At 43.9% G+C, this 115,343-nt stretch carries 115 protein-coding genes (1 of these 115 running past the window's edge); 58 read left to right on the top strand and 57 right to left on the bottom strand.

Annotated elements, in window-relative coordinates:
- The 5 genes from DFP80_RS14115 to cdd form a co-directional block, all read left to right on the top strand.
- Positions 1-710, top strand: the 3' portion of a protein-coding gene (locus DFP80_RS14115) for a BMP family lipoprotein (protein ID WP_113917455.1). It extends 283 nt beyond the left edge of the window; the window shows 710 of its 993 coding nt (coding positions 284-993); its start codon lies off the left edge, out of view; its stop codon occupies positions 708-710.
- A 91-nt stretch (positions 711-801) separates the two neighbouring features.
- The gene (locus tag DFP80_RS14110) at positions 802-2,373 is read left to right on the top strand and encodes an ABC transporter ATP-binding protein (protein ID WP_113917454.1); all 1,572 of its coding nucleotides are present in this window, start codon (positions 802-804) and stop codon (positions 2,371-2,373) included.
- Positions 2,370-3,467, top strand: a complete 1,098-nt coding sequence (locus DFP80_RS14105) for an ABC transporter permease (protein ID WP_113917453.1) — start codon at positions 2,370-2,372, stop codon at positions 3,465-3,467. The genes DFP80_RS14110 and DFP80_RS14105 overlap by 4 nt, the downstream gene beginning before the upstream one ends.
- Positions 3,468-3,476: 9 nt before the next feature.
- Positions 3,477-4,445 (top strand): ABC transporter permease, encoded by a 969-nt coding sequence (locus DFP80_RS14100; RefSeq protein ID WP_113917452.1) that lies wholly within the window; start codon positions 3,477-3,479, stop codon positions 4,443-4,445.
- Position 4,446: 1 nt separating this feature from the next.
- The gene (gene cdd, locus DFP80_RS14095; protein WP_113917451.1) at positions 4,447-4,866 is read left to right on the top strand and encodes a cytidine deaminase; all 420 of its coding nucleotides are present in this window, start codon (positions 4,447-4,449) and stop codon (positions 4,864-4,866) included.
- A gap of 75 nt (positions 4,867-4,941) precedes the next feature.
- Here the strand turns inward: cdd and DFP80_RS14090 are convergent, their stop codons facing one another.
- Entirely contained in the window at positions 4,942-6,021 is a 1,080-nt protein-coding gene (locus tag DFP80_RS14090; protein WP_113917450.1) for an AbrB family transcriptional regulator, read from the bottom strand.
- A gap of 293 nt (positions 6,022-6,314) precedes the next feature.
- Here DFP80_RS14090 and DFP80_RS14085 point away from each other — a divergent pair, with 293 nt between their 5' ends.
- Complete coding sequence (locus DFP80_RS14085; RefSeq protein ID WP_113917449.1) at positions 6,315-6,698, top strand: septal ring lytic transglycosylase RlpA family protein; 384 nt, start codon at positions 6,315-6,317, stop codon at positions 6,696-6,698.
- On the opposite strand, the gene DFP80_RS14080 is transcribed toward DFP80_RS14085, so the two are convergent.
- Positions 6,699-9,116: a bifunctional acetate--CoA ligase family protein/GNAT family N-acetyltransferase gene (locus tag DFP80_RS14080; RefSeq protein WP_113917448.1), complete on the bottom strand. Its 2,418-nt coding sequence runs from the start codon at positions 9,114-9,116 to the stop codon at positions 6,699-6,701.
- 188 nt (positions 9,117-9,304) lie between these two features.
- Between DFP80_RS14080 and DFP80_RS14075 the strand changes: the two genes are divergently transcribed.
- Positions 9,305-10,228, top strand: coding sequence for a histone deacetylase family protein (locus DFP80_RS14075; RefSeq protein WP_113917447.1), 924 nt, complete (start codon positions 9,305-9,307; stop codon positions 10,226-10,228).
- Between the two features lie 42 nt (positions 10,229-10,270).
- Here the strand turns inward: DFP80_RS14075 and hxpB are convergent, their stop codons facing one another.
- From hxpB to cysP, 6 genes are all read right to left on the bottom strand, one after another.
- Positions 10,271-10,933, bottom strand: a complete 663-nt coding sequence (gene hxpB / locus DFP80_RS14070) for a hexitol phosphatase HxpB (RefSeq protein ID WP_113917446.1) — start codon at positions 10,931-10,933, stop codon at positions 10,271-10,273.
- 46 nt (positions 10,934-10,979) lie between these two features.
- Positions 10,980-12,041 carry a GlxA family transcriptional regulator gene (locus tag DFP80_RS14065; protein ID WP_113917445.1) on the bottom strand — a complete coding sequence of 354 codons (1,062 nt, stop codon included), beginning with the start codon at positions 12,039-12,041 and terminating at the stop codon, positions 10,980-10,982.
- A gap of 180 nt (positions 12,042-12,221) precedes the next feature.
- Positions 12,222-13,343, bottom strand: coding sequence for a sulfate/molybdate ABC transporter ATP-binding protein (locus DFP80_RS14060; RefSeq protein WP_113917444.1), 1,122 nt, complete (start codon positions 13,341-13,343; stop codon positions 12,222-12,224).
- The gene (cysW, locus tag DFP80_RS14055) at positions 13,340-14,221 is read right to left on the bottom strand and encodes a sulfate ABC transporter permease subunit CysW (RefSeq protein ID WP_113917443.1); all 882 of its coding nucleotides are present in this window, start codon (positions 14,219-14,221) and stop codon (positions 13,340-13,342) included. Before cysW ends, DFP80_RS14060 begins: the two co-directional genes overlap by 4 nt.
- Before the next feature lie 9 nt (positions 14,222-14,230).
- Positions 14,231-15,091 (bottom strand): sulfate/thiosulfate ABC transporter permease CysT, encoded by an 861-nt coding sequence (cysT, locus tag DFP80_RS14050; protein ID WP_113917442.1) that lies wholly within the window; start codon positions 15,089-15,091, stop codon positions 14,231-14,233.
- A gap of 113 nt (positions 15,092-15,204) precedes the next feature.
- Complete coding sequence (gene cysP / locus DFP80_RS14045) at positions 15,205-16,218, bottom strand: thiosulfate ABC transporter substrate-binding protein CysP (RefSeq protein ID WP_113917441.1); 1,014 nt, start codon at positions 16,216-16,218, stop codon at positions 15,205-15,207.
- 438 nt (positions 16,219-16,656) lie between these two features.
- Between cysP and DFP80_RS14040 the strand changes: the two genes are divergently transcribed.
- Both DFP80_RS14040 and feoB read left to right on the top strand, forming a co-directional pair.
- Positions 16,657-16,905, top strand: coding sequence for a FeoA family protein (locus DFP80_RS14040; protein ID WP_113917440.1), 249 nt, complete (start codon positions 16,657-16,659; stop codon positions 16,903-16,905).
- Entirely contained in the window at positions 16,902-18,947 is a 2,046-nt protein-coding gene (feoB, locus tag DFP80_RS14035; protein ID WP_113917439.1) for a ferrous iron transport protein B, read from the top strand. Before DFP80_RS14040 ends, feoB begins: the two co-directional genes overlap by 4 nt.
- A 19-nt stretch (positions 18,948-18,966) precedes the next feature.
- Here feoB and DFP80_RS14030 read toward each other — a convergent pair whose 3' ends face one another.
- The 4 genes from DFP80_RS14030 to DFP80_RS14015 form a co-directional block, all read right to left on the bottom strand.
- Positions 18,967-19,278 (bottom strand): cupin domain-containing protein, encoded by a 312-nt coding sequence (locus DFP80_RS14030; protein ID WP_113917438.1) that lies wholly within the window; start codon positions 19,276-19,278, stop codon positions 18,967-18,969.
- A gap of 141 nt (positions 19,279-19,419) precedes the next feature.
- Positions 19,420-19,704 carry a NadS family protein gene (gene nadS, locus DFP80_RS14025; RefSeq protein WP_113917437.1) on the bottom strand — a complete coding sequence of 95 codons (285 nt, stop codon included), beginning with the start codon at positions 19,702-19,704 and terminating at the stop codon, positions 19,420-19,422.
- Complete coding sequence (locus DFP80_RS14020; RefSeq protein WP_113917436.1) at positions 19,701-20,345, bottom strand: hypothetical protein; 645 nt, start codon at positions 20,343-20,345, stop codon at positions 19,701-19,703. The genes nadS and DFP80_RS14020 overlap by 4 nt, the downstream gene beginning before the upstream one ends.
- A 38-nt stretch (positions 20,346-20,383) precedes the next feature.
- Entirely contained in the window at positions 20,384-20,659 is a 276-nt protein-coding gene (locus DFP80_RS14015; protein ID WP_113917435.1) for a helix-turn-helix domain-containing protein, read from the bottom strand.
- Between the two features lie 136 nt (positions 20,660-20,795).
- On the opposite strand from DFP80_RS14015, the gene DFP80_RS14010 reads away from it, so the two are divergent.
- From DFP80_RS14010 to DFP80_RS13980, 7 genes are all read left to right on the top strand, one after another.
- Entirely contained in the window at positions 20,796-21,026 is a 231-nt protein-coding gene (locus tag DFP80_RS14010) for a Trp family transcriptional regulator (protein WP_113917434.1), read from the top strand.
- Positions 21,023-22,432 (top strand): anthranilate synthase component I family protein, encoded by a 1,410-nt coding sequence (locus DFP80_RS14005; protein WP_113917433.1) that lies wholly within the window; start codon positions 21,023-21,025, stop codon positions 22,430-22,432. The genes DFP80_RS14010 and DFP80_RS14005 overlap by 4 nt, the downstream gene beginning before the upstream one ends.
- Positions 22,433-22,443: 11 nt before the next feature.
- Positions 22,444-23,106: an anthranilate synthase component II gene (locus DFP80_RS14000; RefSeq protein ID WP_113917432.1), complete on the top strand. Its 663-nt coding sequence runs from the start codon at positions 22,444-22,446 to the stop codon at positions 23,104-23,106.
- A 146-nt stretch (positions 23,107-23,252) separates the two neighbouring features.
- Complete coding sequence (gene dhiT, locus DFP80_RS13995; protein ID WP_113917431.1) at positions 23,253-23,522, top strand: type II toxin-antitoxin system toxin DhiT; 270 nt, start codon at positions 23,253-23,255, stop codon at positions 23,520-23,522.
- Positions 23,516-24,049, top strand: a complete 534-nt coding sequence (gene dhiA, locus DFP80_RS13990; protein ID WP_113917430.1) for a type II toxin-antitoxin system antitoxin DhiA — start codon at positions 23,516-23,518, stop codon at positions 24,047-24,049. Before dhiT ends, dhiA begins: the two co-directional genes overlap by 7 nt.
- 137 nt (positions 24,050-24,186) lie before the next feature.
- Positions 24,187-24,543: a type II toxin-antitoxin system RelE/ParE family toxin gene (locus DFP80_RS13985; protein WP_113917429.1), complete on the top strand. Its 357-nt coding sequence runs from the start codon at positions 24,187-24,189 to the stop codon at positions 24,541-24,543.
- The gene (locus DFP80_RS13980) at positions 24,543-24,845 is read left to right on the top strand and encodes a helix-turn-helix domain-containing protein (RefSeq protein ID WP_113917428.1); all 303 of its coding nucleotides are present in this window, start codon (positions 24,543-24,545) and stop codon (positions 24,843-24,845) included. The genes DFP80_RS13985 and DFP80_RS13980 overlap by 1 nt, the downstream gene beginning before the upstream one ends.
- 40 nt (positions 24,846-24,885) lie before the next feature.
- Here the strand turns inward: DFP80_RS13980 and DFP80_RS13975 are convergent, their stop codons facing one another.
- From DFP80_RS13975 to DFP80_RS13965, 3 genes are all read right to left on the bottom strand, one after another.
- Positions 24,886-25,725 carry a DUF2971 domain-containing protein gene (locus DFP80_RS13975; protein WP_113917427.1) on the bottom strand — a complete coding sequence of 280 codons (840 nt, stop codon included), beginning with the start codon at positions 25,723-25,725 and terminating at the stop codon, positions 24,886-24,888.
- Between the two features lie 202 nt (positions 25,726-25,927).
- Positions 25,928-26,113 (bottom strand): hypothetical protein, encoded by a 186-nt coding sequence (locus tag DFP80_RS13970; protein ID WP_113917426.1) that lies wholly within the window; start codon positions 26,111-26,113, stop codon positions 25,928-25,930.
- A 3-nt stretch (positions 26,114-26,116) separates the two neighbouring features.
- Entirely contained in the window at positions 26,117-26,857 is a 741-nt protein-coding gene (locus DFP80_RS13965; RefSeq protein WP_241560276.1) for an ElyC/SanA/YdcF family protein, read from the bottom strand.
- Between the two features lie 155 nt (positions 26,858-27,012).
- Between DFP80_RS13965 and DFP80_RS13960 the strand changes: the two genes are divergently transcribed.
- The 9 genes from DFP80_RS13960 to DFP80_RS13920 all read left to right on the top strand — a co-directional run bounded on the left by DFP80_RS13960 (position 27,013) and on the right by DFP80_RS13920 (position 35,039).
- Complete coding sequence (locus tag DFP80_RS13960; RefSeq protein WP_113917425.1) at positions 27,013-27,477, top strand: GNAT family N-acetyltransferase; 465 nt, start codon at positions 27,013-27,015, stop codon at positions 27,475-27,477.
- Between the two features lie 58 nt (positions 27,478-27,535).
- Positions 27,536-28,165 (top strand): LysE family translocator, encoded by a 630-nt coding sequence (locus DFP80_RS13955; RefSeq protein ID WP_113917424.1) that lies wholly within the window; start codon positions 27,536-27,538, stop codon positions 28,163-28,165.
- A 17-nt stretch (positions 28,166-28,182) separates the two neighbouring features.
- On the top strand, positions 28,183-28,848 hold the full coding sequence (locus tag DFP80_RS13950; protein ID WP_113917423.1) for a platelet-activating factor acetylhydrolase IB subunit: 666 nt from the start codon (positions 28,183-28,185) through the stop codon (positions 28,846-28,848).
- 165 nt (positions 28,849-29,013) lie between these two features.
- A complete protein-coding gene (locus DFP80_RS13945; protein WP_113917422.1) occupies positions 29,014-30,099 on the top strand; it encodes a TRAP transporter substrate-binding protein in 1,086 nt (361 codons plus the stop codon).
- 56 nt (positions 30,100-30,155) lie between these two features.
- Entirely contained in the window at positions 30,156-30,695 is a 540-nt protein-coding gene (locus tag DFP80_RS13940) for a TRAP transporter small permease subunit (protein ID WP_113917421.1), read from the top strand.
- Positions 30,696-30,728: 33 nt separating this feature from the next.
- A complete protein-coding gene (locus DFP80_RS13935; RefSeq protein WP_113917420.1) occupies positions 30,729-32,018 on the top strand; it encodes a TRAP transporter large permease in 1,290 nt (429 codons plus the stop codon).
- A 126-nt stretch (positions 32,019-32,144) separates the two neighbouring features.
- Positions 32,145-33,500 carry a cache domain-containing protein gene (locus tag DFP80_RS13930; protein ID WP_113917419.1) on the top strand — a complete coding sequence of 452 codons (1,356 nt, stop codon included), beginning with the start codon at positions 32,145-32,147 and terminating at the stop codon, positions 33,498-33,500.
- A gap of 23 nt (positions 33,501-33,523) precedes the next feature.
- Positions 33,524-34,156: a response regulator transcription factor gene (locus DFP80_RS13925; protein WP_113917418.1), complete on the top strand. Its 633-nt coding sequence runs from the start codon at positions 33,524-33,526 to the stop codon at positions 34,154-34,156.
- A gap of 49 nt (positions 34,157-34,205) precedes the next feature.
- Entirely contained in the window at positions 34,206-35,039 is an 834-nt protein-coding gene (locus tag DFP80_RS13920) for an AraC family transcriptional regulator (RefSeq protein WP_113917417.1), read from the top strand.
- Positions 35,040-35,081: 42 nt separating this feature from the next.
- On the opposite strand, the gene DFP80_RS13915 is transcribed toward DFP80_RS13920, so the two are convergent.
- Positions 35,082-35,672: a LysE family translocator gene (locus DFP80_RS13915; protein ID WP_113917416.1), complete on the bottom strand. Its 591-nt coding sequence runs from the start codon at positions 35,670-35,672 to the stop codon at positions 35,082-35,084.
- Positions 35,673-35,836: 164 nt separating this feature from the next.
- Here DFP80_RS13915 and DFP80_RS13910 point away from each other — a divergent pair, with 164 nt between their 5' ends.
- Entirely contained in the window at positions 35,837-36,133 is a 297-nt protein-coding gene (locus DFP80_RS13910; protein WP_113917415.1) for a Dabb family protein, read from the top strand.
- 89 nt (positions 36,134-36,222) lie between these two features.
- Here DFP80_RS13910 and DFP80_RS13905 read toward each other — a convergent pair whose 3' ends face one another.
- The gene (locus DFP80_RS13905; RefSeq protein ID WP_241560275.1) at positions 36,223-36,924 is read right to left on the bottom strand and encodes a type 1 glutamine amidotransferase domain-containing protein; all 702 of its coding nucleotides are present in this window, start codon (positions 36,922-36,924) and stop codon (positions 36,223-36,225) included.
- A gap of 158 nt (positions 36,925-37,082) precedes the next feature.
- Between DFP80_RS13905 and DFP80_RS13900 the strand changes: the two genes are divergently transcribed.
- From DFP80_RS13900 to DFP80_RS13890, 3 genes are all read left to right on the top strand, one after another.
- The gene (locus tag DFP80_RS13900; protein WP_113917414.1) at positions 37,083-37,976 is read left to right on the top strand and encodes a LysR family transcriptional regulator; all 894 of its coding nucleotides are present in this window, start codon (positions 37,083-37,085) and stop codon (positions 37,974-37,976) included.
- An 85-nt stretch (positions 37,977-38,061) separates the two neighbouring features.
- Complete coding sequence (locus DFP80_RS13895) at positions 38,062-38,424, top strand: hypothetical protein (protein ID WP_113917413.1); 363 nt, start codon at positions 38,062-38,064, stop codon at positions 38,422-38,424.
- 29 nt (positions 38,425-38,453) lie between these two features.
- Positions 38,454-39,032, top strand: a complete 579-nt coding sequence (locus DFP80_RS13890) for a cysteine hydrolase family protein (RefSeq protein WP_113917412.1) — start codon at positions 38,454-38,456, stop codon at positions 39,030-39,032.
- A 7-nt stretch (positions 39,033-39,039) separates the two neighbouring features.
- Here DFP80_RS13890 and fecE read toward each other — a convergent pair whose 3' ends face one another.
- From fecE to DFP80_RS13845, 9 genes are all read right to left on the bottom strand, one after another.
- Complete coding sequence (fecE, locus tag DFP80_RS13885) at positions 39,040-39,807, bottom strand: Fe(3+) dicitrate ABC transporter ATP-binding protein FecE (RefSeq protein ID WP_113917411.1); 768 nt, start codon at positions 39,805-39,807, stop codon at positions 39,040-39,042.
- Positions 39,808-39,810: 3 nt separating this feature from the next.
- The gene (gene fecD, locus DFP80_RS13880) at positions 39,811-40,767 is read right to left on the bottom strand and encodes a Fe(3+) dicitrate ABC transporter permease subunit FecD (protein ID WP_113917410.1); all 957 of its coding nucleotides are present in this window, start codon (positions 40,765-40,767) and stop codon (positions 39,811-39,813) included.
- Positions 40,767-41,768, bottom strand: coding sequence for an iron chelate uptake ABC transporter family permease subunit (locus DFP80_RS13875; RefSeq protein ID WP_113917409.1), 1,002 nt, complete (start codon positions 41,766-41,768; stop codon positions 40,767-40,769). The genes fecD and DFP80_RS13875 overlap by 1 nt, the downstream gene beginning before the upstream one ends.
- Entirely contained in the window at positions 41,765-42,685 is a 921-nt protein-coding gene (locus DFP80_RS13870; protein WP_113917408.1) for a Fe(3+) dicitrate ABC transporter substrate-binding protein, read from the bottom strand. The genes DFP80_RS13875 and DFP80_RS13870 overlap by 4 nt, the downstream gene beginning before the upstream one ends.
- A 119-nt stretch (positions 42,686-42,804) precedes the next feature.
- Entirely contained in the window at positions 42,805-43,800 is a 996-nt protein-coding gene (gntR, locus tag DFP80_RS13865; RefSeq protein ID WP_206610602.1) for a gluconate operon transcriptional repressor GntR, read from the bottom strand.
- Positions 43,801-43,976: 176 nt separating this feature from the next.
- A complete protein-coding gene (locus DFP80_RS13860) occupies positions 43,977-44,468 on the bottom strand; it encodes a gluconokinase (RefSeq protein WP_113917406.1) in 492 nt (163 codons plus the stop codon).
- Between the two features lie 86 nt (positions 44,469-44,554).
- Entirely contained in the window at positions 44,555-45,871 is a 1,317-nt protein-coding gene (locus tag DFP80_RS13855) for a TRAP transporter large permease (protein ID WP_113917405.1), read from the bottom strand.
- Positions 45,864-46,421 (bottom strand): TRAP transporter small permease subunit, encoded by a 558-nt coding sequence (locus tag DFP80_RS13850; RefSeq protein ID WP_113917404.1) that lies wholly within the window; start codon positions 46,419-46,421, stop codon positions 45,864-45,866. Before DFP80_RS13850 ends, DFP80_RS13855 begins: the two co-directional genes overlap by 8 nt.
- 137 nt (positions 46,422-46,558) lie before the next feature.
- Positions 46,559-47,575 (bottom strand): TRAP transporter substrate-binding protein, encoded by a 1,017-nt coding sequence (locus tag DFP80_RS13845; RefSeq protein ID WP_113917403.1) that lies wholly within the window; start codon positions 47,573-47,575, stop codon positions 46,559-46,561.
- 368 nt (positions 47,576-47,943) lie between these two features.
- Here DFP80_RS13845 and DFP80_RS13840 point away from each other — a divergent pair, with 368 nt between their 5' ends.
- The gene (locus DFP80_RS13840; protein WP_113917402.1) at positions 47,944-49,821 is read left to right on the top strand and encodes a DUF294 nucleotidyltransferase-like domain-containing protein; all 1,878 of its coding nucleotides are present in this window, start codon (positions 47,944-47,946) and stop codon (positions 49,819-49,821) included.
- Positions 49,822-50,484, top strand: coding sequence for a 3'-5' exonuclease (locus DFP80_RS13835; RefSeq protein WP_113917401.1), 663 nt, complete (start codon positions 49,822-49,824; stop codon positions 50,482-50,484).
- A 20-nt stretch (positions 50,485-50,504) separates the two neighbouring features.
- Here the strand turns inward: DFP80_RS13835 and DFP80_RS13830 are convergent, their stop codons facing one another.
- From DFP80_RS13830 to DFP80_RS13815, 4 genes are all read right to left on the bottom strand, one after another.
- Complete coding sequence (locus tag DFP80_RS13830; RefSeq protein WP_113917400.1) at positions 50,505-51,308, bottom strand: UDP-2,3-diacylglucosamine diphosphatase; 804 nt, start codon at positions 51,306-51,308, stop codon at positions 50,505-50,507.
- A gap of 78 nt (positions 51,309-51,386) precedes the next feature.
- Positions 51,387-53,159: a GGDEF domain-containing protein gene (locus tag DFP80_RS13825; protein ID WP_113917399.1), complete on the bottom strand. Its 1,773-nt coding sequence runs from the start codon at positions 53,157-53,159 to the stop codon at positions 51,387-51,389.
- 323 nt (positions 53,160-53,482) lie between these two features.
- Entirely contained in the window at positions 53,483-53,668 is a 186-nt protein-coding gene (locus DFP80_RS13820) for a hypothetical protein (protein ID WP_113917398.1), read from the bottom strand.
- 150 nt (positions 53,669-53,818) lie between these two features.
- The gene (locus DFP80_RS13815) at positions 53,819-54,709 is read right to left on the bottom strand and encodes a helix-turn-helix domain-containing protein (protein ID WP_113917397.1); all 891 of its coding nucleotides are present in this window, start codon (positions 54,707-54,709) and stop codon (positions 53,819-53,821) included.
- A 326-nt stretch (positions 54,710-55,035) separates the two neighbouring features.
- Here DFP80_RS13815 and pobA point away from each other — a divergent pair, with 326 nt between their 5' ends.
- On the top strand, positions 55,036-56,238 hold the full coding sequence (gene pobA, locus DFP80_RS13810) for a 4-hydroxybenzoate 3-monooxygenase (protein ID WP_113917396.1): 1,203 nt from the start codon (positions 55,036-55,038) through the stop codon (positions 56,236-56,238).
- Positions 56,239-56,332: 94 nt separating this feature from the next.
- Here pobA and DFP80_RS13805 read toward each other — a convergent pair whose 3' ends face one another.
- Positions 56,333-56,665, bottom strand: a complete 333-nt coding sequence (locus DFP80_RS13805; RefSeq protein ID WP_113917395.1) for a PBPRA1643 family SWIM/SEC-C metal-binding motif protein — start codon at positions 56,663-56,665, stop codon at positions 56,333-56,335.
- A 176-nt stretch (positions 56,666-56,841) separates the two neighbouring features.
- Positions 56,842-57,738 carry a LysR family transcriptional regulator gene (locus tag DFP80_RS13800; protein WP_113917394.1) on the bottom strand — a complete coding sequence of 299 codons (897 nt, stop codon included), beginning with the start codon at positions 57,736-57,738 and terminating at the stop codon, positions 56,842-56,844.
- 101 nt (positions 57,739-57,839) lie between these two features.
- Here DFP80_RS13800 and mdlC point away from each other — a divergent pair, with 101 nt between their 5' ends.
- The 7 genes from mdlC to DFP80_RS13765 all read left to right on the top strand — a co-directional run bounded on the left by mdlC (position 57,840) and on the right by DFP80_RS13765 (position 66,213).
- Positions 57,840-59,426 (top strand): benzoylformate decarboxylase, encoded by a 1,587-nt coding sequence (mdlC, locus tag DFP80_RS13795; RefSeq protein WP_113917393.1) that lies wholly within the window; start codon positions 57,840-57,842, stop codon positions 59,424-59,426.
- 54 nt (positions 59,427-59,480) lie between these two features.
- Positions 59,481-60,932, top strand: coding sequence for an aldehyde dehydrogenase (locus tag DFP80_RS13790; RefSeq protein WP_113917392.1), 1,452 nt, complete (start codon positions 59,481-59,483; stop codon positions 60,930-60,932).
- Positions 60,933-60,986: 54 nt separating this feature from the next.
- Entirely contained in the window at positions 60,987-61,952 is a 966-nt protein-coding gene (locus DFP80_RS13785) for a ketopantoate reductase family protein (protein ID WP_113917391.1), read from the top strand.
- Positions 61,953-62,029: 77 nt separating this feature from the next.
- Positions 62,030-63,049 carry a TRAP transporter substrate-binding protein gene (locus DFP80_RS13780; protein WP_113917390.1) on the top strand — a complete coding sequence of 340 codons (1,020 nt, stop codon included), beginning with the start codon at positions 62,030-62,032 and terminating at the stop codon, positions 63,047-63,049.
- 292 nt (positions 63,050-63,341) lie between these two features.
- Positions 63,342-64,373, top strand: a complete 1,032-nt coding sequence (locus DFP80_RS13775; RefSeq protein ID WP_113917389.1) for a TRAP transporter substrate-binding protein — start codon at positions 63,342-63,344, stop codon at positions 64,371-64,373.
- A 47-nt stretch (positions 64,374-64,420) separates the two neighbouring features.
- Complete coding sequence (locus DFP80_RS13770) at positions 64,421-64,930, top strand: TRAP transporter small permease (RefSeq protein WP_113917388.1); 510 nt, start codon at positions 64,421-64,423, stop codon at positions 64,928-64,930.
- On the top strand, positions 64,927-66,213 hold the full coding sequence (locus DFP80_RS13765; protein ID WP_113917387.1) for a TRAP transporter large permease: 1,287 nt from the start codon (positions 64,927-64,929) through the stop codon (positions 66,211-66,213). Before DFP80_RS13770 ends, DFP80_RS13765 begins: the two co-directional genes overlap by 4 nt.
- 83 nt (positions 66,214-66,296) lie before the next feature.
- On the opposite strand, the gene DFP80_RS13760 is transcribed toward DFP80_RS13765, so the two are convergent.
- From DFP80_RS13760 to DFP80_RS13725, 8 genes are all read right to left on the bottom strand, one after another.
- The gene (locus DFP80_RS13760; RefSeq protein WP_113917386.1) at positions 66,297-67,325 is read right to left on the bottom strand and encodes an LPP20 family lipoprotein; all 1,029 of its coding nucleotides are present in this window, start codon (positions 67,323-67,325) and stop codon (positions 66,297-66,299) included.
- A gap of 2 nt (positions 67,326-67,327) precedes the next feature.
- Positions 67,328-67,954, bottom strand: a complete 627-nt coding sequence (locus tag DFP80_RS13755) for a penicillin-binding protein activator LpoB (protein WP_241560274.1) — start codon at positions 67,952-67,954, stop codon at positions 67,328-67,330.
- A 54-nt stretch (positions 67,955-68,008) separates the two neighbouring features.
- Positions 68,009-69,676 carry a COG3014 family protein gene (locus DFP80_RS13750; RefSeq protein WP_113917385.1) on the bottom strand — a complete coding sequence of 556 codons (1,668 nt, stop codon included), beginning with the start codon at positions 69,674-69,676 and terminating at the stop codon, positions 68,009-68,011.
- 242 nt (positions 69,677-69,918) lie between these two features.
- The gene (gene secB / locus DFP80_RS13745) at positions 69,919-70,398 is read right to left on the bottom strand and encodes a protein-export chaperone SecB (RefSeq protein WP_113917384.1); all 480 of its coding nucleotides are present in this window, start codon (positions 70,396-70,398) and stop codon (positions 69,919-69,921) included.
- A gap of 80 nt (positions 70,399-70,478) precedes the next feature.
- On the bottom strand, positions 70,479-70,733 hold the full coding sequence (gene grxC, locus DFP80_RS13740; RefSeq protein WP_113917383.1) for a glutaredoxin 3: 255 nt from the start codon (positions 70,731-70,733) through the stop codon (positions 70,479-70,481).
- Positions 70,734-70,743: 10 nt separating this feature from the next.
- A complete protein-coding gene (locus tag DFP80_RS13735) occupies positions 70,744-71,163 on the bottom strand; it encodes a rhodanese-like domain-containing protein (protein WP_309472359.1) in 420 nt (139 codons plus the stop codon).
- Between the two features lie 214 nt (positions 71,164-71,377).
- The gene (locus tag DFP80_RS13730; RefSeq protein ID WP_113917382.1) at positions 71,378-72,181 is read right to left on the bottom strand and encodes a DUF1338 domain-containing protein; all 804 of its coding nucleotides are present in this window, start codon (positions 72,179-72,181) and stop codon (positions 71,378-71,380) included.
- Between the two features lie 124 nt (positions 72,182-72,305).
- The gene (locus DFP80_RS13725; protein ID WP_113917381.1) at positions 72,306-73,175 is read right to left on the bottom strand and encodes a LysR family transcriptional regulator; all 870 of its coding nucleotides are present in this window, start codon (positions 73,173-73,175) and stop codon (positions 72,306-72,308) included.
- 195 nt (positions 73,176-73,370) lie between these two features.
- On the opposite strand from DFP80_RS13725, the gene amaB reads away from it, so the two are divergent.
- The 12 genes from amaB to DFP80_RS13665 all read left to right on the top strand — a co-directional run bounded on the left by amaB (position 73,371) and on the right by DFP80_RS13665 (position 88,364).
- Positions 73,371-74,915: an L-piperidine-6-carboxylate dehydrogenase gene (amaB, locus tag DFP80_RS13720; protein WP_113917380.1), complete on the top strand. Its 1,545-nt coding sequence runs from the start codon at positions 73,371-73,373 to the stop codon at positions 74,913-74,915.
- A 118-nt stretch (positions 74,916-75,033) separates the two neighbouring features.
- Entirely contained in the window at positions 75,034-76,305 is a 1,272-nt protein-coding gene (locus DFP80_RS13715) for an NAD(P)/FAD-dependent oxidoreductase (RefSeq protein ID WP_113917379.1), read from the top strand.
- 331 nt (positions 76,306-76,636) lie between these two features.
- Positions 76,637-77,551, top strand: coding sequence for a LysR substrate-binding domain-containing protein (locus DFP80_RS13710; protein WP_113917378.1), 915 nt, complete (start codon positions 76,637-76,639; stop codon positions 77,549-77,551).
- 155 nt (positions 77,552-77,706) lie between these two features.
- On the top strand, positions 77,707-79,236 hold the full coding sequence (gene gpmI / locus DFP80_RS13705; RefSeq protein WP_113917377.1) for a 2,3-bisphosphoglycerate-independent phosphoglycerate mutase: 1,530 nt from the start codon (positions 77,707-77,709) through the stop codon (positions 79,234-79,236).
- Between the two features lie 7 nt (positions 79,237-79,243).
- Complete coding sequence (locus tag DFP80_RS13700) at positions 79,244-80,383, top strand: murein hydrolase activator EnvC family protein (RefSeq protein WP_113917376.1); 1,140 nt, start codon at positions 79,244-79,246, stop codon at positions 80,381-80,383.
- Positions 80,384-80,438: 55 nt separating this feature from the next.
- Positions 80,439-81,725 carry a S41 family peptidase gene (locus DFP80_RS13695; RefSeq protein WP_113917375.1) on the top strand — a complete coding sequence of 429 codons (1,287 nt, stop codon included), beginning with the start codon at positions 80,439-80,441 and terminating at the stop codon, positions 81,723-81,725.
- A 78-nt stretch (positions 81,726-81,803) separates the two neighbouring features.
- Positions 81,804-82,892 carry a divergent polysaccharide deacetylase family protein gene (locus DFP80_RS20905; RefSeq protein WP_241560273.1) on the top strand — a complete coding sequence of 363 codons (1,089 nt, stop codon included), beginning with the start codon at positions 81,804-81,806 and terminating at the stop codon, positions 82,890-82,892.
- 474 nt (positions 82,893-83,366) lie between these two features.
- Positions 83,367-84,479: a branched-chain amino acid ABC transporter substrate-binding protein gene (locus DFP80_RS13685; protein ID WP_113917374.1), complete on the top strand. Its 1,113-nt coding sequence runs from the start codon at positions 83,367-83,369 to the stop codon at positions 84,477-84,479.
- Between the two features lie 110 nt (positions 84,480-84,589).
- Complete coding sequence (locus DFP80_RS13680) at positions 84,590-85,501, top strand: ABC transporter permease subunit (RefSeq protein ID WP_113917373.1); 912 nt, start codon at positions 84,590-84,592, stop codon at positions 85,499-85,501.
- Positions 85,502-86,776, top strand: coding sequence for a high-affinity branched-chain amino acid ABC transporter permease LivM (gene livM / locus DFP80_RS13675; protein ID WP_113917372.1), 1,275 nt, complete (start codon positions 85,502-85,504; stop codon positions 86,774-86,776).
- Complete coding sequence (locus DFP80_RS13670; protein ID WP_113917371.1) at positions 86,773-87,654, top strand: ABC transporter ATP-binding protein; 882 nt, start codon at positions 86,773-86,775, stop codon at positions 87,652-87,654. Before livM ends, DFP80_RS13670 begins: the two co-directional genes overlap by 4 nt.
- Complete coding sequence (locus DFP80_RS13665) at positions 87,651-88,364, top strand: ABC transporter ATP-binding protein (protein WP_113917370.1); 714 nt, start codon at positions 87,651-87,653, stop codon at positions 88,362-88,364. Before DFP80_RS13670 ends, DFP80_RS13665 begins: the two co-directional genes overlap by 4 nt.
- Before the next feature lie 155 nt (positions 88,365-88,519).
- Here DFP80_RS13665 and tsaC read toward each other — a convergent pair whose 3' ends face one another.
- The 5 genes from tsaC to glnA all read right to left on the bottom strand — a co-directional run bounded on the left by tsaC (position 88,520) and on the right by glnA (position 94,000).
- Positions 88,520-89,077, bottom strand: coding sequence for an L-threonylcarbamoyladenylate synthase type 1 TsaC (tsaC, locus tag DFP80_RS13660; RefSeq protein WP_113917369.1), 558 nt, complete (start codon positions 89,075-89,077; stop codon positions 88,520-88,522).
- A gap of 171 nt (positions 89,078-89,248) precedes the next feature.
- Complete coding sequence (locus tag DFP80_RS13655; protein ID WP_113917368.1) at positions 89,249-89,626, bottom strand: DUF3461 family protein; 378 nt, start codon at positions 89,624-89,626, stop codon at positions 89,249-89,251.
- A 168-nt stretch (positions 89,627-89,794) separates the two neighbouring features.
- Positions 89,795-91,228 (bottom strand): nitrogen regulation protein NR(I), encoded by a 1,434-nt coding sequence (gene ntrC, locus DFP80_RS13650; protein WP_113917367.1) that lies wholly within the window; start codon positions 91,226-91,228, stop codon positions 89,795-89,797.
- Positions 91,225-92,310, bottom strand: coding sequence for a nitrogen regulation protein NR(II) (gene glnL, locus DFP80_RS13645; protein WP_113917544.1), 1,086 nt, complete (start codon positions 92,308-92,310; stop codon positions 91,225-91,227). The genes ntrC and glnL overlap by 4 nt, the downstream gene beginning before the upstream one ends.
- 283 nt (positions 92,311-92,593) lie before the next feature.
- Positions 92,594-94,000 carry a glutamate--ammonia ligase gene (gene glnA, locus DFP80_RS13640; protein ID WP_113917366.1) on the bottom strand — a complete coding sequence of 469 codons (1,407 nt, stop codon included), beginning with the start codon at positions 93,998-94,000 and terminating at the stop codon, positions 92,594-92,596.
- A gap of 354 nt (positions 94,001-94,354) precedes the next feature.
- On the opposite strand from glnA, the gene thiI reads away from it, so the two are divergent.
- The 3 genes from thiI (at position 94,355) to dtd (ending at position 98,456) form a co-directional block, all read left to right on the top strand.
- A complete protein-coding gene (gene thiI / locus DFP80_RS13635; protein ID WP_113917365.1) occupies positions 94,355-95,806 on the top strand; it encodes a tRNA uracil 4-sulfurtransferase ThiI in 1,452 nt (483 codons plus the stop codon).
- 248 nt (positions 95,807-96,054) lie between these two features.
- Entirely contained in the window at positions 96,055-97,875 is a 1,821-nt protein-coding gene (typA, locus tag DFP80_RS13630) for a translational GTPase TypA (RefSeq protein ID WP_113917364.1), read from the top strand.
- Between the two features lie 146 nt (positions 97,876-98,021).
- Positions 98,022-98,456 carry a D-aminoacyl-tRNA deacylase gene (gene dtd, locus DFP80_RS13625; protein ID WP_113917363.1) on the top strand — a complete coding sequence of 145 codons (435 nt, stop codon included), beginning with the start codon at positions 98,022-98,024 and terminating at the stop codon, positions 98,454-98,456.
- A gap of 108 nt (positions 98,457-98,564) precedes the next feature.
- On the opposite strand, the gene tatC is transcribed toward dtd, so the two are convergent.
- The 8 genes from tatC to DFP80_RS13585 form a co-directional block, all read right to left on the bottom strand.
- Entirely contained in the window at positions 98,565-99,338 is a 774-nt protein-coding gene (gene tatC / locus DFP80_RS13620; RefSeq protein WP_113917362.1) for a twin-arginine translocase subunit TatC, read from the bottom strand.
- A 36-nt stretch (positions 99,339-99,374) separates the two neighbouring features.
- Complete coding sequence (gene tatB, locus DFP80_RS20900; RefSeq protein ID WP_241560272.1) at positions 99,375-99,875, bottom strand: Sec-independent protein translocase protein TatB; 501 nt, start codon at positions 99,873-99,875, stop codon at positions 99,375-99,377.
- A gap of 3 nt (positions 99,876-99,878) precedes the next feature.
- On the bottom strand, positions 99,879-100,097 hold the full coding sequence (gene tatA / locus DFP80_RS13610; protein WP_113917361.1) for a Sec-independent protein translocase subunit TatA: 219 nt from the start codon (positions 100,095-100,097) through the stop codon (positions 99,879-99,881).
- A gap of 16 nt (positions 100,098-100,113) precedes the next feature.
- Positions 100,114-100,446 carry a phosphoribosyl-ATP diphosphatase gene (locus tag DFP80_RS13605; RefSeq protein WP_113917360.1) on the bottom strand — a complete coding sequence of 111 codons (333 nt, stop codon included), beginning with the start codon at positions 100,444-100,446 and terminating at the stop codon, positions 100,114-100,116.
- A gap of 16 nt (positions 100,447-100,462) precedes the next feature.
- A complete protein-coding gene (gene ubiB, locus DFP80_RS13600; RefSeq protein WP_113917359.1) occupies positions 100,463-102,106 on the bottom strand; it encodes a ubiquinone biosynthesis regulatory protein kinase UbiB in 1,644 nt (547 codons plus the stop codon).
- A 2-nt stretch (positions 102,107-102,108) separates the two neighbouring features.
- Entirely contained in the window at positions 102,109-102,864 is a 756-nt protein-coding gene (ubiE, locus tag DFP80_RS13595) for a bifunctional demethylmenaquinone methyltransferase/2-methoxy-6-polyprenyl-1,4-benzoquinol methylase UbiE (RefSeq protein WP_113917358.1), read from the bottom strand.
- A 167-nt stretch (positions 102,865-103,031) separates the two neighbouring features.
- Positions 103,032-104,558, bottom strand: a complete 1,527-nt coding sequence (locus tag DFP80_RS13590) for a GGDEF domain-containing protein (protein ID WP_113917357.1) — start codon at positions 104,556-104,558, stop codon at positions 103,032-103,034.
- Between the two features lie 15 nt (positions 104,559-104,573).
- The gene (locus tag DFP80_RS13585; protein ID WP_113917356.1) at positions 104,574-105,194 is read right to left on the bottom strand and encodes a thiol:disulfide interchange protein DsbA/DsbL; all 621 of its coding nucleotides are present in this window, start codon (positions 105,192-105,194) and stop codon (positions 104,574-104,576) included.
- A gap of 326 nt (positions 105,195-105,520) precedes the next feature.
- Here DFP80_RS13585 and yihA point away from each other — a divergent pair, with 326 nt between their 5' ends.
- Positions 105,521-106,165: a ribosome biogenesis GTP-binding protein YihA/YsxC gene (yihA, locus tag DFP80_RS13580; protein ID WP_113917355.1), complete on the top strand. Its 645-nt coding sequence runs from the start codon at positions 105,521-105,523 to the stop codon at positions 106,163-106,165.
- Between the two features lie 112 nt (positions 106,166-106,277).
- Here the strand turns inward: yihA and gshA are convergent, their stop codons facing one another.
- The 4 genes from gshA to hisB all read right to left on the bottom strand — a co-directional run bounded on the left by gshA (position 106,278) and on the right by hisB (position 110,209).
- Entirely contained in the window at positions 106,278-107,870 is a 1,593-nt protein-coding gene (gene gshA / locus DFP80_RS13575) for a glutamate--cysteine ligase (RefSeq protein ID WP_113917354.1), read from the bottom strand.
- A gap of 209 nt (positions 107,871-108,079) precedes the next feature.
- Entirely contained in the window at positions 108,080-108,853 is a 774-nt protein-coding gene (gene hisF, locus DFP80_RS13570; protein ID WP_113917353.1) for an imidazole glycerol phosphate synthase subunit HisF, read from the bottom strand.
- Positions 108,854-108,910: 57 nt separating this feature from the next.
- On the bottom strand, positions 108,911-109,573 hold the full coding sequence (gene hisH / locus DFP80_RS13565) for an imidazole glycerol phosphate synthase subunit HisH (protein WP_113917352.1): 663 nt from the start codon (positions 109,571-109,573) through the stop codon (positions 108,911-108,913).
- Positions 109,574-109,615: 42 nt separating this feature from the next.
- Positions 109,616-110,209 carry an imidazoleglycerol-phosphate dehydratase HisB gene (hisB, locus tag DFP80_RS13560; RefSeq protein ID WP_113917351.1) on the bottom strand — a complete coding sequence of 198 codons (594 nt, stop codon included), beginning with the start codon at positions 110,207-110,209 and terminating at the stop codon, positions 109,616-109,618.
- Between the two features lie 392 nt (positions 110,210-110,601).
- On the opposite strand from hisB, the gene DFP80_RS13555 reads away from it, so the two are divergent.
- Genes DFP80_RS13555 through chrA form a run of 3 tightly spaced genes read left to right on the top strand, consistent with a single transcriptional unit; the run spans position 110,602 to position 115,191 of the window.
- The gene (locus tag DFP80_RS13555) at positions 110,602-112,860 is read left to right on the top strand and encodes an AsmA family protein (protein ID WP_113917350.1); all 2,259 of its coding nucleotides are present in this window, start codon (positions 110,602-110,604) and stop codon (positions 112,858-112,860) included.
- Positions 112,861-112,912: 52 nt separating this feature from the next.
- Entirely contained in the window at positions 112,913-113,962 is a 1,050-nt protein-coding gene (gene mutY / locus DFP80_RS13550; RefSeq protein WP_113917349.1) for an A/G-specific adenine glycosylase, read from the top strand.
- 17 nt (positions 113,963-113,979) lie between these two features.
- Positions 113,980-115,191 carry a chromate efflux transporter gene (chrA, locus tag DFP80_RS13545; protein ID WP_113917348.1) on the top strand — a complete coding sequence of 404 codons (1,212 nt, stop codon included), beginning with the start codon at positions 113,980-113,982 and terminating at the stop codon, positions 115,189-115,191.
- The last annotated feature ends 152 nt before the right edge of the window (positions 115,192-115,343 follow it).

Raw genomic sequence — 115,343 nt, 5'->3', positions numbered from 1 at the left:
TTGAGAAAGTGGCTAAAGACTTCCCAGAAGTCAACTTCACTATTATTGATGGTGTTATCGATCTTCCAAACGTTCAATCTGTTGTTTTTAAAGAGCAGGAAGGTTCTTTCTTAGTTGGTGCTTTGGCGGCTATGGCCTCTAAAACCGATACGGTAAGCTTTGTTGGTGGTATGGATATTCCTCTGATTCGCAAGTTTGCTTGTGGTTATGAGCAGGGTGTTAAATACCAGTCCTCTAGCGCAACAATTTTACAGAATATGACGGGTTCCACAGGCGCGGCTTTTAACGACCCAACTAAAGGATCCGAATTGGCAAAAAGCCAGTTCTCTAAAGGTTCAGATGTCGTCTTCGCGGCGGCAGGTGGCACAGGTATCGGTGTGTATCAGGCCGCAAAAGATGATGGTAAATTGGCGATTGGTGTAGATTCAAACCAAAACCATATCCAACCAGGTACGATGCTGACCTCTATGGTTAAACGAGTAGATCAAGCGGCTTACAAAACGTATAAAGATGCCGCTGCAGGAACTTGGAAGCCAGGAATGGTTGTTCTAGGTTTGGCTGAAGGTGGTGTTGATTGGGCGCTAGATGACAACAATGCGAGCTTAATTACAGCTGACATGAAAACGAAAATTAAAGCCATTCGTACGAAAATCGTAAGTGGTGAAATTAAGGTTCATGACTATATGTCAGATAATACCTGTAACTACTAAGTTACAGCATAAAACAGTTGCCTGCGTTGAGTAGGTAGCTGTTTTTTTTATTCTAGTGTGTTCCATTTAAGCAGATGAATTACTTTTAGATATGACGAATAAAACAATGCCATACGCAATTGAATTGCGAGACATCAGTAAACGTTTTGGTGCGGTTCAGGCCAATAAAGACATTTGCTTACAAGTTCCAGCGGGCACGATTCACGGAATTATCGGTGAAAACGGCGCGGGAAAATCCACTTTGATGAGTATCATCTATGGTTTTTATGAAGCCGATACAGGTCATATTGAAGTCGATGGTAAGCGCGTTGATATTCGTAGCTCTCAGGATGCCATCAATGCTGGCATAGGCATGGTGCATCAGCATTTCATGTTAGTGGAAAATTTTAGTGTTCTTGAAAACGTTATTCTAGGTGCAGAAGGTGGTGCGGTACTAAAGAATGGTATCGGTGCTGCACGCGTAGAATTACAACGCTTGGCTCAAGAATACAGTTTAGATATTGATGTAGATGCAATCGTAGAAGAACTTCCGGTTGGTTTACAGCAACGAGTTGAGATATTAAAAGCCCTGTATCGCGGCGCGCGTATTCTTATTTTAGATGAACCAACAGGCGTACTGACTCCGCAAGAGGCCGATCATTTATTTCGTATTCTTAAGGCCTTAAAAGATCAGGGTGTTACGGTATTATTAATCACTCATAAACTGCGTGAAATCATGGCTTCCACCGATAATGTATCGGTGATGCGCCAAGGTGAAATGGTTGCCCATCGAGAAACTACTCATACTAGTAAGGAAGATCTTGCTGAATTGATGGTGGGGAAAAAGGTTCGCTTAACAGTCGATAAAGATGATGCTCAGCCAAGCGAAGTGCTGTTATCAGCACGGGACTTGTCGCAGTTTGACAGCCAAGGTGTGAAACGTCTTAAGGATGTGAGCTTAGAGTTAAGGGCTGGTGAAATTCTGGGGATTGCGGGCGTGTCTGGTAATGGGCAGAGTGAGTTGTTGAACGTTTTATCTGGTATTGCACCGATGAGCGAAGGCGAGGTTCATTTTGCAGGACAAGTTATCACTGCGAAAGCGCCAAAAGATGCGGCGCAAATGCGTGATTTGAAGATGGCCCACGTACCTGAAGATCGCCATAAAATGGGGCTGGTGACGGGCTTTGAAGCTTATGAAGCGGCTGTGCTTGGCTACCATAATTCCCCAGACTATAACGGCAAAGTCCTAATGAATCGCAAGGCCATGCTTGATGAATGCAATGAGCGTATGGCGGCTTGGGATGTGCGTCCACCGAACCCTCATTTGAAAACGGCAAACTTTTCTGGCGGTAATCAGCAGAAAATTGTGATTGCCCGTGAAGTTGAGCAAAACCCTGAAGTGTTGCTGATTGGTCAGCCAACTCGTGGCGTTGACATAGGCGCAATTGAAAATATTCACGAACAAATTGTTAAACTAAGAGACTCAGGTAAAGCCATTTTACTTGTGTCCGTTGAATTGGATGAAATTATGGCACTGAGTGATCGCATCATTGTGATGTTTGATGGTGCGGTTGTCGGTGAGCTTGATGCAAAAGATGCCGATGAACGAACCCTTGGCCTGATGATGGCTAATGCCCATCAAAAAGAACAGGAAGACGAAGAGCAAGAAGGGGAATCCGCATGAGTCAGGCGAAAGTTCCTACTTGGGTAAATATTGCTCTTATCCCTGCGCTAAATATTATGTTGGCCTTTTTAGTGTCGGGATTGGTGATTCTTGCTATTGGCGAGAACCCAATTGAAGCAGCCGGTTATCTTATATACGGTGCTTTTGGTTACGATGAGGGTATTGGTTACACGCTGTATTATGCCACTAACCTTATTTTTACCGGGTTAGCTGTGTCTGTTGCTTTTAAAGGTGGTTTATTCAATATCGGTGGTGAAGGGCAAGCTTATATTGGTGGTTTAGGTGTCGGCTTGGTCTGCCTGTCACTGGATCATAGCATGCCGTTTTATGTGATCGCGCCTTTGGCGATTGTTGGTGCAGCTATTTTTGGTGCAGCATGGGCATACATTCCAGCTTACTTACAAGCTCGTCGTGGTAGTCACATCGTTATCACGACCATCATGTTTAACTTTATTGCCTCTTCTTTGATGGTTTACCTGATCGTAAATTGGTTAAAAGAAGATGGTCGTATGGCACCAAATAGCCGAACGTTTGAAGAAAATGCTTGGTTGCCTTACTTACATGAACTGCTTTCTCCTTTGGGTATTGATATTGGTGATTCCCCACTAAACCTTACTTTTATTTGGGCTTTGTTGTGTTGTGTGTTTGTTTGGGGGTTAATTTGGCACACGCGCTGGGGTTATCAGCTGCGTACGCTAGGAACTAACCCTACGGCGGCGCGTTATGCCGGTATTGATACCGCGAAAGTGACTATTTGGGCGATGTTGATCTCTGGTGGATTAGCTGGTTTTGTTGGCCTTAACGAAATAATGGGTGTGAACCATAACTTATTGCTTAATTTTACTGCGGGTTATGGCTTTGCTGGTATTGCGGTGGCCTTGATGGGGCGTAATCATCCAATAGGTATTATTTTGGCCGCTATCCTATTTGGTGCCTTGTACCAAGGTGGTGCTGAGTTAGCATTTGAAATTCCAACCATTACGCCTGAAATTGTCATTGCTATTCAAGGTTTGGTAATTCTATTCTCTGGTGCGCTTGAGCATATGTTCAAAGATCGTATCGAAGGCTTTTTTATTCGCAGAGCGGTCGCGTAGGGGAACACTATGTTTGAAACATTGATACTCATGTTAGACGCGACGATGCGCGTATCTACTCCACTTATTTTTGCTGCGCTAGCGGGTTTATATTCTGAGCGTGCGGGCATTGTTGATATTGGTCTAGAAGGTAAAATTTTAGGGAGCGCCTTTGCAGCGGCAGCGGCAGCGTCTGTGTTCGGATCGGCTTGGGTCGGTTTGTGCTTTGGTATATTAGCTTCTGTTGGTCTAGCGATGATTCACGGTTTTGCCTGTATTACTCACCGAGGCGATCATATCGTTTCTGGTGTAGCGATTAATACTATTGTGGCGGGTTTGACGGTTACCTTATCCATGTATTGGTTTGGTATGGGTGGACAAACGCCAGCACTCGTCGGCGATGCGCGCTTCTTAGACATTACTTTCCCATTTGCCGATGCAATGGAGAGTGTGCCCGTGATTGGCGCAATATATTCGAACTTGCTGAGTGGTCACAATATCTTGGTTTACTTGGCCTTCGCTATGGTACCTGTGACCTATTGGGTGATTTATAAAACGCGCTTTGGCTTGCGTCTTCGTGCGGTGGGTGAGAATCCTCATGCAGTAGATACTGCAGGTATTTCTGTCTCTTTAATTCGTTATCGCGCCTTGATTATTTGTGGCATTTTATGCGGCCTTGCTGGCGCGTATTTGTCTACTGCCCACAACGCTGGCTTCTTGAAGGATATGAGTGCGGGTAAAGGTTACATGGCATTGGCGGCGCTTATTTTTGGTAAGTGGCGTCCCGTTCCTGTATTGCTGGCTTGTTTGCTGTTTGGTTTCTTAGATGCGGTCGCAGTTCGTATGCAGGGCGTTGTGATTCCAGGTATTGGCGAAGTGCCAGTACAGGCAATCGAAGTATTGCCTTACGTATTAACGGTATTGTTATTAGCAGGCTTCATTGGCAAAGCGATTGGGCCAAAAGCGATTGGTCGCCCATACGTAAAAGAGCGAGCTTAGTATGTCTAACATAGAGCAAAGCACTGAGCTTTTTGAACTTGCTCAAAGCGCGATGAATAAAGCTTATGTGCCTTATTCTCGCTTTCATGTGGGAGCCGCGATTTTAACGGCCAATGGTAAGCTTTATTCTGGTTGCAATGTGGAAAATGCCGCATTTCCAGAAGGAACCTGTGCCGAAGCGGGTGCTATAGCTTCTATGGTATTGGGCGGTGACACACTAATTAAAGACATCTATGTAATAGGTAAAGGTGAGGAGTTGGTAACGCCTTGTGGTGGATGTCGTCAAAAGATTCGTGAGTTTTCTTCTGCAGATACCATGATTCATATTTGTGGCGAAGACGGGGTGAGAAAATCTCTGACTATGAATGAGCTATTGCCGTTCTCATTTGGTCCAGAAAACCTTGATCTGCAAGCTGGCTGACATTAGAGTTTTGTTTTTAAAAACCACCTTCGGGTGGTTTTTTCGTTTAAATAAGCTTTTCACTCATGTAATTCTTCAAGTGGTCTTATTCGTTGAAAGCCAGCGAGCAAGCACTGGTCCAGCAATCAGTACCAGCAGAAATCTCGCTACCTGCATGGCCATTACAAAAGACACATCGGCGCTAGTCGATGCCGCAATGATAGCAACTGAGTCTGCACCACCGGGGCTAGTGGCGAGAAAAGCCGTTAGAGGATCGATATCAGCAAAGTAGATCAAAAGCATGGCCAAACAAGCATTGATCGCAATTAGCGCTAGAATCGCAGCGAGTACATGAGGAAATACATGCCAAGCGTGCTGCAATACTTGCCGCGTGAAGCGAAAGCCAATTCCCCAACCTAACATTGCAAAGCTAATTGCCAAGCACCAATGGGGGAGAACAATTGCTAAAACACCGGAGAACTTGATCACCAAGCCTACGGCAAGAGAAAGTAGTAAGGGCCCGCTTGGTAGACGAAGTTTTGCACCAACAACACTTACTACCAAGATAACGGTGAACGTAATAGCAAAACCAGACCATGACGAGACACCCAGCCAATCAATCGGTTCCGCAGCAACACCATCGACGTGAAATACCGCCGCAACAACGGTTGCTGCGATAGCGCAACAAGCTACACGCAAATATTGCATAAAAGCGACCAGTCGCATGTCTGCTCCATAAAATTCGGACATAATCGTCATTGCAGATGCTGCGCCAGGTGAGGAGCCCCAGATAGCAGTGGTGCCGGGCAATAATCCGCTACGAGTGAGTAACCAGCCCAAAAAGCTAGACGCGATAATCGTCGAGACGGTACCGATTAAAAATAATGGCCATTCCATAGAGATTTTCGCAAAGGCCGTTAGTGGCAGACTGTTCGCTATCATCATGCCCAAAATGCCTTGAGCCAATAAAAACATCGGTTTGGGCAATGTCATTCCAGCCCCGCAGGTGGCTAAAATAATCGCTGTAATCATAGGCCCAAGCAGAAGCGCCGCAGGTAAATTTGCGTATTCAAAACACACCACCAAAACAAAAGACACGGCTAATAAAACAGTTAATCGCCACGATCTTGGCCAATGAGCAGGTTTTTTATAAAGTACTAAAAAGCGTGAAGTCATGTATATCTGTCGAAAAAATCAGAGGGTTTAATGGCGTGAAGCATACCCTAAATGAGCTGGCATTATTGGCATCTCTGGTGATGTTAACCATACCTGCAACTTATGTTGGTGTATTGCCATGTTGGGAATTACTGTGAGCATTAAGGCAAAGAATAGGAAGATACGCCAAAAACCTGACAAGACGCTGACTAATGTTTCGTTAGGCTGAGTTTGCTAGGTTGACGTATCTGTTACTATGAGACTAAGAGCGCAGCCGCTGAAAATCAAAGTGACTTAAAGGAAAAGCAAACACCATGCGAAAAATTAGTATCTTATGTTGGGTAATCTTATCTCTTGTTTTAACCGCATGTGCCAGCGGCCCAATCAGTCGCTCCGATGCAGTGGGATTCGAAGAAAGCGGCGAAGCCAGTTATTACGCTATGAAGTATCAAGGACGTAAAACCGCCAGCGGAGAATTATTTAATCAAAAAGCCATGACGGCGGCTCATAAGCGATTGCCTTTTAGCTCTAAAGTAAAGGTCACCAACGTCGACAATGGCAAAAGTGTTGTAGTGCGAGTTAATGACCGCGGGCCCTTTGTTCGTGGTCGCATTATTGACCTTAGTAAGTCGGCTTTTCAGCGCATCGGTAATACTCGCTCAGGTGTTATAGAAGTTGAAATTGAGGTCTTGAACTAGTTAGGAAGCACCTCGACACTTTTCAAGCAAGCTGGGCGTTAGTTTAATGCTGGCGATCACTTGACCAAAATCCTCAGGGTCGCGTTGAATAGTAAAGCCTAAATGTCGGCAGAACTCTATCATGCGCTTGTTTTCGGCCAAAACGATGCCCTTCATTACTCTAATTCCCTTGTCTGCGGCGACTTGCATCAGTTGCCGCATTAGATAGGACGCTAAGCCTAACCCTTGGAATTCATCCCCTAATACTACGGCAAATTCACAGCTTTGATCGTCGAAATTATCTATGTATCGTGCGGTGCCGATCAATAAATCTTGGTCATCCCGCTGAATCACCGCGAGCAGGGCCATTTCTCGGTCGTAGTCGATGTGGGACATGCTGGCGAGCATGCGCGGTGTCAGTTCTTCGATATTGGAGATAAAGCGAAAGTAGCGAGTCTCATGAGACATGCTTCGAACAAAATCGGCTAAAATGCCTGAATCTCTCGGTAAAACAGGTCTAACGGTGGCGATTTCCCTATTTTTTAATGCTCGCTCCGATACCCATTGTCTTGGGTATGGGTGAATGGCGAGATGTTCATAACGACGCCAATTTTTGCACAGACGAAGGTTAGCTGTGACGTCAGCGTACACACTGCCACTATCATGAAGTCTCACATCGGCCATTTCTAAGCTTTCAATTTCAGGTAATTCACACACCATCGAAGATAAGTTGCGCAGCAAGCTTTCTAGCTCAAATGACTCTTCACCGGGAAAGGCGCGTTGAATTAAATCTTTCGCCAAGATGGTATTGAGAGGTGGTAAGGCCACGGCTTCAGCTTGATTATGTTGCTGAGCACCTTCCAGCGACAAGCCAATAGCTGGGCCAAATACTTTATCCTGAAATACTCGAAGATGGATTGGTGCAGGCAATTGATTTGAAGCCTGACGACGAGTAATTAAGCGAATATGAAACAGCTCAAAAATATCTCGTAATGAATCCGTATGAGGCGTTTTTTCAACCTGTTCGAGCTCTTGTTTACGTTCTTTTTTAAAAAGGCGATTCAGCGTTTTGGTTGCTTCTGAAACATCAATTTTAAAACGAAAAGCATGACTGTCAGGCGATTGCTTGGCGAGTAATTGATTGCGTTGGAATTGCACCAAAAACTGAAAGCCCTCAATAGCTGTTTCTGGGGTACGGAAGGTTGGAATGCCAGCTTCATTAATACGCGTACGCATGTTGGTCATATTGCCGCCACCAAGCAAACATACCATAACGAGCTTTTTCTGTGTTCGATGCAACTGGATAATGAGATCATAAAGGGAGTCTATGTCGATGAGCGCGGTTGGGCTTAGTGTCAGTAATACCGCACCACAATCTTCACTGTGCAAGGCATCCGCAGCAAGATCAATAAAGAGATCTGTCGCGCAACTTGCCCAAACCGTTGTCACCGGGCCAATGCCACCACGACCCGCCATGGTGGATTCCAATCTACTGTGTAACTCGCCTTCAGGCGTGAGCAAATCAATACCAAGTTCCATCGCGCGTTGTGCTGCGAGTTCGCCCGGTCCAGCACCGTTCCCTATGATTAACAATGAGCCATCTTTGACCCGACGGGCGTTGGTCATTACCGAGGCTGCTGCGATTAAATCATTCAAGCGTCGACCACGTACCGCACCGGTTCGGCTGAGTGCGGCGTCGAGTACTCGTTCATCGGCACCGACAGAATGTTCGGTGACAACGGCCACAGGTTTGCTTCGCCCTGTAGCACGCAAGCTACTGAGGAAACGTGTCGGGCGACCAATTTTTTGCAAATACATTAAAATAGCCTGACTGTCGAAGTCATTAGATAAATAATCTAAGACTTGCGATGGCATCACATCCACAGGTGATCCCATAGAAACCACTTGGGAAAACCCTATGCCTTGCCATGTTGCCCAATCCACAAGCGCACTGGCGACCGTGCCAGATTGCGACATTAATGCTAAGCGTCCCGGTAACGGCTGGGTTAAGCCAAGCCAAGCAAACACGCCTTGTTTCGGGCGACAAATCCCAAAACTATTTGGGCCAAGCAAACGTACATGGTGTTTGCGCAGCGCGTTAATCAGAGATTCTTGACTATCGCCTGTCCAAGAGAGCATTAATAATGAGCCAATACCCGCTGCGCTACAGTCAGCAATAATGTCTTCCATCGATTGAGTGTTGTGAGTGCCGACCAATACCGCTATGTCTGGGCTAGTGGTTAATTCTACTAAGCTCGCTACCAATGGAAAGAGAAACGCTTTAGCTGGCTGGACACCTTTTAAATACACAGGGCAAGATTTTTGAGCAGAAGTTAACGAGCTTAATAATGCCAACATAAGCGGGTCGTGGGGATCGTCGCCAGTGAGTACCACCATAGATTTTGGGGCGAGTAGAGATTGTAATGCGTGTTGGCTCACTTAGTTTTCTCCAAAATTTAATTTTGAGGCAGTAGCAACGTCTTGGGACTGTATCATAGTCTTGTTAATACGAATTGTAGACCATGGTAGGGTAGACTGTCCTTTCCGTGTATGGCTTGATATCAAACAGTGAAACGTCAGAATAGACAAAAATAAAAATCGTTAAAAATAAAAATACTGGAATAAAGATGACAACGGCTTATATCACACATACTTATTGCGACAAGCATGATATGGGAGAAGATCATCCAGAGTCTCCATTGCGCCTTGGCGCGATTCAAAATCGTTTGATTATGGGACAGTTGATGGATTACCTACGTCGAATGGAATCTGATCCTGCAACGCGAGAGCAATTGCTTCTGGCTCATGATGAAGCCTATGTGGATTCTATTTTTGCGCGAGCGCCAGAAGAAGATCATGTTGAACTGGAGCCAGAAACCTTGATGATGCCGCATACGCTAGATGCAGCCTTGTATGCGGCAGGTTCGGTGAATAAAGCGGTAGACTTAGTCATGACAGGTGAAATGGACAATGCGTTTTGCGCGATTCGTCCACCGGGCCATCATGCGGAATACGACAAAGCCATGGGCTTTTGTTTGTTCAATAATATTGCTGTTGGAACACGTTATGCCATTGAGCAATATGCTTTAGAACGTGTGGCCATTGTGGATTTTGATGTTCACCACGGTAATGGTACAGAAGACATTTTCAAAGCTGATCCGAAAGTGCTTTATGCTTCCAGCTACCAACATCCGTTTTATCCCTACAGCGATCCAGGTGCTTCTCACGATAATATTTTACACATGCCTCTTGAAGCTGGTTCTGGTAGCGAAGCCTTTCAAACCATCATTACTGAGCAGCTTCTGCCAGCGCTGGACGCATTCAAGCCTCAGCTGATTATGATTTCAGCAGGCTTTGATGCCCACAAAGAAGACCCAATGGGACAACTAAGATTAAGCGAATCTGACTTTACTTGGATTACGGATCTTTTGATGGATGTTGCTGATCGTCACTGTGGTGGAAAAGTAGTATCGGTATTAGAGGGCGGTTATAACGTAGATGCGCTAGGTCGTGCTGCGTTTTGTCATATCAAAAGCTTAATGAAGCTGTGACGCTAGATTTCTAACTTAAATTTTTAGTGTCACTCTTTAATTTTATGATTGAGTCAAAAGCGCGTTGCCAATTTGGTGACTGAATTCAGATAAACTCTTGAGTTTGTGTGATGCTAGATCAAATTTTTTATGATCAAATTCGTTTGCATGTGGTACGGCAATTGCCTTAATTCCAGCCGCTAATGCGGCTTTTATCCCACCAAAAGAATCTTCAAAGGCAATACAGTGATGTGCCTCAGTATTAAGCTTTTTTAGTGTCAATGTATAAACATCAGGAGCAGGTTTGCCTTGGCTTACTTCATCCGCAGAACTGGTCGCCATAAAATAGTCTGCAATATCAAGGCGTTGTAACACACTAGGAATAATGTCTTTTGGCGAGTTAGTAGCAAGGCCAATTTTTACTTTAGCTTGTTGTAGTGAGTCGAGTAAATTACGAACACCATGCATGGCTTGTCCTTGAGTTTCAATCAGAAGTTTGACTCGCTCAACGACACGATTTTCGATTTCCTCAAGAGAAGCGTCTTGCCAAGGCTGCTTTGCATACCAAAATTCTGTGACTTCTCTTGTGGTCATTGCCGCAGTTAGTGCCGCTAACTCGGTCGTCACTTCAACGCCTACCGATGAAAACACATCGTATTCTGCTTGTTTCCAGAATGGTTCTGAATCAATCAGTAATCCATCCATGTCAAAAATGACTGCTTGCATGATAGTCTTCCGTTTTGGTGGTGTTATTAGAGAATTGAATATGCCCTTAAGTACTCTGAAAGGTGTGTCTAGTGTCTATTGGCGGCTGTCCAAAGAATCGGTGATAAGTGCGGCTAAAATGAGCTGAACTGATAAAACCACAAGCCACAGAGACTTCAAAAATACTGAGATTGGATTGTTGGATAAGCTGACGTGCACGCGTTAAACGGTATTCCAGATAATATCGAGCAGGTGTGACGCCGACGTTAATTTTAAACAACCTTTCTATTTGTCGACGAGAGATACCAACCAGTTCAGATAGTTCATTAATGTTTAATGGGTCTTCAATATTATTTTCCATTAATAGAATGGCTTCTTTGATGCAATCGGGGGTATGAGCTTCGGATCGTAAAAAGCGGTTAACCGATTGTTTGTTCGTATTGCTTGTCCGGTCAGATCCAATAACCTCAGCTACAGCTTGTGAATAGTCCGTACCATAAGAGCTTTGTATAAAGTGAAGCATCATGTCTAAGGCTGTGTTTGGACCACAACAAGTGAATACCCCACCGTTTTCAGTAAAAGAAGAGGTAGACAAATTTAATGTTGGGAAACGCTCTTTCATAATCGCTTTATTGTCTTGATGGATAGAGATGCTATCGCCTATTTTTATTTTACTGTCGGCAATATGAAAGCTGCCATTCCATAATCCCATAATAGTGGTATTTGATTGTGTGGCTTTCGCTATTGCTTTGTTAAGAAATGGCTCTGGTTTTAGTGGGCTACGAAAACCGCCACATATAATAAGGATCGAGTCTTTACCCATTTCTATGTCTTCAATGTTGCCATCTGTTGTCAATTCGATAGAAATATCAGATAGCGCTTTTCTGTCCTTCAAGCCGTAGGTTTTGCATTCATAAATTGGATGGTCATGCACTAAATTAAGAGTAATTAACGTATCTAAAGCAATAGAGAAAGATGACATCGAGAAATGATCAAGTAACACGAAGCAGGCTTTTTTTGTGGGTGTAGAGGTATTTTTAGTCAGTGTCGGGTTAGAGAAAGCAAGGTTTGAACGTTTCAAATGACTTTGAAATAAAGATGTATTTAGCTTTTTACTGACTTCCAACATTATTTGCCCTTTATTATTTTCGTAAACACAATATCTGATTTTTAACGCAAAATAAATGCTGTGTTTTTTGCAGTATAGCCTTTGTAATTAGGCTATAGATAATAAGCGAGGCAGATTATTTATATTTTGGGGTGGGAGAAAAAAGCGACACAATATATGCCGCTCTTTTACTTGTTTAAATTATGCTTTCTCAGTCGTTTTGGCTTTCTCTGTTTCCCAATTCAGCAGTACAGGTTGTTGCGCATCATGAGCAAAGAAATAACCAGCTTTGGGTGTGACGTATAAGGTTTGGCCTTTTTCGAAGCAGTTTTTGTCGAACGCTTTGTGAGGCAGGTCGATTTCCCATACGTCGTTGCTTTGCCAATCAATCGGAGTGAGCTCTAGACGCACTTCAGCGCCAATTGGGTTGATAGCAATCACGCGCAGCGGCAAGTTGGCTTGCGCCGTTGGTTCTTTTGATACAAAGAACTCATGAGAGCGAATATATAACTGGCCGTCTTTTTGTTCTGCGCCATTTGGTAAGACAATACTAGCTTGTTGATTATGCCATTTGTTGTTTTCGACTTTGCCTTCGAAGACATTGGCGTTACCAAGGAAGTCGAACACGAATCGGCTGTTGGGCGAGGCGTAAAGCGCACCAGGTTGATCTATTTGTTCAATGTGTCCATTGCTCATGACGACAACGCGGTCCGATAGCTCTAAGGCTTCTTCTTGGTCGTGAGTTACAAATACGCTGGTAAAGCCTAGTTCATCGTGTAATCCGCGTAACCAGCGACGTAGTTCTTTACGCACCTTGGCATCCAAGGCGCCAAAGGGTTCGTCTAGTAGTAAAACTTCCGGTTGTGTTGCCAAGGCTCGCGCCAAGGCGATACGTTGTTTCTGACCACCTGAAAGCTGTGACGGAAATCGACTGGCAAGATGTTCAAGCTGCACCATTTCCAATAAATGCATCACGCGGTTTTTAATTTCAGTCGGGCTTGGGCGCTCTTTGCGAGGCAAGACGGCTAATCCAAATGCTACGTTATCCGCCACTGTCATATGGCGGAACAAGGCGTAGTTTTGGAATACAAATCCTACTCGACGATCACGGACATGTAAGTTGGTTACGTCTCTGTCACCAAACTGAATGTGGCCAGTATCTGCGCCTTCTAATCCAGCAATAATACGTAATAAAGTGGTTTTTCCTGAACCAGATGGTCCAAGTAAGCCAATCATTTCGCCTTCGTTGATGTCTAATGACAAAGGTGACAAGGCTTGAAAATGCCCAAAGTGTTTGGAAATGTTTTCAATCAAAATACTCATTGAGTCACCTGTCTTTCTTTTTCAGCTTCAATTTTTAAACTACGTTCCTGACGCCATTCGATAAAGGCTTTCAACAACAAAGTAAGTAGGGCAATCATCGCTAATAGCGAGGCGCTGGCAAACGCGGCAGCGGCTTGGTAATCCTCATACTGGGCTTGTACTAATAATGGCAAGGTGTTGGTTTCGCCACGGATATTACCGGATACCACAGATACCGCGCCGAATTCCCCAACCGCGCGCGCGTTGGTCAGAATAACGCCATAAATCAGTGCCCATTTGATATTTGGTAACGTTACACGGCGGAATAATTGCCAGCCAGAAGCACCTAGAATCACAGCAGCTTCTTCGTCTTCTCGACCTTGTTGTTGCATTAATGGAATCAATTCACGGGCCACAAACGGACAAGTCACAAACACAGTGACCATGACAATGCCCGGCCAAGCGAACATCAATTGGATGTCTTGATCATAAAGCCAAGAGCCAATCCAGCCGTTATTGCCGTACAACAACAAGTACAATAAGCCAGCAACCACAGGGGAAACCGCGAAAGGAATGTCCATCAAGGTCATTAAGATTTTTCGACCGGGGAATTCAAAGCGCGTAACTGCCCAGGCTAACATTACGCCGAATACCAAGTTGATTGGCACGGTTAACGCGGCAACCACGAGAGTCAGGCCAATGGCGTGCAAGGTATCGGCTTCAATCAAACTGTTGAAATAGTGCGCTGCGCCTTCTACAAATGCCTGCTGGAAGATGGCGATGAGCGGCACTACCAACAAAATCGTGGTCAAAAACAGTGTGAGACCAATGAGTAGCCATTTTATCAATGGGCTGTCGCCGACCCTAAGTTGGCTCGATGAGTGTTTAGATGATGACATATAAGCTTCCTAACTGCGTCCGTGAAGACGACGTAAATAACGCGCCTGCCATATGTTAATGGCGAACAAGAGGACCAGCGACGCCATTAGCACAACCGAGGCAATGGCGCTGGCGGCTGGAAAATCGAACTCTTGTAAGCTAACGAAGATCATCAAAGACGTAATCTCGCTGACATAAGGCATGTTACCGGCGATAAAAATGACCGCGCCAAATTCGCCTAAGCTACGAGTGAAAGACAAGGCAATGCCTGTCATCAAAGCTGGCCATAAGGCGGGGAAAATAACCCGACGAAATACAGACCAATCGGACGCACCCAGTGTCATTCCTGCTTCTTCCTCTTCGGGCGATAGTTCTTCCAATACTGGTTGAACGGTTCGAACCACGAAGGGAATACTGGTAAACGCCATAGCAAGCACAATACCCCAAGGCGTGTAAGCGACTTTTAGCCCTAAGCTTTCAAGGATTTCACCGTACCAACCATTTTGAGCGTACAAGGTTGCTAAGGTAATGCCCGCCACAGCGGTGGGTAAGGCAAAGGGTAAATCCACTAAGGCATCTAGAATACGGCGCCCAGGAAATTCATAACGCACTAACACCCAAGCAAGCAATAGACCAAAAAAGCCATTAAAGACGGAAGCGATTAAAGCCGCCCACAGGGTTACCTTGTAACTGGCCACCACGCGTTCGTCGCTGATGACTTGCCAATATCTGTCCCAGCCCATGTCGACGGATTGCATAACCAGTCCACTCATTGGGAGTAATAGAATCAAGCTGATAAAGAGTAGGGAGGTTCCCAAGCTTAAACTGAGACCAGGTAAGACTCGCTTATGTCTAGGTCTGGTTTCGGCCGCGCTTAAATGTGTTGCCATGTATTTACCCATTATGGTCTTAACAAGAATATTTCGGTAAAGACGCTATTTGTTATAAAGACAGAAAAGCCGGACACGCAAGCGTATCCGGCTAGTGACTCTCTATTCTGATATTAGCGACGCTGAAGTTGGTCTAGTTTACCACCATTGGTGAATAATTCTTTAGTCGCTTGTGGCCAGCCGCCAGCAATATTTTCGACGGTTAATAAGTTCACTTCAGGGAACTTGTCGGCAAATTCTTTTTTCACTACATCGTTGTGTATGCGGTAGTTAAAGCCAGCCAACAAACGCTGAGATTCTTCACTGTATAAATAGCTTAGGTACTCGTGAGAGACTTCTTCTGTGCCGTTTTTCTTTGCATTCTTAGCAACAACCGCGACTGGGAATTCCGCCAAGATAGACGTCTTTGGTACAACCACTTCGTATTTGTCTGCGCCGTATTGGTTACGGATATTGTTTACTTCAGATTCGAAGGTAATCAATACATCACCAATGCCACGCTCAACGAAAGTCGTTGTCGCGCCGCGACCGCCGGTATCAAACACAGACACGTTTTTCAGGAAAGCACCTAGAAAATCGTCGACCTTGGTTTCGTTGTCTTTACCAAAGGTATTTTGTGCGTAACCGTAAGCGGCTAGAAAAGTATAACGTCCATTGCCTGATGTTTTAGGATTTGGGAATACCAATGCCACATCCTTGCCTGCTAGATCGCCCCAGCTTTTTACGTTTTTTGGGTTGCCCTTGCGAACTAGGAAGGCAATCGTTGAGTAATAAGGTGAGCTGGCATTTGGAAATTCGTTTTTCCAATCTGCAGGGATCATTTTGCCTTTGTCGTGCAGCACTTGAACGTCGGTGACTTGGTTAAAAGTAACCACATCAGCTGACAAACCGTTCATGATGGCGTTGGCTTGTTTTGACGAGCCTGCGTGAGATTGTTTGATTTCGATGGTTTTGCCTGTTTTTTCTAACCAATGTTTTTCAAATGTAGGGTTGTAAGTGGCAAACAGCTCACGAGCGATATCGTAAGACGTGTTAAGAATCGTTTGATCCGCAGCCGACGCTTGAACGGCTCCGCTCAATAATAATGTACCAATAATAGATTTTAAAAAGCGTGGCTTAGATTTCATAATACCCTCATCTGGGAAGCTTAATATTTCATTGAGAGAAAGGTTACTTAAAAGATTTAGTTATTACAATGTCTACAAATAAACTTTTTTGGAATATCTATAAAGCGTTTTTTTTAATAGATATGTTTCCATAGTTTCATTAAAAACGCTGAGGTGTTTCTTGTCCTGCTAGACTTCTTGTTTGTTGCCCATCAATAAAAGCACTTAACAGTGTGTTGAGTTATCTAGCTGATCAATAAAGCAAAGGCAGCAATATTGGCTCAGCTGACGGGGCTAATTTTCCTGTTGAGCACTTTGCATGGCGACTAGTCTGTTAAAGGTGGGTTGGCAAATCATCATTAAGTTAGGTCGCGAATATTTTTTTCACATTTTTTTTTCCTCTCCACGTTCACTATTGACGAATTGAGAATCGTTATTACGTTTATTTCTGGAGATGTCATGGTTTTATCAGAATTGCCAAAAGGAGTGACCGCAAATATTCATAGTGTCATTCACCCTCATCGGGACAAGCAGATTCAGCTTCTAGCGCTAGGGTTTGATCCGGGAGAAAGCGTACAACTAATGATGAAAGCGCCGTTTGGCAATCCTCTTCAGGTGAAAGTGGGGGCGACGCTTATTGCGATTCATACAGACGATGCGCAATACATTCAGCTTTGCGAAGGTGCTTGCGAGGACTATGACGAATGAATCATCACATCACCTTAGTCGGCAATCCAAATACAGGCAAAACCACACTGTTTAATAAGCTCGCGGGCACTCGCCAAAAAGTAGGAAATTGGGCGGGTGTAACGGTCGATTGTAAAACGGGCTTTTTTTCCGTTAACGAACAGCGTGTTGATATGACGGATCTGCCAGGCATCTATAGCTTTGCGACCGAATCAGGAGGCATTGATGAAGCGGTTGCACGACGCTTTCTTGGTCAGGGCGAGTTCGATGTCATTATCAATGTAGTCGATGCAACAAACCTAAAACGTAATTTAAAGCTCACAAAAGAGCTGATTACATTAGGGCGTCCCATGATTGTCGTGATGACTATGACGGACCTTGCGAGAAAAATGCGCATAATGCCTGATTTGGACGCGTTAGCAGCAAACATGGGCATCGCTACCATCGATGGTTACGACTTGTCAGTCGCGGAACTACAAAATCAGGTCTTGGCCTTAGTCGAAATGGGCAAAGACAATTTTGTTGTGGCGGAGCCAAAATCAATTAAACAATGGTTATCTGGCGTTATGTTGCAGCAAGCTCGTGCGCAAAACTCCACAGAGTTAATTGATCGAGTGGTATTGCACCCGCTGCTAGGTATTCCAATTTTCTTACTGTCGATGTACGCCATGTTTGCTTTGGCCATAGGGTTAGGCACCTTATTTATTGACCCAATTGATTCATTAACAGCGTATTGGTTTGTGGCTTTTCCCAGTCATTGGATGCAACTACTGGGCGTTCCTCATTGGATCATTGTAGTACTCGCTGATGGTTTAGGTGGCGGAGCTGAACTGGTTGCGACCTTCGTTCCGGTGATCGCTTGTTTGTACTTATGTTTAAGCTTCTTAGAAGACAGCGGGTACATGGCGAGAGCGGCATTTATTATTGATCGAGTCATGTTGTCGATTGGCTTGCCAGGCCAGGCGTTTATTCCCTTGCTATTGGGCTTTGGCTGTAATGTAACCTCGATCATGTCAACGCGAAGCTTATCCAACCCTAAGCAGCGTATGCTGACCATGGCAATGGCGCCATTTATGTCGTGCAGTGCTCGTTTGGCTGTCTATGTTATGTTTGTATCGGTGTTTTTCCGCAGCCATGGTGGCAGCTTGGTATTTGGCTTGTATCTGCTTGGCATTGTGATGGCTGTTGGCACGGCATGGATTTTTAGAAAACAACTTTTTAATGACGTTCATGCCAGCTCGTTTATTGAAATGCCACACTATCACCGTCCTCGTTGGGGCAATATTGCTTTGTCTAGCTGGCATAAAGTGCGTGGCTTTGTGATTCGTGCGGGCAAAACGATCGTGGTGGTGTCAGCGATTCTTACCATTCTAAACTCGATACCCTCATGGCATTCGGATGCAGATGGCGGCAAACCTTCGGCGCTAGCTGAAGTTGGACAAGTGATAACCCCCGTTTTTACGCCGATTGGTATGGGCTATAATAACTGGCCAGCCGCGGTGGGAGTGTTTACGGGCGTGTTAGCGAAGGAAGCGGTTGTTGGTACTATGGACGCGTTATATTCGGATGTAGTGGGCAGCGAGACAGACTCTGTGTATGAACCTCCAATAAATAACCTGCAAACATCAGGTGCCATTCTTTGGGGTAATCTGACCGGTGCGGTGAGCACTTTGGTTGATCCATTAGGGTTGGCTGCGGTTTCTGACGCTCAGCATGACGCGACCTTATCGCTTGGCCACCAAAAAATGGCGTCATTATTCGAAGGCTGGCAGGGCGCCTTTGCTTACTTAGTGTTTGTGCTGCTTTATACACCATGCGCGGCGGCAATCGGTGCCTTGGTTAAAGAAGGTGGCATGCTTTGGACAGGTGTGGTGACTGGTTGGAGCACCTCAGTGGCTTACGTCGGAGCGGTATGTACTTTTCAAGTGTTGACCTTTGCTCAGCACCCTTTTTCCTCTTTAATGATCATGGGGATTGCCCTTGTTTGGATAGTGTTTTTTGTTCTTGGGCTTAAATCTTGGATCAAGCCTAAGCTTGGCCATAATATTATTGCTGTTGGTTAGCTTAGAAAAATAAGGCCGCTTATACACTGCCTTCTTTTTCAATCACCAAAATGCGCGCCTCACCAATGGGGTGCGCAACATGCTCTTTGCCAATTGCCGCGAAGAAAATATCACCAACTGACATCACTTGAACGAGCTCTTTCCCATCGATGCGATAGTGCATATTCACCTCGCCGTCTAACACTATGAATACTTCTTCGCCATCATTGATGTGCCATTTGTAGGGCTGATCCGTCCAATGCAAACGCGTGGTGACGCCGTTCATATTGGCAATATCCAAGGCGCCCCAAGCACGATCCGCAGTGAAGTCTTTGGCTTTGATGAATGTCATGAAGTGGCCTTGTTGAAATGGATAAATGGTTCGATAAACAAAAAGTACAAGCAACTTAATCGTTAGACAATCGAGAAAGCGATAAAACCTCACTCTGACGGTGAAAGCGGTGTTTTATCAGGGAGCAGAGGGGATGTGTTGTTAGTGAACGGACAGCTCTTTATAAAACCTAGGGTTATCTTGAATCGTTGCCAGCACTTTAGCCGCTAATCCAGTTGGGTTGCGACGTCGGCTTTCCCAGCTTTTAATCGTATCTACGCTGGTGCCTAGCGCTTTCACAAATTCCGCTTGAGATACTTGCAGGCTATCGCGAATAGACTTCACGTCAGCAATCTCAAAGCAAGTAATACGAGAGGCTGCTTTACGGCCTTGGTGGATTTCTACGGCTTCTTCTAAAGAAGATTTTAATTCGTTGAAAAGAGTCATGGTGTCATATCATCTTTTATTGTTTGAGGTAGCTGACTAAAGATATTTTGATATGTTTCCTCGTTGTACTCTATGCCTGAAAGTTCACAGGTTTTCTTATATTTATGATTAAAGCTTATATGATCTAGAAGACTGAATTTTCTCTTTTTTGTACTAAAACGATCTAATAAAACAATTAAATCTATGCAGGAAATTATCAGTTCATGTGTTTTCAGTGGGTTTAGTAAATATAAATTATCCTGAGTAACTTTATTACATGCCTCATCATCTCGGTCGCCTTGGTTTTTTTCAAAAAATAACGTGACTATTCTGAGGTTGTGAATGAAATCCATTTGATCATTATTCAACGAAAATCTTGTGGGCATCAAGGCAATAACTATCTCCTCTAAAAGCCTAAGATTAATCGGCCTTGTTCCTTTTATTTCTTTCTGTTTAGGGTTAGTGAATTGCTCTAATAGAATAGGAAAATAGTATTTGAGCGGTCGGTTGAGACGTTCAATTTCTTCATATAGAGATTTGTATAAATTTTTTTGTCGTTTGTTTTCTATGCGGTTGGTGAAAAAATAGCCCAACAATGCGCCAAAGAACACTAAAACTGTAGGCGCAATATATTTATCTATTAGGATAAAGTAATTATCCATATAGGTTTCCTCTTAATTTATAGAAAGACCAGTCGATTTTAAATTCTTTGTGGCGTTAAGTTAAGCTCAAACCCACAAACATGGGCGTATTTTAGTAGCGTCGTCCAGCTTGGGTTGGCGTTGCCGCGCTCTAGTCGGCTGATATTACTTTTTTGAGTATACATGCGTTTTGCCAGCTGTTCTTGAGTTAATCCCGCTTGGGCTCGCATAGAAAGCAGTTGATCAATGAACGCGAATTCATTTTCAAGTCGTTCATATTCCACACGGACTTCAGCGTTAGCCAATGCTTGTGGTTTTAAGTGTTGTAGACTCATCAATCTTTCCTATCTAGTTATCATAAATGATAACCTCTATTTTAATGTTTATCACTCTGAATAGTTGCTTAAAAAAACAAAACGCATTACTGTACTAGTACATGAATACATGACTCCTTATCAAATAGAAGTGCCTATGAAAGATTTGGTCCAGTTTTTAACCGAAGTAGATGATGAATTGGTGTTGGAGAAGCGTTTGAAAGTGCTGCTAACGCCGAATGAAATCAGTGAAATGGTGAGCCGTTTGAAGATCATTGCCTTGTTAGACGAAGGCGTTCCCCAGCGAGACATTGCGAAACAATTGGGTGTGGGTATTGCCACTGTGACCCGTGGTTCCCGAGCATTGAAGGAATTAAAAGAGATATGAGTTCATACAATAAAAAGCCGCAGCGCATCACGCTGCCGCGTAAGCCTAAGTACGTTACCATCAGTTCTACCTGTGATTTTTTTGATCTGTTCAAAAAGGTCGAGAAGCGTTTTGATAACTGCTTTATGTTGGAATCCCTTGGTGAAGAGAGCTTCATTTCCCGCCATTCGATTATTGGTTTTGACCCTGAAAAACTGATCTGGGCTGAAGACAAAAAATTGTTTATCCAAGAACGCGATGGTAGTACGGAGTCATACGAATCCGATAATCCGTATTATTTGCTACGCGACATCGTGCCACAGAACATTTTGTCGCGCGGTTTTGCGGGTGGTTTAACGGGTTATATCGGTTACGACAGCATGAACTATTTCGAGCCGACTTTGGATCTGCAATCGAGCGACATGTTCGATGCCTTCCGTTTTGGTTTGTACAAAGATGGCCTGATTCTGGATAAGATGACGGGCGAAGTTTTCTACTTCTACTACGATGATAATCGAGTCGAGTTGGTGCAAGAGATGATGTCCGCTCCAACACCAGAAAATGGTCCCTTTGTGGTCACGCCAGCGGGCGAGTCCATGAGCAAAACGGATCACGCCGATGCGGTTGCCAAGGTGAAGCAAGACATTATCGAAGGTAAGATCTTCCAGTGTGAAGTTGGCTTTAAAAAATGGTTCGATATGGAAGGCGACACCATCAATTTGTACGAGCAATTGCGTGAAGTGAATCCTTCGCCGCAAATGTATTACATCAAATTTGGTGAGCAAAAAGTCATTGGTGCCAGCCCGGAGTTGCTGTTCCGAGTGCGCCAAGGGGAAATGGAAACCTTTCCGTTAGCAGGAACGGCGAAGCGTGGTAAAGATGCCGCTGAAGATACGGCGTTTGCCCGTGCTTTGTTAAACGATCCGAAAGAAATTGCTGAGCACAATATGATTGTCGATCTGCATCGTAACGACATTGGCCGTGTGGCGCGTTTCGGTACGGTAAAAGTTCGCAGTTTGATGGACATTAAACGTTTTAGCCACGTTCAGCACATTTCCAGTGAAATTGTCGGCATCATGGCGGAAGAACACGATATGTTCTCTGCCTTGGCAAGTAACTTCCCTGCTGGAACTTTGACGGGCGCACCAAAAATCGAAGCCATGAAGATTATCGACGATTTGGAAAACGATGGCCGTGGTCCTTATGGCGGCGCGGTAGGTCAGTTTTCTTTTAATGGTGATTGTATGTTTGCGATTCCGATTCGTACCGTGTTTGCTAAAGGTAATAAGGCCTACGTGCAAACCTGTGGCGGCAACGTGTATGACTCCAATGCCGAAGACGAATACGAAGAAATTCAACGCAAATTTGCTGGCACCAAACGTGTGCTAGACAGTTTTGCGCCAGCCAACACACAAGACAAAGCGTAAGGGAAGCCGACATGAAAGTGTATATTATCGACAACTATGATTCCTTCACGTACAACCTGTATCAGTTTATTGGTGAAGTATTAGAAACTGAGAAAAGCCGTGGTGAAATCGACGCGTTTGAGGTGATTGTCAAACGTAACGATGAAGTGACGTCGGATGACATTCGTGCCGCCGCGCCAGATCGTATTATCATTTCCCCAGGGCCAGGTTCGCCAGACGACAAGGCTTACTTTGGTGTGTGTGCGGAGGTGATTTTGGAGTTCGGCAAAACCATTCCATTGATGGGGGTTTGTTTGGGAATGCAGGGCATTTGTCATGTGTTCGGCGGCAATGTAGTGAAAGCTCCATTGCCAATGCACGGCAAAACCAGCCCGATTACTCACAACGGCGAAGGTATTTTTCATGATATTCCAGATCAACTAGAAGTCATGCGTTATCACTCGCTTATCGCCGAATCAGAAAGTTTCCCAGACGTGTTGGAAGTCACCGCCTCGGTGGGAGATTTAAAAGAAGTCGATTTCAACAACATCGCAACAATCCACCAAGGCGGCGAGTTTGAGCTGATGGGCGTTCGTCATAAAGAATACCCGATTCAAGGCATTCAATTTCACCCAGAATCTTTTGCTACAGAAGGCGGAAAAGACCTGATTAAGAACTTCTTGTTTCAGGTTTGATTCTTTAGAAATTCAGTACCTTTGAAGTAATAGAAAAAAAAGCAGTGTTCAGAAATGGGTGCTGTTTTTTTGTGGTTATAAAATATGTTTGTCTCTTTTGAGAGACTAGTCTATAGTTTTATTTATATAAATATCGAGGGGTAAGGATGCCTGAGATTGATGCGTTATTAGGGTTGTCGTTTTGCTTATATTTTTTTGATGATCAGCAGCACAAGTTACCGCATTTACACGTGAAATATGGCGGTTACGAATTGATTATTGCGATAGAAACCAGCGAATGCTTAGAGGGTTATCTGCCCAATAAACAGCGTAAACGTGCTGAAGCTCACATAAGTATGTATAGAGAGCAACTCATGCAGATGTGGGGTAAAGCCGTGAAAGGTGAGAATCCGGGGAAGTTGGAGGGTGTATGTTAAAAATTATTGATGTCGACTGGGTTAAAGATCACACCTTAGCATTAACCTTTAGCGATGGCTTTGAAGGCGAAGCAGATTTGTCTGGTTACTTTTCAAAACCACCCTTTGCCAATGTGATAGATTTCAAACGCTTTGCTTTAACTGCCGATGGAGCCTTGAATTGGAGTGGCAATGAACTTGCTAGCAGCACGTTAAGAGGTATCACAAAAGGAGCTTATCTGGCTGCTGCTATGAGGTTTGATGTAGAGCAAATGGAAGAAGTGATCAAACAGGCGTCATGGGATTCCATGACAGAAGGCCGCCCAGATATTTTACAAGCCGCTATTCGATCTTATGTTGAGTTATTTGGACATCGCGTCGTGATTTCAAGAGCGGGTATTAAAAGCCGAACCAGTGCTTATCGATCTCTTAAACCTGAAACCAAGCCCAACTTTGCCACCTTAGTACAACTCGCTCATGCCGTGATTGAAATCGCCAAAGAGAGAGTTGGAGAATCGTTGCCGAACTCTGTCACAGCTTCGAATTAGTGTATTGACTTAGATAATTTCTGCTCATAAATGCAGGAGAAGCAGTGCTCATTGATGGGTGCTGTTTTTTTTGAATTGAAAATATAGGTTAAAGGCTATATAGTTTGTAAGCTATTATTTTGTATGAAAGGGAATTTATGTGGAGTATAGAAACAACGGATGTTTTTGATGAATGGTTTGAAGCCTTAGATGATATTGATAAAGAAAACGTGTTAGCAACACTACTTCTGCTACAGCAAAAAGGGCCGCAACTATCTAGGCCTTATGCAGATGTTGTGAATGGCTCGAAGTTCAGCAATATGAAAGAGCTAAGAACGCAAAGTAAGGGTAATCCTATTCGCTCGTTCTATGCATTCAATCCAAGCAGAACTGGTATTTTATTGTGTGCTGGGGAGAAAACAGGGAAAGATAAGCGGTTTTATGAACAGATGATTCCAGTTGCAGATAGAGAGTTTGAAAAGCATCTTCTGGATCTAAAAAGTCGAGGTGAGTAATGGCTAGAACACTTGATAAATTAATTTCAGATCAGAAGCCTGAAATAGTAAAAAATGCCCGTAAAAAGGCGGATGACATGGTACTTGGCATTCATCTCGCTCAGTTACGTGAACGCATGCAAATCACTCAAGAGGATATGGCAAACATGCTAGGTGTGAAGCAGCCAACGATTGCAGGCATGGAACGCAAAGGTAAAGATGTCAAATTATCTACTCTGAAGCGCTATGTTGAAGGTACTGGTGGCAAATTAACAGTGGATGTTGAATTGCCAGATGGCAGCCATTACGGGTTTAATTTATAAGATTCAGTGTCCGCTCAGATCAGCTCTGAGTGAGCGCAACTTAAGCAAAGCCATTGTTTGGGTCCCAATATATTGTCTTATCAATGGAGTATTTATTTCTATTGTTCGTCTTCATGCAATACATTGGGATGTATAAGTACTCAGCGGTACAACGCAATGATTCCTTTAGTGCGCTCGACATATTCAGCCCTGCGATAACTCCTGTCACTTTAAGGCCGTTAGGCATATCTACATTCTTTCCAAATACTTTTTCACTTAATTCGTCTGAAGTAAAAGTATTATCTTTTATGAGGCGAAGTTCTTGTTCATATGACCAGTCTGAATGTTTAGTGGAGAGGTATCGTTCAATGACTGATCGTGGTGAAAATAGGATGTCAGAAAGTAGAATATCTTCAAGTTGAGATATGTAAGTGACATCATGGAAGGAGAAAAGGCTTTTGTTCGAAGTAACTAAATCCATTTTACTTAGGCTGTATTCGACGCAAAAACCTTTATGGGCTTGAGCATAATGAGACCAACTAAGTGGGATCTGATGGCTTCTTGAAAAGCATTGAATTCCGAAAGTGGCAAGGTGCTCCTGAAGTTTGGGAATTATACTCTTTAGGTCTATAGATTGGCTTTGAGACCAAGCTCTTATGTCTTCAACAATCTCACCATTATATAGCCAGTGACTTGGGTTACCTTCAAAGATAGTTTTAGCCGCGATTCTAATAGCCTCTGGATCATGTTCATTAGATACAAAGTCCTCATTTATATTTGCGCGGGTATCGAATGGATCATTGAAATTCGCGGGATTGGATATCCACAGTTTTTTTTCTCGAAGCGAGTTTATTCTGTTTTCACAGGCCGGTTCAAATCGATAAATAGGGGTTCCGTTCATGGTTTATTCCTTGTTGTTGGGAAACTTTTGTTTCATATGCAGAACCCTAAGCACTTTTATATCATCGCTTTAAATACGATAAGCTATTAGCATGGCTATTTCAGGGATGATTAGTCGTCTGTCGTTCGTGCCAGCACGTTCAACTCCCATCAGTGGTTGATGAGATAAGTTGGTGATTTTCGTAGCAAGGATGTTGTCGGTTTTATCCTCTGGCTCTGATTTTGGCTTTAAAATCTTCCATCTGAGCATTGGCTTCTTCGTTCGACACAAATACAGCAAGGCCGTTTTCCATATTCTCGAAAGCGGTGTTTATTTGCTGTGTTAACCAAGTATCGTGAGATATTGGGTCATCTCTCTTATCCGCTTCAAATGTCATTTTAGATGTCATTGTTTACTCCTTAATCCATTGCCAGCCACGCCCAAGCCATTCGTAAAAAGCGCGTTGGCTTTTGTAGGCAGCGTTGGCGTCGATTTGCCAGTCGCTCTTTTCTGAACCTAAGTATAGGGCGGGCGCTGGGATGATGTTTATACCAGCTTGTTCGAAAAAGATAGACGCGCGTTTTAGGTGTGACGCTTCGGTGACCAGTGCTACACGTTTTCCATCTAAATAGGGCTTCATGCTGTTGGCTTCCTCTTCTGTGTCTTTGGCGAGAGAGAAGGCTTTGATTTTGTCTGGTTTTACGCCTAATTCTATGGCGGCTCGGCGCATGACTTCTGCGTGCGGTTCGGTCATTTCACCTGAATAACCAGACACAAATAATTGCGCATTTGGGTTGGCTTTTAAAATGCGTAACCCTTCTTCGAGTCGAAATAGGGCGCTGTTGCCTAGCGCCATGACTGTCGGTGTATTGCTTAAATCTTTGTGGCCACTGCCGAGGACGATAACCACATCCACTGGCTGTTCAATATTAAACACCGAATAGTCGTGTTCTACTGTTGCAATAAGTGTATTAGCGACTGGGTTCCAGCTGGTTAATCCCAATATTAAGATGCCACAGAAAAGGAAAAATTTAGCGACTTTCGGCCATTTCTTCATCAGCAAGAACGCGAGGCACATAGTCACCAAAGTGAGAGGAATTGGCATAAGCATCATGCCGATGGTTTTCTTAAAGTAAAAAAGAACAATGCCCACGGAGCTATCTCTTTAATTATATCGTTTTAGAATGTAGCGATGATAAAGGAGTATGGTTTTGCCTTAAAGCTTAAAAGGACTCTATTAAGTTTTGTTTTTCAGGTTGGTTTGTCGGTATTATTTTGCTTATCAAGTTTTCAACGTAAGGACACGACATGTTTTCCATTCGCCCTGCCGATTTTCCGCAAGATAACGACAGTGTTTTAGCTATTTTTCGTGAGTATATTATGTCGGCGCCAGTAAGCTTGGACTACCAACAAAACGAACAAGAATTTATTGCTTTGGATGGTAAATACTCGCTTCCCAATGGTGTGGTGTTACTTATCTGGAAAGACAACGAAGTCGTCGGCTGCGGGGCCTTTCGTCGCGTTGATGCTGAGGTTTGTGAAATGAAGCGAGTCTATGTTCGTCCCACTGAACGTGGTCATCAATTAGGCGAGAAGCTGGTGATTAAGTTAATGCAATACGCCAAGGAAAGTAGCTATCAGCGTATGTGCCTTGATGTTTTGGCGGATTTTGACACGGCGCGACGTTTGTATGTTCGTTTGGGTTTTGAACCTTGTGATCCGGTGAGTTACAACCCTATTCCTGGAACGCATTTTCTAGGACGTAATTTATAATTGATCTTTGCTGTTAGCTATGGATTCATATAAGTCTATTTAATAAGGAGAAAGCTCTATGTCGATTGAAGTTTGGCTCGCTTTTGTTGTCGCGTCTATTACCATGTTGGTCATTCCTGGCCCAACTATTTTGGCTGTGATTGCGAATTCTGTAGCCCATGGTCGACGAGCGAATATCCCTTTGGTGGTTGGTGTGGCGCTGGGGGATACCACCGCGTTATTGGCTTCTTTAGTCGGATTAGGGGCTTTGTTCTCTGTGTCAGCTTTTTGGTTTACTGTGGTGAAGGGTATTGGTGGCTTATATCTTTTGTATTTGGGATTTAAGTTACTTAGGTCAGGCGCATCACCAATGAAGATTCCTTCATCTGATAAACTTACTTCAAAATGGCGCCTCTTTTTAAATACTTACATTGTGACGACTTTGAATCCAAAGGGTATTATATTTTTCGTGGCCTTCTTGCCACAATTTGTTTCTCACCAAGGGAATACAACAGAACAACTTTTCATTTTAGCAGTGACTTTTGTGATGTTAGCGACCTTGTCAGCTTCTACCTATGCTTTTTTTGCTCTCAGAGCACGTACGCTGCTTTCTTCCGAAAAAGCCATGCGTGGCTTTAATCTAGCTGGTGGTTCTTTGATGTCGATAGCTGGAATTTGGGCGTTATTCGCTAAACGTACCGTGTCTTAATACAACAGAGGTAAACGATGACAAAGGAATGGCCGTTGGCCTTGCGACCAGATCTACAAGACACGGTTTGGTGGTTGCCTCGCCATGAGGAAAAGCTGGCTGAAAAAAATGCCATGGAAAAAGTGGATTTGGTGTTTCTTGGGGATTCCATCACACAAGCTTGGGAGAAAGAAGGCGCGGCTGTGTGGGATGCTTTCTATCAATCAAGGAATGCGCTGAATCTGGGTTTTAATGGCGATAAAACGGAGAATGTTTTATGGCGGCTTGCTCATGGTGAAGTTGATAATATTCAACCTAAATTATTGGTTTTATTGATTGGAACCAATAACGCTGGTCATCGTATGGATAAAGCGGAAGATACGGCGTTGGGTATTAAACAAATTTTATCTGTATTGACGGAAAAGCTACCGCAGACAAAAATTCTGCTCTTGGCTATTTTCCCTCGTAGTGTGAAACCAACGCAAAAACTAAGATTGCTGAATGACGAAGTGAATCAAATTATTTGCCGCTATGCAGATGATGAAAGCGTATTTTTTCTCGATATTAATTCGCTGTTTCTAGATGAAGAAGGGCGAATAACCAGTGATGTCATGAATGATTTTTTACATCCTAATGCCAATCAATATCAAAAATTCGCCGAGGCGATAGAGCCTTATATTGTGAGGTTAATGGTAGGACGTTAGTTTTGCCCGAAATCTTTATTTATCTACGTAGTTATACTTAGGTTGTCTGCGTAGTTTTCCCCCGCGTGTCGGTATTCGTACGAATTGTTTGCACTTTCTAGACGCGCCATTATCTATTCTGCTCGATCTTAAATAAAAAAATAAGACAACAGGATGATAAAAACAATGAAATCCTTAAAACTGACAACTCTCGTTGCTGCGACCGCAGTCACATTAAGTGCCATTTCTCTGCCTGCTTTCGCAGCTGACAGAGTGTATAAACTGAAAATGGCTGAAACTTGGTCTTCTAATTTTCCGATTTTCGGTGATGCGCCACGAAATATGGCTCGCATTGCAGATGAAATGTCGAATGGCCGTCTGAAAATCACCATCGATTCTGCCAACAAACACAAAGCGCCTTTGGGTGTGTTTGATATGGTTCGTTCTGGTCAATATGACATGGGTCACTCTGCGTCTTATTACTGGAAAGGCAAAGTGCCTAACACCTTATATTTCACAACCATGCCATTTGGTATGATCACCCCAGAACAATACGGTTGGTTTTACTACGGTGGTGGTATGGACTTGATGCAAAAAGTCTACAAACCATTCGGTTTGCTGTCATTCCCTGGTGGTAATACGGGCAACCAAATGGGTGGTTGGTTTCAAAAAGAAATTAATTCTCTGGATGACCTGAAAGGTCTGAAGATGCGTATTCCTGGTTTCGCCGGTGAAGTCCTAGCGAAATTAGGCGCTAAGCCAACTAATATCGCCTCTGGTGAGCTCTATACGGCTTTGGAACGTCGTACTATTGATGCGCTTGAGTGGGTAGGACCTTCTCTTGATTTACGTATGGGTTTCCACAAAATTGCGCCTTACTACTACACAGGTTGGCATGAGCCAGCAACGGAACTTCAGTTCCTTGTGAATGAGCGCACTTGGAAAAAACTACCAGACGATCTGCGTGAAATTCTTCGTACTTCTATGAAGCTGGCTTCTTATGATATGTACATTCAGTCTTATCATGAAAGCGCAGAAAACTGGGCGACGATGAAAACAGAATACCCGAACGTTCAGGTGAAAACCTTCCCGAAAGACGTGCTAGTGGCAATGAGAAAAGCCAATCAAGAGCTTCTTGATGAAAAGGCCGCGGAAGATCCTTTGGCGAAAGAGATTCTTGACTCTCAAGCCGATTACCTGAAAAAGGTACGTGTTTGGACCAACATTTCTGATCGCGCCTACCTTGATAGTGTTGATAGCCTAGCAGAATAAAACCTCTAAGCAGGGCGGATGGTCACCATTCGCCTTGTTTTGTATAGGAGTTCGTAATGTTTTTAACCCACTTAGAACGTGGCATTACTCGTTTTTCAAATGTGCTTGGTATGGTCTCAACCATATTGTTCATTGCTTTGCTGTTCAATGTTTTTTACGACGTACTAATGCGCTATGCCTTCAATGATGTGTCCATTGCAATGCAAGAGTTAGAGTGGCATCTGTACGCTGCTATTTTCTTGTTAGGCATCCCCTATGGTATTCAGCATGGTGGTCATGTTCGTGTTGATTTGATCTATGAAAACTTAACCATTCGCGGTAAAGCTTGGATCGATTTGTTTGGCTGTGTTGTCTTTCTTATGCCTTTTACCTTATTGGTTGGTTATTACGGTGTGAGCTTTTCTCATGAAGCTTTTTTGCTTGGTGAAACCAGTGGTGATCCTGGTGGTTTACCTTATCGGTGGATTATAAAAGCGGTTATCCCTTTTGCCTTTTTTTCCATGGCCATTAGTGGCTTAGGCATGATTATTCGCTGCATCAATGTGCTGCGAGGGGTGAGCGAAGAAGGTTTCTCGCATCCGCCAATTCGGCATTAATTCTTGTCACCATTTTAAACTTGTAGGTTGTTTATGATTGGTATAATCATGTTTTTTGTTGCTCTAGTAATGTTATTACTGGGCTTTCCTGTTGCTTTTACCTTTGGTGGTATTGCTTTGATCTTTGGTGTTTTCGCCGAAGGTTTTGATATGTTTGCGTTTATGCCATTCCGTATTCAAAGCTATATGGAAAATACGGTCATGATGGCCGTGCCTTTGTTTGTGTTTATGGGCATTGTGTTACAAAAGACGAAGTTAGCTGAGCAATTATTAGAAGCCATGGGCAAACTGTTTGGTGGTGTTCGTGGAGGCTTGGCCATTTCGACTATCTTGGTTGGCGCATTGTTAGCGGCATCGACAGGGGTTGTTGGGGCCAGTGTGGTTGCAATGGGCCTTATCTCTTTGCCTGTTATGTTAAAGTACAATTACAACAAGTCCTTGGCCTGTGGCACGATTTGCGCGTCAGGTACGTTGGGACAAATTATTCCGCCGTCGATTATTTTGATCATACTGGGTGATGTATTGGGCATTCCTGTAGGGGACTTGTTTCAAGCCGCTCTCATGCCGGGTATGGTGTTAATTGGTTGCTACATCGCCTACATATTGATTTTGACCTTTTTGAAACCTGAGATGGCTCCTGCGATGCCTCAGGATTTGGATAAGGAAACTCGCGCGCAACAAATTCGCAGCGCGCTGAAAGCCATTATTCCTCCGTTGGCTTTGGTATTAATTGTATTGGGTTCCATTTTCACGGGTATTGCGACACCAACTGAGTCCTCTGCACTGGGTGGGGTTGGTGCCATTGTATTGGCGTTAATTTATCGTCAATTTAGCTGGAAAATGCTGTACGACAGTGGTCTCGAAACGGTTAAAGTAACCGCCATGGTGTTTGCCATTTTGATGGGGGCGACTGCCTTTTCGATGGCCTTTAGCTATACGGGTGGCGATTACATTGTGGAAGAGGCTTTGCTGAGCTTACCGGGTGAAAAATGGGGCTTCATTATCTTGGCCATGATCGCTATTTTGATACTGGGTTTCTTCATTGATTTTGTGGAAATTGCCTTTATCATCGTGCCAATTTTGGCGCCAGTCGCGGAAGCTTTGGGCATTAATATGGTGTGGTTTGCCATCCTGATTGCAATGAACTTGCAGACATCTTTCTTAACACCGCCTTTTGGGTTCAGTTTATTCTATCTAAAAGGGGTCGCGCCCAGTTCGGTCAGAACGACGGATATCTATAAGGGGGTGACGCCGTTTATCCTGATTCAGATTGCTGTCTTGGCCAGCATTATGGTATTTCCTAGCTGGTACGGAATGGGCTAGTATTACAAAGTCTTTTAAACTCGATGTGTAAGCGGGCTTTGGCCCGCTTTTTCGTATTTTTACTTAACCGATTTAACGCGTTGTAGCGATTTGTGCATTGCTTAAAATAATAAAGAAGGTTGTTTCGTGGGTTTAAAAAGTAAAATCATCTTACTTGCCATCGCCCCTCTCATCGTTGCGACAACGATCATTACTTATTTGGGCCTACAGTCAGCCCGAGATTTGGCTTCTCAAGAACTATCTATCTATGAATTCAATTTGGTTAATGCCAAAAAGCAGGCCTTAAAAAACCATGTCAATATTGCCATGTCTGCGATTCTTCCAATACTGGAAAGCTCGGTATTAACAGAACAGGAAGCCAAGTCTCAGGTGAAGGAGATTTTGGCTAACTTGAGTTATGAAGACGACGGCTATTTCTTTGCTTATGAAATGACTGGGGTAAATTTAGTGCACCCCACTCAGCCTGATTTTGTCGGAAAAAACCTGTGGGAGTTTCAGGATCGATCCGGCAACTATTTGATTCAAGGCCTGATTAGCGCTGCGCAAGCGGGTGGCGGTTACCATAGATACATTTGGGAAAAGCCACCGTTAATGATTCAGGAAGATAAAATTGGTTACGTGGTGGCGATTGACCGTTGGAACTGGATGATGGGAACAGGCTTATACTTAGACGATGTCTACGCTGAGTTGGCGAAAACCCAAGCGATCATGAATGACAACATTCAGCGCAGCTTTATCAGTGTCATCATAGTGGTGGTCATTACTGTGATTTTAGTGATTTTGCTGGGATTGGCGATTAACCTTCATGAACACAAGTTAGCGGACTCACGATTAAAGGAAGTAGCGCAGCGTTTTATGCGTTTACAGGTCAATGAGCGCCGTGGTTTTTCTCGTGAATTGCATGACGGTATCAATCAGTTGTTGGTAAGTTGTAAATTTCGTATTGAACTTGCGGGCAATAAGCTTAAGCGAGAGCATGATAAAGACATAGTGCAGCAAGAGTTGGCCAAAGCGGGCGATGTCATCGGTCAGACCATCAATGAGGTGCGACAAATTTCGCACAACTTACGGCCAACCTTGTTGGATGACTTGGGGTTAGATACGGCGTTAAAAGCGCTGATTGATCAATTCACAGAGCGTACAGGGATTGATGTGGTGTATCATTTTCAGGTGTCGACAAGAATACCTGACGAAATTGAAATTACCTTGTATCGACTCACGCAAGAGTCGTTAACCAACATTGAAAAGCATGCCCATGCAAACCTTATTGAGTTACAAGTGTGGCAATCTGATCGTCATATCGTATTTGAATGTTTGGATGATGGAAGGGGGTTCTCCCACAAAGGGGAATTGTCGTCGGGGATTGGACTGATCAACATGCGAGAGCGTTTAGAGTTGATTGGCGGCGATTTTATGTTGGAGTCTCAGCGCGGCAAGGGTACGAAAGTGCATGCGTCATTGCCACTGGAAAAACAATTTTAACCGGTCAAAAAAGAGCGATAAAAATGACAAAAAAAATCCGCGTTCTCTTAGTTGATGATCATATGTTAGTACTGGACGGGCTTCAGGCCCGCTTAGAGTTGGAAGACAATATCGACATCATAGCGACAGCTTCCAATGGGTTAGAAGCCTTAGAAAAAGCCCATGAATCAAAACCGGATTTGATCTTGATGGATGTTTCTATGCCGGTTTTGAATGGCTTAGAAGCAACCAAGCGATTTAAAGCCGAGCTGCCCAGTATTAAAATTTTGATGCTCAGCATGCATCATGATAAAGAATACATTTTGTCACTGATCCAATCCGGCGCTAATGGCTACATATTGAAAGACGTGTCTTCCGAGGAATTGGTGCAAGCCATTAACACGGTTTATCAAGGCGGTACGTATTTCAGCTCGGGGGCTTCTGATTCGTTATTTTCGCCAACGATTGAGCCGAAGCGTTATGAAGAACTTACCAAACGAGAGGTCGCTGTGCTAAAAGAAGTCGCCATTGGTTTGTCTAATAAGGAAATTGCCCAGTCCTTGTCCATCAGCGTCAGAACGGTCGAAACTCACCGTCAAAATTTAAAGAATAAATTGGATATCCATACATCAGCAGGCTTAATTAAATACGCGTTGGAACATCAATTAATCGACTAGTTTTCAGCATTTCTTGAAATATAAACAGCTGACTTAATAGGAAAATAAGATGACACCGTCTACCCACCCTCTCTTTTGGCGAGATTCTGCTTTGCCTTATGTCGAACTTCGTCAAGTGTTAGATGGAAGGAAAGTCAGCTATGCACCGCACTCTCATCAAGAATGGTCAATTGGTGCGATTCTAGAAGGTCGGAGTGAATTCCTCTGTGCGGATCGCTTACATGGGGTTGAGAGTGGTGCTTTAGTGATGATGAATCCCAATGTGGTTCATGCCTGTAATCCTCGCCAAGACTCGCCTTGGGCTTACTATATGATGCATGTAGACAAAGACTGGCTAGCGTCCTTGCTATTTACTCATGGCATCAGAAGGGCTCAGGTATGGCAAAATACCTTGAGTGATACTTTATTATCAGCTCGGGCATATCAGTCTTTTGTCGATGCATGTGAATATCTAATGGCCTCTAATTTTTCATCTGCCGAAAAAGGTAAGAAGCTAGAAAGGGTGCTGTTGGACTTATTTTCCTTATTAGAAGAGGAGCCGGACGACTCTTCCACAGCCTTGCCTGAAAATAACCTGTATCAGGTGGCGAATTATTTGCACCAATATTGTTTACAAGATACTTCGATTGAGCAAATCAGCGCTAAGTTTGGTTTCAGTACTGGTTATTTGGTTCGTGCGTTTAAGCGTCATTTTAATATGACGCCTCATGCTTATCGTTTGAATCGCCGTATTCAATTGGGTCAGCAAGCATTGAAACAAGGCCAAGCTATTGCCGATATAGCACAAACGATTGGCTTTAATGACCAAGCACATTTTCAGCGGGTGTTTAAGAAACGGGTAGCGGCAACGCCTGATCAATACCGCCGTTCGGTCTCTTCTTAGACCTGTCTTTTTCTAGACGTATTGCTTTTGACTTATAGCCTTCTAGACCAGTATCAACACACAACTTCCTGCTAACAAAATAGCCAAGGTTTTATTCATCAAGCGCATTTTTGCTGGGCTTTGAAAATATTGTCCGAGTATTTTTCCAACCCACACCCAAATACTTAAAGACAGCCAACAGATTGGTAAGTATAAGCTCGCGAAAATCATTACTTCTGTCGCTTCTGCATTAGGAATATAAGCCGCAATACCGGATAACGAGGCCAGCCATGCTTTTGGGTTCAGCCATTGCATAATGGCACCCGTCATAAAGGTTGGCGCGTTATTGTGTTGGTCTGAATTTAGTTTGCCATTATCGGTGAATAGCTGATAACTCAAGTACAGTAAAAAGGCGATACCTAACCATTGCAGAACTTGAGTGATCCAGCTTAATTGATCAATTAAGAGGTGCAGCCCAAAGCCAATTAATAGGAAGAGTACAACAAAGCCGAGCGTCGCTCCCGTTACAAAAACAAGTCCTGTTTTAATGCCATAACGCGCACTGCCACTTAGCGAGACAAGGTTCACCGGGCCAGGTGACAAGGACGCAGCTAAGGCAAAAAAAGACATAGAAGTGATTAACGAAAGAGTCATCAGGTGTTCCTAAAAAGATAATAAATAGATGCTTACTATCGTGTTTTAGGTATCTCACGTATTGAACAAAATTGACCTTTTAAGGATTGTTTGTGATTCGCATTTTTTTAGCAAGAAGAGCAGAGTATGATTTTGCTAAATCATTTATCTAAACAGGAGTCTTTATGATTCGTCATGTGTTGTTTATTCAGTATAAAGAGCAAGCCAGTGAAGCCGACATTGCGACCTCTTTGGCCAATTTCGAAGCGATTAAAAGTAAAATCGCTGGTATTGAATCGGTTGAATGGGGCTTAAACAACAGTCCAGAAGGCCGCAATAAAGACTATACCCATTGCGTATTTATGACCTTTGCGGACGAGGCATCACGTGATGCTTATATTCCACATCCTGAGCACGAAGAGTTAAAAGCGCAACTAGGGCCAATTTTAGAAGACATTATCGTTTTCGATTACGCCATATAGTCGCTTTTTAATATCACGCAACTAGAACGAAAAACCGCCTCAAGGACACTTGAGGCGGTTTTTTCGTTGGTATGATTGGCTAATGGTGCTTATTTGGCTAATTGAGCCAATAGTTTTTCAGCAACCAATTCAGAGCTTGCTGGGTTTTGCCCTGTGATCATCAAACCATCTTGCACAGCAAAAGGTGTCCAATCAGCCGTGTTTTTGTAATCCGCACCGCGTTTTTTCATTTCATCTTCTAACAAGAAAGGCACCACTTCGGTCAATTGCACGGCGTCTTCTTCGCTGTTAGTGAAACCAGTGACTGTTTTGCCTTTAATGAAGTATTCACCGTCAGCGTCTTTGATATTCAAGAAAGCACTTGGTGCGTGACAAACAGAAGAAATTGGCTTGTTTGCTGCGATGAAGCTTTCAATCAGGGCAATGGATTCTTCGTTTTCAGTCAAATCCCAAAGTGGGCCGTGGCCGCCAGGATAAAAGATGGCATCAAAGTCTTCTTGCTTCATGTCACTAAGCTTTACTGTGTTAGTAATCACATCCTGCGCAGCCTGATCTTTATAAAAGCGTTCAGTTGCTTCGGTTTGTGCATCTGGTGCCGTGCTGTTTGGATCGATTGGTGCTTGGCCGCCTTTTGGCGTAGCAACAGTGACTTCAGCGCCTGCATCAATAAACGCGTAATAAGGCGCAGCGAATTCTTCTACCCAAAAGCCTGTTTTGTGACCTGTATCGCCTAAATCTGAATGAGATGTTAGAACGACTAGAATTTTTTTGTTGCTCATAAGACTGTTCATAAGTGAATCCTAAATGTTTGAATGAGGTGTTTAATTAACGTGTGATTAGTCTATCTAACTAATCGAATTAACGTAATGGGAAGGTTTTTGACTTCATTGGTTTAATAATTGATACAATCGGTGTTGTCTTCGTTATCTATAGAAAAAGAGTCGTTACGATGGAAGTCTCGTTTGAACAGTTAAAAAGTATGGTGGTGTTTGCTCAAGTGGTGGAGCAAGGCAGTTTAACGGCCGCTGCCAAATTTATGGGAATTTCCCGTGGGGTGGTGAGTTATCACCTGAAAAAGTTAGAAGAGCAACTTGGGGTAAAACTGCTAAATCGTACCACTCGATCCTTGTCATTGACTGAAACAGGCGAAGCCTATTATCAGCGTTGTCGAGCCATTGCGTTTCAGGCCCATGAAGCCAATCAGCAAATAGAAAAAGCCAAACAAGAGCCAGAGGGGAAACTTAAGATCTCTTGTCCGGTGAATTTAGGCTTGCAGGTGATTGTTCCTGCGCTTAATGAGTTTCGACGACTCTATCCTTTAATTGAACTGAATGTTTCTCTAAGTGATGAGGTGGTTAATATCATCAAAGAGGGTGTCGATCTGGCCATTCGAGGAGCACCCTTATTAGACTCTGGTCTGCAAGCCAGTAAGTTAAAGACGTTTGAGACCTGCCTGTGTGGCTCGCCAGAATACTTTCGTCGTCGTGGTATGCCAACTAAGCCCGAAGAACTTTATGATCACGATTGGGTGGTCTACACACCAGCGGCTAACACCGTACATCTTAGTCAAGGTTCCAAGTCATTTAGTTTGTCTGTTCATGGTGATGTGAGTACCAACAATGCGGCTGCAAGGACGATATTTTTAGAAGGAGGGAATGGCATCGGAAGAATTCCAATGTACGACGCGCAACCACGTATCGCCAATGGCCGTTTAGAGCGAATTTTGCCGGATTATAAATGTACAGGAATTGATGTTTATGCAGTCTTTCCACCCGGAACCGCAGAGTCTAAAAAGTTACGTTTGTTGTTGGATTTTCTGAAAACGTCTTTTGCAACGTTTTGATTAGGGTCTGGTAACAGCTCTAGCTATTTGGCGTGTGATACCGTTATTATGCAGTTATCAACTGACGCTATTTTAGGGACTAATTATGTTATATCGATTATTGTTGTGTATGGTTTTGGGGGGCCTTGTATCGGTTTCTTCTATGGCTGCGACTAAGGCTTCGGAAGATCCGAAGACGCTTGAGCAGACTGTCTTTGAACTTGAACGTAGTGTGGCAATTTTACAACTTTCGACCGCTTCTTTAGGTGATTACCAATCACTTTCTACCAAAATCTCCCATGTTAAGTCGTTGGAATATCGTGTGAATTTTTTGGGTAATTTAACCTTTTTATTGTGTATGGCGCTGGTGGTTTTCTTCTTTAAACTGCGTAATCAGCAAAAGCGATTGTTAGTGCTTGAAAATCGAGAAGATGAAAAAGCCATCGAGCAGCAGAGTAAAGACTCATAAGTACAGATCTTTTAAGCAAAGGAAAGATAATGTCTAAGCCGATTGTATTGATGATTATTGATATGCAGCAAGGCATGTCTTGGCCGCAGTCGGGAGAGCGAAACAACCCCAATGCGGAACATGAAATTGCGGAGTTATTGGCTCATTGGCGCGCCAGCCATGCGCCGATTGTTCATGTTCGTCATTTGTCGACAGAGCCTGAATCCTTATTTTGGCCAGAGCAAGAAGGTGTACTGTTCCAAGATGCCTTTCAGCCATTAGTGGATGAAAAGGTTATTGAGAAATCCGTTCCTGATGCGTTTACTTATTCTGATTTGGACACTTGGCTGCGAAAACAAAATGCGCAGGCGTTAGTTGTTGTTGGTGTTAGTACGAATAATTCAGTGGAATCCACAGTAAGAAGTGCTGGAAACTTAGGTTTTACAACCTATGTGGTTGGCAGTGCGTGTTTTGCGTTTGAAAAAGACGATTTCTTTGGTCAACCACGTAGCGCTGATGAAGTGCATGCCATGTCATTGGCGAATTTACATGGCGAATACGCAACAGTAATAAGCCAAGATGAAGCCTTTTCTTTGTTACCAAAAGAGCATACATCGTTGGATGATTAGCTTTTTATTATTCCACCACGCACATTGGCGTTTGAGCAATTGGGTCTTGGTGAATCTGTGCATTCAGCGAAAATACGTCTTTTAGCATTGTTTCGGTCAGTACCGATTCAGGCATACCCTGGGTGACGATTTCTCCTTGCTTCATTACAATCAAGTAGTCGCAATAACGAGCCGCCTGGTTGATGTCATGGAGCACTGTGACTATGGTTTTTCCTTGTAGGTTCAATTTGCGCAATAAGTGCATTAGTTCTACTTGATGGCTCAAATCCATATAGGTTGTGGGTTCATCGAGCAACAAATACGGCGTATCTTGCGCTAACGTCATGGCGAGCCAAACGCGCTGGCGTTGACCGCCAGACAGTTCGCTAACCAACTGATCCGCAAGCTCGATAATGCCAGTTTCTGTCATCACATTATCTATTATTACTTGATCATCCCTGTTAATCCGTCCCCAAAATCCCGTGTATGGGCTGCGTCCATAAGCGACTAAGTCTTTTACTTTTATACCTTCTGGAATAGGCTGAGTTTGCGGCAACAAGGCTAATTGTTGAGCCAGTTTTTTAGATGAGATGCCGTGAAGGTTTTTACCTTGCCAGTGAACTTGACCTTCCATTGGTGAAAGAATACGCGCCATGGCTTTTAGTAAAGTGGATTTTCCGCAGCCGTTTGGACCAAGCAAAGCGATAATTTTTCCTTCAGGAATGCTTAGGTCGACCTGCTTTACAATGGCTTTATCATGATAGCCAACAGATAAATTATGAGTGCTAAGAGACATAAATCATTTCGTCCTAAGGAGTAGCCAAAGAAAATACGGCGCACCAATAATGGCGGTCATAATACCGGCGGGTAATTCAATCGGTGGATCAATGGTGCGAGCTGCAAGATCAGCAAGCAGTAACAAAATCGCGCCAACTAACATGGTAGACGGCAAGAGTATTTGATGACGTCCACCGACCAATTTTCGGGTTAAATGCGGAGCCACTAAGCCTAAAAAACCGATAGGACCACAAATTGCTACACAAGACGCGGTCAGGCCAACGGCAATTGCCAAAGAGGCTAAACGCAGTTTGTTGGCTTTAATACCAAGACTAATGGCGCTGTCATCGCCAAGGTGGATTAGGTTGAGTGGTTTAGCGAGCCAAAGGGCGAAGGGCATGAGCAGTAGCCAAGGTAATAGCATAGAGAGTTGATTCCAGCCGCGTCCCCATAAACTGCCCGTTAACCATAATAGCGCATTGTTAATTTCCAGTGGTTTAACCAGCATTAGAAAATCTATGCAGCTGGCGTATAGCGCAGCCAATGCTACACCGGTAATCGCCATTTTAATCGTGCTGCTATGTTGGCCGCACAGCCACCACAACATTAACGCTGCCATTAAACTGCCGACTAGGGCGACCGCCGGCAGCCAGCTAATATCGGCATTGGGAAAAAAGCTCATATAGAACACGGCGGCTAATCCGGCGCCATGACTAACGCCAAGCACATCGGGAGATGCCAAGGGGTTGCGAATGACACCCTGTACCAAGGCGCCAGCAAGCGCCATCATGGCACCGACTAACATGGCGAGAATGGTGCGCGGTAAGCGATATTCATGCACGGTGAAGTAGTGTTCGCTACCGATTTGAAGACCATCTAAAATCTGTTTGAACGGAATCGAAACCGCACCAAACATGAGATTGGCGAGCAGCAGTCCTAACAAGGTAAGTAGTAAAATAGGCAGCGAGCGCGTGGCCATTATAAGGTTCTCTTGCGGACGAGATAGATGAAAAAAGGTGCGCCGATGAGAGCTAAAATAGCGCCGGCAGGCGTCTCTGCCGGATAAATAATGCCTCTGCTGATGGTATCGGATAGGACGACTAAACAAGCGCCCAGCATCATGGCAATGGGCAAAAATTTTCGGTGATCTTGCCCCGCTAACATTCGTGCCATATGCGGCACCAGCAAGCCGACAAAGCCAATTGCCCCGACGCTGCTGATGGCGCTCCCGACCAATAATAAGACGAGAAAGCTGCCGCCTAACTTTACCCACATCAGCGAGACACCAAGGTTTCGCGCATTGTCATCACCAAGTTGCAATAGATTGAGCGTTGGAGCTATCAGCATAGCGCCCAATAAACCAATCACACACACCGGCCAGAAGGAATCAAAGGTTTGCCATCTAGCATCGGTCAAACTACCAGCTAGCCAAGTCAGTACGCCTGCGGCTTGATCTTCCGCGATAATAATGACGGCCTTGGTTAAAGCTGCGCACAGAGCAGAAATAGCGACGCCAGCCAACACCAATCGGCCATGCTCATTGCCACCTCGCCATGCGCTGCCAAGCAACATAACGAAAGCCCACGCGATGCCGCCGCCGATGATGGCTGCGAGCGAAGTGCCAAGTAAACCAAACCAAGGGGCGATACTGGAAACGGTCGCCATGCCAAGTGCAGCGCCAGCGTTGATACCTAAAACAGAAGGAGAAGCGAGTGGGTTTTGTGTCAGTCCTTGCATGATGACACCCGCAGCGGCGAGATTGGCACCGACCATAATCCCAATAAGGACTCTAGGCAGCCTTAAATCATGGACAATATGCTGAGCAATGCTTTCTGCGTTCATATTGTATAAAGCGTGCAGAGCATCCATCGGTGTAATAGCAATCACTGACCAGCTAAATAAGCTGATCCATGAAAAAATTAATAAAAGTAGCACCAATGCTAGACATTGGCCGGCAAAAGGCAGGCGTATTGAGATCATTTATTCGCGTTAAAGACCTTAATAAGATCTTGCCCCATGGTTTCGGCTGAAATAATGCCGCGGCAACGAGACCAAGTATTAGGGTTAACCGAATAAATATGATGATTCTTAGCGGCTTTTAACACAGACCAAAGCGGCTCATTTTTCCATTTATCGACGATACTTGGTGTGACGTAATTGCCGACGATAAAGTAGTCAGGGTTCACTGCAAGAAACTGTTCTAAACTGGTTTGACGATAGGCATCGTCACTTCGGCCTGTGTTGGCATTCTTTAAACCTAAGGCACGAATGACTCCACCAGCATAAGAATCGGCAGTGTGCAGGAATAATGCGTCATCACGGGCAACACCAAATTGAACTTCTTTGCCTTCTGGTAATTGTGTAGCAAAATTAGCCATTACTTGAGCATGCTTTTTTAAGCGCGTTTGCATTTCTTTGTTTTTGCCAATGGCTTTGCCGATGATGGCTGTCGCTTGAAGGTTCTCTTCGTAGGTCGCTCGGCGTGAAGGTAGGATCAATGTTGGTGCTATCTTTTGTAGGTCTGCATAAACGCCTTCGTGGCGAGAAATATCCGCAATGATGAGGTCAGGTTTTAGCGAAGAAATAGTTTCAAGACTGGGCTGAGAGCGAGTACCAACGGATGCCCAATCGCCAATTTCATTGCGAATTTCTTTTAGAATACGTTCTGGGTCTTTGTCATCAGCAATGCCAACAGGGCTGACGCCAACGGCAGCTAACGCATCCACAAAGGAAAGCTCTAAAACTACGATGCGTTTTGGGATGTAATCTAGAGTAAACGTGCCTTTGCTGTCTTCTACACTATTTTTGATGTTGTTTTCTGTAGAAGAAACAGCTTGAGCAAAAAGAGAAAAACTAAGTAGAAGAGTGGAGAGAATAATCGGCAACAAGCGCTTCATAAAACAGCCTTTAAGGGGTAAAAAACGCGATAATAATAACACTTCTCACTGGTATTTGAAGTGATTTCCACGTTTATTGCGGCTTTATACTGCCCTCTTTAACGTTGCCTTGTGGGCTTTTAAATACTCTCCCCCATTTCAATTTGAAAAGGCAGGTTAATAATACGTTGTGTAACAGGGTTACCTTGCAGGCGTGATAATAAATGCTCCGCTGCTAAGCGTCCCATTTCTTCACGAGGTGTGATGACGGTCGCTAATAAAGGCACCATGACTCTTGCAATGTTATGCCCATGAAAACCAGCAATACCAATGTCTTTAGGGACGTTAATGCCGGCTTTTTGACAGGCGTATAGCGCACCAATGGCCAAATCATCATTGGTGCAAAAGATACCGTCTGTATCTGGCTGTTTTGCCAGCGCTTCTTTCATAAATTGCTCACCCAATGTGAAAGACGAAGCGCTGTCAGTACTTAGACACATTTCCTGCAAGCCACTATCGTGTATTGCTGCTTTATAACCGCGTATCCTTTGCAGTGTTCTTTGGTCCATTCGAGCGGCAAAATAGACAATTTTTTGATGACCTTTTTGAATCATACATTCCGTCATAGCGTATGCGGCTGCTTGGTTATCTATGCCAATGGCTTGTTCTATTGGTGGTGATATTGAGTCCATAATTTCAATAACGGGAATACCTGCAACACTCAGCATTTTTCGCACGCGCTCGGTGTGATAGCTTTCGGAAATAATTAGTCCATCAACATTATAGGAAAGCAAAGCCGCGATACGAGCTTCTTCGGCTTCTTTACTGTAGCCATAATGGGCCAGCATGGTTTGATAGCCGGCCGGCTCCAAAATAGATTCGATACCGCGAATGACTTCAGCAAATACTTGGTTGGTTAACGAAGGAACTAGAACACCAATGGCGTGACTTTTTGATTTGGATAAGATATCAGGTGCACGATTTGGAATATATCCTAAGTCTTCTAATGCTTCAGCGATTTTTATTTGCAGAGGCGGCGACACCTGATCTGGGTTTCTAAGATAGCGGCTTACCGTCATTTTTGTTACGCCAACTAGGTCTGCAACGTCTTGTAATGTGGGGCGTTTATTTTTCATACCAGAGCGAATATCCATAAATTGTTACGAGTAACATTACCATAAGGCAATCCTGGCAAGAAACAAAAAAATCGTTAAAAATGACGGAAGGAGTAATTAAAATAGAGCGATTATCGAAAGTAAGTGTTTACTATTATTGAAAAGGGACACCCGCTACTCGTAGTGTCCCTATTATTCTATTTTTTTGATAAAAGGCTAAGTGCCTCATTTAAAACCGCACTGGCATCTTGAGAGATATCAATAACCAGCGCTTCGTCTTTTTCAGGCTCAACTAAGGTAGCAAACTGACTTTCTAGCATTTCTCGACCATTAAAATAATGGCCATCACGTTTTTGGTGGCGCTGCCAAATGGTGTCGATAGTGCCTTTTAGATAGATCATGGTGATATCGTCTAAACCCTTGCGCAGCATGGCGCGATATTCTGGTTTTAATCCAGAGCAGGCAATTACTGCGGTTGGGTTATCGGTCAATATGGTATTGAGTGTCGCTAACCAGTCCTTACGATCCTCATCAGTGAGCGGTGTGCCTTGGCGCATTTTGTCTACATTGGCTTGGCAATGAAAGTCATCGCCATCAAAAAATGGGTAATCAAGTTTGTCCGCGATGTTTTTGCCGATCAAAGATTTTCCTGAGCCAGATACGCCTAATACTACAATTTTTTTTGTCATCTTCTTAAGTCCTTATCGCCTTGCTGTTATGAGCAAGGCTGCAGTGTCGTTCAAAAAGCCGTGTTGAACGGCATGGTCTTAATGGGTTATTTCCACCAAAGGGCTAGCTCAGGGAAGAATATGACCAAGCCGAGTACAAACACTTGTAGGGCAATAAACGGCAGCAAAGAGCTGAAAATTTCACCAAGACTAATGTCTTTAGGTGCCACAGACTTAAGATAAAACGCCGCAGGACCAAAGGGTGGAGATAAGAAAGATACCTGCATATTCAAACAGAACACCACGCCAAACCAGATAGGGTCTAAGCCAAGGCCTGTTATAATAGGAACGAAAATCGGCATGGTTAATAACGCAACACCCACCCAATCCAAGAACATACCGAGTATAAGTAAGATGATCATCATGATCATGATGGTACCCATCACGCTACCACCGCTTAAGGCTAGAATGGTTTCTTCTACGAAAGAGATGCCGCCCATTAGGTTATAAACACCAACCAGCGCCGTTGCACCAATGCCTATCCAGATGATCATGCCACATGTACTCATGGTGGCCTTAGCGCTGTCTTTTAGCATAGAGAAATTCAGTTCGCCGCGAATCGCCGCGCTGATGATAATGCCGACAACACCCAGTGCAGATGCTTCGGTCACAGAGGCTACACCGGTATAAATACTGCCAAGAACCATCATGACAGTTAGCAGTGGGAACAATAGAGCCTTGAAATAGTTGACGTCTTTGTCCGCTGCCAGTTCTTCTTCGCTCGGTAATGGCGCGTATTCTGGATTAAGACGACAGAGGATTAGCACATAAGCCATATAAGCAAAGGCAAGAATAAACGCAGGTAAAAAAGCGGCCTTAAACAAATCGCCAATCGATACGCTGGCGGTTAAACCGTAGATAATCAAAACAATACTTGGCGGTAACATGGTACCAAGCGCACCACCGGCACAAGTTACCCCGATCGCCAATTTACGGTTATAACCAAGACGCAACATTTGCGGCAAAGCCAAGATGCCCAGTAGCACAGTTTCGCCACCGATAACGCCGGACATTGAGGCCAAAACGATAGCAACCAATAAGGTCTGTACGGCCACGCCGCCACGTAATTTGCGGCCAAACACTTTCATTGCATCAAACAGATCTCGGGCGATACCGGATCTATCTAATAAGGCAGCCATGAGAACAAACATCGGCACAGCCAAAAATACATAACTGCCAACAAAGCTGTACAAGCGACTAGTGATAAGAGGCAAAGCGCCAACACCAAACCAACCAATCGCAAAAACAAGCGCTACTAACGCGGTAACAAAGGCTAATTGCATGCCCGTTAGTAATAATAAAATCATCGAACCGAGCATGAGTAGGCTGCCGTAGCCAATGCCCATAGCGGATAAATCAAACATCTTTGCGTTTCCTTAAACCATTTAGTTCTTGTATTAGGTGCAAGAAAAACTGCACAAACATGATACAGAGAGTGGCGAAAATCATGCCTTTGACTAAGGCTGGGAAAACGGGGTCCCAAGCGGATCCGGATGTTTCTAAACGCAGATCACCAAATGGCGTAAACCATGAGTCTTGAACCATCTGATAAGCAGCCCAGCTAAGCAGGCTGGTAAAAATAAGGCCCATAATGTGATGAAAAACATTCAACCAGCGACGAGTCCTGTCTGAGACGATGTCGTAAATCAGTACTACACGAACGTGCTTATTGATGGACAAGGCATAAATACCGCCATAAACAAACAAGCAGCCACCTAAAAATGAAGCGGTCTCGTGAACCCAAATGGTTGGTGCGTTGAAAACATAACGCATCACAACTTCGTAAAAAGAAATGCCAACGGTAAAGATAAACAGCAAACTGATAAGATTACCGAACCAATAGATCACGCGATCTAAGGCGTTTCTCGGTTGTTCAGAACTGTCTAGTGTCTGTGGATGAATTTCGTCTTTCATGATCATTATCCAATGAAAAACAGGCGCCATAGCAATATGCAGGAGAGCGACTGTTTTGCCGGTTTAAAAGCAACTATAAACGTTAGAGAAGTGCGGGTGTCATGTCTCGACTGAGTGAGTCATAACACCCGGTAAGCTTATAGAAGGCCGTTTGCTTCTAGGTAGGTTGTGATAGAGTCATAGACTTTCTGCGCATTAGCAGAACCTTTTGCGAACTCTTCCCACTGTGTACGAGCAATAGCACGGAATTTTTTACGCTCTTCAGCAGACCAATCGTGAATAGTAATATTTGGATCCGCTTTTGCTGCTTTTACCGCTGCTTGGTCAGCAATACGTAATTGCGTAGTCATGTCTTCTGCAAAGTCACGAACAGAAACCGTTAGGATCGCTTGGATATCAGCTGGTAATTTATCCCATTTTTTCTTGTTCATTGAAATATCGATCAATGGCAAAGAATGGAAGCCTGGTTGAACGGGGTGTGTTGCAATGTCGTTCATGCCTGCTTTTTGGTTCGTTGAGAAAACCGTGTAGTCGGCGGCATCGATGACGCCTTTGCTAAGACCTGTGAATACTTCAGAACCAGGTAGGTTTACTGGCGCGGCACCGGCTGCTGCGAATACTCGTTGAACCAAACCTTCAGGAGCGCGAAGTTTGAGACCCTTCAAATCGGCAACGCTGTCTAATGGGACACGAGATACCAAAGATTCAACACCTGTAGTAGAACCACCAATGAATTTCACGCCGTAAGGAGCGTAAAGTTCGTTCATGAGTTCGTAACCGCCACCGTAGTTAACGTATTGCAGAAGTTGTTGAGTGTTTGACCAAGCGCCTACTGTGTTACCAATCAGACCAAAAGCCGGATCCTTACCAGAAAAGAATTCAGTGGCTGTAATTTGGCCATCTAAGATGCCCATTTTGATGCCGTCTAGGGTTTCTGTGTGCTTGAAAATACTGCCAACAGGAAGCAAGTCGATATGAACTCGGCCACCAGTCATTGTTTCGACGCGTTTAACCCATTCTTTTTGGACTTGGAAGTTTTTGTCGCCAGCTGGGTCAGAAGATTGGAACTTAAAGTTGTAATCTGCTGCAATCGCTGAGGTCGATAAGATACCGGCCGTAGCGGCAGTCAATAACGTGGTAGTGAACTTATTCATGGTATTGCTTCCCATTATTTTTTTTTGAAAGAACCGCTTTATTGGTCGCGATTTTTAGGAATAGAGCTTTTAGTTACAATAAATGTTACCGGTAACTAGGGCGTGATGTTACCGATAACATTTTGCCTTAGTCAAGCTTTTAGTTACAAAAAAACAGCTCTTAAATCATAGATGTTTGATATGCAAAGAAATCTTGTTTCAGATGGGGAGACGCGTATCGTCGAAATCTCATTAGCATTCAGATAAAAATAATTCCTAGACATTGGTCTAAGAGTGGTTTTGTTGTCTAAGATAAAAGCGCACACTCCTGATAGGTATGATACCTGCGTCTGTAAAGCGTATTGTCTGCAAAAAAAGAGAATAATAAAATGGCTGCGATAGACATTCCTGAAGTCCATAAATTTATCGAAACAATTCCTCCGTTTTCGAGCTTGAGCCTGCCTGAACGAAAGCAATTACTGACTAGCGTCTCGATGCTGTATGTGCGTCAGGGACAAACATTGACCTTAAAAGACGAAGCAGCGACCGTGCATTTGATTCGTCGTGGCGCTTGTGAGATTCGCACCCCAAAAGGTGGGTTGGTGGACCAAATTGCCGATGGCGAATGCTTTGGTATCTCCAGCCTTCTGGCGCAAAATCCAGATGGATTGCAAGTGGTCGCCATGGAAGACAGCTTGGTGTATCGCTTCGATAAAATGCGCTTTATGGAAACGCTGGAAAAGAGCGAAGCCTTTGAGCTCTTTTTTGAACACACAAGGCACAATCGATTGCGTAAACTGTCTCGTAGCCAAAGCAACGAATTAGTCTCTCCCGCCTTGTTATTATCAACACCTATATCACGCATTATGACGCGCCAACTGATCCAAGCTTCTTCAGAAGAAAGCATTCAAACGATTGCCATGCGTATGACCGAAGCACGAGTTAGTTCAATTCTAGTGGTGGAAGGCGGCAAGCTATCTGGGATTGTTACGGATCGAGATTTGCGCTCGCGCATTTTGGCTTTAGGCGGCTCGGCGGACACCTTGGTAAAAGAGGTAATGACACGGAGCCCGGTTGGCTTGAGACCCGATGCCTTAGTGATGCAGGCGCAAACCTTAATGAGTGAAAACAATATTCACCACTTACCCATCGTCGATGAAGAACAAAGAGCCGTCGGTATGTTAACCGCCGCTGATTTACTTCGACATCAAGAGCTCAGTCCACTGTTATTGATTAATCAAATTCATCGTCAACAATCCATCGATAGTTTAGCTCGTGTTTGTAAACAGTGGCCGACCTTGATAATAAATTTGATTGTTACCGATATGAAACCCGCTGACGTGGGTAAAGTGCTGGCGACGGTGAGTGATAATCTGACGCGACGAGTCATTGAACTGGCGCTGGATAAATTCGGCCCTGCGCCGATGGCGTTTCAGTTTTTAGTGTTTGGTTCGCAAGCGCGACGCGATCAATCACTAGGCAGTGATCAAGATAACGGCTTGATGTTAGAGCGCGAACCAACGACAGAAGAAAGTCAATATTTTGCCAATTTATCCGAGTTTATCTGCCAAGGCTTGGGGCTTTGTGGTATTCGTCTTTGCCCCGGCAATATTATGGCGAGTAACCCTGAATGGCGAAAAACAAAGATAGACTGGCAACAAGCCTTTGCTACTTGGATCAAAAGCAGTGCACCTAGTGCCTTGCTCCATGCCAGCATCTTTTTTGATATTCGTTGCGTGTATGATTCAGCCAGTAAACAGGGCGATGCAGTCAACAACTTGATCAAAGCCATGCAGTTAGAGGTGAATAAAAACAGCGTATTTTTAGCCACATTGACCCGCACCGCTTTGGCAAGCAAGCCACCACTTGGCTTCTTCCGACATTTTGTATTGGAGTCCTCTGGTGAACACAAAAACCAGCTAGACCTTAAGCACCAAGGCTTAGCGTTAATTAACGATTTAGCGCGCTTGTATGGCCTGTCGTGCAAAACGTATCGAGCAGGTACCTTGGATCGACTTGAGCAAGCTATTCGAGAAAAACTCATCAGCATTGATACCGCGCGTAACCTCATGGATGCCTGGGACAAACTCAATGAATTGCGTTTAGAAGCTCAAGGACGCTCTTGGCAAGCAACAGGCAAAGCCAGCGCTTACTTGGACCCGAAAGATTTGAGTTCTCTAGAACGCAAACATCTGAAAACCACTTTCAGCATCATCAATGATGTTCAAGACGTGGCACAGCAGCGCTTTTTAAGAGGATACAACTAGATGTCGTTTGACTTCATGCAAAAGCTCAGTGCATGGCACGTTTCGCGGCAGTCGGTCAAACGTGACTGGTCAGAATGGGACTATCTTGTATTAGATATCGAAACCTCGGGATTAGACCCAAAACAAGATCACATTGTCAGCTTTGGTTGGGTGTGTATTCGCCAAGGCATGATCGAACTGGATACCGCGCGGCATATTGTGTTGGATAGCGCACAAATTGGCGACAACGTCGGTATTCATATGATTACCGATTCGGACGTCCTGCAGCAGGGTAAAAAACGAGAAAGCGTACTGCGGTATTTGCGCCATCTACTTCGCGAACGCGTCTTGGTAATGCATCATGCACCAATGGAACTAGGCTTTTTAAAACAAGCTTGGCAAGCCGAAGTTTTAGCAACATTTTCTGCCAACTGGCTAGACACGCTCGCCATAGAGCGCACCAAAGCCAATCGATCCCAGCAGCCGATTCAAGATGGCGGCTTTCGCCTTGGCGCCTGCCGAGAACGCTACGGCTTACCAGAATACCAAGGGCATGACGCCTTAACCGACGCCTTAGCCACCGCAGAATTACTACTCGCACAAATTGCCTACCAAGGCAGAGACTGCCGGCTACATGACCTAAACCAAATGGGCGGTGGAAGAGTGAGGTTTACGACGCGTTAGTGTGCCTTATTCTTTTACCACTAGCTTCTAGAGGGCAGTGGCGATAACCCCCAATCTTCTTCTTTTGGTTCAGTGGCTAAGACTTTTGGGTTTTCTGACCAGTGTATCAGGCTCATTTTCCCTGCGGCGGATTCTGTTAATGCCGTGCAATGTTCTACCCAATCGCCATCGTTGCAATAGAGAACATCGTCTTTAAGCTGAAAGGAAGCAAAGTGAATGTGGCCGCAGATGTAGCCATCGACTTTGTGGTTTTTGGCGGATTTAAGTGCGGCGGTTTCAAAGCGTTCAATAAATTCTTTGGCTTTGCTGATATGGCTTTTTAAATAGCCAGCCAGTGACCAATAGGGCAGGCCAACAAGGCGTCTTATGCCATTGATCCATTGATTAAGAGACAACATGAGTCCGTGAGCTTTGTCGCCAATAGCGAGCATGAGTGGGCTGATTTTTACCATTTGATCGAATTCATCGCCGTGGCTGATGTAAAAAGTACGGCCGTTGGCGGTTTTGTGGCGGGTATTGAGTTTTATCTCAATTCCAGACAGCGTCTGACCGGCAAATTGACGGAAAAATGCGTCGTGATTGCCGGGAATATAAATGACTTTTGTTCCTGAATTTGCCATGGCAAGAATGCGCTCGACCACCAGATGGTGTGCCTCGACAAAGTAGGCTTTGTGGCGCATTTCTTGTAGGTCGATAATGTCACCGACCAGGTATAAGGTATCAGTTTGAATGCTTTGCAAAAAATCCAATAAGTGCTGTGCTTGGCAGGCTTTGGTGCCTAGGTGAACGTCGGAAATAAATACGGATCGAAATGTGGTCTGCATAAGCACCTCCTCATAGGGTCTATCTAAACGATAAGGTGCTTATGTGACAAACTCGTTAGGAGTATGTGACAGTTATATTTAGCTTTCCGCTTCTGGTTCATGGGCGGTTAGGTAAGGCTGTAAATAGATATGATTGCCGCCTTGTTGCTTGGCGAATTTTTTTGCTTGGGCGGCTAATTCAGCGACTTGGTGATGATTGGTGCATTGTTTCGGGTTGGGGTGAACCACACCAATAGCGAGGCTTAAAATGGGGTGAAAGAGTGTGTCACCTTGGCGGTTCTTAGTCCAAACACCGCCTTCTTGTAAGGTGTTTTCGTTATAGAACCTTTGCACCTGTTGTGCAAAGGTTTCCAAAATGCTGTTGCATTGCTGCTGCCAATCTAGGTCGCCAAAGACCACCACAAAGTCATCGCCACCAATGTGACCAATAAAGTTATTCTCAGGGTTAACCTGATTTTTAATCAAGGAGCCAACCAACTGAATCACTTCATCGCCAATGGAATAGCCGAAAAAATCATTAAAGGGCTTGAAATCATTTAGATCGAAGTAGGCCACGTAAAAGTTTTCATTGGCTAATAAACGGCGGCTGACTTCTCTATGAATTGGGACGTTGCCAGGCAATAAGGTGAGTGGATTAGAATAGGTAGCATTTTGAATTTTGAGTTCTGTAATGCGTTTTAGCAGATCTCTAAGATGGCCAGTACCTATGTATTTGCCTTCTCTGACGACTATGATTTCGTTGTTGAGGGTGTCGGCTTCTTGGTCGGTCATTAAGGTGGAAACACTGGACAAGCTGACGTTACTTTCAACAATCAGCACATCGCTGCTAAGTAGATTAGTCACGGGTTTGTGCTCATATAGCGCGCGTCCATATGGTGTAGAAAAAAGCTCGTGTAGCTGATGACGTCGCACCACTCCGACAGGTTTTTGCCCACTGTTTAGTACAGGAATAGCCACTAGGTCGGGTTGCTTTTTAAAACATTGGGAAGCGTCTTCTAATAAGCTGTTTTCTTGCAAGCTTGGTGTAGGACGGCACAGTGTTTGTACGGTTTCTGCGTGATCCTCTTGAAACTGTGAGCGGCGCTGTGATTGTTTTGCTAAATAAGGGTGAGTCGAAAAAGCGGGGTTTTCGACTGGTCTGCCAAGAAAATAACCTTGCCCTAGGGTGACGCCAATCTCAATGAGTTGATCGAGCTCTTGCTGTGTTTCTATACCCTCTGCAATCAGGAGGCAGTTCAGTCGCTGGGAAATGGTTAGAATAGAGCGGACGAACTCGCGTTTGATTTCGTCTTTATCGATTCCCTGAATAAAATGTTTATCGATTTTTACTATGTCTGGCTGTAGCTCAGACCAAAGCTGTAAACCTGAATAGCCTACACCAAGATCATCAATGGCAACTTGAAAACCCATTTTACGATAGTGATCGACACTGCTGCGAGGCAAGCCATTATGGTCGTACGGATGTTGCTCTGAAAGCTCAATAACAATGTCTTTTTGATCCAGCCCCAGCTCGTTTAAAATCGCGAGTGTCATACCGGATTGATGATCAGGTGATCCTAATAAAGACGCACTGACATTTAGAAATAAACGACCTTTTAACTCGAGTTTAGCAAATTTTGACAGCGCTTTTTCTCGGCAAAGCAGCTCTAATTTGTGTAAGTTGCCTGTCTGTTGAGCCAGTGTAAACAATGGATCAGGAGAAAAAAGCGTGGAATTCATCGGGCCACGGGAAAGTGCTTCATGGCCATATATTTCACCATTACTAAGATCGTAAATAGGTTGGAAATAGGGAGTGATTAATCCATTCGAAAGGATTTTCTCAAGTAGAGCATTATTGTCAGTTTGGCTCATTTTTTCTCAAACACGTCTAGATTAAAAAAGTGGCTACAAGGGGATTTTATGTCATATTTATGACACTTTGATGACTGAGGTTAAGGTGAAAATATTTTACTAAGTCGATGCTGTTTACAGGGAATAGAAAGTACTAAGGTTGTCTGAGGAGGGAAGCCCGTTACCGGATCGATTTCTTATTCTTGCCTTTCGATCATCGGGAACATTGGGTTCTTTATCGTCGCGCTTTATTTGCTCTTTATAACGGCTGTTGCTTTGTTGTTTACAACAACGGAAATAAACCAGTCAAATACAGAAGACGTAAAAGTGTTGTGCTGGAAATCTTAGTGCTGAGGTTGAGCCGATTTCATTGAACGATTAGCAGTCAATTTTGCGCAGAAAGCTTTCACACTGGCAACCGCATTTTTAGTCATTTGAGCGTAGTATGCACGACGTAACTCATACGCTTTTTCTACATAGTAATCTGCATCAAGGTTACCAAAAGCATCATATTTAAGATCGTTTTTCATAGTGAATCTCCTAAAAAATAAGTCATATTTGACACCTGATAGTTTAGGTTTTGACCAATCATTCAGCAAACGATCAATTTTCAGCTGATAGGTGAAATAAATTCACCTAATGCTTTTACCTGACATTAAAGGCATTATCAGGGGAAGGTTTCATATTGAGGGCTGATTACTCAGGACTCTAAATTTCCCTGGTGGAATGCCTGTGGAGCGTTTGAAAAAACGTGAAAAATAGCCTGGATCCTTAAAACCCAAATCGTAGCTAATCTCTTCTACAGAACGGGCAGTATAAATAAGGCTACGTTTTGCTTCTAATAAAACACGATCATGAATTAAGTCTAATATGCTTTGGTTAAAAGTCGTTTTACTTAGCCGATTTAAACGGCTGGCAGATGTGCCAAGCACATTGGCATATTGATGACAGCTCCAGTGTTCTCGATAGTGCTTCTCAATCAATTCTTTTAGTTGGTGGGCATGGCTGGCTTCTGTTTTGCTGGTGACATTGCTTTCGCCATTTGCGTGTTGGCGATGAAGTAGCAGCAAAATGGCTTTTATTAGGTATTCACTCATCAAAGCGCGGCCTTCACGTATAAAGGTAGATTCACTTTCAAGCTGTTGAATTAATGGCCAAAGCTCAGAGAATATACTTCGATGGCCGTTAAAATCGATGTGGCAAGCCTGACTAAGAAGCGGCTTAATAAACTTCGCGGCTTTTTCTTTGTAAGCATCCTCGAGCAGAGGTTCGGCGATACTTATGACACGTCCATCTGTATCTGGCGCAAAGCGAAAACCATGTACAACTCCGGCTGGGACTATGATTGCCCATGCACCTTGTAGTTTGTGTTGTTGCTCATCAAGCTGAACTTTTGCTTCGCCTGACTTTAAAATCAGTATTTGAAAAAGCTGTGCGTGTCGATGAGGATTAATTTTCCATCCTAAGTTTTCGCTGCGGGATTCTATGTCTTCAATATGGAAAAACTCTGGGTCATTTATCCAGCTGGATTCGCCATAAAGTCCAAAGTGAGGAATGTTCGATTTTTGCATATCGCTCTTCTTATTTTTTATAAAATGCACAAATGTACTTTTTTAGTTGTTTATTACAATAAAGCTAAAAAACACAAATAAATATGAATTTTTAGCTTTTTATAAGCAAAAAGTAGCATAAAGTCATTATAAATCGTATTTCAAATATCAATTTTAAAACTTAATCGTGATCAAAAAGTACAGTTTTTTGAACATAAATTACCTAACGTATTGTCTCTTAATCTTTCATTATGTTTGCCACTAGGGAGGCACGAATAAGTTCTCTTGCCTCAGTATGTCGATCGTAGAATTGACATCGAGAAAATAACAATAAATCGGAGAGAAACATGAAAACACAAGTAGCGATTATTGGTGCAGGTCCATCGGGCTTATTATTGGGTCAATTGTTAGCCAAACAGGGTATCGATAACATCATCATTGAGCGCGCATCTGGCGAATACATTCTTGGACGAATTCGTGCGGGTGTACTTGAACAAGGTATGACGGATTTGTTACGCGAAGCCGGCGTTGGTGAACGCATGGATCGTGAGGGCCAAGTGCATCATGGTGTCGAATTAGCGTTTAACAACAAGCGTGTGAAGATTGAATTGGAAAAGCTCACGGGTGGCAGTACGGTAATGGTATATGGCCAAACAGAAGTAACCCGTGATTTGATGGAAGCTCGCGAAGGAGCGGGTTTAACCACTTATTATGAATCTAGCAATGTGGTTTTGCATGATGTAAAAAGCGATACACCTTATGTCACCTTTGAGCAGAATGGTGAACAACACAGGTTAGATTGTGACTATATTGCAGGCTGTGACGGTTTCCATGGTGTATCACGTCAGACAATTCCAGAATCGTCCCGTAAAGAGTTTGAGCGCGTTTATCCGTTTGGTTGGTTAGGTGTGTTGTCTGATACACCACCTGTAAATGATGAATTGATTTACTGTAAAACCGATCGTGGCTTTGCCATGACGAGTATGCGTTCTGCCACTCGCTCTCGTTATTACCTTCAGGTTCCTCTGACGGATAAAGTAGAAAACTGGAGTGATGATGATTTTTGGACAGAATTAAAGCGTCGCCTTCCAGACGATGTTGCAGCAAAATTAGTGACTGGGCCAAGTATAGAAAAGAGCATCGCGCCATTGCGTTCTTTTGTCTGCGAGCCAATGCAATACGGTAATTTATTCTTATTGGGTGATGCGGCGCATATTGTGCCACCAACAGGTGCAAAAGGTTTGAACCTAGCGGCTTCAGATGTGGCAACGCTGAATAAAGTTCTTACTCGTGTGTACAAAGAGGGCGATAAGGAATGTATTTCTCAGTATTCTGACATTTGTTTGCGCCGAGTCTGGCATGGCGAGCGCTTCTCTTGGTGGATGACCAGTATGTTGCACGATTTCGGTCAGGGCGATGTGCATGATACTGATGCGGCAACCCATGAGAAGTTTATGAGCTCGGAACTTAATTTTTATACTGATAATGAAGAAGGGCGCCGTGTAATTGCAATGCAGTATGTCGGCTTGCCTTATGAAGATCTGGTTTAAACGATAAAGCCGATTGAATAGTAAAAAAACAGCGACGCTAATGCCTATTAGTGTCGCTGTTTTTTTTTGTTTTAAAGATGTTTGCTTGGCTTGTTTAGCCGCAACACTTTTTATATTTTTTATTGCTGCCACATGGACATGGGTCGTTACGTTGTGGTGCTTTTTCAACAATTTGAGGTGCAGGTTTGTTAAGCACCATATCCAAAGGCGTAATATCCTCGGCTCTTTCGCTGTCAATGCTAATCTCTGCAAATAAACCGTTCTCCAGTAGGGTGACGTTGATTTCGTCTCTACGTATTGGAGTTTGTACTTGTAGAATAAGCGGGTTTTCTTCGCTACCAGGTTTTACTTTAGGTTTAGGTTGATAATTGCCTAGATTATGTTTACCCATGATATCGGGTCTACCACGATAAAAGAATTTTGACACTGGTGTTCCTAATGATACGTAGAGCCACTCACCGCGAGTGGCTCAATGCGGCGCAGTCTAACAGAGTTTAGAGTACTTAGCGCGTATCTTTCATGTTGCTAAAAAAGGGGGGGAGATGTGATGTTTTTTTGAGGTTAAGCTGCGCCTCCCCATGAATATTGCAGTGAGTTTTTCCATTAATATTCACTTAAAGATTGAATTATAAGCTCTCGAAACCAGCTATGGGATGAAGAGTTGTTATGGCGCGATTGCCAGTGCAAGGCAACCTCAAAATCCGCTACCTCAAAGGGTAGTTCATATATTTTCAGCGCATTATTTTCGGTAAATAGAGTGGCAATCTTGAAGGGTAATATTGTCATGACTCCCGTTTTTTCTAATACAGAAGGCAGAGTCGAAAAATGAGAGACCTTTAGGCTAACTTTGCGCTTTACCCCTAAATGAGCAAGTGCTTCTTCTGCAGCACCATGGCCAAGGCTTTTGGTTACTACGGCATGCCTATGAGACATGAACTGTTCCATTGTTAATGCTTGAGGAGATGGAGAGAATTTGTCATTGATGATACAGACATAGCGCTCTTTGCGTATTATGTGTCGTTCGATGCTTTGACTTTCTAAGTGCCTGCTACAGATAACAGCATCGATTTTTCCGGATGACATCCATTCGTCTACTTTTTCTATTTCAAGCGGTACAACTTCTAGTTCTACGTTGGGAGCTTCTTTTTGAAGGCGTGCGAAAATCGAAGGCAGTAAGGTCATTTCTCCTAGATCTGTCATGGCAACGCGAAAGCATTTTTGAGATTTTGCAGGGTCAAAAGACTGCACGTTAGTGATGGTATTTTCAATCATGCTAAGAGATCGACTCAACTCACTATAAAGCTGTTGTGCTGTTGCTGTGGGCTCCATTCCCCCTTTTGTTCTAATAAAAAGCCTATCTTTAAATACATCTCTTAGTTTCGATAAAGCATAGCTGATAGAGGGTTGTGTGACAAAAAGTTGTTCCGCAGTCACTGTCACGCTTCGAGTTTCGTAGAGCATGACAAAAGTACGAATAAGGTTTAAATCTAAATTACCCATAATAAATACTGTCTATTTAAGTTAGAAAAACTATCGATTTGTTCAATTTAATCAGGAAGGCTAAAGTTATTCAATTGTGAAATTACACAGAGACAATAAATATGAATACAGTACGCTCTGCAACTTATGCGCTTTTACGTAACAATGGTATTTCGAAGGTGTTTGGAAATCCTGGTTCGAATGAACTTCCTTTTTTGAAAAATTTCCCAGAAGATTTTGAATATATATTAGCTCTTCATGAAGGCGTTGTTGTAGGCATTGCTGATGGCTACTCACTGGTTAGTCGTTTACCGTCATTAGTTAATTTGCATGCGGCATCTGGTACAGGCAATGCTATGGGAGCGTTGACAAATGCTTGGTATTCTCACTCTCCCTTGGTGATTACCGCAGGCCAGCAAGCGCGCTCTTTAATGGGGGTTGAAGCTATGTTATCGAATGTAGATGCCGCCCAATTACCCAAACCATTGGTGAAGTGGAGTTATGAGCCGTCTTGGTTTGGCGATGTCCCAAGGTCGATCAACCAGGCTATTCATATGGCTAATCAGCCAGCAAAAGGGCCAGTGTATGTCTCAATTCCACATGATGATTGGGATCATGTGGTCGATGATGATGTCGTGTTACTGGCTGACCGGGAAGTCACAACTGCTGGTACGCCTTCTGTTGAGCAACTTGCTTCTTTAACTCAGCGTATTAATCAAGCTAAGAATCCTGTTCTTGTATTGGGGCCTGATGTGGACGCGTATGAGGCAAACGCATTAGCGATCGCGTTAGCAGAGAAAATGGTAGCGCCAGTTTGGATTGCGCCTTCCGCTCCTCGTTGTCCGTTCCCAACACGCCACCCCCTTTTTCGAGGAGTGCTGCCTGCCTCAATTGCGGGAGTGTCACAAAAGCTGGAGGGACATGATTTGATTCTTGTGATCGGCGCGCCAGTGTTCCGTTATCACCAGCATGCCCCCGGCCGTTACTTGCCTGATGGAGCAGAACTTATTCATATCACTTGTGATTTACAAGAGGCTGCTCGAGCTCCAATGGGAAATGCGTATGTCGCTGATATCACGGCGATGCTTGAGTCTATTTTGCTTGATATAAATCAGTCAGCACAACCTATGCCGAAAAGGTTACCCACCCCTTCGCCTTACCCTACTACGAAACAGGGCCCATTAGCGCCGGAAGAAGTCTTTGATGATTTAAATGAGCTGGCACCACAAGATGCGATCTATGTGAAAGAGTCAACTTCAACGGTGACCGCTTTTTGGCAGCGCGTCGAAATGCGGTATCCAGGCAGTTATTTTTTTCCTGCTTCAGGAGGTCTTGGCTTTGGTTTACCGGCAGCGGTTGGGGCTCAGCTGGCAACAGATCGTCAAGTGATCGCCGTTATTGGGGATGGCTCGGCGAATTACGGTATTACCGCGTTGTGGACAGCGGCACAATATAAAGTGCCCGTGGTGTTTATTATTTTAAAAAATGGGACCTATGGAGCATTGCGTTGGTTTTCTCGTTTATTAGATGCCGAAACGGCTCCGGGTCTTGATGTGCCTGGGTTGGATTTTTGTGCAATAGCGAAGGGTTATGGCATTGAAGCTGTTGAAACACATACCCGTGATGAGTTTCGAAGTGCACTGAAAAATGCCCTAACGGCAACTGGTCCTGTGCTCATCGAAGTTCCGACAACGACGATTGAGCCATAACGTATTTGAAACATAAAAATAGAGAAACCCTAAAACAATAAATAGAGGTGAGTGATGAGAATATGTCAATTGTTAGTCGCAGGTGAGGCTCGCAATGCTGCCGAAGGCGTGACCTTTCAACGTTTGAACCCATTAAGTGGTCAAGTGGTTACTGAGGCCGCCGCAGCCTCGGTGGCTGATGCAACTAGTGCCGTTGCCGCCGCCGCAGCCGCTTTTGAAACATGGTCTGAGTCGAGTGTGGGGGAGCGGAGACGGTTATTGCTGAAAGCTGCAGATTTAATGGAGTTTTATCAGGACGACTTTATTTCATGCATGGTTGAAGAGACAGGTTCTACGCCTGCTTGGGCTGGTTTTAATGTCATGGTGGCTGCGGGAGTATTACGAGAAGCTGCGTCGTTAACATCGCAAATTGGCGGAGATATTATTCCTTCCAACGTACCTGATAACCTTGCGATGGGGGTTCGTTCTCCTTGTGGTGTTGTGGTTGGTATTGCGCCTTGGAATGCGCCGATTATTTTAGCAACTCGTGCGATTGCGACGCCCATTGCTTGTGGTAATACCGTTATTTTAAAAGCGTCTGAGCAATGTCCTGCGACTCATCATTTGATAGGCAAAGTGCTTGTGGAGGCTGGCCTTGGAAATGGTGTAGTTAATGTCATTACTAATGACCCCAAAGATGCTGCAGATGTTGTTGGTACATTGATCGACGCTCCTGAAGTACGCCGAATTAATTTCACGGGCTCGACATCTGTTGGTCGGATCATTGCAGAAAGAGCGGCTCGTCACTTAACACCTGTGTTATTGGAGCTAGGAGGCAAAGCGCCGTTTGTTGTCTTGGAAGATGCAGATATAGATGCTGCTGTTGCTGCTGCCGCATTCGGCGCATTTTTTAATCAAGGACAAATTTGCATGTCTACTGAACGGTTAATTGTGGTTGATGCTGTGGCGGATGAGTTTGCGACAAAGTTAGCGGCAAAAGCGGCGTCATTAAAAGCGGGTGATCCTTTAGATGCGAACAATGCGCTTGGCACTTTGATTACCAAAGAAGCGGGAGAAAAACTCAATGGCCTTTTAGCTGACGCTCTTGAAAAAGGCGCAACATTGCTCAGTGGCGGCAATGCTGAGGGGGTTGTGATGCAGGCGACATTGGTTGATAACGTGACATCAGAAATGCGTATTTACGGCGAGGAATCATTTGGTCCTATGGTCGCTATGATTCGAGCAAAAGATGAAGCTGATGCCATTCATCTAGCTAATGATAGTGAATACGGCTTGTCAGCTGCGGTATTTAGTAAAGACCTAGCTCGTGCGATGAAGGTGGCTAAGAAAATCGAAAGTGGTATTTGTCATATTAATGCACCTACGGTTCATGATGAGCCTCAAATGCCATTTGGCGGTGTGAAGTCAAGCGGTTATGGACGGTTCGGTGGTAAGTACGGCATCGAAGCGTTTACTGAATTGCGTTGGATGACGGTTCAAATGGGGCCGAGGCACTATCCAATTTAATGGTTCATATTGGCCTGTTGCGAATGGGCAATCTATTGGAGTAGGAGAGAGATTATGTCGTCACAAGCAGAAATGCCCAATGGGGCATTGAATCATCACTCACATATTGTAGTGGTGGGAGCTGGTGCAATGGGTTGCTATTTTGGTGGCATGTTGATCAAAGCGGGACATAAAGTCACCTTTGTGGACGTGAACCCAGAACAAATCGCGACCATAAATACGCGAGGCATTATTTTGGAAACAGATGATGGCCTTCATCAAATGCCAGCGACAGCGGCATTAGCGAAGGACGTTAGCGTACCTGCACACCTTATTATTTTATTTACCAAGACCTTACATACCAATGTCGCGATGGCATCCATTCGCCATGTTATTACGCCTACAACGGTTGTTTTGTCGCTACAAAATGGCTTGGGTAGTGCCGAGCGAATTGGGCATTTTGTGAATGCCGACCGCATTGTGATTGGTACGACTTTGGTGCCGGCAGATTTAAAAGAACATGGTTATGTTGTGTCACATGGGCCGTCTAAGTCACAGATTATGGACGCGAGTTTAAAATTTCCTGCTTGGCTGTCTGATGTCGAAAAATTGCTTAACAAAGCCACATTAACAACGGAGATAGAGCCTGAAATTAGTAGCGTAATTTGGTCCAAAGTCGCGTTTAATGCGGCGCTGAATGCTATTTGTGCAATAACAGGTACAACGGTAGGACGTTTAGCTGTATCGCCATGCTTTAGAGAATTAGCGCGTAATGTGGTTCATGAAACTGTCCTTATTGGTGAAGCTAATGGTGTTTCTCTAGATGAATGTTATATCTGGAATAACGTCGAAATGGCCATCAATGAGCATCCAAATCACAAACCCTCAATGTTACAAGACATTGAAGCCGCACGAGCAACGGAAGTGGGTGCTATCAACAATGCCATTGTTGATGCGGCCACAGGCGTTGGAATGGATGCGCCAGTTAATAGAACCTTGGGACAGCTGGTGGCATTAACGGAACAGGTTAAGTGTCATTGAATGCGTTGAGTGTTTGTACCGATTATTCATGATATCTATCCAATAAAACAAAAATAATACTAATAGGAAGAAGAAAAATGACGAAAGTAATCAGTAGTTGTCTTGTGGCGGCATCCCTTTCCTTATCCTCTGTTTCTGTCTTGGCAGAAACAACACTTCGCTTTGCCCATATTTGGCCTGCGACATCTGATGTACAAGTGAAGCTGTTTGATGAATGGGCGAAAGCGGTAACAGAAGAGTCGAATGGAGAACTAAGAATCGAGATGTATCCTTCGCAAACACTGGTAAAAGCTAACAGAGCTTATGATGGCGCTGTAAAAGGGCTAACGGATATTAGCGCGTTGGTGCAGGGGTACAGTGCTGGACGTTTTCCTCTTTCTGAGATTGTCCAATTGCCCGGTATCTCTTCTTCAGCACCTCAAGGGGCGTGTATTTTACAGACGCTTTATGATGAAGGTGATATCAGTCAAGAGTACGACGATAGCCATGTGTTGTATATGTTTACCACAGGGCCTGCTTACCTTCATACGCGAGATAAAGAGATTCAAATTCCTAGTGATTTTGAGGGTTTAAAGATTCGTCGGCCAAATGCGGTAGGCGGAGAAATGTTGGTTCAAATGGGGGCATCGCCTGTTGGTATGTCTGCACCTGATATTTACCAATCACTTGAGAGGCGTGTTGTGGATGGGTTGAGCTTTCCGTTTGAGGCAATGAAGGTCTTTCGCGTGAACGAATTGGTGAACTATCATTTGCAAATACCCTATGCCAGTGGGTTGTTTGCTGTGACAATGAATAAACGCTCTTATAACCGTTTATCACCAGAAATGAAGCAAGTCATTGATAATAACAGCGGTATGAAGTGGTCAATGAGAGCGGCAAATGTGTTTGCTCAATTAGACAAAGAGGGTCTACAAGAAGCCAAAGATCAGGGCGATGTGATTCATGTTGTTAATGATCCAATGAATGATCCTGATTGGGGTGGTTTACTGAAAAAAGGAACGAACGCCTATCTGGATCGAATTGAAAGTGAAGGGCGTGTAACGGCGCGTGATGTATACCAAAAAGCTATCTCTTTAACGAGTAAGTGTGGTGTATAAAGCGTTTTGTAATGATGATAGGTCTACATGGAAGTAGATCTATAAGTGCCTATAGGAACAAAAATATGATTATAAAAATATCGATTTCCGTATGAAAAAGACTCTCTTTTTTGATTCATATTGAGAATGACTGCTTATTTCAATAAGAAAAGTGTAAGCGGGGGGTATTTCATTTTTGAATACCTTGAATTCATAATCAATTACCATTTTGAAGAGTAGATTGATAATGTATTTTTGATTAGTTAGTTTTTAAAAAATGAATACAATAATAAATCTATTTTTGGAGTTCAAAATGATAAAAATAATAAAGCATGCAGCCATAACTGCGGTGGCATCTTCCGCAATTGTCTGTGCTCAAGCAAACGCATCAGCAGAGTATACGTTACGTTTTAGCCATTTCTTTCCTGAAGTATCAGATACAAGCCAAAATCTATTTATAAAGTGGGCCGAAGCTGTAGAAACTGAATCAAATGGACGTATTGATGTCCAGATGTACCCATCTAGTACGCTAGCAAAAGCCCCAGCTCAGTACGATGCCGTCAAAAATAGCATTGCTGATGTATCTGTTTCTGTACAAGGGTATACGGCTAATCGTTTTCCATTAACTCAAATTGTTGAATTGCCTGGTGTGTCACAAGGTGCCGCTCAAGGTTCTTGTATTGTCCAGTCGTTGTACGATGAAGGACTCATTTCTAAAGAATACAATCAAACTAAACCACTATTCTTGTTTACTCACGGACCAGGTGGACTTCATACCACAAATAAAGAAATCAAAGTTCCTCAAGACCTAGAGGGCTTGCGTATTCGTCGTCCAACAGCTGTGGTGGCAAAATTATTAGAAGGACTGGGAGCGCAGCCTGTCGGTATGCCTGCGCCAGATGCCTATCAGTCAACTCAGCGCGGAGTCATTGATGGTGTGGCTCTTCCTTGGGAAGGTGAATATACGTTCCGCTTGAACGAATTAACGCCGTACCACACTGAAGTTGGCGGCCTTTATACATTGGCGTTTGCCATGACGATCAATAAATCTTTCTATAATCGTCTTCCAGCTGACCTGAAAAAAGTTATTGATAACAATAGTGGTATGGAATGGTCTAAAAAAGCCGCGACAGTATTTGATGATCTAGATGCGAAGGGTCGTGCTCAAGCGGTTGAAATGGGCCATAAAATCACGGTTATTAAAGGTGGTGCCGAGAATCCTTTGTGGAAACCGGTTCTTTACCAAGCGACAGAAGATTATTTGAATGAGCTACAGAAGAAGGGTCTACCTTCTTACAAGGTTTATGCACGAGCAGTTGAGCTGTCCAAAACAGCGTGTAAATAAATACCCGTTAGATATTTGAATAAAGTAGTGGTAGTTGGAGAGAGTTAATGAAAGCAATTGCTCGAATAATAGATCAGATCACGCATGGAATGCACTTACTTGGCGGTTTTTTCTTAATCGCTATGATGGTGGTGACCTTGTTTGATGTTTTCACTCGAGGTTTGTTTACTATGACAGACGGTGCAGTTGATTGGACCATTCTTGGTGGTATTGAGATGGTGAAATACAGTCTGTTATTTACCGTACTCTTCATTCTGCCACATTCAGTCAGCCGTTCTCAGGTCATTGTTGACCTGTTTACGGAACGACTATCAACCAAAGCAAAAAATGGCTTAGAAGCGGTTTATATTCTTTGTTTTGGTTTAATGGGCGTAGGCATGAGCTACGGCTTTTACCATTTGGTGGAAGAGGCAGCGATGAGCTATGAAACGACCCAAGACTTATTGATTCCATTGACGTATTTTTATGCAGTGGCTTGTTTTGCGACTGCTATGCTGGCTGTTTCCTCAGTAGCGTACACGTCTCGACTATTATTTTGTGGGAAGGTTGAGTCATGAGTACTTCAATGATTGGTATGGTTTGCATTGCATCCATGTTGTTACTAATTGCGTTACGAGCACCTGTTGCTTTAACGATGGCGTTGGCTGGTTTTGTGGGGTTTGGTTGGATTGTGGCCTTTGATCCTGCCATTTCGATTCTTGCCAGTGGCCCATTTGAGACCTTGTCGAACTATAGTTTTAGCCCTATACCTATGTTTATTCTTATGGGGGTGTTTGCTTCAAAGTCGGGCATGTCACAAGAGCTGTTTCAAGGTGCTAGAGCTATGTTTGGTAGCTGGCGCGGAGGCATGGGTCTAGCTGCGGTAACTTCGTGTGGTATTTTTTCAGCTATTTCAGGTTCCTCCATGGCAACAGCAGCGAGTATGTCTCGAGTAGCGTTACCTGAAATGGAAAAAAATGGATATGCACCCACGTTAGCCACAGGCGTGTTAGCGGCGGGTGGCACACTGGGGATCATGATACCGCCTTCTATTGCTCTATTATTATATGCTTTGATTACCGAGCAATCTGTAGGCGATATGTTTATTGCTGGTGTGATTCCAGGCTTACTTGGCCTAGTGATGTACGGCCTTACTGTTGCTGTTTTAGTGACAGTCTTTCCAAATATTGCTCAACCAGGAAAGGCGACAACGTTAAAAGAAAAACTCTTGGGACTTAAAGGCTTAGTTCCTTTTACGGGCGTGTTTGTTTTCATTATCGGCGGCATTTATAGCGGTTGGTTTACGCCGACCGAAGCATCGGCTGTGGGGGCTGGAGCTACATTGTCGATTGCTCTGGTACGAGGCATGCGTTTCGCACAATTTAAAGAAGCGGTTGGTGAAACCCTTATTATGTCTGCAATGATTTTCTTCATGATCATTGGAGCGGAGATTTTTGGCTACTTTCTTTCAGTGTCACGCATTTCTTTCACTCTGGTTGAGTTCGTTGATAGCCTGCAGTTAGGGCCTTATATGGTTTTGTTCTGTGTCCTAATTTTGTTTATGCTGCTTGGTTGCGTCATGGACAGTATTGCGATGCTGTTGTTGACTGTACCAGTCGTGTATCCATTAATTCAAGCTGCAGGCTTTGATCCAATTTGGTTTGGTATTGTTGCAGTTATTACTGTGGAACTGGGTTTAATTACGCCGCCCGTTGGTATGAATGTCTTCGTTATTAAATCCGTTGCCCCGCATATTTCTATTGGAGATATGTACAAGGGGGTGATGCCATTTGTTATCTCTGACTTACTGCGTCTTGCGCTTATTGTGGCATTTCCAGCACTAGCGATTGGGCTGCTATAAAACGTGAATCCCATAAAAAAAACGGCTTTTTTAGAGCCGTTTTTTTATGCCTGTTTTGTCATCAAAACTAAGTATGAAAAGGACTAATCTAAACGCGTCAACCAAGTAAACATGGCTTCGATAGCTTGTTCTGACCAGTGGTTAGTGGCTGCTTCTTGCGCTTTGCTTAGGTTTTTGGCAATGCCTCTGGCGCTGACTGTCCAAGAAGCAAGGCGTGATCCTGTCGGATCGATGAGTTCCAATGTACCGTCTTCAAATACGTAAAAGCGTCCATCTTGCTCCTCATGATGCTGAGCCGTACGACTGTTCAGCTTAAATAAAGAGCCACTTTTTGGTGTTAGGCCAACATGGGATAACGCACTGGCTAGGCTATCCGCTTGTCTGGTTGATGAAACGTCAAAACCATAGCTGTTTAAGGCTTGGCTAAGGCGTTCTTCAATACTCTGAATGTCTGAACTGGCTTTGCCTGCTGCTGTGCGCTCGGTCGAATAGAGACTTAGTTCATCTTGGTACGATTTGCGCTGGGCAAAATATGGGATGAGCTGCATGTAAGTCTGCCAATCCTGTGGTGCGGGGTATTTGTCTTCTGTCTTAGTTAACGATGCTGCTTGCTTGCGGATGGCGTCATCCGTGTCATTAATGGCGATTTTTAACTTAGCGACAATGCGGCTACGATCAATGGATTGCAGTGCATAGACGTAGTTCTTGTCAGCAAAACGTTGCTCATTGATGGCTTGCTCTAGTTCAATTGGCGACGTGGTCACTTGCGTGTAGGCTGTTTGTGTCTTTGAAACTTGCTCTCCACCTTGGCCAGATCTTACTTGGGTGTCTTGCGTGTTGACCTGACTGACTTCAGTACGAAGCTGCTGGGCGATTTGAACATTGCCGTTTTGTTCTGCTTGCATAAAGGCCAAAGCAATGTTCTCGATACGTGGTGCGCTACCAACGCCATACAGGTGAGTGCTGTCCTGAGGGGGAGACGATACCCAGTTGGGTAAGGCTTCTCTGGTTTGGCTAGATTTGGTGTTAGAGCCTAAACAGCCAGTTAGGCTGACTAATAGACCCGTTACCATAAGCCAGTTAAGAGCAGTAGGCAAAGCAGAGAGTTTCATGGTTAGAAAAAGCCTTTGTCAGCCAGTTTTTTGATTTTTTTCTGACCATTCCACACTTCGCGGTTGGTGGTCATATCAATCAACTTAAGGTCAACTTGGTAGAAGCTGACACGTTGGTCGCCATTGGAATCGACAATGGAGTTAATGGAGCCAGATAAGGCAAAACCAGCACCTTGTTCTAGACCAAATTTAGCCACAGTGTCTGGTGCTGCGTTAAGTTCTTGTTCTTCACGTTCGCTACGTATCTCATCTCGTTCTGCGCCAGAAACAACAAAATCGACTTTACCAGAACGTAATAGGCTGCGCTTGATGTCGTTAATGAAGGTATCTACTGGAATGTGCTCAGAAGTTTTGTTGCGAATGGTTTGAACTATAACGGTAGGGTTGCCTTTATTACTAAAATTATAATCACGGAACCAAGGGAAAGTCAGCATATCGCTCATCATTTCTTCAGCTACTAGGCGAGAGTCAGTGTCGTTCCAGCGGTCAGATAACATGACATCCTCGTTTGTATCTAGGCGCTTTACGCTACCAGAGCAAGCGGTTAATAATACGGCCATAGACAGGGCGACTAGCCCTTTCCAGGGTAGAGAAATCAAATTAGACTGTTTAAGAGTGCCAATGCGCATAATATTTTCCTTACGTCCGTTTTAGCCTGATGCCAAGCCGTTAGTGTAATCAATTTAATAGGGGTTGCGTAGATTCCAAAGTTTAATTTTATTAGCTTCTAGGTTGACCTTGCCAAGAGAGAAGGCTTTTTTATTCACCTTATAGTCGGGGTTATACTCGCCTGGTGGTAAAGGTTCACGGGTCAGTCTTACTTGTGCTGGTAACGTCAGCCAGTTTCGAGTATCTGAAGCTGATGAGGCAAATACCGCGACTTGTCCAATCAGATTGAACAGCAATGCCGCGTTTTGGTCTTTCACATTGGATGATACTTGATAGGCTAACCAGCTGCGCAATAGTTCTCTAACGAGGCCTTCATAGATATCGCGTTGGGCTTGCGCTAGTTGCTCCTGAAAGGCAATGTCGGCGAGAGAGGCCATTCTTAAGCTTTTATTAAAAGGCGTGATAGTTGGGTTATTTACTTGCAATGTTGGCTGATGTTGATCCAAAGTGAAGCGACGATAATAAGGCACTGTTACACGTATGGTTTGCTCTGTTAGTAACTTGTCTACTTTAATGTCGCTAAGCTGCTGCCAAACGGGGCGTCCGAGAATGACTCGTTTCGTGAACAGGCCTGAAAACGTTCCCCATGCGCCACCTGCTTTATAATTGGCAATCAGGTTGAGCGGATTAATATCGGCATAGACCATGGTAAACCAGCGGAAGGCGTCGTTTGCTTCAATTCTTCCACCGCCGTGTAATGGTTCTAATACCAGGGAATAAGCGCGTGGGTCTGCATACAGCAATAAGGTCATTTCGCTTTTATCTGGGATAAAACCTTGGTGTTCTAGAACGACCAATTCGGCATCGCCTTTATGGTATTGCTTGAGTGTTTCTTGCATCTCATTAGATAGTTTGGCATCTATCTTTTGTTGGATTTCATTTTGGCTAAAACCGCCTTTCTGCATCATACGAATCGCGTCTAACCAAGCACGTTCTGCCGTCATGCTTGGCAACGCGTATTGTTTTGCATAGCCGTCTGAGTACAAGTTAGCGGCTTTTTCATAGCTGATACGTGCATCGTCAAACTCGCCATCGATTTCGTATTGCAGTCCAGTCAAGTAACGAGCCCAAGCATCATCACGGTAAAGGAACTTATCGGTGTCACGTCCACCCGTATAAAAGTCGCCTAACCAGTTTAATGCCTTCATGTAAAAGGCTTGGTTTTCTTTGGCATTAAGGTCTTGATAGCTAGGAGTTTGTGCGCGAATTTCATTGAGCTTGATATCAATGCGGCGTACTTCGACCAAGGCCGCATCATTCAGCTGACGTTTTTTAGATATATTCTTCTCTTGCTCAGCCAGAGCAAGATAGTTCAGAGACTTTAGATAGCTGATATACACGCGCTCTAGGCCGCTACCGCGATAGTCACCTTGTCTTGGGTTGCTTAGTAAAGCCCAAGAGCGATTCGAAAAATTATTAGGAAAGAAGGTATCGCTTAAGCGTTCTGCTTGTTCTAGTAATGTGTTGCTGCGTTCAAAGTCTCCTTGGTTTTGGGCAAGAGCCCCAGTTTCCATATAATAGAGCAGCTGATCTTGTGAGTTGTTTAATGCCTCGTCTAGTTTGTTTTCAGCGGCTTTCCATTCGCCTTCTTTGGCGAGGTTTAGACCTTCTTCAATATCTTGTTTGTAGGTTGCACAACCAGCCAGCAAGAAAATACTTAGCCAAATAAATGTCCACTTCACTTTACATTCCTTTATCTAAAAACTGATTAGCAAACAGAAGGGAAAATAATGCGAAACAAGCGAGGTAAAGGATTAACCAGCGTGCTTTAAGACAATTTGGGCAAGGCTTTTTTTTCTTTTTCATCACAGTTTCCATGTTGACTGATGACACTAAAAAATCGATTGCAGGCCACTATTATGCAATAAAAAAGGAGACACGTGGCCTCCTTTTCTAACTCGAATGACTTTTATTACTCAATGTTTTATTGAGTTGTCTCAGCCTGTTGCTTTTGCAGACTTTCGATATAAAGCGCGTCAAAGTTGATTGGTGCCAGCATGATCGCTGGGAAGCTGCCTTTTACCACAATTGCATCGATGTTTTCGCGTGCGTATGGGAACAAGGTAGCAGGACAAAAAGCACCCAAAGCGTGATGTAATTGCTGGTCATCAAGACCAGAAATAACGAACAAACCACCCTGTTGAACTTGGACTAAATAGCCAGTTTCTGTGCCATTTTTTACAGTAACGGTAATTTCTAATACCACTTCGTAAACACTTTCACCAACTTGACGGCTTTTTGTGTTTAGTTCTAAGCCCACTTCTGGTTTCCATTCTTCTTGGAAAATCATTGGAGAGCGAGGAGATTCAAAAGAAATATCTTTCAAAAATACGCGCTGCATAGAAAGTTGTGGCGCTTGCGCTTCTTGTGTTTGCGCTTCTGGTGTTTCAGCTGTATCGGACATCTTAGTTCCTTTTTTTAATAATTTATAAAAGCGATGAGGGCATCGTTCATATATACCGTGTGATTACTTGGTTGCTTTTACTACTGTGACAGTAAGGCATCCAGCTTTTGTTCACGTTCAAGGGCATAGAGATCGTCGCATCCACCAACATGTTTTTCACCAATCCAAATTTGCGGAACAGTGTGGCGGCCACTTTTTTGCATCATTTCTTGTCGTAATTCACGTTCTCCGTCCACGCGGATTTCGTTAAAGGCCGCATTTTTTGCCGTTAACAATTGCTTTGCTCTAACGCAAAATGGACAGTAATCGCTCGAGTAGATAGTGACAGTAGCCATAATTATTCTCTTATCCTTTAACAAGTGGCAGGTTAGATGATTGCCATTCTGCAATGCCACCTTGTAGTTTGTAAACTTTACCAAAACCAGCTTTCTTAAGGTCTTTAGCGCTTGGGCCAGACGTTACACCAGATTTGCAAACTATGATAATAGGGGCGTCTTTGTGTTTCTCAAGGCGGTTCAGGTTGTCTTTCATCTTGGTCGCAGGAATATTTAGTGCGCCTGTAATGTGACCGGTGCTGAATTCTTTCTCTGGACGGATATCGACAACAACAGCGTCTTCGCTGTTCATTAGGTTGGTTGCAGCAGAAGGTGTAAGCCCTTGTGCGCCGCCTTTGCTTTCAACAAAAAGTAGTGTGGCAAGAATCGCTAAGAAGACAGCGACCATTTCCCAGTGGTTGATAGAAAATTCAATAAGTTGATTCATCATAATCGTAAGGCCCATATTTAAACTGCGAGCATTATACACGGACGGTGGAATCGGTACAGACTCTCAGAAAGCTTTGTGCGATTACTACGGCCATACTTGCTATCCCTAAGCTTTGTTAACAGGGTTTATCATAACAATATGACAAAGAGACGATAGTGCTGCTGGGAAAAACAAAACGAGCCATTTAGGCTCGTTAGGGGAATTTACTAATGGGTTACTTCGCGCTGGTGGAATCAAATATTTTATCGGCGTTTCCTTCGATAAAACTGTCGAATAGCACGCCGTCAGGCATGGTGTGACGGCGGGCAAATTCATAAAAACAGCTTGGAATGGTTTTTTGCTTACCATCGGCAAAAGTGTAGTCGACCTTATCGGCCATCGTGGAAGATTGCTCTAAGCAAGATTCCGGAGAACCTTTGATTAAACCGCCAACTTGGTTTAGCGCGTAACCTTCGTTTTGCAGTAAGGTGTTCACTTCTTCAATCGTTGGGAATTTTGTCAAATGATTGATACTGACGGTGAAATGATTCGCTTGTAACCCCATGGTCGATAACCAAGCTGCGTATTCACTATGCGCGGCAAGAGCGAGATACTCTGCTTCTGTTGGCGTTTCCCATAGCTTACCCGCCCAAAAAATAGCGGGTGTTTGTACTGCATCCGCAGGGATTTGAGCAATGTATTTGCCAATAATATCTTGGCAATCTGCTGGCAGCTCTTCAACTAATAGTTCAGATAAGAATACTTTTGGAGAATCGGCATCCGTTTGGTGTTTGTAGCAGCGAGCTTTTAGGTGTTTGCTCTCGAAAAGAAACGCCCCATAGGCTTTGTAACCAATAGCTTCTAGTTGTGGTTCAAGCTTTTCTAATGAGATTGGTGAGTTGTTAAAAGTACGAAAAGCCACGTGATCATTCAGAACCTTTTCGCCATGACTTTTAAATAATTGCTGGATACGCTGAGCCTGTGGAGTGACGTTTGTGTAGTGATCCCACAAGGATGCGAAAAAATCGGTCGGTTTCATTAGTAAAACTCCTACGTTGGCTGATCTAGCTGATCTAGCTGACATTCTAAAAAAGATGATCCACTCTAGTTCACAGTCTAGGGTAGTTGCAAAAGGTAAAAACGCACGTTGTGATGCATAAAAGTTATGCGAGCTTGGCGTCCGTCGGACTTTTATTTATCAATAATTGCTGTTTAGCGGTCAGGATCGTATTAATGAGATGGGCTGGGAAACTGTGCGTTTTTTGATGCGCCAAACCGACGACGCGTTTTAATTTTACATCGTTCAAGGGGCGTAAACACAGGTCGCTACGGCCTCGGGAGGAATGTTCAGGGATCAATGAAATACCTAAGCCAGCGGCGACTAAATCTAACGCGTATTCTTCTGTTTTTACTTGAGCACGAACATCTGTGGTGAGTTCTTGTTTTTGCAGTAAGTAGTTCCAAGATTCCAAAATATCGCATGGTGTTCGAGAAATGAAAGGTTGTTTGTCTATTTGCTTGAGAGACAGCGAGGGGAAATCGGCCAACCAATGGTCCAGAGGCATAGCGATGACATAATCATCTTCCCAAAGGGGATAAAATACATCTTCTTCGCTGGTGTAGCGTTGGCAAGTAAAACGCAGATCGGCACTTTCTGATTCATCGACAAGCTTTAAGGTGAGCCCGTGAACTTCATCGAGCATGGTCTTGATTACTTGGCTAATCAACGCGCCAGATAAAAAAGGCGTCAAAGAAATCGACAGGGCGAGCGGTGCGGGTGTGTCGATAAATAGGCTGCGCATGGCGCTGAGGTCACTGACCATTTTGCAGGCATGCGGATACAGTTGTGAGCCGCTGTCAGTGGGTGACACGCCTTTTGAATGACGAACAAAGAGTTTTGTACCCAAGTCATCTTCTAGTTGCGCGACCGTTGTCGATATTGACGGTTGCGCTACAAAGCAACGCTTGGCGGCGGCGCTTAGGCTACGTTCTTCGTAAACAGCAATAAAATAGCGTAATGATCGAATGTCCATCGGTATGCTCTTTAAAAAATGACTCTATTAATATGTGGATGACGTGCTTCTTTCTAAATATACCTATAGAGAGATTATCTAGCCATAGGAAAAAACTAGACCACTGTCAGGAAAACGGTATTTCTCATTCTGATCTAGGCTGGTTAAGGTGAAGACATTCTTGTACCACTTATTACATAAAATTTAGAGGTTACTATGTCACTTACTTGCTTAGAAACACTGGGCGTGAACAGCCTGAAACAAGGCGATACTTTTTACAGCGTCTTAACAGGTAATACCCTTACGTTGGGAGAAGGCAGTCGTTTTTCCGCCCATAGCCCAATCGATGGTGCGATGCTATCTACTTTTAATAATGCAACGCCTGCACAGTTGGATAAGGTGAACGCTGAACTAGAAGACGCGTTTAAAACATTGCGTACGATTCCTGCACCACGTCGTGGTGAGTTAGTCCGTCGTATAGGTGAAGAAGCGCGTAAGTACAAAAATGAATTGGCGCAAGTTATCTCTTTGGAAGCGGGGAAAATTGTCCCTGAAGCCTTGGGTGAAGTGCAAGAATGGATTGATGTATGTGATTTTGCCGTTGGTCAATCACGTATGTTACATGGTTTGTCTATTGTGTCTGAGCGCCCAGGTCATCGCATGATGGAGCAATGGCATCCGCTAGGCCCAGTTGCGGTTATTACGGCGTTTAACTTTCCTATGGCCGTTTGGGCTTGGAATGCAATGTTGGGGCTTGTTTGTGGAGATCCAATTCTACTAAAACCTTCTGAGAAAGCGCCTCTGTGTGCTTTAGCTATGTATCAAATTGCGCAAAACGTTATTGCGGATATGCCAGATATCCCGAAAGCCGCCGTCTCTGTGATGATTGGTGACCGTGATCTTGGTGAAGCAATTGCAGCGAGTGAGACCTTTCCATTGGTGTCAGCAACAGGCTCTACCGCAATGGGCCGCGCGGTGGCGAAAACAGTCGCAGGCCGTTTAGGTCGCTCTTTGTTAGAGCTTGGCGGTAACAATGCGATGATTGTTTCGGATACGGCGGATCTAGACCTTGCGTTACGTGCGATCGTTTTCTCTGCGGCAGGCACAGCTGGTCAGCGTTGCACAACATTACGCCGCTTGATCACACATGAATCGGTTGTTGATGGCTTGGTTGAGCGTTTGGCGAAATCTTACGGGTCATTGCGTGTTGGTAGTCCGATAATAGAAGGTAACTTGGTTGGGCCACTAATTGACGAAGGCAGCTTTGATCGTATGCAAGCGGCTCTAGAAACGGCGAAAAAACAAGGTGGCGAAATCATTTGCGGTGGCGATCGTGTGACAGAAGGCGTTCCTGCTGGCGGTTTTTACGTTCGTCCTGCGATTGTTCGTATTGCTCATGATGCGCCAATTGTTCATGAAGAAACCTTTGCGCCGATTATGTATGTTTTGACTTATAAAACGTTTGAAGAAGCGATTGAAATTCAAAACGAAGTGCCACAAGGTTTGTCTTCTGCGGTATTTACGGAAAGCATGCGTGAGGCGGAAATGTTTATGTCTCCAGCAGGCTCTGACTGTGGTATTGCCAACGTTAACATTGGTACATCTGGTGCCGAGATTGGTGGTGCGTTCGGTGGCGAAAAAGAAACAGGCGGTGGTCGTGAGTCCGGTTCTGATGCTTGGAGAAACTACATGCGTCGTACCACAAATACCGTGAACTATGGCGGAGATTTGCCATTGGCACAGGGGATTGTGTTCGAATAGGCTTTTCTTAGTGCTCATTAATGATAGCGAATGCGTTTAATTGAGAAATAACAGGCGAGATTCTCTCGCCTGTTTAGTTTTGGCGATAGGTACGACCAATGTCCTATGAGGTCACTTTATGTCTGATCAAATCTGCAATTCTTTATGGCGTGTCAGTTCTCAAGATGCACCAGTATTGGCGCCTCTTGAAGGGCGTGTTGATGTCGAAGTGGTTGTTGTCGGTGCGGGCTTTACAGGTCTTTCTGCTGCTTTGCACTTGGCAAAATCTGGCGTCTCTGTTGTCGTGGTTGAAGCGCAAGAGATTGGCTTTGGAGGCTCTGGTCGAAACGTTGGTTTGGCGAACGCGGGTGTTTGGCTAGAACCCGACCAGCTAGATAAAACCATCGGAGCAGAAGCGGGAAGCGTAATGTACAAGGCGTTGGCGGCAGCGCCTGATTTTGTCTATGGCTTGATTAACGAATACGGCATTCAGTGCGAGCCGGTTCGTAATGGTACCTTGCATGCCGGTGTGGGCAAAAATGGCTTAGCTCAGTTGCAGCGTCGTTATGAACAAATGAAGCGGCGTGGTGCGCCAGTGCAGTTACTTGATGCTGCGGACGCGCAAGCTCGTATTGGCTCTAGTAAATTCAACTCAGCTCTGTTTGATCCAAGAGCGGGCACTATTCAACCTTTGGCCTATGCCCGTGGACTGGCTCATGCTGCCTTAACAGAGGGTGCTAAACTTTTTGACCAATCGCCGGTGAGTAAAATCGAGCCAGCCGAAAACGGTTGGGTTTTGCATACTGAAAAAGGTCAGGTACATGCTGAAAAAGTGATTCTCGCGACTAATGCTTACAGTGAATTTGGTGTGAAAGAACAAGCGCGTAAATTTGTGCCAATCTTTTATTCTCAATTGGCCACGAAACCACTTAGCGATGCTCAATTAGCCAGTGTGTTACCAAATAAAGAAGGCGTTTGGGATACTTGTACCGTAATGAGTTCCTTTCGTTTGGATAAACAAGGCCGTTTTGTGTTCGGTGGTATGGGTGGTGAAGGCAGTGTGTTATCGAATTGGGCAACTCAGCGAGTCAGCGAATTGTTTCCAATTTTAAGTAAGGTTGAATGGGATTATTGTTGGACGGGTAAAATTGCCTACAGCGAAGATCATTTACCCCATTGCCAGCAGTTACAAAAAGGTTTGTTTAGTGTGGCAGGCTACAGTGGACGAGGTATTGGTCCAGGCACTGTAGTTGGTGCTGAGCTGGCTGAATGGTTGTCGGGACGTAGGGAGAGCTTGTCTATTCCTACTAGCGTGCTGAGTGATATTTCGTTTCGTGAATTGAAACGTCTGTTTTATGAGGTGGGTGCCCATACTTATCATATTGGGCAGCAGTCGCATGCTTTGGATTAGAATGATTACTGCGCTCGCTAATACTTTGTTAAAAACAGACTCAAAATGCTCATTTATAACCTATAAACTCCGCTCTCTCGTCTGTTTTTGCCTCGTCTTGGCTTCGCTCGCTACATCATTTGTCTTTGCTTCGTTCGCTACATGGTAAATGTTTCGGTTAGTTTGGTGGTAAAGCAAGTTTACTGCGAATAATTGTCATACTAAAACGCATCCTTATGGTGCGTTTTTTATTTTACGGGTTGGGAATATGAGGGATATAGGATACAGTTATTACCTTCCTGTTTTACTTTCTTTTTTTGTTTTTTTATTTATGTAAATGAGTAACGCCTACATGCGCCGTTATATCCCATCGTCAACCGCGTTGAAGTGCTTCGAGGCTTCGGTAAGGCACCTGAGCTTTACCAAAGCGGCGGAAGAGTTACACCTTACCCAAAGTGCTGTAAGCCGACAGATTCGAAATCTCGAAGAGTTTTTGTCGCGTGATTTATTTATACGTCTCAATAAACGACTGGTATTAACCGGAACTGGTGCAGCCTATTACAAAGAGGTGGTGCCGTTATTGGATGGCATGGAAAACGCGTGTTTACGCATGTTGCATCGAGAGGATGAAAAAACCACGCTAACCATTTCAGCTTTGCCCACCTTGGCATCTTACTGGTTGATGCCGCTTCTTGCAGAATTTCAAGCCGCTCACCCACAGTTTCAGATTAAAGTGCGGTCCTTAGATGATGCCGCGAAGATAGACCCTGAAAGCATTGATATTATTCTACATTATGGTGGCGACCACTGGCCTCGCGCTATTTCGCATCAGCTAATGAAAGAAAGTGTGATGGCGGTGTGCTCCCCTGCATTATTAGCGCGTATCGATGACAAAAAATTGGATGCGTGGAAGGTCGAAGACGTGACTTTGTTCCCTTTCTTGCATTTATCGTCACGTATCAATGCGTGGCCAGACTGGATGGTAGCACAAGGGCTCGAAAGCGGTTCTTTTGCAGGTGCTTCTTTTGCGCATTTTCATATGCTGCTTGAAGCGGCGAAGAACAGCATGGGCATTGCCATTATGCCAACGATACTGGCGGAACGTAGTTTGCAAAATGGCGAGCTGGTGGCGCCGTTCGGTAAAGCGGTTGCGACACCTCATGAGTATCTTTTGTCTCACCCTGCTGACAAGGCTGATCTTGAGCAAGTGGTGGTTTTCCGTGATTGGTTGTTGGCAAAGCGAGATGAGTCGCTAGTTCCCAATTAGAAGCTTTATTAACAAAATATTGGCGAACGTAGGGGGATGAAAGGTTCTCTATTAGCGAAATTAATAGTCTTAATAGACAAGCTAGTCTGTAACTGAATTACAAGCCTGTGATAGTATCGAGGCATAATCATGATCAATTTACGGGATAGATTAACATGAACAAAAAAACCACAGCACTCTTTATTCTTGATGGATGGGGATACAGCGAAACCTCTAAATCCAACGCTATTGCTGCAGCAAACACACCTAACTGGGATGCGCTGTGGAATAGTCGGCCTCATACTTTAATTAAAACATCTGGCCTCGCGGTAGGTTTACCTGAAGGTCAAATGGGTAATTCCGAAGTCGGTCATATGAATTTAGGTGCAGGTCGTGTTGTTTATCAAAACTTTACGCGTATTGGCAAAGCAATTGAAGATGGTTCATTTTTTGAAAATGCAGCCCTTGTTAATGCGGTTGATAAAGCGGTAAGCGCAGGCAAAGCGGTACATATTTTAGGTTTGCTGTCTGATGGTGGTGTTCATAGTCATCATGAACAGATCATGGCAATGTGCGAATTAGCGGCAAAACGTGGTGCGAAAGCGATTTATGTTCATGGCTTTACTGATGGCCGTGATACGCCACCTCGTTCTGCTAAAACACCAGCGGCTGAGTTAGAAGCCAAATTGGCTGAGTTAGGTGTAGGTACCATTGCGACTTTAACGGGTCGTTATTTTGCCATGGACCGAGATAATCGTTGGGATCGTGTGCAAACGGCTTACGATGCCATTGTATTAGGTAAGGGTGAGTTTCAAGCGGATACGGCTGAAGCGGCTATTCAGGCTGCTTATGATCGTGACGAAAATGACGAGTTTGTAAAAGCCACTATTGTTGGTGAGTCTGCGCCAGTACAAGATGGCGATGCGATTATCTTCGCTAACTTTCGTCCAGATCGTGCGCGCCAATTAACTCGCGCTTTCACGGACGCTGATTTTGATGGTTTCACGCGTGCAGTTTATCCAAAACTGGCCGCCTTTGTTACCTTCACCGAGTTTGCCTCGGATATTAAGGCTGATGTGGCCTTTCCTCCAGTTGCGTTAAAAAACACCTTGGGTGAAGTGTTAGCGAAGCACGATAAGAAACAATTGCGTATTGCTGAAACTGAAAAATACGCTCATGTCACCTTTTTCTTTAATGGTGGTGAAGAAGCTTTGTTCGATGGGGAAGAGCGCGAGTTGATCCCGTCACCGAATGTAGCGACTTACGATTTGAAACCAGAAATGAGTGCGCCAGAAGTCACCGATAAGCTGGTTGAAGTGATCGAAGCGGGCAAATACGACACTATTATCTGTAACTTTGCGAACGGCGATATGGTTGGTCATAGTGGTATTTTTGAAGCCGCGGTTCAGGCGGTGGAAGCCGTCGATGCTTGTTTAGGTCGAATTATTGACGCTTTGAAAGTGAATGGCGGTCAATGCTTGATTACAGCGGACCATGGTAACGTCGAACAAATGTTGAGCGATGATGGTGCTCAGCCGTTAACGTCACACACAATTGGACCTGTGCCTTTAGTTTTGTTTTCTCCGACTCAAGGCCTAGGTATTAAAGAAGGGGCATTGTGTGACCTTGCGCCTACGCTATTAGACATGATGGGAATGGAAAAACCTGCCGAAATGACGGGTGTGAGCTTACTCACACGAGCATGAGGCAAGAATGATTTTATTATCCCGCTGCCTTCTCTTAAGTTTGTTTCTGTTGTCTAGCGTTGGCTGGGCAGCAGGTGAACCACAAACACCGGAGGAAGCAAAACAACAGATTCAGGCTTTACAGAAAGATCTGCAAAAGCTTAATAGCTGGTTGAAAGAGATAAAGTCTGAACGATCTGGTGTGGAAAAGCAGTTAGAAGTCAAAGAAAAAGACATTCAAGAACTGCTTAAAAAAATCCAGAATATTCAAGAAAGCTTAAAAAAAGGAGAGAAGCGGCTGGGAGAATTAAGAGTACAGCAGCGATCTCTTCAATTAAGTATTCAACAGCAAAATGAACAAATAGCCGCCCAATTAAGGGCGGTTTATCGTTCCGGCAATGAAGAAAGTATCAAGCTGTTATTGAACGGTGACAGTTCCGAAGAAGCTCAGCGTTTGGTGCAATATAATCGCTATTTTTCCAATGCTAGACAGTCCCTTATCAATGGCTTTGTGACCGAGGTGAGTGATTTGAATCTGGTTGAAAAAAGCATTCGCAGTCACAGGGCCCAGCAGGCCAAAGAAGAAATCGAATTAAAAGCAGAGCGTAGTCGTCTAACGAGTCAGCAAGCTGATCGACGTAATTTATTAGCCAAATTAGATCAAGATTTGGCGAAAGGAGATCGGCGTTCTAAGCAATTAGTTCAAGACCAGAAAAATCTACAGGATATGTTGCAGCGCTTAGAAGAAGCGCTGGCAGACATACAAATTCCAGACCAAGATGTGCCTTTTTCATCGCAACGTGGCAAATTGGTTCGCCCTTTAAAAACACTCTCTGCATTATCATCCAACGGCAGTATTAACCTAGGTGGTGTTACTTTACGTGCTAAAGAAGGTGAGCCTGTGCATGCCATATTCTCTGGACGAGTCGTCTTTTCTGACTGGATGCGTGGCTTTGGGTTTTTACTTATTTTAGATCATGGTGATGGTTACATGTCACTATATGGTTACAACCAAAGCCTACTTAAAGAAGTTGGTGAATGGGTGGGGGCAAACGATACTATTGCTATGGTTGGTAGCACTGGTGGTCGTTCTGATCCTGCATTATTTTTTGCAATTCGACATAATGGTACACCATTAAAACCACTTTCTTGGGTGAGCGCAGGGTAATAATGACACTACACGCTAAAACCTGTGGTCAGTAAATAAGGTTATAGGAAAAAAAATGATCAATACTTTGTTTAAACGAGTCTCCTTTATATTTATGGTGCTATTGGTTCCGCCTGCTTTTTCTGCGCAGCTTCCTGCCGATACAAAAGAAGCATCTAAGTTGCCTACCGCTGAGATTCAGTCTTTTGTCGAAACGTTTGAGACCATCCGTGAAGGCTATGTCGAGGTCATGTCCGATCAAGATATCCTTCATAAAGCCTTGAAAGGAATGGTGTCAGGTCTTGATCCGCACTCAGAGTATTTTACCAAAGAAGAATTAGTCGACTTTAATGAACTGACATCCGGAAATTATGCTGGTATCGGTGTTGAAGTTGAGATGAAAGATAAGCGTCTAACGATCGTAACGCCTGTTGATGGGTCCGTGGCTGCGGAGGCCGGGATTTTACCAGGCGATGTCATCATAAAAATTGATAATACTTTGATTACCGATTTGGGAATGAAAGATATTGTGACATTGATGCGTGGCGAGATAGGCTCGACTGTGACCCTGGATATTGAGCGTGATGGCGAGTTGAAAAACTATGAATTAACACGTCGCCTTATAGAAGATACAAGTGTTACTGATAAATGGTTAAGCGACGGTATTGCGTATTTCCGAATTAGCCAGTTCCAAGGTGATAGTGCGTCAGAATTCTACCAAGCTATTGATAAGCTTAATAAAGAAAGTGAAATTCAGGGCGTTGTTTTAGATCTTCGTAATAACCCTGGCGGCGTTTTGCAAAGTGCCGTTGGGGTTGTTGATGCTTTTATAGATAAAGGCATGATTGTGTACACAAATGGTCGTCATGAATTGTCTAAAAGTCAGTTTACGGCAACAGAAAAAAATACCCGATTTGCTCATGTGCCAGTTGTCGTGCTGATTAATGAAGGTTCAGCATCCGCTTCTGAAATTGTTGCTGGTGCTTTGCAAGACCATCAACGTGCCGTCATTTTAGGAACGGAATCGTTTGGAAAAGGGTCGGTGCAAACGGTAGTGCCCCTGTCGAATGGGGACGCAGTGAAACTAACCACCGCTTTATATTACACGCCAAATGGCCGCTCTATCCAAGCTCAAGGTATTACGCCTGATCTGCTTGTTCCGCAAGCGACTTTAACTTTTGATAAAGGGCAATTTTTTGTCAAAGAAGCTGAGTTAAAAGGGCACTTAGGTAATGGAACGGGTGGAGAAGAACGTACTAGTGCTGACGTGAAGTCTGATATTGGTGAATTGGCAAAAACAGACTTTCAGTTATTCCAAGCCGTCACTATTTTAAAGACGCTACCTAAGCTAGCTCAGAAGTAGTGATGTCATTTTTCATATATATTTTTGGTAAAAACGCGCTTGTTTGATTTCAATAAATTTGTAGTGGTTATATTTAGTTTGCTTGTTCTTTTAGGTGGAGCAAACGCGTCAGAGGCAGAGTTAGATCGTGTTGAATATGTGTCAGTGAGTGTTGCCAATGACATGGCTGGTCAAAGCGAGCAGACAGAAAATGAAACCTTTTTTGAGGTGCCTGAGGTTCTTCCACAACACCTTGGGCCAGTTTTGCCCACTGTAAAAAATGAACAGGAGAAGCTGTCAGAGCACCCTGTAGTTACTGACTCGCCAGAACCTGCTGGCCATCCAATGTTTGATACTGTGAAGCCTTGGGTACCAACGATTGTACCTTTCTTAGATGCACCAGCTCAATCCCATACGAAAGAGGCTTCACCTTCTATAAAGCCCAGTCCAAAAGGACGAAAGGCTAAGCAAGAGAAGATACCTGCCAAAAAATTAGCGGTTGATGCTCACCCTAAAATGCCAAGTATTGCTATTTTGATTGATGATCTAGGTTATAACCGTCATGGTATGGAATCGTCTTTGTTATTACCGACTGAAGTCGCGTTGGCTATCTTGCCCAGTACGCCATTTGCGACTCAAACAGCATTAACGGCACAAAAACAAAAACGTATTACTTTGCTGCATGCGCCAATGGAAAATCAACGTGAGTTGAAGTTGGGGCCTGGTGGTCTGTATGCCAAGATGACTGAGCAAGAGTTAAAAGAAACATTGACGAAAGATTTAGACGGTTTGCCTGGTATACAGGGTGTAAACAATCACATGGGAAGCTTGTTAACGACTAAAGCGGACTCAATGAAGTGGGTTATGGAGGTCCTTAAAGGTCGTTCATTGTTTTTTATCGACAGTCTAACAAGTCCTAAAAGCGTGGCGAAAAAGACGGCGCAAGAGCATGGCTTAGAAACGGTCAGCCGCGATGTTTTTTTGGACAATATTCGTACTGAAAAAGCGATTGATAAACAGTTCTCTCGATTGTTAAAACTAGCAAGGCTTCATGGCAGTGCGTTAGCTATAGGTCACCCTTATCCAGAAACCATGGATTATCTGAAAAAGCGTCTTAATAATTTAGAACAGGATGGTGTGCGTCTGGTTCGATTATCTGATTTGCTTACTTCTTCGCCTAGTAAGTAAGTTAGATATTTATGTTTTTTGATAGAGCCGGAGTTTTTTGATAAAAAATCCGACTTTTTTTCAATGCGCATGCTGTTTTTTTGTACTAGATTATAACGTCACTATTGTCTTTGTGATGACTTCATTCAAGTCATTACGCCTACCGATACCTGTCTTTCCTATTTTGCTCTCGCTTAGTGCAGGGCTTTTTCTGTTTCAGAATAAAACACCGAGAAATCTAAAAAATATAGTGATTAATTTTGCTTTTTTTTGGAAGAGTAGATTTTTATCTAAGCTAATTGCATTATTTGCCTGCACTACTATTGACCAAAGTTTAGTCTGATATTACTGTGTAGCATCACAAAGATGCACAATTTTTGAATAGTTGCTGTGAAAGTTTCATTATTTATGCCTTTTCTTTAGGGTTTAATTATTGGAACGCTTCTTGCTTTTGAATAATAACGATAAAACACAAAACGAGTAGAGGCTTTTCTTATGTCAAATGCGGTTGTTAGAAAAACATTAATTTCTCTTGCTGTTGCGGGTGTTGCGACACTGGCTCAAGCTGAGGTTGTTATTGGTGTTGCTGGTCCTCATACGGGAGCTTATGCAGCTTTCGGTGAGCAATTATGGAAAGGGGCCGAAAAGGCTGCTGCAGATATCAATGCTGCCGGTGGTGTTAATGGCGAAATGATCAAACTAGTGAAAGCAGATGATGCTTGTGAACCTAAACAAGCCGTATCTGTTGCCAACCGTTTGGTAGACTCTGATGGCGCTCTTGCTGTTGTTGGGCACTTCTGTTCATCTTCTTCTATCCCAGCTTCTCGAATTTATGAAGAAGCTGGTGTCATCATGGTAACCCCTGCCTCAACCAACCCAACGCTTACTGACCAAGGTTTGCCAAACGTTTTCCGTGTATGTGGTCGTGATGACCAGCAAGGTGATGTAGCTGCCAGCTACATTGTTGATAAACTGAAAGCACAACGAGTTGCCGTGATTCATGACAAAGATACTTATGGTAAAGGCCTTGCTGATGCTATGAAGTCGACACTTAACGCTTATGGCGTGAAGGAAGTGATGTACGAAGGTCTGACCCGTGGTGAAAAAGATTTCAATGCCTTGATTACTAAGATTCGCTCAGTAGATGCAGATGTTGTGTATTTTGGTGGTCTTCACTCTGAAGCAGGCCCTCTTGTCCGTCAGTTGCGTGAGCAAGGCTCTAAAGCAATCTTCATTTCAGGTGACGGTATCGTATCTGATGAGTTTGTATCTGTTGCTGGCTCCCCGAAATATGTAGATGGTGTATTGATGACATTTGGTGCGCCACCAACGTCTTACCCATCAGGCAAAAAAGTCATCAAAGAATTCCGTGATAGCGGTTATGAGCCAGAAGGTTACACCTTGTACTCTTATACGGCGACACAAGTTGCTGTTGCGGCTTTATCTAATAACAACCTAGATCCAATCAAGGGTGCCGAGTGGTTGAAAACTCATTCTGTAGATACCGTAATGGGTAAGAAAGACTTCGATGATAAAGGTGATTTGACCGTTTCCGATTACGTTATGTATGAGTGGGACGCTCAAGGTAAATATCACGTTGTAGACTGATTTTATTTAGTTCTTACATCTCCCGTAATAACCGATACATGTTTACCAGCACAGGGATTGTACTGGTAAACATGCTCTCTATATTATAAAAATTCCCACGAGGTCTTACGATGGATATCGTTCTCCAGCAACTGGTAAACGGTCTTACCCTTGGTTCTGTTTACGGACTCATTGCGATCGGTTACACCATGGTGTATGGCATTATCGGCATGATTAACTTCGCTCATGGCGATGTTTATATGGTGTCAGCTTATATCACCGCTATTGCTCTAGCTCTTTTAACTTTTTTCGGTATCGAATCTTTTCCTATTATTCTTGTCGGCACGTTGTTTCTAACGGTTGCCGTCACTGGTGCTTATGGGTGGGTAATAGAGCGTATTGCATACCGCCCACTGCGTAGTTCGAGTCGGTTATCTGTTTTGATTTCTGCAATTGGTATGTCTTTGATTTTGCAAAACTATGTCCAGCTGAGTCAGGGTGCCAATCAACAAGGTGTGCCGACGCTTTTAACAGGGGCTCTGCGTTTTCATGTCGGTGATGGCTTTGTGCAAATTACCTATATGAAGCTGTTGATTCTATTTATCTCTATTTTGGGGATGGGGATACTTACCTATGTTATCCAAAAAACCAAACTGGGGCGTATGTGTCGTGCAACTCAACAAGACCGAAAAATGGCGTCTATTTTAGGCATAGATACAGACAAGGTAATTTCTACTGTTTTTGTTATTGGCGCCGTTATGGCGGCATTAGCGGGCGTACTAGTTACTCTGGATTATGGCGCTTTTGATTTTTATGTCGGTTTTATCATTGGCATTAAAGCCTTTACTGCGGCTGTGTTAGGCGGTATCGGATCTTTACCAGGTGCTATGTTAGGTGGACTTATTCTTGGCTTGTCTGAAGCTTTGTTTGCTGGGTTGATTAGTTCTGATTATAAAGATGTATTCTCATTCTCTTTGTTAGTTCTCATTTTGATTGTTCGCCCAAGTGGCCTTCTCGGCAAACCTGAAGTGGAGAAAGTATAAATGAGCCAAGCTGTCGGAATAAATTTTAAGAAAAGTAGTATTGATGCCCTGATTGCTGGTTTTATGGCGTTGGTCTTGTTCGGTCCAATCGTCGGTGTTGTGCTGGATGGTTATGGTTTTAATACTGAGTTTGGAAAAGTGGCTTGGATGATCGCTGCTGTCGCCATTGGACGTTTTGCTGTATCTAGCTTTTTACAGACGGAAAAAGGCATAGCAATGGCGTTTCGTTATGCAAATAACAATGACGGCGTAGAAGTTCTTCCGCCTGGGCATAAGTCTAAGATGGTATGGGTTATTCCCCTGGTGATAGTGATTGGTCTTTTGGTGCCGTTTATAGCGTCAAAATATATCCTAACCGTTATTATTCTAGGATTGATTTATGTCTTGCTGGGTCTTGGTCTGAATATCGTTGTCGGATTGGCAGGCTTGTTAGATTTAGGTTTCGTTGGTTTTTATGCCATCGGTGCTTACGGGCTCGCGTTAGGCTATGAAAATTTGGGGCTGGGTTTCTGGTCGATGTTACCAATTGCCGCAATAATGGCTGCGGTTGCAGGTGCAATATTGGGCTTTCCTGTGTTGCGAATGCACGGCGACTATCTGGCGATTGTGACGTTGGGTTTTGGTGAAATAATACGTCTTGTGCTGACCAACTGGGCATCTTTCACTCATGGGCCAAATGGGGTTTCTGCGCCATTGCCTACTTTTTTCGGATTAGAATTTAAGCGTCGCTCCCGTGATGGCGAAACCTTCCATGAGTTTTTCAATATCCCTTATGATTCTGCTTATAAATATATGTTCATTTATATCGTATTGTTCGCGGTAGTATGGGCTGTACTTTTTATCAAGCATCGTTTGGTGAAAATGCCAATTGGTCGTGCGTGGGAAGCGCTTCGTGAAGATGAAATCGCTTGTCGTTCATTAGGTTTAAACCATGTATTGGTCAAACTTTCCGCGTTTATGTTAGGCGCATCGACAGGGGGCTTAGCTGGTGTGTTCTTTGCGACTTATCAAGGCTTTGTTAACCCATCGTCGTTTACCTTCTTTGAGTCTGCTTTGATACTGGCTATCGTGGTGCTTGGTGGTATGGGGTCTACGTTGGGAGTTGTCATTGCTGCTTTCTGTTTGACCGTTTTGCCTGAAATGTTAAGGGAATTCGCAGAATATCGTGTCTTGATGTTTGGTATTCTGATGGTGGTGATGATGATTTGGAAACCTCGAGGTATTGTTCGCGTTACTCGAACAGGTTTTGCTGCGAGAAAAGGGGTGGTGAAATGAGCCAAGAAAATATTTTAGCTGTTGAAAACTTGGTGATGCACTTTGGTGGTATTAAAGCGCTAAATGATGTGACCTTTGACATTAAGCGCGGCTCCGTGTCGGCTTTGATTGGACCAAATGGCGCAGGTAAAACAACCGTGTTCAATTGCCTAACAGGCTTTTATAAGGCGACAGGCGGCAAAATCATTTTGTCGGCGGGTGGTAAAGAGACTAGCATTATTAAAGTGCTTGGCGAACCATTTCAAGTGACCGATTTTTTCTCTCCCTTCGCGTTTTTTGCTCGTCTTAAGTACAAAATGTTTGGTGGTTCGCACCTTGTGAATCGCGCTGGTTTATCTCGGACATTTCAGAATATTCGCTTATTTAAAGAGATGTCAGTGGTTGAAAATTTATTGGTGGCTCAGCATATGCGAGTTAATCGCAGCTTGATCGCTGGTATCTTAGATACGAAAGCTTATCGCAAAGCTGAAGAAGAAGCCTTAGAGCGCGTCTTTTATTGGTTAGGGGTTGTGGATCTGGTGGATTCAGCTAACCGCCTGGCTGGAGAGCTTTCTTATGGTCAGCAGCGCCGTTTAGAAATTGCTCGTGCTATGTGTACCAATCCTGAGATTGTTTGCTTGGACGAGCCGGCTGCAGGCTTGAACCCGTCAGAAACAGAAGCCTTGACCAAGATGATTCGTGTATTACGTGATGAGCATAATACGACGGTTTTATTGATCGAGCATGATATGGGCATGGTGATGGATATCTCTGATTACATTGTTGTGCTGGATCATGGAGAGGTTATTGCAAAAGGTGGTCCAGAGGACATTAAGAGTAATCCAAAGGTGGTTGCTGCTTACCTTGGTGCAGAAGAAGGTGAGGAGGTAACGCTATGACTACATTAATGGAATTTAAAAACGTTGACGTGCATTACGGCCCAATCCAAGCTTTGAAGGGGGTCTCTCTGACGGTAGAGGAAGGCGAAATTGTGACCTTAATTGGTGCGAATGGAGCGGGCAAGTCGACTTTGTTGATGTCTATTTTTGGACAGCCGCGTATCTCGTCAGGTGAAATTATTTATCGTGGTGAAGATATTTCGCAGAAATCGGCTCACTATGTGGCTTCCCATGGTTTGGCCCAATCACCAGAAGGTCGTCGTATCTTTCCTAGCATGTCCGTGGAAGAGAATTTACTGATGGGGACTATTCCAATCGGTATGGATCATGCTGAAGAAGACATGCAACATATGTTTGGGTTATTTCCACGATTGTTGGAGCGCCGTAATCAGCGTGCTTCCACTATGTCTGGTGGCGAGCAGCAAATGTTGGCTATTGCACGAGCCTTGATGAGTCGTCCAAAATTACTGTTGTTAGATGAACCTAGTTTAGGTTTGGCTCCTATTATCGTGAAGCAAATTTTTCAAATTCTGAAAGACGTTGCAAGTACAGGGATGACGATCTTTTTGGTCGAACAAAATGCCAATCACGCACTAAAACTGGCCAACCGTGGTTATGTGATGGTGAATGGCGAGATACGTATGACGGGAACTGGCGAAGAGCTGTTGGTTAACCCTGAAGTTCGTGAAGCCTACTTAGGCGGCCACTAAAAGAATAAATATAAAAGCGGCGCTTCATTTATACAAAAAATGAAACGCTGCTTTTTTTATTTATGTGGATAAAAATAACGTTTTTACACAGGGTGTCCGCTGAATGTAGCGGTTTGAGTGACTGTTTGAGCAAGGGTTTATTTAGTTGGAAGGCTTTATGCTCTAAACAGCGTATCCGTCAAAATGTCTCTAACCTGTGATGGTTGTGAGGCTTGTCCTAGTGATGCATCAAATATCGCATCTATCTTTTCACCAAAATACGAGTGTACTTCTTGCGCACTCATAGCGGGTTCCAATCCAGCAGGGTTCGCGGAAGTAGAAACAATCACTCCTTTAAAAGCAGCACAAAGACGTTGTACTGGCTTATGTTGAGATAGGCGTATGGCGACACTTTGGTGTTCGCCTCTAACCCAGCTAGGCGTGATCGTCGTATCAGGAACGACCCAAGAAGTTGGGGTCTCGTTATGGCTGATTAGGCGCTGTGCGGCTTTATGATCTAATGTCGCCAACCAAGGGGATAATTCCTCTTGTGCGCCAGCCACTAAAATAAGCCCTTTTGATTCAGGACGAGATTTGAGCGTTAAAATACGTTTAACCGCAGACTCATTAAATGGATCACAGCCTAGTCCCCAAACTGCCTCAGTTGGGTAAGCGATAATACCGCCTTGTCTAATGATATCGGCAAGTTCTTCAACGGATGCTATAAGGTGCATATAAATAAGCTTATAAAAGTGTATGGGAAAACGAAGAAGATCGGATTGTAGCGGGATTTTTGAAAGGGAGCCAGCAGGTGCGTCTTCCTATTAATGATCTAAAATCTTGTTTGATCAAAAGAAAGACGTTCCTGCTAGAGAGTCCCGTTAACAGGCTTTTACACTCTGTTATTACATAGAATCAATTTTATGTTTGATTTCACTGATTTTGCTGTTCATAACTTTTTCTAAATGTTCTAACTCTTTGACCAAGTCCGCTTTTGTCGCTTTACTTTCGTGCTGTTTACCGACAATTTGCTCTAGCTCTTCCATTGCTCGTAAAACGATCAGAGAAGGCTCTTGAACTTGGCGGTAAGTTTGTTGACCACCATCGGCTAAAACGGTTTTTGTGGAGCGGCCAAACTTGAATTTTTTGCTTTTTGGAAGCAATGAGCCTTTCTCGCGACGGTAATAGATTTTTAAAACATCATGTCCGCCTTCGTAACGCAAAGTGAATTTTTCAATGTCCTGAATGCTGGTGATACCCATGGACTGAAGTGTTGGATACATAGCTGGCTTCCCGTTAATTAATAAACAAATTGTTGCCTTTAATTAGTAGGGGATTGTGTCCGTAAAAGCAAGCCCAAAATAGTAGAAAGCTGAGTTAATGCAGGCAAATTGCATATAGTTTTGCCTGCATTAAATTTTCTTGATCGATGCCGTTTTTATTGCTGAGAGTTAGTCTTCATCTTGCTCGGCGTGATCGATATTCAGCTCTTTAATTTTACGCGTTAAAGTGTTGCGTCCCCAGCCTAGTAATAAGGAAGCATCACGTCGACGTCCGCCAGTATGTGCAAGCGCAGTTTCTATCATAATGCGCTCAAACTTTGGCACCGCTTGATCAAGAATACCTTTTTGGCCTGTTGCCAATGTGCTGTCCACCCAGTTCTTAAGGGCTTCTTCCCATGACGCAAAAGGTTGCTCGTGCGGAACGGCTGCCAATAACTCAGGAGGGAGGTCTTCCACTAACACTTCACGACCAGAAGCCATGACAATTAGCCAACGACAAGTGTTCTCTAATTGACGAACGTTGCCGGGCCAGTCTAACTGTGTGAGATAGTTCTCGGTTTCTTTGCTGAGTTGTTTTGGTTCTACTGCAAGCTCTTCCGCTGCGCGGCTTAAAAAGTGACGAGCAAGCTTTGGAATGTCTTCACGACGCTCAGCAAGCTTAGGTAGATGGATGCGGATAACGTTTAGGCGGTGAAATAAATCTTCACGGAATGAACCTTTTTGCACCAGGTTCTCTAGGTTTTGGTGAGTGGCAGCTATGATACGAACATCAACTTTAACAGGTGTGTGACCACCAACGCGATAAAACTCACCATCGGCTAAAACGCGTAATAAACGAGTTTGTGTTTCCGCTGGCATGTCGCCGATCTCATCTAGGAAAAGCGTGCCACCATTGGCTTGTTCAAAACGGCCGCGGCGTTGAGTGTTGGCACCAGTAAACGCGCCTTTTTCATGACCAAATAATTCGGATTCAATTAAATCATGTGGAATAGCGGCCATGTTTAGCGCGATAAAAGGGTTCACAGCTCTTGGGCTGTGAGTATGCAGTGCTTGTGCAACCAGCTCTTTACCTGTTCCTGATTCGCCATTGATCAAGACAGTAATGTTTGAATTCGCAAGGCGACCAATGGCGCGGAAGACTTCCTGCATTGCAGGAGCTTCGCCGATGATTTCTTTGTCGACCTCAGGCTCTTCTACAATATCCATATTGTCTGTGCTTGGTCTTGCATTACGATGGTGGAGCATGGCTCGCTTTACCAAGCTGACGGCTTCTTCTACATCGAAAGGCTTAGGTAAATATTCAAAGGCGCCACCTTGGTAAGAGGCAACAGCGCTCTCAAGGTCCGAGTGCGCCGTCATAATAATTACAGGTAAATAAGGATGATCTTTTTGCAGTTTTTCGAGCAGTTCTAAGCCGTCCATGCCAGGCATACGGATGTCACTGATGATGGCGCTAGGTTGCTCTTTATCAATGATATTGACTAGGTTTTCGGCGGAATCAAATAAACGACACTGGATTCCCTCTTGTTCTAATGTTTTTTCTAGTACCCAGCGAATAGAACGATCGTCATCAACAATCCATACGGTTTCTTCTGCTGTCATGAGTGTTTCTCCTGGTCTTGGACTGCCGTCTCAATGGGGATTAATATATTAAATTCGGTTTTTTTCGGGTAACTGTTACATTCAATAATGCCGTGGTGCTGATGAATAACGGATTGTGCGATGGACAGGCCTAAACCGGTTCCATCGGCGCGTCCGCTGACCATGGGGTAAAATAGTGTTTTAAGAATGCCGTCAGGTATGCCCGGGCCATTATCTATAATGCTGATTTTGCACACTAAGCGATGGCGTTTAGAGCCAATGGTGAATTGCCGTAAGGCCCGAGTCACCATTTGAATGGTTTTGTGGCGATTGTTTTCATCATCCATCAGTGCTTGCATGGCGTTTCTAGTGACATTTAATAATGCTTGTATCAATTGAGATTCGTCACCGATTAAATCGGGAATACTTGGGTCGTAATCTCGGATCAGTTCAACTTGATTGTCCGTTTCGACCGAAATAAGCTGCCTAACCCGCTCAATAACCTTATGAATATTGAGTGGCTTATTTTTGGGTAATTGTCTTGGACCTAATAAACGGTCAACAAGGTCCCGCAATCGGTCGGACTCTTCAATAATGACTTGTGTGTAATCGTTTAGTGCTTCGTCTGTAAAAGCACGACTAATTAGTTGCGCTGCTCCGCGAATGCCACCTAATGGGTTTTTAATTTCATGAGCTAGACCACGAACCAGCTCTTTGCTGCTTTCATGGTTTGCGATAATCTCGTCTTCTTGCGAAATACGCTTCATTCTATCCCGTGGGTACAGTTCAATAATGAGGCTTTCTGTATCGTTTGATGTACCCATAATAGGTGTGACGGTATAGTCGCAAAACAGTTTCCTGTTATTGCTGCACTCTATTTCAGCCTCGCGTTTAGTAAACGGATGGCCAGATTCAATCGCTGCATGAAGAGCCTGAATACTTTCTTCGTTTTCACGAAAGGCAGCACCAATGTCATTGCCATAAATTCGGCGCCGGCTGACCGCCAACAACATTTCGGCAGCTGGGTTTAGATACTCGATCTCAAGGTTGTCGTTCAATTGAACAACCGCAGTGGATAAATGGTCTATTAATAAGCTATACACAGACAGTGCCTCTCTATTGACTCCTGCTTTTATGGATTCCTTTAATAATTGTTGCAAAAAGCGAACCAACATTGGGCAGTCCGAGATAGCTTATTTATTAAGGCCTTTGTATTAACTAAAAAAACTAAGTGCACAATTATAGTGCATGCAGGCGACGGTGTTTCTTTTTGTGCAAAAAAAGCATGGAATAAAATGACTAAGAAAGTACTAGATAAAAAAGTACTAGAGAAAAAAAAGCCTCGAACTGGTTCGAGGCTTTCGTATTTATTTAGCGGTTTAAGTATTAAACGCTGTAGTAAAGTTCGAACTCAAGTGGGTGAGTTGTCATTGCTACACGTTGTGCTTCAGCTGATTTAAGTTCGATGTAAGCATCGATCATCTCTTCAGAGAACACGCCGCCTTGAGTCAAGAAGGTACGATCTTCGTCTAGGCATTTAAGCGCTTCTTCTAGGCTGCCAGCAACCTGAGGAATTGCCAACGCTTCTTCAGCAGGAAGGTCGTACAAATCTTTGTCTGCTGCATCGCCAGGGTGAATCTTGTTTTTGATACCGTCGATACCCGCCATCAACATAGCAGCGAACGCTAGGTATGGGTTAGCGGTTGGATCAGGGAAACGAGCTTCAATACGCTTGCCTTTAGGGCTAGCAACGTATGGGATACGGATAGACGCTGAACGGTTACGAGCAGAATATGCAAGCATAACTGGTGCTTCGAAACCAGGAACAAGACGCTTGTAAGAGTTAGTAGAAGCGTTAGTGAACGCGTTCAATGCTTTAGCGTGCTTGATGATACCACCAATGTAATACAGAGCCATTTCAGATAGACCAGCGTATTGGTCGCCAGCGAATTGGTTCGTGCCATCTTTCCAGAAAGATTGGTGAACGTGCATACCAGAACCGTTGTCACCAACGATTGGTTTAGGCATGAAAGTCGCTGTTTTGCCATAAGCGTGAGCAACGTTATGTACGCAGTATTTAAGGATTTGAACTTCGTCAGCTTTTTTAACTAGAGTGTTAAATTTAGCACCGATTTCGTTCTGACCAGCGGTTGCTACTTCGTGGTGATGAACTTCAATTTCCAAGCCCATTGTTTCCATAGCGCCACACATAGCACCACGTAGATCATGATGAGAGTCAACTGGTGGTACTGGGAAGTAGCCGCCTTTTACGAAAGGACGGTGGCCCATGTTGCCGCCTTCAAATTTTTTGTTTGAAGACCAAGCTGCTTCTTCAGAGTTGATCTCTACAGAAGAACCTGACATGTCTGTTTTCCATTTAACATCGTCAAAGATGAAAAATTCTGGCTCTGGACCAAAGAAAGCTGTGTCGCCAAGACCTGTTGACTTAAGGAACTCTTCAGCGCGAAGTGCTACAGAGCGTGGGTCACGGTCATAGCCTTGCATAGTAGAAGGTTCGATAATGTTACAACGAACGATAATTGTGGACTCTTCAGTGAAAGGATCGATGATAGAAGTATCGTCCTGAGGCATCATGATCATGTCTGATTCGTTAATGCCTTTCCAGCCAGCGATTGATGAACCATCAAACATCTGGCCGTTTTCGAAAAACTCTTCGTCTACCGTGATAGCTGGAATCGTTACGTGTTGTTCTTTACCTTTAAAATCGGTAAAGCGAAGGTCAACCCACTTCGCGTCATGCTCAGCAATCAAGGCAAGGGTCTTGTTTGACATAGTTGTTCTCCAGTCGTAGTTAAAGCGAAATTATTTTTCGTTGTATAAGGGAGCTTTAATATTTAATACAAAGCGCCATTTGTCGAGTTATTTATCAAACAATTGGTAAGCATAACTTGTGCCAGAATTCTGTGCGGACAAATAATTCCTTGTATTACAACAAGGTAGGCATTTTGGAATTCATGGTGCACTTAATGGAAGCCAAAAAAATCCGTCAAAAAAGATAATATGCACTATATTGGTTCGTTTAAGTTTGGTTTTGTTCTATCTTGGTGCGCATTTAGCGTTTTCGTATCTACTGGCTTTTCTTTATACTATGCGCCTTTCTAATATCCGGTATAAATCGCAAGTCCTATGAAATTTATTGTTAAGTTTTTCGCAGAAATCACCATTAAAAGTCGTCCAGTGAGAAAGGCTTTTATTAAACAGCTTAGACACAATGTTAAGTTAGTTCTTAAAAAGTACGATGCTGACGTTACTGTTTCTGGTAATTGGGACTTTATTGAAGTGTTTTCTGAGAAGGATGAATTGCGAGAAGAATTTATACAGTCGCTTTCTAATATCGCTGGTATTGCTCACTTTCAATACGTTCGTGAATTTCCTTTGGTTGATCTTGATGACATTGTTGAACAAGCTGTTGTCTCTTATGGTGATGTGATTAAAGACGCTGTATTCGCCGTTCGGGTTAAACGCGTTGGTCATCATGACTTTACTTCTGTTGATGCCGAGCGACACATAGGTGGCTGTTTAAAAGCGCGCTGTGGTGCGTTGGCTGTTCGCTTAAAAAATCCTGAAGTACTAGTGCCTATTGATATTCGTGATAATCGAGTTTGGATGATAGAGCAACGAGTGGAAGGCCTAGGTGGTTATCCGTTAGGTTCACAAGATCCTGTGTTGTCCTTGATGTCTGGCGGATACGATTCAACAGTCAGTTCTTATCTCACCATGAGCCGAGGATTGAAAACGCACTTTTGCTTTTTTAATCTTGGTGGTGACGCCCATGAAATTGGCGTGAAGCAAGTGTCTAATTTTCTTTGGGAAAAATACGGCTCAGCGCTTAATGTGAAGTTCATTACCGTGCCTTTCGAAGCGGTTGTCGGCGAAATTTTAACAAAAGTCGATAACGCAGAAATGGGCGTGATTCTGAAACGTATGATGTTGCGAGCGGCTTCTCAGCTTATGAGCGAAGTAGGTGCAAAGGCGTTGGTGACTGGTGAAAGTGTTGCCCAAGTATCTAGTCAAACCTTGATGAATTTAAAAGTTATTGACCAGGTGACAGAAGAATTGGTGTTGCGTCCTTTGATCACTACCAACAAGCAGGTCATTATAGATAAAGCCATCGAAATCGGTACGGCACCTTTTGCAGCTAGCATGCCAGAGTTCTGTGGTGTTATTTCGGTTAAGCCAACCACGCGTGCTAAGATGCATAGAGTGGATAAGCAAGAATCTAATTTTGATTTTGCTGTATTAGAGCAGGCGATTGAAAACGCCCAAGTCATGTCTATTCAAAATGTGATGGATGACGTGGCAAAACAGTATCAAGGCGAAGTGCCAGTGGTTCGTATGCCTGTTGGTGATGAAGTCATCATTGATATTCGTCACCCTGATGAAGCAAGTAATCGGCCGCTAAGAGTAAGTGGTCGCCCAGTCAAAGTGATTCCATTTTTTGCCTTGGAATCTAATTGGTCTGAATTGGAAAAAGATGTGCCTTATTTGCTGTATTGCGGCAAGGGTGTCATGAGTCGTATGCATGCTTCTTACCTATTGGGTAAAGGACATGAAAATGTAGGTGTATACTTACCTTAATAAGTACTAAAAAACGGTAGCATTTTTGTAGTATATGAATGTTATCGTTTTTATTCGAATGCGCTTTTTACCCTATTGAAGTATTTTTTGTGGACTTTTTTTGTCACTTTAATGGGATATTGATCAATATAAGGGTACAATTGCGCGAATTTTACCCCGCACCAAGATCCGAGACGCTTGAAGAGCATACCTGCCCGTATCAAGCGGCGGTATATCTTTTTGCTCACGCTAAATGCAGAGAACTATAAATGTCTAATGATATCAATAAGTTACGTAACGTAGCAATTATTGCCCACGTTGACCATGGTAAAACTACCTTGGTTGACCAGCTACTAAGCCAATCTGGAACACTGGATCGTAAGGACCTAGGTTCTGAGCGAATCATGGATTCGAACGATCAAGAGAAAGAACGTGGCATCACCATTTTGGCGAAAAATACGTCAATTATGTGGAACGACTACCGTATTAATATCGTTGATACACCTGGACACGCCGATTTCGGTGGTGAGGTTGAGCGTGTATTGTCTATGGTTGACTCTGTACTTTTGTTGGTTGATGCCGTTGATGGCCCAATGCCACAAACGCGTTTCGTAACCTCAAAAGCATTTGAGCGTGGTCTTCGCCCTATTGTTGTAATCAACAAAATTGACCGTCCAGGTGCTCGCCCTGATTGGGTTATGGATCAGGTATTTGATCTGTTTGATAGCCTTGGCGCAACAGAAGAGCAATTAGATTTCCCTGTTATTTATGCGTCTGCAATCAATGGTATTTCTGGTGATGATCCAGAAAACATGTCAGAAGACATGACACCACTTTACCAAATGATCGTAGACAGCGTGCCTGTGCCTGATGTTGATCCTGAGGGTATGTTCCAAATGCAGGTTTCTGCATTGGATTACGATGCGTATGTTGGTGTTATTGGTATCGGCCGTATCACTCGTGGCTTGTTGTCTCCAAACCAACAAGTGATCGTTAAATCGGCAGATGGCAAAGAGCGTAAAGGTAAAGTCCTAAACGTGAAGGGCTATCACGGTCTAGCTCGTGTTGATACAGATCAAGCCTCTGCTGGTGATATCGTTTGTATTACTGGTATCGATGGTCTAAGTATTTCTGACACCTTATGTAACCCTGAGTGTGTTGAATCGCTTCCTGCCTTATCTGTAGATGAGCCAACAGTAAGCATGACCTTCATGGTAAATGACTCTCCGTTCGCTGGTAAAGAAGGTAAATATATTACGACTCGTAATATCTCAGACCGTCTTGATCGTGAGCTTATTCACAACGTAGCATTGCGCGTTCGTCAAGGTGAAACTCCGGATAAATTTATCGTATCAGGTCGTGGCGAGCTGCACCTTTCTGTATTGATTGAAAGCATGCGTCGCGAAGGCTTTGAGATGGGTGTTTCTCGTCCTGAAGTAGTTCAAAAGCTTGTAGACGGAAAAATTCAAGAACCATTTGAGTTGGTTGTTATCGATGTTGAGGAGCAGCATCAAGGCTCTATCATGGAAGAGCTTGGCTTGCGCAAAGCTGAGTTAACTAACATGGAGCCAGATGGTAAAGGTCGTGTTCGTCTAGAATTCATGACGCCTTCTCGTGGTTTGATCGGTTTCCGTGGCTTGTTCCTAACGCTGACATCTGGCTCTGGTATCATGACCAGCGTATTTGATCATTACGGTCCAGTAAAAGACGGTGATGTTGGTAGCCGCCAGAACGGCGTACTAATCAGTATGGTTACTGGTAAAACAGCGGCTTTCGCATTGTTTAACTTGCAAAGCCGTGGTCGTTTATTCTTGGGTCACGCCGTTGAAGTATACGAAGGCCAAGTTATTGGTATTCACTCACGCGATAATGACTTAACAGTTAACCCAGTTAAAGGTAAGGCATTAACTAACATGCGTGCCTCTGGTACTGATGAAGCATTGACGTTGACTCCACCGATTCGTCATACCCTTGAGCAAGCGCTTGAGTTTATCGAAGACGATGAATTGGTAGAAGTAACGCCAGAAAGCATTCGTATTCGTAAAAAACTATTGACTGAAAACGAGCGTAAACGCGCTGGTCGTAAGTAATAGTCGCTTTTCTATAAAGAGCAGCAGCAAATGAGTTCATGTAAATGAATTCGTGAGCGACAGAAGCGCCTTCGGGCGCTTTTGTTTTTTCTGGGCTTTGGTAAAGTTATTAGCCTTATTTATCTAGCCGAATTCGAGGAAATGGAATGAAGGTCTTGGTGCAAAGAGCGATAAATGCCAGTGTGGTTGTTGATGGTAAAACCATAGGGGCAATTGACCATGGACAGTTAGTATTGGTCGGGATTGAGAAAGGTGATACAGAAGCTGATACCCAGCGACTGGCAGATAAGCTGCTCAAATACCGCATGTTTGGTGATGCAGACGGCAAGATGAATTTAAATGTTCAGCAAGTTGCAGGTGGTGTTTTGCTGGTGTCGCAATTTACTCTAGCAGCTGAAACTAAAAAGGGCTTGCGTCCTGGGTTTTCAACGGCGGCGATTCCAGAGGAAGGGGAGCGTTTGTTTAATGATTTTGTGAGCAAAGTGCGTGCCCAATACCGCAATGTCGAAACCGGGCAATTTGGTGCGGATATGAAGGTCGCGTTTACTAATGATGGCCCTGTTACCTTCATGCTAGATTAAGCTTTTTTACTGGATTTACTGGATGTTGATATATTCAGTAAACTTTAGCCGCATTGATGGCGGAGTCGCGGCCAAGGTAAAGGAGAGTTTTCTATTATTGAATTTGTATTACGTAGATTGAGATTGCTCGCTTTGTTCTTTTTCCTCGCTGCCATCAACGACTACTTTTACCGTGCGCCCTGCAATAAGTCCAAGTTCAAACAGCATCCACATAGGGATAGCCAGTAAAGTTTGCGAGAAAATATCTGGTGGTGTAATAAGCATGCCGACCACGAAGCAGCCTAGAAAAATGTAAGGTCGCTTTTTGGATAGTGTTGCAACAGTAGTGACACCCGCTTTAATAAGCAGATATGTGGCAACAGGGATTTCAAAGGTTACACCAAAAGCAAAAAATAGCTTTAAAACAAAGTTTAAGTAGTTGTTGATATCTGTCATTACGGTAACTTCACCGGGGCCGACCGTCGTAAAAAAGCCAAAAATCAAAGGTAAGACGACGAAATAGGCAAATAACACTCCAGCATAGAAAAGGAAAATACTGGAAATTAGCAGAGGGATCGCGATTTGTTTCTCATTTTTATACAGCGCTGGAGCAATAAACGACCAAGCTTGAAAAAGCGTGTAGGGAACCGATATGAGCACCGCAGTGGCAAAGGTTAGTTTGAGTGGCGCGAGAAAAGGTGAGGCCACTTCAGTTGCGATGAGCGAGCTACCAGAAGGAAGTAGCAGACGCAGTGGTTCGGAAACAATCAGATACAAATCATTAGCGAAAGCATACAGTCCTAGAAAAAGAATCAGTATAGCAAGAACACATTTTAATAGACGATTTCTTAGCTCGATAAGATGAGCGACAAGTGGTGCTTGATTGGATGAATCTGTACTCATAATGCGTCACATGTCCGCGTGTAGTTTAAATAATGATTAAGTTCGAGAAACCGCGGTTTCGGGCGTTTCTTCTATTTCTTCTGTTAGCTGGGCTTTGGCTGAATCAGCTTTGTTTTTAGTCTCTATTTCTTTGATTGCTGATAGAGAGACTTCATCTTTAGTGGTTACCCTGTTTGTTTCTACTTGCTCAACAGGCTCAACAGGCTCAACAGGCTCAACAGGCTCAACAGGCTCAACAGGCTCAACAGGCTCAAGCTCATCTCTTTTGTTGTCATAACTTTCAGGGTAAGGCGTGATGGTGTTTTGAATCGTTTGGCCTTCTTGTAGAAGTCGCTGATTGGTTTCGTTTATTTTCTGTTGCAGCTCTTCATGATCTAGCTGTGCATTAATCTCTCTTTGCACGGAACTGATACTGCGACGAATTTTACGAACCCATAGCCCTGCCGTTTTCGCGGCATGGGGCAAGCGTTCAGGGCCAAGGATTAAAAGACCAACGACAAAAACAACTAGGAGTTCAGAAAAACCAATATCGAACACAGATTAGGCGCTCTTATCGTCTTTTTTAACATCAGCATCAATGACTTTGTGCTGGGCTGTTTTTTCGTCTTCTGTATCGTTATCTTTGTCGACGGCTTCTTTAAAGCCTTTGACTGCTCCACCCAAATCAGAACCAAGGTTTTTAAGTTTCTTGGTGCCAAAAATAAGTACTAAAATGGCTAAAACGATTAATAGTTGCCAAATGCTGATTCCGCCTAACATAAATTACTCCTACTGCTTATTTGGTGCGACTGGCTTTTTCGTCTAAGCCAGACAAATTAAATCTGCGTGCTAGTTCATCAAGTATAGCATCTGGGCCAATATCTAAATGCGATAACATCACTAATGTGTGAAACCATAAATCGGCTGTTTCATAAATCAAATCAGATTTATCACCAGAGGTGACAGCATCTTTCGCTGCAATAATGGTTTCAATACTTTCTTCGCCAACTTTCTCAAGGATCTTATTTAACCCCTTTGCGTGCAAACTGGCAACATAAGAAGAGTCTGCGGCGGCGGTTTTGCGTTCTTCTAGAGTGGCTGCTAATTCAGCCAATACATCAGATTTCATTATAGTCTCTCAAAGGTTACGGTTTTAAGACAAGTAGGTAAAGCCCTAATAACAACAGTCCAAAACTGGTTAAATCGGCGTCTTTTATGTGAGTTAAAGATACTGGGTCAGTAATAATCCAAGCGGTTCCTAAACTGATTGCTCCCAGTAATCGGAAAGGTGTATTTTTTCTGCTTTTTTTCAGCTCTTGCCCCAGCTTATTGATCGCCTCAGTTTGTGCCTGTAGACGTTCTTCTTGGTGTGACATTTGTGATAGTGCAGAAAAGACCAAATTTGGGATTTGTGGTAGCTGGCCAGCCCATTGCGGTGCTTGTTTGCGGACTTCTTCCATCACACGTTTAGGTCCCATTTGTTCACGCATCCAACGTTCTAGGAAAGGTTTAGCTGTCACCCATAGATCTAGATCTGGGTAAAGCTGACGTCCCAACCCTTCAATGTTGAGCAGTGTTTTTTCCAATAGAACTAGCTGGGGTTGCACTTCCATATTAAAGCGTCGCGCGGTTTGGAATAAGCCGATCAGTACTTGTCCAAAAGAAATGTCTTTCAATGGTTTAGCAAACATAGGTTCACAAACACTACGAATAGCAGACTCAAAAGCATGCACTGGCGTACCTTTGGGTACCCAGCCACTCTCAACATGCAGTTCTGCTACCATGCGATAATCGCGCTGGAAAAAAGCCAATAAATTGCGCGCTAAATAGCTTTTATCTGCGTCATCTAAGCTGCCCATAATAGCGCAGTCTATGGCAATATATTTAGGTTTTTGAGGGTTACTGACATCGACAAAAATATTGCCAGGATGCATATCTGCGTGGAAAAAACTGTGCGAAAAAACTTGAGTGAAAAAAATCTCAACGCCGCGCTCTGCTAAGCATTTCATGTCCACATTAGCTTTATTAAGCGCGTCAATATCAGCGACAGGGATGCCCGAAATGCGTTCCATCACCATAACATTACGATGGCTGTAATCCCAATAAACTTGAGGTACGTAAAGCAATTCTGAGTTAGTAAAGTTGCGCTGCAATAAGCCAGTGTTGCCAGCTTCTTTGGCAAGGTCCAATTCATCAAGAATGGTGTATTCGTAATCTGTTACCACTTCGACGGGTCTTAGTCGTCGGCCGTCAGCGCTTAAATTAGCAACAAGGTGTGCCAAAGTATAAAGCAAGCTGATGTCTTTACTGATGGTTTTTTCAATCTTCGGACGAATGACTTTAACAACCACGTCTTCGCCAGAATGCAGTTTAGCGGTATGGACTTGTGCTATAGAGGCAGATGCAAGAGGGGTTGCTGAAAACTCTGCAAACAGCTCAGAAACAGGTGCTTTTAAATCTCTCTCGATAATTGATTGAGCAACATGGCCCGGGAAAGCAGGAACTTTGTCTTGCAGCTTGGCTAACTCATCGGCGATATTATCGTCTAACAAATCTCGTCGAGTTGACAATATTTGGCCGAATTTAACAAAAATAGGGCCAAGCGATTCTAATGCCAAACGAAGTCGTTCGCCTTTATTTTGGCTGGCCTGCTTGCGGCCGATTGAGCAAATAAGGCCAAGTGTGTAGCGAAGATACCAAGGCAATACACTGAAAGGAATAAACACATCAAGGCGAAAGCGCATAACTGTATAGATTATGCGCAGTAAACGAAAGGTACTGGTTAACATGGCTAGAATTTAAATCCTTTATGAAGCGCAACAATGCCGCCCGTTAAATTTTGGTAGCTGGTACGCTCAAATCCGACTTCGTCCATCATGCTTTTTAAGGTTTCTTGGTCTGGATGCATACGAATGGATTCAGCAAGGTATCGATAGCTATCGGCATCATTGGCGATCAGTTTGCCCATGGCAGGTAATAGGCGGAAAGAATATTGATCGTAGACTTGAGACAAAAGCTCGGATTCTGGCTTAGAGAATTCCAAAACTAACAAGCGACCACCCGGTTTTAATACGCGATACATAGAAGCAAGGGCTTTGGACTTGTCAGTGACATTGCGCAAACCAAAGGCAATAGTAATGCAGTCGAAGGTGTCATCAGGGAAAGGGAGCGCTTCGGCGTTAGCCTGAACAAATTTGACGTTGCCTACAATGCCTTGATTCGCAAGCTTGTCACGACCTACTTTCAGCATAGAATCGTTGATATCAGCAAGGACTACTTGACCTTGGCTGCCCACAAGGCGAGAAAATTTAAGCGTCAAATCACCTGTCCCGCCAGCGATATCCAATACGCAGTTGCCAGTGCGAACGCCAGATTGACTAATAGTGTGTCGCTTCCATAGACGATGAATACCACCGGACATTAAATCATTCATAATGTCATATTTTGCGGCTACGGAATGAAAAACTTGTGCGACAGCTTGGACTTTTTCATCAGTAGGAATCTCTTTAAAGCCAAAATCGGTGGTTTTTTTCTGATCGTCTTGCATAAACTACTTCATCCTAATGGTGTAATTGCGTGCCATTCTCTTTAATTGGAAAGCGTTATTTAATCGCCTTATTGAAAGGCTTTTAACTGAGTATTTGACAGCGCTGCATTGAATATAAGCGGTTATTGTAACCGCGACGGCAAGGCTCTGGTACTGCTTTCCCTAAACTATTTATTGGCCATGACTCTATTTCGGCCTGCTTCTTTGGCTAAATAGAGTTGTTTGTCTGCTCTGGCAAACAAGGATTCTGGGTTTTCTTGTACTTGAAGTTCGGCAATACCAATTGAAATCGAAATTGATACGGGTTCACCTTGCATATTAAATGGTGTTTTTGCCACAGCAAGTCGAATGTCTTCCGCGCGTTTAACGGCTTGCGCTAAAGTTGTGTTTGGAAACGCGACCACAAATTCTTCACCACCATAGCGGAATATAAGGTCTTCTTTTGCTAGGACGGTGCGAATTTGTTTTGGTACTAAGCGTAGTACTTTGTCGCCTGCCAGATGACCCCAAGTATCGTTTACTTTCTTAAAATGGTCTATATCGCAGACGGCAAGACAAACAGACTTTTGTGTTTTTTGCATGATTTTACAAAGAGGCAAGATGGCATCTTGATATGCCGTACGATTTGGTAAGTCGGTTAATGAATCTGTCATCGCTTGTGCAAGTTTTTCTTGTAACAAGGAACGCAAAGAAACCGTGTCTTTTTCCATTCGCGTTACCTTGTTTTTTAGCAAGGTAATAGATTGGGTGGCGTGTTTTTCTTGCTCTACCATTTGTGTTTTGTATTCAGTCATGGTGCTAGAAATGGTTGATAGCCTATCGTTGATCAATGCTTTTAAGCTTTCTAAATCATTTGCGCCCTGAATCGCCTGAGAAGTGTCGGTGACTTGTCTTTGTAATTTGGAGTTAAAGCCTTCGCGGCTTTCAGACAGAGTTTTCTGGGAATGATAGCTGCTAGAGATAGACTCATTGATGCTGGCGAGTTGTTTGTTTAACTGATTAAGGTAGTTGGCCAAACTTTCTTGAGTTTTGCCGATAGCGATCATGATCAAATTGATCACTTCATCCAGTAACCCCGGAAGTTGTTGGATATTGTCATTACCCAGAAGGGCCTTTTTTAGATCGAGAATGTCTTCATCATAATGGCTTGGTAACGATAAGTTGTTCATTAGCCCTGCAAGTGTGTGGCTAATTTGCATCATGATTTCTTGGTCGTTTTTGTGCGATTTCGATTCTAGGTCACGATTAAAAATACGCTTAAAAAATGAGTTTTTGGATTGGCTGGATGGCGTTCCATTGAGTGTTTTTTCTGCCAATGAGAAAAAGCTTCTTAAAAGGAAAGGCCATTGAGAAGACGTTTGCCAATGAAGGCGTATCTGAGCTTCTAGTTGCTTCATCTCATTTTGAGGAACGCGTTTATTGTCCTGGTTTTCAAGTAGGCCGATAAGCTCTTGCAGTGTGCTTCTAACCTGTTTTGCTCTGTTTATTTGGGCTTCGTCGCTTTTAATGAGCAATGGCTCGGCATCATTTAGCACATCTTGTATTTCTTGGGCGTTTGCGCCTTTTGTGATGACTTGGCGAATTTGGCGAACAACGGAATCAAGCTCAGGATCGTTTCCTTCCGCTAGCATGCTCGTTCTGGAAACGGCTTTACGCAACGCTTCTATTAATTTGTCACTTGATGATTCCGTCATATCGCCTCATTTTTATTATTTCTGACGTTCTTTTTCGATTAGAAAATCAACAACCTTGAAGATGTTTTCATTTCCGTTAGCTGTTTCAGCACTTACCAGGTATTTACCATTGACGATTAATCCTGGTACGCCGCGAGCGCCGTAGGCACGTATTTTTGCATCGGCTTGACTAAGGCGGCTGTTTACAGCAAATGAATTGTATTGCTTACGAAACTCGTCTTCACTGACGCCGTAGTTTACAAAGAAGGCAGCCAGAGCATCTTCAGAGTTTAGGCGACGACGTTCAACATGGATAGCATTAAAAAGATCCGCGCGGACTTTATCTTCAATGCCAAGTAGGTCAGCAACATAGAAGGCCTTAGCGTGTGCTAACCAACCGCGTCCAAAAACGGCAGGTAAGAATTTAAAACCCACATCGTTTGGTAAATCTTTTTTCCAAGCTTGAGTGATAGGCTCAAGTTTGTAGCAGTGCGGGCATCCGTACCAGAAAATTTCAGTGACTTCGATCTTACTAGGATCGCTGGTGCGAACAGGGGTTTTAATGGTGGTGTAGCCGTTACCGTCACTGTATTCAGCAGCGCCTGCCGTCAGTGGGATGAGAAGAGAAAGTATAAGTGCTGAAAACAGCTTTATCATGGATGGCTCCTAGTCGAATCAATGGTTTTGTTAGCTTGCTAACAGGTATTCTTACATCATGCACAGAATTACAACAGAATACGATTCCATCAAAGACTTAAGGTTCTAATTTTCCAGTAAGTTTACACAAAGTTTACATAACTAAGGTCTGTCTTTTGGCCATTATTTGTCTTGTTTTGTAAATTCCTGTTCTGAGAGTGTTCATTTGCCCAGATTAGGTTAGGCGATGGAGTTTAACATGGCATATTTCTATGTTTGCTGGCATTATATACAGCAATTGAAATAAATCTGAATGCAAATCCGAATCTATTGACGAATATCAACTTATGACACCTTTTGACTCTACTTTCCAATCCGCGCATTTTATTAAGAGTGCAGAGAAACTTTCCCAATGTCCTTTAGACCAAGGTGTCGAAGTCGCATTTGCAGGTCGATCCAATGCAGGCAAATCCACTGCGCTTAATACCCTGACGAACCAAAAGAAGCTCGCTCGAACGTCAAAAACACCGGGGCGAACTCAGTTAATTAACTGTTTTGGCTTGAATGTAGATGATCGCCGTTTAATTGACCTTCCAGGTTATGGTTTTGCTAAAGTGCCAATTGCTATGAAAAAAGTCTGGCAAGCACACATGCAAGATTACTTGATGAACCGTCGCTCATTAGCGGGAGTTGTATTGGTGATGGACATTCGTCACCCTTTAAAAGAATTTGATGAAATGATGTTGGATTGGGCAAAATCGAACCGCATGAAAGTTCATGTGTTGTTAACTAAGTCTGACAAGTTAAAACGCGGACCTGCAAAGTCGACCATGTTAGGTGTGCAGAAGGTTCTTAAAACACTTGGAGTCGATGGCTCAGTGCAAACTTTCTCTTCTTTGAGCGGTGATGGTGTTGACGATTTGCGCACTAAACTAGCTGAATGGTTGGTGTTGGATAACCTTGAAGGTATTCCAGTGTCGCCAAACGCATAATAGAAGCCTCTATACGACTGCTGGGCGTGCCAACACAGTGTCATCTCTAATATTTTAATAATAAAAAAGCCTCGCATGAGGCTTTTTTATCTGTCAGTTCTAATGATTTGCTTTACTGCGGTGTTAAATACGCCGCTAGGAAAGTGTCAAAGTCCACTTCATCTGCTGCTTCAATCGCTTCTTGATCACGCAAAGAACGCTCAGCTTTGCCCATAAATTCACGGGTCAGCTCATCGGGCAAAGGGCGAGACATCCATTCTGTTTGCTGTTCCTTTGAAAGCGCCAACATGGCACTTTGAAAGCCGTGTTGTGTTTTACTGCGCTCTAATAACTGAGCCGAAGGTAGCAGAGTCTCGTCGCTTAATTTTTCTCGTTGAACGTCTACGGCTTGTTGGTAAGCAGGGTTGCCCGTTTTGCTGGATAAAAACTCAGCAACTTCCGCTAGTGAATCCAACATATCTTCTGCTTTCGTACGAAGTTTAGTTGGCCCTTGGCCAAAATCAAAATCCATGTCTAGATCACGTCCATGGGAAGCAATTTCTTGCTGCATTTTACGAAGCTGACTGCACTCGGCACTGCCTAAATATTCGTCGCCACGTAACATACAGTAAAGCAAGAAAACATCGATGAAATACAAGGTCGAAGATTGCATACCGATTGATGAGCTTGGATCTAGATCCATAATACGCACTTCAATGTATTCCACGCCTCTCGCATGTAATGCTGCGCTAGGGTGTTCTCCAGGTTGAGTCACGCGTTTTGGTCGAATATCGCTGTAATACTCGTTTTCGATTTGCAATAAGTTGCTGTTAAGTTGGCGGTACTGTCCATCAACTTTCACACCAATGTCTTGGTAACTCTGATAAGGTGTTTGTAAGGCTTTTTTGACTGTGCTGATGTAGGTTTCAACTTCGTTGTAACAAACATATAAATCGGCTTGAGCTTTGTTTTGATAGCCAAGATCACTCATGCGAAGTGACGTGGCTTTTGGTCCAAACCAAGTGTTTCTTTCAAGGGTGCTTAAGCTATCAGGCTTTTTCGGTAAAAAACTTTCGTCGATAGCAGGAGATGCCCCGAACAAGAGTGAAAGCATCCAAGAACTGCGGCGGAAGTTACGGATCAAGGCGAAATAACTGTCTGATTGAAACGCTTGTTTTTCCGCGCTCGATAGATTCGTTTTGCCCTTGTAACTTTCCAAAAAAGCCCAGAACTCTTTATCAAAAGAGAAGTTGTAATGCATGCCTGCAATGCACTGCATGATACGGCCATAGCGATTGGATAGGCCTTCACGATAAACGCGTTTTAGTTTACCTGTGTTTGATTCGCCATAATAGGCGATAGGAACGTCTTCATTGTTCGCTAAATAGCAAGGCATACTGGCTGGCCACAAACATTCGTCTTGCTTATAGAGTTCGTGATTCACCAAGTTATGAATATCTTCTAGTTCTTTAATGACGCCTTCAACACTTGGATGAACGCCAGTAATAAACTCCATTAAAGATTCGGAATAATCGGTTGTGATAGAGCTGTGAGTCATTGCCGAACCCAGGACTTTTGGGTGAGGCTTATGAGATATGCGGCCTTCAGTACGATCAACTCGTAGAGCTTCTCGTTCCACACCACGATGAAATGTTAAGGCAGAAGTGGTCGCGGCTTGTTGGCAATGGCTTGCCAACGCTTGCAAAGCATCGGTTAAGGTGGTCAAGAAGTCTTCCTTCTATTAGGTAAGGCAAAGTTTAATTTCAGGGATTGTACTCGGCAGAGCTTATTCGCAGCAAGCGACAGATACTCCATGCACAAAAAATACTGACTTTCCGAACATATATAAAAGAAGTTTGTCGCGCTAACGCACGACAAAAATCAAATCATCTGTAGATAGGTCTTTAGACCGATAGTTGCACTATGAGGAGAAGGTCAAAGGCGCATTTCAATGCCAGCGTCTGTCATGCGCTGCTTAGCCTCTTGAATGCTGTATTCACCAAAATGGAAAATACTTGCTGCCAGTACTGCGTCGGCTTTGCCTTCAATAACGCCGTTTACAAGATGGTCTAAGTTGCCAACACCGCCAGAAGCGATCACAGGAACATGCACGGCCTCACTGATGGCGCGAGTAACACCAAGGTCGAAACCATTTTTAGTTCCGTCGCGATCCATGCTCGTCAACAGAATTTCCCCTGCGCCGTATTCCACCATTTTCTTTGCCCACTCAACGGCATCTAAGCCGGTAGGTTTGCGGCCGCCATGGGTGAAAATTTCCCATTTATCAGCGTCACCTTCCGCACTGACTTTTTTTGCATCAATGGCCACAACGATACATTGAGAGCCAAAGCGTTGTGCGGCTTCGCGAACAAATTCTGGGTTAAATACCGCAGCGGTATTAATGCCAACTTTATCAGCGCCAGCGTTTAGCATGCGACGAATGTCTTCGCAGGTACGAATGCCACCGCCGACAGTCAAGGGGATGAACACTTGGCTGGCAATGGCTTCAACCATATGGACGGTTGTCTCACGATCGTCTGAGCTGGCCGTGATATCTAGAAAAGTAATCTCATCGGCGCCTTGCTCGTTGTAGCGTTTTGCCACCTCTACAGGGTCGCCTGCATCACGAATGTCGACGAACTGAACGCCTTTTACAACGCGGCCGTTGTCCACATCAAGGCAAGGAATAATACGTTTTGCTAAGCCCATAAATGGCGCTCCTAGAATCTAATGTGCGTCTACCTAAACAAACTTAAAGGCTTACTGTTATGGCTTGCCATCCCAATGAAGGAAGTTTTTATATAGCTGAAGACCATCTTTATGACTTTTTTCTGGGTGAAATTGCACGGCGAAAACATTGTCTCGAGCGAGTGCTACACAGAATTCTAAACCATAGTCACAGGTACCCGCGACTTCGCTTTTATTTTCTGGAACAACATAAAAGCTGTGTACAAAATAAAAGCGAGCGTTATCCGGAATGTTCGTCCAAAGAGGGTGGTTTATGGTGTGTTTAACCTGATTCCAGCCCATGTGTGGCACTTTCAATTTGCTGCCATCATGATCTTTATGGTTTTCACCAAAGAACAGAGCATTACCTTGGAAGTGGTTTAAACAATCGACACCAGCGTTTTCTTCACTGTGAGACATTAAAGACTGAATGCCAACACAAATAGCAAGAAAAGGCTTTTCTAGCATGGCTTTGCGAATGCTAGGAACCAGTCCTGTGTTGTGCATTTCACCAATGCAATCACGAATTGCTCCAACACCAGGTAATAGTACGCGATCTGCTGCATCAATTACCGCAGGGTCACTGGTTACTATGACTGAGGTATTTTCATCTGCTACATGTTCAAGAGCTTTGGCAACCGAGTGAAGGTTACCCATACCGTAGTCGATCACTGCGACTGTGGACTTTTTCATCTCACTCATACTCTTATTACTCATATTCTTATTGCTCAAACTAAGAGTTTCTTACAAAGAACCTTTAGTGGAAGGCATTTGCCCAGCCATGCGTTCGTCTGCTTCCAGTGCCATGCGCAGTGCACGTCCAAAAGCTTTAAAAATGGTTTCGGCTTGGTGGTGGGTGTTTTTGCCACGTAGGTTGTCTAAGTGTAGCGTCACTTTGGCGTGGTTGATAAAGCCGTGGAAAAATTCAGAGAACAAATCCACATCAAAACCGCCAACAGAGCCGCGAGTAAAAGGGACATGCATTTCCAAACCTGGGCGGCCGGAAAAATCGATGACTACGCGTGACAAAGCCTCGTCTAACGGAACGTAAGCATGGCCGTAACGCTTGATGCCTTTTTTATCACCAACGGCAATCTCGAACGCTTGCCCTAGCGTGATTCCCAAATCTTCAACTGTGTGATGGGCGTCAATGTGAAGATCGCCAACGGCATGAATATCTAAATCAATTAAACCATGACGTGCTACTTGCTCAAGCATATGGTCAAGAAAAGGAACGCCTGTGATGCAGTTGAATTTACCGGTACCGTCTAAGTTAATCGACACCTTGATCTGAGTTTCAAGCGTATTACGCTCGACACTGGCAATGCGATCGGACATTAATTGGTTTCTCCACAGTGAGGGTGACGAGTAGTCGTCACGTTTTTGTATAATAAGAGCATGACATAATTTCCCTATTATAGAACGTGGGCTCTTTAGCTTCTACGCTTTGACTGTGTGTTTTTTGATGAGTTGTCTCTATTGCGTCGATAAACTTCTACTTCGAATGTTATGATATGGCAATATTTTTATTCCTTCCCTTGAAGATGAAGATAAGGAACAAAAAAACGAACTTAGCTCCTCCTGCTAAGGAGGGGGCTGGGAGGGGGTTAATTAAAGTTAACAACCCCATCCTAACCCTTAAAGATAAGGGGAAGGAACAAAAAAACGAACTTAGCTTCTCCTCCTGCTAAGAGGGAGGCTGGTAAGGGCAATTTATTAAGGAGTTTGTCATGGTTTGGATAAAGCGACTTTCACTGTTGGTGGCTGGTTTATTGGCTGTCATTGCTCTTCTGTTGGCGTATGTCATGTTGTTTGTGAACCCAAATGATTTTAAAGACGAGCTCAAAAGCGTCGCGTTGGAAAAAGCCAATGTTAATTTACGTTTAGACGGTGACATTAGTTGGTCATTTTTTCCTTGGCTGGGGCTTGGGTTAGAAGATATTGGTGTGTCTATTGGCACCGACCCTGAAATTCTACGGTTTGATCGTGCCGAGTTTGGTTTGGCTATTCTTCCTTTACTTGAACAGAAAATTCAGGTGAACAAAGTGAACTTGGTCAATCTAAAAGCCAACTTGAATAAAAACGCGCAAGGCCAAGGAAATTGGCAACTAGACTTGCCGAATAATTCCTCATCAACGGCTTCTGTCGCTCCTGCGACTACCGAAAGTGCCGCTTCTAGTAATACTCCTAATGGCAATGCTGAAAAGATCAAAGTGCCTGATATTCAGCTTGATGAATTACGTATTGAAAACGCCCAAGTCCAATATCGTGATGAGCAAACCAAACAGTTGATTAACGCCACCTTGAATGTGCAGTTAAATGATGTTCAATGGGATAAAGCATGGCCAATGGTAATGGATATCGCAGTCACACAAAGTGGCTTACAAGGTGAGTCACCGATTAAAGCAACAGCGACCTTGAATGCGAACCTTGCGGTTTTCCCTGAGCGTGAGTCTTTGTCATTAGATTCTTTGGTGTTATCTGCCGATGTTGAAGGTGATGTTCTGCCAGCCAGTCCCATGAATGCGAAACTTAGTGCCGCCAATGTGGATGTGGATTTGCCACAAGAAAACGTTTTAGCAGAAGGACTCGCATTAAGCGTTCTAGGTGTCAATATCGATGCAAAAGTTCAAGCTTATCAAGTGTTAAGCGAACCTCAGTTTTCTGCTGTACTGACCATTGGAGAGTTTAATCCACGCTACCTGATGACTCGTTTAAAACTTCCTTTGCCAGATATGTCGGATGAAGCAGTATTAACCAAAGCACGTGCAAATATCACGTTAGAAGGCAGCTCAGATTCCATTACCGCTCAGCCTATTTCCATTGTGATGGATGACACCAGTATCGAGGCCAATGCGGTGGTGGATTTATCACCTTTGCGCTGGGATGTGAGTGTAGCGGGTAAAAATTTAGACTTAGACCGTTATTTGCCCACGCCAGTTGAAAAAAGCGAAGAGGCCGTAACCAATGCGGAGCTCGCTGCTAAAACGGAATCTCGGGACCTGATTCCAATTGATGTAATTCGTTCTTTGAATGGTCATGTTGGTGTGGTGTTCGAAAATCTAACAGCCAAAAAGCTAAAAATCGACAAAATTGAGCTGGATTCCACTCAATCTAATGGCTTGGTCAAAATTTCCCCTCTTCGAGCGTTGTTATATAAAGGCAGCATGTCATCAAAGGCCAGTTTAGATGTTCGAGGCATTACCCCCATTTTCAATATCTCGCCTGCTATTGAGGGTGTGCAAATTCAGCCATTGTTGGTGGACTTTATGGACCTAGACAAAATTGCTGGAACAACCTATCTAGATGGCGAGCTGGAGGCCAAAGGTAACAGCATTGAAGATCTTATGTCGTCACTGCAGGGTGACTTATTGATTGATATTAAGAAAGGTGCGTTAGTTGGCACAAACTTAACAAAAACAGTATGTGAAGGCATTGCGGCCATTCGGAAGGAAAAAATTGACGACCAACAGTTTGGTTCAGATACACCTTTTGAAACCATGCGTTTTCCTGCTCACATCGTTAACGGCAGAGTCTCAACTCCAGGTTTAAAAATCAGTTCTGCGGGGATTCAGGTGACGGGCGATGGTGTGGTGTCTTTACCGGACTCTTCCCTTGATTACCAAGCTGATGTTGGCATTGCAGGCAGTGAGTTGGATAAGGCATGCCATGTAAATGAAAAAGTGACTAAGCTTGCGTTCCCTGTTGTCTGCAAAGGTAACTTTAGTGATGATCCTGCTGGTTTATGTCGTCCAGATATAAAAGGGTTTGGGAAGTTGTTTGCTGACTTAGCAAAAGAAGAGTTAAACCTTAAACTGGATGCAGAAAAAGCGCGCCTTAAGGAAAAAGAGAAAGCATTAAAAGCAGAGCTAGAAGCTAAAGCTCAAGCTGAAAAAGATCGCTTAAAAGCTGAGCTTGAAGAAAAGCGCAAGGCTGAAGAAGAAAGAGTTAAAGAGAAGCTAAAAGAAAAACTAAAGAGCTTGTTTTGATCATTGTTTAACCGAGCTGTGATGAATGAACAAGCTGTAACGTGAGAGAGAAATGCAACCAGTTGAAAATTTTGCGCCCCGTGTATTAGCGTGGTTTGATGAGCACGGGCGTAAAAGTTTGCCTTGGCAAGAAAATAAAACCCCTTATCGTGTATGGATTTCTGAAATCATGTTGCAGCAAACGCAAGTGACCACAGTGATTCCTTATTACCATAAGTTTATGACGTCTTTTCCTACGGTGGAGGCTTTAGCAGATGCGGAACAAGATGACGTACTCGCTCACTGGAGTGGTTTAGGCTATTACGCTCGGGCCCGTAACATGCATAAAGCAGCAAAAATGCTGGTGGATGAGTTTGACAGCGAGTTCCCGGAAACGGTCGAAGGGGTGTGTGAATTACCTGGTATAGGCCGCTCTACGGCGGCGGCGATTTTGTCTATCTCCCGTGGTGTTCAAGCGGCGATTTTAGATGGTAATGTTAAGCGTGTTTTGGCGCGTTTCCATGCAGTGCCAACTTGGCCGGGCGAGAAAAAAACGGAAAATGCTATGTGGGATTTGGCGGATTATTACATGCCAAGCGAGCGTTGTGGTGATTACACACAAGCCATGATGGATTTAGGGGCAACACTTTGTACTCGATCCAAACCACAGTGTTTGATTTGCCCACTGCAAAGTGACTGCCAAGCTCGTGTTACACAAGACCCGACACAGTTTCCCATTCGCAAACCGAAAAAAGCGGCCAAGCCAGAGAAGAGTATTCAGCTGTTGGTGTTGACCAATCAACAAGGGCAGTGGTTATTAGAGAAACGTCCCTCTACAGGCATTTGGGGTGGGCTTTGGAGTTTACCAGAACTCGCACCGGAGGAATCTGTGGTGCTGCATATTGAGCAGCGATTTGCGACGCAAGTTGCTGTTGTCACACCCCTGTCATCTTTTAGACATACTTTTAGTCATTATCATCTGGATATATCGCCAAGCCAAATTCAAATAGCCGATACCAAATTGGTCATGGAGGGCGATAAATATCAATGGTTTAGCCAGCAAGATGCCATGGAACAAGGGCTGCCAGCCCCCGTCAGAAGTATTTTGGCGAACATTAATTAACTTGGGATACCTATTCAATGACAGATAAAACCCTCTCCTATTTCAGACGTGTAACAGAGGTGTTTGTTTCTTTCCTATTGTTAGGTTTTACCAGCTTTGGTGGGCCAGCTGCTCATCTGGGGTATTTCAATCAAACCTTCATTCAGCGCAAAAAATGGGCGAGTGATGCTCAATACGCTCAATGGGTGGCATTAAGCCAAATTGTGCCGGGTCCAGGTTCAAGCCAGGTTGGTTTTGCATTAGGCTACCATCGTGCTGGGTTATTGGGAGCGGTCGCCGCTTTTGTTGCTTTCACCTTACCGTCATTTATCGTCATGGTGTTATTGGCGCAATTTGGTCGTCATTGGCAAGGCAATGTGTTTTTTGATGGTGCCGTGCATACCTTAAAGCTGTTAGCTGTTGTCGTGGTGGCTGACGCTTGTGTCAGCATGTGGCGTTCTTTTTGTAATAGCAAAGCGATGGCTGGATTAGCGATATTTAGTGCGGCGTTTGTGGTTTTGTCTTCCTCCGGTTTTGCTAATTTGATGGTGCTGTTTGTTGCTGTGTGTTTTGGTTTTCTAGCAAGATCCCCCATGTTACCGAGTGCTTCTGAGTCCTTACCTAGAGTACGTTTTGCCTGGTGTTTCTTGGTCCTTGCTATAGTGCTTTTCTTTGCGAGCTTTCTAGTGAGCGGCGGATTAAGTGGTTTGTTTGCTGACTTTTATCGAGCGGGTGCTTTAGTCTTTGGTGGTGGGCATGTTGTACTGCCTATGTTGTCGGCTTTCGTATTGACGCCAGAGTCTTTTGTCGAGCCAGCCTCGGCCGTTATCGATGAATCAAATTTGCTGCTAGGTTATGCGGCGGCTCAAGCGGTTCCGGGTCCCATGTTTACCATGGCGAGCTTTTTGGGTGCTGCGGTCACTCCGGTTGGTGGTAATGTTTGGTTGTGGGCTGGCGCGGCAACATTGGCGGTGTTTTTGTCCGGGCTGCTGTTGATGTTAAGTGCTCAGGCCATGTGGCAACGCTTGTCTCATTATGCTCGATTTCGTCATGCCGTAGCGAGCTTAAATGCCGCCGTGGTCGGAATATTGCTGGCGGCCTTGTATTATCCTATTGGAACATCGAGCCTGCTCGATTGGTTAGACATTGTCATTGCGGTGTTGGGGTTTACCTGGTTGACCTATAAGCGCCCATCGATTTTTGTTTTGATCTTGGTGTTTATGGTTATTGGATTGGTTAGAAGCTTTTAAAGAATGACCCTCTCAGACTCCCTTTAGCAGAGTGTATTTGTTCCCTCCCCTTATCTTCAAGGGGAGATACCATCTTTCAAAGCAAGCCTTTTTTAGTCATTTAGACTATTTGAGGCTTGTATTCGCTTTGATGTTTCACAACACCAAAACAA

This window comes from Marinomonas rhizomae, assembly GCF_003315485.1.
Lineage (GTDB): Bacteria > Pseudomonadota > Gammaproteobacteria > Pseudomonadales > Marinomonadaceae > Marinomonas > Marinomonas rhizomae.
This window is presented reverse-complemented; position numbering and strand designations above follow the sequence as displayed.

Bases quoted from the DNA above. Each gene is read 5' to 3' on its own strand.
- DFP80_RS14065 (WP_113917445.1), bottom strand. From the start codon at position 12,041: ATGTTGGAAGTCAGTAAAAAGCTAAATACATCTTTATTTCAAAGTCAT.
- dhiT (WP_113917431.1), top strand. From the start codon at position 23,253: ATGCCTGAGATTGATGCGTTATTAGGGTTGTCGTTTTGCTTATATTTT.
- DFP80_RS13845 (WP_113917403.1), bottom strand. From the start codon at position 47,575: ATGAATAAGTTCACTACCACGTTATTGACTGCCGCTACGGCCGGTATC.
- DFP80_RS13780 (WP_113917390.1), top strand. From the start codon at position 62,030: ATGACGAAAGTAATCAGTAGTTGTCTTGTGGCGGCATCCCTTTCCTTA.
- DFP80_RS13605 (WP_113917360.1), bottom strand. From the start codon at position 100,446: ATGAAATCTGATGTATTGGCTGAATTAGCAGCCACTCTAGAAGAACGC.
- DFP80_RS13905 (WP_241560275.1), bottom strand. From the start codon at position 36,924: ATGAACAGTCTTATGAGCAACAAAAAAATTCTAGTCGTTCTAACATCT.
- ubiB (WP_113917359.1), bottom strand. From the start codon at position 102,106: ATGTTAACCAGTACCTTTCGTTTACTGCGCATAATCTATACAGTTATG.
- ntrC (WP_113917367.1), bottom strand. From the start codon at position 91,228: ATGACAGCAGAAGAAACCGTATGGATTGTTGATGACGATCGTTCTATT.
- DFP80_RS13670 (WP_113917371.1), top strand. From the start codon at position 86,773: ATGAGCCAAGAAAATATTTTAGCTGTTGAAAACTTGGTGATGCACTTT.
- DFP80_RS13875 (WP_113917409.1), bottom strand. From the start codon at position 41,768: ATGATCTCAATACGCCTGCCTTTTGCCGGCCAATGTCTAGCATTGGTG.
- DFP80_RS13730 (WP_113917382.1), bottom strand. From the start codon at position 72,181: ATGAAACCGACCGATTTTTTCGCATCCTTGTGGGATCACTACACAAAC.
- DFP80_RS14075 (WP_113917447.1), top strand. From the start codon at position 9,305: ATGACAACGGCTTATATCACACATACTTATTGCGACAAGCATGATATG.
- DFP80_RS13685 (WP_113917374.1), top strand. From the start codon at position 83,367: ATGTCAAATGCGGTTGTTAGAAAAACATTAATTTCTCTTGCTGTTGCG.
- tatC (WP_113917362.1), bottom strand. From the start codon at position 99,338: ATGAGTACAGATTCATCCAATCAAGCACCACTTGTCGCTCATCTTATC.
- DFP80_RS14100 (WP_113917452.1), top strand. From the start codon at position 3,477: ATGTTTGAAACATTGATACTCATGTTAGACGCGACGATGCGCGTATCT.
- DFP80_RS13710 (WP_113917378.1), top strand. From the start codon at position 76,637: ATGCGCCGTTATATCCCATCGTCAACCGCGTTGAAGTGCTTCGAGGCT.
- DFP80_RS13820 (WP_113917398.1), bottom strand. From the start codon at position 53,668: ATGAAAAACGATCTTAAATATGATGCTTTTGGTAACCTTGATGCAGAT.
- DFP80_RS13775 (WP_113917389.1), top strand. From the start codon at position 63,342: ATGATAAAAATAATAAAGCATGCAGCCATAACTGCGGTGGCATCTTCC.
- tsaC (WP_113917369.1), bottom strand. From the start codon at position 89,077: ATGCACCTTATAGCATCCGTTGAAGAACTTGCCGATATCATTAGACAA.
- DFP80_RS14060 (WP_113917444.1), bottom strand. From the start codon at position 13,343: ATGAGTATTTTGATTGAAAACATTTCCAAACACTTTGGGCATTTTCAA.
- DFP80_RS14030 (WP_113917438.1), bottom strand. From the start codon at position 19,278: ATGACATTCATCAAAGCCAAAGACTTCACTGCGGATCGTGCTTGGGGC.
- DFP80_RS13695 (WP_113917375.1), top strand. From the start codon at position 80,439: ATGATCAATACTTTGTTTAAACGAGTCTCCTTTATATTTATGGTGCTA.
- DFP80_RS13900 (WP_113917414.1), top strand. From the start codon at position 37,083: ATGGAAGTCTCGTTTGAACAGTTAAAAAGTATGGTGGTGTTTGCTCAA.
- DFP80_RS13950 (WP_113917423.1), top strand. From the start codon at position 28,183: ATGACAAAGGAATGGCCGTTGGCCTTGCGACCAGATCTACAAGACACG.
- DFP80_RS13770 (WP_113917388.1), top strand. From the start codon at position 64,421: ATGAAAGCAATTGCTCGAATAATAGATCAGATCACGCATGGAATGCAC.
- DFP80_RS13585 (WP_113917356.1), bottom strand. From the start codon at position 105,194: ATGATAAAGCTGTTTTCAGCACTTATACTTTCTCTTCTCATCCCACTG.
- DFP80_RS13655 (WP_113917368.1), bottom strand. From the start codon at position 89,626: ATGTATCCAACACTTCAGTCCATGGGTATCACCAGCATTCAGGACATT.
- DFP80_RS13870 (WP_113917408.1), bottom strand. From the start codon at position 42,685: ATGAAGCGCTTGTTGCCGATTATTCTCTCCACTCTTCTACTTAGTTTT.
- DFP80_RS13955 (WP_113917424.1), top strand. From the start codon at position 27,536: ATGTCGATTGAAGTTTGGCTCGCTTTTGTTGTCGCGTCTATTACCATG.
- chrA (WP_113917348.1), top strand. From the start codon at position 113,980: ATGACAGATAAAACCCTCTCCTATTTCAGACGTGTAACAGAGGTGTTT.
- fecE (WP_113917411.1), bottom strand. From the start codon at position 39,807: ATGTCTCTTAGCACTCATAATTTATCTGTTGGCTATCATGATAAAGCC.
- amaB (WP_113917380.1), top strand. From the start codon at position 73,371: ATGTCACTTACTTGCTTAGAAACACTGGGCGTGAACAGCCTGAAACAA.
- tatA (WP_113917361.1), bottom strand. From the start codon at position 100,097: ATGTTAGGCGGAATCAGCATTTGGCAACTATTAATCGTTTTAGCCATT.
- DFP80_RS13825 (WP_113917399.1), bottom strand. From the start codon at position 53,159: ATGAGCCAAACTGACAATAATGCTCTACTTGAGAAAATCCTTTCGAAT.
- DFP80_RS14085 (WP_113917449.1), top strand. From the start codon at position 6,315: ATGCGAAAAATTAGTATCTTATGTTGGGTAATCTTATCTCTTGTTTTA.
- DFP80_RS13855 (WP_113917405.1), bottom strand. From the start codon at position 45,871: ATGTTTGATTTATCCGCTATGGGCATTGGCTACGGCAGCCTACTCATG.
- DFP80_RS13975 (WP_113917427.1), bottom strand. From the start codon at position 25,725: ATGAACGGAACCCCTATTTATCGATTTGAACCGGCCTGTGAAAACAGA.
- cdd (WP_113917451.1), top strand. From the start codon at position 4,447: ATGTCTAACATAGAGCAAAGCACTGAGCTTTTTGAACTTGCTCAAAGC.
- DFP80_RS13970 (WP_113917426.1), bottom strand. From the start codon at position 26,113: ATGACATCTAAAATGACATTTGAAGCGGATAAGAGAGATGACCCAATA.
- hisB (WP_113917351.1), bottom strand. From the start codon at position 110,209: ATGTCCGATCGCATTGCCAGTGTCGAGCGTAATACGCTTGAAACTCAG.
- DFP80_RS13830 (WP_113917400.1), bottom strand. From the start codon at position 51,308: ATGCAGACCACATTTCGATCCGTATTTATTTCCGACGTTCACCTAGGC.
- DFP80_RS13860 (WP_113917406.1), bottom strand. From the start codon at position 44,468: ATGACAAAAAAAATTGTAGTATTAGGCGTATCTGGCTCAGGAAAATCT.
- hxpB (WP_113917446.1), bottom strand. From the start codon at position 10,933: ATGCAAGCAGTCATTTTTGACATGGATGGATTACTGATTGATTCAGAA.
- cysP (WP_113917441.1), bottom strand. From the start codon at position 16,218: ATGAAATCTAAGCCACGCTTTTTAAAATCTATTATTGGTACATTATTA.
- DFP80_RS13895 (WP_113917413.1), top strand. From the start codon at position 38,062: ATGTTATATCGATTATTGTTGTGTATGGTTTTGGGGGGCCTTGTATCG.
- feoB (WP_113917439.1), top strand. From the start codon at position 16,902: ATGAATCATCACATCACCTTAGTCGGCAATCCAAATACAGGCAAAACC.
- DFP80_RS14040 (WP_113917440.1), top strand. From the start codon at position 16,657: ATGGTTTTATCAGAATTGCCAAAAGGAGTGACCGCAAATATTCATAGT.
- DFP80_RS13790 (WP_113917392.1), top strand. From the start codon at position 59,481: ATGAGAATATGTCAATTGTTAGTCGCAGGTGAGGCTCGCAATGCTGCC.
- glnA (WP_113917366.1), bottom strand. From the start codon at position 94,000: ATGTCAAACAAGACCCTTGCCTTGATTGCTGAGCATGACGCGAAGTGG.
- DFP80_RS13890 (WP_113917412.1), top strand. From the start codon at position 38,454: ATGTCTAAGCCGATTGTATTGATGATTATTGATATGCAGCAAGGCATG.
- DFP80_RS13985 (WP_113917429.1), top strand. From the start codon at position 24,187: ATGTGGAGTATAGAAACAACGGATGTTTTTGATGAATGGTTTGAAGCC.
- DFP80_RS13590 (WP_113917357.1), bottom strand. From the start codon at position 104,558: ATGACGGAATCATCAAGTGACAAATTAATAGAAGCGTTGCGTAAAGCC.
- DFP80_RS13765 (WP_113917387.1), top strand. From the start codon at position 64,927: ATGAGTACTTCAATGATTGGTATGGTTTGCATTGCATCCATGTTGTTA.
- gntR (WP_206610602.1), bottom strand. From the start codon at position 43,800: ATGAAAAATAAACGCCCCACATTACAAGACGTTGCAGACCTAGTTGGC.
- pobA (WP_113917396.1), top strand. From the start codon at position 55,036: ATGAAAACACAAGTAGCGATTATTGGTGCAGGTCCATCGGGCTTATTA.
- dhiA (WP_113917430.1), top strand. From the start codon at position 23,516: ATGTTAAAAATTATTGATGTCGACTGGGTTAAAGATCACACCTTAGCA.
- hisH (WP_113917352.1), bottom strand. From the start codon at position 109,573: ATGAGTGAGATGAAAAAGTCCACAGTCGCAGTGATCGACTACGGTATG.
- DFP80_RS13665 (WP_113917370.1), top strand. From the start codon at position 87,651: ATGACTACATTAATGGAATTTAAAAACGTTGACGTGCATTACGGCCCA.
- thiI (WP_113917365.1), top strand. From the start codon at position 94,355: ATGAAATTTATTGTTAAGTTTTTCGCAGAAATCACCATTAAAAGTCGT.
- DFP80_RS13735 (WP_309472359.1), bottom strand. From the start codon at position 71,163: ATGATGAATCAACTTATTGAATTTTCTATCAACCACTGGGAAATGGTC.
- cysT (WP_113917442.1), bottom strand. From the start codon at position 15,091: ATGGCAACACATTTAAGCGCGGCCGAAACCAGACCTAGACATAAGCGA.
- ubiE (WP_113917358.1), bottom strand. From the start codon at position 102,864: ATGCAAGACGATCAGAAAAAAACCACCGATTTTGGCTTTAAAGAGATT.
- DFP80_RS14015 (WP_113917435.1), bottom strand. From the start codon at position 20,659: ATGAGTCTACAACACTTAAAACCACAAGCATTGGCTAACGCTGAAGTC.
- DFP80_RS13815 (WP_113917397.1), bottom strand. From the start codon at position 54,709: ATGCAAAAATCGAACATTCCTCACTTTGGACTTTATGGCGAATCCAGC.
- DFP80_RS13680 (WP_113917373.1), top strand. From the start codon at position 84,590: ATGGATATCGTTCTCCAGCAACTGGTAAACGGTCTTACCCTTGGTTCT.
- DFP80_RS13760 (WP_113917386.1), bottom strand. From the start codon at position 67,325: ATGAAACTCTCTGCTTTGCCTACTGCTCTTAACTGGCTTATGGTAACG.
- DFP80_RS13555 (WP_113917350.1), top strand. From the start codon at position 110,602: ATGGTTTGGATAAAGCGACTTTCACTGTTGGTGGCTGGTTTATTGGCT.
- DFP80_RS13700 (WP_113917376.1), top strand. From the start codon at position 79,244: ATGATTTTATTATCCCGCTGCCTTCTCTTAAGTTTGTTTCTGTTGTCT.
- typA (WP_113917364.1), top strand. From the start codon at position 96,055: ATGTCTAATGATATCAATAAGTTACGTAACGTAGCAATTATTGCCCAC.
- mutY (WP_113917349.1), top strand. From the start codon at position 112,913: ATGCAACCAGTTGAAAATTTTGCGCCCCGTGTATTAGCGTGGTTTGAT.
- DFP80_RS13840 (WP_113917402.1), top strand. From the start codon at position 47,944: ATGGCTGCGATAGACATTCCTGAAGTCCATAAATTTATCGAAACAATT.
- DFP80_RS14110 (WP_113917454.1), top strand. From the start codon at position 802: ATGACGAATAAAACAATGCCATACGCAATTGAATTGCGAGACATCAGT.
- DFP80_RS13715 (WP_113917379.1), top strand. From the start codon at position 75,034: ATGTCTGATCAAATCTGCAATTCTTTATGGCGTGTCAGTTCTCAAGAT.
- DFP80_RS14010 (WP_113917434.1), top strand. From the start codon at position 20,796: ATGAAAGATTTGGTCCAGTTTTTAACCGAAGTAGATGATGAATTGGTG.
- DFP80_RS13960 (WP_113917425.1), top strand. From the start codon at position 27,013: ATGTTTTCCATTCGCCCTGCCGATTTTCCGCAAGATAACGACAGTGTT.
- DFP80_RS14090 (WP_113917450.1), bottom strand. From the start codon at position 6,021: ATGACTTCACGCTTTTTAGTACTTTATAAAAAACCTGCTCATTGGCCA.
- DFP80_RS13980 (WP_113917428.1), top strand. From the start codon at position 24,543: ATGGCTAGAACACTTGATAAATTAATTTCAGATCAGAAGCCTGAAATA.
- DFP80_RS13910 (WP_113917415.1), top strand. From the start codon at position 35,837: ATGATTCGTCATGTGTTGTTTATTCAGTATAAAGAGCAAGCCAGTGAA.
- DFP80_RS14020 (WP_113917436.1), bottom strand. From the start codon at position 20,345: ATGGATAATTACTTTATCCTAATAGATAAATATATTGCGCCTACAGTT.
- DFP80_RS13755 (WP_241560274.1), bottom strand. From the start codon at position 67,954: ATGCGCATTGGCACTCTTAAACAGTCTAATTTGATTTCTCTACCCTGG.
- gpmI (WP_113917377.1), top strand. From the start codon at position 77,707: ATGAACAAAAAAACCACAGCACTCTTTATTCTTGATGGATGGGGATAC.
- DFP80_RS13925 (WP_113917418.1), top strand. From the start codon at position 33,524: ATGACAAAAAAAATCCGCGTTCTCTTAGTTGATGATCATATGTTAGTA.
- secB (WP_113917384.1), bottom strand. From the start codon at position 70,398: ATGTCCGATACAGCTGAAACACCAGAAGCGCAAACACAAGAAGCGCAA.
- DFP80_RS13945 (WP_113917422.1), top strand. From the start codon at position 29,014: ATGAAATCCTTAAAACTGACAACTCTCGTTGCTGCGACCGCAGTCACA.
- DFP80_RS13915 (WP_113917416.1), bottom strand. From the start codon at position 35,672: ATGACTCTTTCGTTAATCACTTCTATGTCTTTTTTTGCCTTAGCTGCG.
- hisF (WP_113917353.1), bottom strand. From the start codon at position 108,853: ATGGGCTTAGCAAAACGTATTATTCCTTGCCTTGATGTGGACAACGGC.
- DFP80_RS13850 (WP_113917404.1), bottom strand. From the start codon at position 46,421: ATGAAAGACGAAATTCATCCACAGACACTAGACAGTTCTGAACAACCG.
- DFP80_RS13920 (WP_113917417.1), top strand. From the start codon at position 34,206: ATGACACCGTCTACCCACCCTCTCTTTTGGCGAGATTCTGCTTTGCCT.
- DFP80_RS13800 (WP_113917394.1), bottom strand. From the start codon at position 57,738: ATGGGTAATTTAGATTTAAACCTTATTCGTACTTTTGTCATGCTCTAC.
- fecD (WP_113917410.1), bottom strand. From the start codon at position 40,767: ATGGCCACGCGCTCGCTGCCTATTTTACTACTTACCTTGTTAGGACTG.
- livM (WP_113917372.1), top strand. From the start codon at position 85,502: ATGAGCCAAGCTGTCGGAATAAATTTTAAGAAAAGTAGTATTGATGCC.
- DFP80_RS13935 (WP_113917420.1), top strand. From the start codon at position 30,729: ATGATTGGTATAATCATGTTTTTTGTTGCTCTAGTAATGTTATTACTG.
- DFP80_RS13725 (WP_113917381.1), bottom strand. From the start codon at position 73,175: ATGGACATTCGATCATTACGCTATTTTATTGCTGTTTACGAAGAACGT.
- DFP80_RS13835 (WP_113917401.1), top strand. From the start codon at position 49,822: ATGTCGTTTGACTTCATGCAAAAGCTCAGTGCATGGCACGTTTCGCGG.
- cysW (WP_113917443.1), bottom strand. From the start codon at position 14,221: ATGTCATCATCTAAACACTCATCGAGCCAACTTAGGGTCGGCGACAGC.
- DFP80_RS14005 (WP_113917433.1), top strand. From the start codon at position 21,023: ATGAGTTCATACAATAAAAAGCCGCAGCGCATCACGCTGCCGCGTAAG.
- mdlC (WP_113917393.1), top strand. From the start codon at position 57,840: ATGAATACAGTACGCTCTGCAACTTATGCGCTTTTACGTAACAATGGT.
- nadS (WP_113917437.1), bottom strand. From the start codon at position 19,704: ATGACTCTTTTCAACGAATTAAAATCTTCTTTAGAAGAAGCCGTAGAA.
- DFP80_RS13785 (WP_113917391.1), top strand. From the start codon at position 60,987: ATGTCGTCACAAGCAGAAATGCCCAATGGGGCATTGAATCATCACTCA.
- dtd (WP_113917363.1), top strand. From the start codon at position 98,022: ATGAAGGTCTTGGTGCAAAGAGCGATAAATGCCAGTGTGGTTGTTGAT.
- DFP80_RS14105 (WP_113917453.1), top strand. From the start codon at position 2,370: ATGAGTCAGGCGAAAGTTCCTACTTGGGTAAATATTGCTCTTATCCCT.
- grxC (WP_113917383.1), bottom strand. From the start codon at position 70,733: ATGGCTACTGTCACTATCTACTCGAGCGATTACTGTCCATTTTGCGTT.
- DFP80_RS13940 (WP_113917421.1), top strand. From the start codon at position 30,156: ATGTTTTTAACCCACTTAGAACGTGGCATTACTCGTTTTTCAAATGTG.
- DFP80_RS14000 (WP_113917432.1), top strand. From the start codon at position 22,444: ATGAAAGTGTATATTATCGACAACTATGATTCCTTCACGTACAACCTG.
- yihA (WP_113917355.1), top strand. From the start codon at position 105,521: ATGACACCTTTTGACTCTACTTTCCAATCCGCGCATTTTATTAAGAGT.